The organism is Sphingomonas sp. PSPC2-2, from assembly GCF_049897725.1.
Taxonomy (GTDB): domain Bacteria; phylum Pseudomonadota; class Alphaproteobacteria; order Sphingomonadales; family Sphingomonadaceae; genus Sphingomonas.
The window spans coordinates 110,649-224,277 of the sequence record NZ_JAFCWU010000005.1; the positions used below are offsets into that span (position 1 = coordinate 110,649).

The 113,629-nt window shown below is 64.4% G+C and carries 102 protein-coding genes and 1 other RNA gene (2 of these 103 only partly in view); 42 read left to right on the plus strand and 61 right to left on the minus strand.

The features are described from left to right. On the plus strand, nt 1-492 hold the 3' portion of the coding sequence (locus tag ACP7BY_RS10790; RefSeq protein WP_231565242.1) for a TIGR00730 family Rossman fold protein. 447 nt of this gene lie to the left of the window's left edge; the window shows 492 of its 939 coding nt (coding positions 448-939); its start codon lies beyond the left edge, outside the window; it ends in the stop codon at nt 490-492. A 43-nt stretch (nt 493-535) separates the two neighbouring features. On the opposite strand, the gene ACP7BY_RS10795 is transcribed toward ACP7BY_RS10790, so the two are convergent. Then, nucleotides 536-1,204: a c-type cytochrome gene (locus tag ACP7BY_RS10795; RefSeq protein ID WP_033966100.1), complete on the minus strand. Its 669-nt coding sequence runs from the start codon at nt 1,202-1,204 to the stop codon at nt 536-538. A gap of 155 nt (nt 1,205-1,359) precedes the next feature. Between ACP7BY_RS10795 and ACP7BY_RS10800 the strand changes: the two genes are divergently transcribed. From ACP7BY_RS10800 to ACP7BY_RS10820, 5 genes are all read left to right on the plus strand, one after another. Continuing rightward, nucleotides 1,360-2,250 carry a prephenate dehydratase gene (locus tag ACP7BY_RS10800; RefSeq protein WP_126845573.1) on the plus strand — a complete coding sequence of 297 codons (891 nt, stop codon included), beginning with the start codon at nt 1,360-1,362 and terminating at the stop codon, nt 2,248-2,250. A 61-nt stretch (nt 2,251-2,311) separates the two neighbouring features. After that, a complete protein-coding gene (locus ACP7BY_RS10805; protein ID WP_171010553.1) occupies nt 2,312-3,088 on the plus strand; it encodes a MerR family transcriptional regulator in 777 nt (258 codons plus the stop codon). Continuing rightward, nucleotides 3,085-3,696, plus strand: coding sequence for a septation protein IspZ (locus ACP7BY_RS10810; RefSeq protein ID WP_033966539.1), 612 nt, complete (start codon nt 3,085-3,087; stop codon nt 3,694-3,696). The genes ACP7BY_RS10805 and ACP7BY_RS10810 overlap by 4 nt, the downstream gene beginning before the upstream one ends. Next, entirely contained in the window at nt 3,693-4,676 is a 984-nt protein-coding gene (locus ACP7BY_RS10815; RefSeq protein ID WP_081988820.1) for an aromatic ring-hydroxylating dioxygenase subunit alpha, read from the plus strand. Before ACP7BY_RS10810 ends, ACP7BY_RS10815 begins: the two co-directional genes overlap by 4 nt. Before the next feature lie 59 nt (nt 4,677-4,735). Next, a complete protein-coding gene (locus ACP7BY_RS10820) occupies nt 4,736-4,954 on the plus strand; it encodes a hypothetical protein (protein WP_137902977.1) in 219 nt (72 codons plus the stop codon). Between the two features lie 24 nt (nt 4,955-4,978). Here ACP7BY_RS10820 and nudC read toward each other — a convergent pair whose 3' ends face one another. Genes nudC through ACP7BY_RS10835 form a run of 3 tightly spaced genes read right to left on the minus strand, consistent with a single transcriptional unit; the run spans nt 4,979 to nt 8,213 of the window. After that, nucleotides 4,979-5,845, minus strand: coding sequence for an NAD(+) diphosphatase (gene nudC, locus ACP7BY_RS10825; protein WP_033966541.1), 867 nt, complete (start codon nt 5,843-5,845; stop codon nt 4,979-4,981). Nucleotides 5,846-5,856: 11 nt separating this feature from the next. Next, nucleotides 5,857-7,179 carry a serine hydrolase domain-containing protein gene (locus tag ACP7BY_RS10830; RefSeq protein ID WP_137902978.1) on the minus strand — a complete coding sequence of 441 codons (1,323 nt, stop codon included), beginning with the start codon at nt 7,177-7,179 and terminating at the stop codon, nt 5,857-5,859. Next, entirely contained in the window at nt 7,173-8,213 is a 1,041-nt protein-coding gene (locus ACP7BY_RS10835) for an A/G-specific adenine glycosylase (RefSeq protein WP_171010554.1), read from the minus strand. The genes ACP7BY_RS10830 and ACP7BY_RS10835 overlap by 7 nt, the downstream gene beginning before the upstream one ends. Nucleotides 8,214-8,227: 14 nt before the next feature. Between ACP7BY_RS10835 and ACP7BY_RS10840 the strand changes: the two genes are divergently transcribed. The 4 genes from ACP7BY_RS10840 (at nt 8,228) to ACP7BY_RS10855 (ending at nt 13,845) form a co-directional block, all read left to right on the plus strand. Beyond that, the gene (locus ACP7BY_RS10840; RefSeq protein ID WP_137902979.1) at nt 8,228-8,782 is read left to right on the plus strand and encodes a DUF721 domain-containing protein; all 555 of its coding nucleotides are present in this window, start codon (nt 8,228-8,230) and stop codon (nt 8,780-8,782) included. Continuing rightward, on the plus strand, nt 8,779-9,507 hold the full coding sequence (locus ACP7BY_RS10845; RefSeq protein ID WP_033967295.1) for a thioredoxin domain-containing protein: 729 nt from the start codon (nt 8,779-8,781) through the stop codon (nt 9,505-9,507). The genes ACP7BY_RS10840 and ACP7BY_RS10845 overlap by 4 nt, the downstream gene beginning before the upstream one ends. Before the next feature lie 29 nt (nt 9,508-9,536). Then, complete coding sequence (locus ACP7BY_RS10850; RefSeq protein ID WP_033967296.1) at nt 9,537-10,280, plus strand: thioredoxin domain-containing protein; 744 nt, start codon at nt 9,537-9,539, stop codon at nt 10,278-10,280. Between the two features lie 163 nt (nt 10,281-10,443). Beyond that, entirely contained in the window at nt 10,444-13,845 is a 3,402-nt protein-coding gene (locus ACP7BY_RS10855; RefSeq protein ID WP_137902980.1) for a chromosome segregation SMC family protein, read from the plus strand. Between the two features lie 5 nt (nt 13,846-13,850). Here the strand turns inward: ACP7BY_RS10855 and ACP7BY_RS10860 are convergent, their stop codons facing one another. Further along, nucleotides 13,851-14,156, minus strand: coding sequence for a hypothetical protein (locus tag ACP7BY_RS10860; protein ID WP_010404751.1), 306 nt, complete (start codon nt 14,154-14,156; stop codon nt 13,851-13,853). A 147-nt stretch (nt 14,157-14,303) separates the two neighbouring features. Between ACP7BY_RS10860 and ACP7BY_RS10865 the strand changes: the two genes are divergently transcribed. From ACP7BY_RS10865 to ACP7BY_RS10875, 3 genes are read left to right on the plus strand one after another with little or no spacing between them, the layout of a single operon-like run. Then, entirely contained in the window at nt 14,304-14,711 is a 408-nt protein-coding gene (locus tag ACP7BY_RS10865; RefSeq protein ID WP_033967028.1) for a hypothetical protein, read from the plus strand. A gap of 57 nt (nt 14,712-14,768) precedes the next feature. Further along, complete coding sequence (locus ACP7BY_RS10870) at nt 14,769-16,019, plus strand: putative DNA modification/repair radical SAM protein (RefSeq protein ID WP_137902981.1); 1,251 nt, start codon at nt 14,769-14,771, stop codon at nt 16,017-16,019. Nucleotides 16,020-16,030: 11 nt separating this feature from the next. Beyond that, on the plus strand, nt 16,031-17,416 hold the full coding sequence (locus ACP7BY_RS10875) for a UdgX family uracil-DNA binding protein (protein WP_137902982.1): 1,386 nt from the start codon (nt 16,031-16,033) through the stop codon (nt 17,414-17,416). 6 nt (nt 17,417-17,422) lie between these two features. Here ACP7BY_RS10875 and dinB read toward each other — a convergent pair whose 3' ends face one another. Both dinB and ssrA read right to left on the minus strand, forming a co-directional pair. Then, nucleotides 17,423-18,508: a DNA polymerase IV gene (gene dinB, locus ACP7BY_RS10880; protein WP_033967027.1), complete on the minus strand. Its 1,086-nt coding sequence runs from the start codon at nt 18,506-18,508 to the stop codon at nt 17,423-17,425. A gap of 68 nt (nt 18,509-18,576) precedes the next feature. Next, nucleotides 18,577-18,919: a transfer-messenger RNA gene (ssrA, locus tag ACP7BY_RS10885) on the minus strand. A gap of 58 nt (nt 18,920-18,977) precedes the next feature. Here ssrA and ACP7BY_RS10890 point away from each other — a divergent pair. Continuing rightward, complete coding sequence (locus ACP7BY_RS10890; protein WP_033967025.1) at nt 18,978-19,409, plus strand: RrF2 family transcriptional regulator; 432 nt, start codon at nt 18,978-18,980, stop codon at nt 19,407-19,409. A gap of 123 nt (nt 19,410-19,532) precedes the next feature. On the opposite strand, the gene mscL is transcribed toward ACP7BY_RS10890, so the two are convergent. Beyond that, nucleotides 19,533-19,961 (minus strand): large conductance mechanosensitive channel protein MscL, encoded by a 429-nt coding sequence (mscL, locus tag ACP7BY_RS10895; protein WP_033967024.1) that lies wholly within the window; start codon nt 19,959-19,961, stop codon nt 19,533-19,535. Between the two features lie 82 nt (nt 19,962-20,043). Here mscL and ACP7BY_RS10900 point away from each other — a divergent pair, with 82 nt between their 5' ends. Genes ACP7BY_RS10900 through ACP7BY_RS10915 form a run of 4 tightly spaced genes read left to right on the plus strand, consistent with a single transcriptional unit; the run spans nt 20,044 to nt 22,741 of the window. Continuing rightward, on the plus strand, nt 20,044-20,628 hold the full coding sequence (locus tag ACP7BY_RS10900) for a LemA family protein (protein ID WP_033967034.1): 585 nt from the start codon (nt 20,044-20,046) through the stop codon (nt 20,626-20,628). 18 nt (nt 20,629-20,646) lie between these two features. After that, the gene (locus tag ACP7BY_RS10905; RefSeq protein WP_137902983.1) at nt 20,647-21,549 is read left to right on the plus strand and encodes a TPM domain-containing protein; all 903 of its coding nucleotides are present in this window, start codon (nt 20,647-20,649) and stop codon (nt 21,547-21,549) included. After that, nucleotides 21,549-22,232, plus strand: coding sequence for a TPM domain-containing protein (locus tag ACP7BY_RS10910; RefSeq protein WP_033967292.1), 684 nt, complete (start codon nt 21,549-21,551; stop codon nt 22,230-22,232). Before ACP7BY_RS10905 ends, ACP7BY_RS10910 begins: the two co-directional genes overlap by 1 nt. Next, nucleotides 22,229-22,741: an NUDIX hydrolase gene (locus ACP7BY_RS10915; protein ID WP_033967291.1), complete on the plus strand. Its 513-nt coding sequence runs from the start codon at nt 22,229-22,231 to the stop codon at nt 22,739-22,741. The genes ACP7BY_RS10910 and ACP7BY_RS10915 overlap by 4 nt, the downstream gene beginning before the upstream one ends. 16 nt (nt 22,742-22,757) lie before the next feature. Here ACP7BY_RS10915 and ACP7BY_RS10920 read toward each other — a convergent pair whose 3' ends face one another. Further along, nucleotides 22,758-23,039 (minus strand): ETC complex I subunit, encoded by a 282-nt coding sequence (locus ACP7BY_RS10920; protein WP_033967290.1) that lies wholly within the window; start codon nt 23,037-23,039, stop codon nt 22,758-22,760. Nucleotides 23,040-23,048: 9 nt separating this feature from the next. Continuing rightward, nucleotides 23,049-25,583 carry an ATP-dependent helicase HrpB gene (gene hrpB / locus ACP7BY_RS10925; RefSeq protein WP_209515711.1) on the minus strand — a complete coding sequence of 845 codons (2,535 nt, stop codon included), beginning with the start codon at nt 25,581-25,583 and terminating at the stop codon, nt 23,049-23,051. A gap of 125 nt (nt 25,584-25,708) precedes the next feature. On the opposite strand from hrpB, the gene ACP7BY_RS10930 reads away from it, so the two are divergent. Next, complete coding sequence (locus ACP7BY_RS10930; RefSeq protein WP_137903190.1) at nt 25,709-26,659, plus strand: cation diffusion facilitator family transporter; 951 nt, start codon at nt 25,709-25,711, stop codon at nt 26,657-26,659. A gap of 13 nt (nt 26,660-26,672) precedes the next feature. Here the strand turns inward: ACP7BY_RS10930 and ACP7BY_RS10935 are convergent, their stop codons facing one another. After that, entirely contained in the window at nt 26,673-26,861 is a 189-nt protein-coding gene (locus tag ACP7BY_RS10935) for a hypothetical protein (protein ID WP_033963628.1), read from the minus strand. 99 nt (nt 26,862-26,960) lie between these two features. Continuing rightward, nucleotides 26,961-27,977, minus strand: coding sequence for a polyprenyl synthetase family protein (locus tag ACP7BY_RS10940; protein WP_033963629.1), 1,017 nt, complete (start codon nt 27,975-27,977; stop codon nt 26,961-26,963). Nucleotides 27,978-28,081: 104 nt separating this feature from the next. Between ACP7BY_RS10940 and ACP7BY_RS10945 the strand changes: the two genes are divergently transcribed. Further along, nucleotides 28,082-28,375, plus strand: coding sequence for a chorismate mutase (locus tag ACP7BY_RS10945; protein ID WP_033963630.1), 294 nt, complete (start codon nt 28,082-28,084; stop codon nt 28,373-28,375). On the opposite strand, the gene ACP7BY_RS10950 is transcribed toward ACP7BY_RS10945, so the two are convergent. The 5 genes from ACP7BY_RS10950 to ACP7BY_RS10970 form a co-directional block, all read right to left on the minus strand. Beyond that, on the minus strand, nt 28,372-29,589 hold the full coding sequence (locus ACP7BY_RS10950) for a histidine-type phosphatase (protein WP_033963631.1): 1,218 nt from the start codon (nt 29,587-29,589) through the stop codon (nt 28,372-28,374). The genes ACP7BY_RS10945 and ACP7BY_RS10950 overlap by 4 nt on opposite strands. Before the next feature lie 77 nt (nt 29,590-29,666). Further along, nucleotides 29,667-30,968: a sensor histidine kinase gene (locus tag ACP7BY_RS10955; RefSeq protein ID WP_081988597.1), complete on the minus strand. Its 1,302-nt coding sequence runs from the start codon at nt 30,966-30,968 to the stop codon at nt 29,667-29,669. Nucleotides 30,969-31,227: 259 nt separating this feature from the next. Next, nucleotides 31,228-31,650, minus strand: a complete 423-nt coding sequence (locus ACP7BY_RS10960) for a flagellar protein FlgN (protein WP_126848232.1) — start codon at nt 31,648-31,650, stop codon at nt 31,228-31,230. Then, nucleotides 31,640-31,942: a rod-binding protein gene (locus ACP7BY_RS10965; protein WP_126848234.1), complete on the minus strand. Its 303-nt coding sequence runs from the start codon at nt 31,940-31,942 to the stop codon at nt 31,640-31,642. Before ACP7BY_RS10965 ends, ACP7BY_RS10960 begins: the two co-directional genes overlap by 11 nt. Further along, complete coding sequence (locus ACP7BY_RS10970; RefSeq protein ID WP_033963633.1) at nt 31,939-33,075, minus strand: flagellar basal body P-ring protein FlgI; 1,137 nt, start codon at nt 33,073-33,075, stop codon at nt 31,939-31,941. The genes ACP7BY_RS10965 and ACP7BY_RS10970 overlap by 4 nt, the downstream gene beginning before the upstream one ends. Nucleotides 33,076-33,128: 53 nt before the next feature. Here ACP7BY_RS10970 and ACP7BY_RS10975 point away from each other — a divergent pair, with 53 nt between their 5' ends. Then, entirely contained in the window at nt 33,129-33,545 is a 417-nt protein-coding gene (locus tag ACP7BY_RS10975; protein WP_033963634.1) for a flagellar assembly protein FliX, read from the plus strand. A 3-nt stretch (nt 33,546-33,548) separates the two neighbouring features. Here the strand turns inward: ACP7BY_RS10975 and flhB are convergent, their stop codons facing one another. The 5 genes from flhB to flgC are packed head-to-tail and all read right to left on the minus strand — an operon-like array spanning nt 33,549 to nt 36,416. Next, nucleotides 33,549-34,607, minus strand: coding sequence for a flagellar biosynthesis protein FlhB (flhB, locus tag ACP7BY_RS10980; protein WP_126848239.1), 1,059 nt, complete (start codon nt 34,605-34,607; stop codon nt 33,549-33,551). Nucleotides 34,608-34,610: 3 nt separating this feature from the next. Next, nucleotides 34,611-35,396 carry a flagellar biosynthetic protein FliR gene (gene fliR / locus ACP7BY_RS10985; RefSeq protein ID WP_081988598.1) on the minus strand — a complete coding sequence of 262 codons (786 nt, stop codon included), beginning with the start codon at nt 35,394-35,396 and terminating at the stop codon, nt 34,611-34,613. Nucleotides 35,397-35,400: 4 nt separating this feature from the next. Beyond that, nucleotides 35,401-35,664: a flagellar biosynthetic protein FliQ gene (locus tag ACP7BY_RS10990; protein ID WP_033963635.1), complete on the minus strand. Its 264-nt coding sequence runs from the start codon at nt 35,662-35,664 to the stop codon at nt 35,401-35,403. Nucleotides 35,665-35,675: 11 nt separating this feature from the next. Then, nucleotides 35,676-35,996 carry a flagellar hook-basal body complex protein FliE gene (fliE, locus tag ACP7BY_RS10995; RefSeq protein WP_033963636.1) on the minus strand — a complete coding sequence of 107 codons (321 nt, stop codon included), beginning with the start codon at nt 35,994-35,996 and terminating at the stop codon, nt 35,676-35,678. Between the two features lie 12 nt (nt 35,997-36,008). Further along, complete coding sequence (gene flgC, locus ACP7BY_RS11000; protein ID WP_033963734.1) at nt 36,009-36,416, minus strand: flagellar basal body rod protein FlgC; 408 nt, start codon at nt 36,414-36,416, stop codon at nt 36,009-36,011. Nucleotides 36,417-36,528: 112 nt separating this feature from the next. On the opposite strand from flgC, the gene ACP7BY_RS11005 reads away from it, so the two are divergent. Genes ACP7BY_RS11005 through fliP form a run of 3 tightly spaced genes read left to right on the plus strand, consistent with a single transcriptional unit; the run spans nt 36,529 to nt 38,160 of the window. Continuing rightward, nucleotides 36,529-36,765 carry a FliM/FliN family flagellar motor switch protein gene (locus ACP7BY_RS11005; protein ID WP_033963637.1) on the plus strand — a complete coding sequence of 79 codons (237 nt, stop codon included), beginning with the start codon at nt 36,529-36,531 and terminating at the stop codon, nt 36,763-36,765. Further along, nucleotides 36,765-37,415, plus strand: a complete 651-nt coding sequence (locus tag ACP7BY_RS11010) for a flagellar biosynthetic protein FliO (protein ID WP_081988599.1) — start codon at nt 36,765-36,767, stop codon at nt 37,413-37,415. Before ACP7BY_RS11005 ends, ACP7BY_RS11010 begins: the two co-directional genes overlap by 1 nt. Further along, on the plus strand, nt 37,408-38,160 hold the full coding sequence (gene fliP / locus ACP7BY_RS11015; RefSeq protein WP_033963639.1) for a flagellar type III secretion system pore protein FliP: 753 nt from the start codon (nt 37,408-37,410) through the stop codon (nt 38,158-38,160). The genes ACP7BY_RS11010 and fliP overlap by 8 nt, the downstream gene beginning before the upstream one ends. Nucleotides 38,161-38,209: 49 nt before the next feature. Here the strand turns inward: fliP and ACP7BY_RS11020 are convergent, their stop codons facing one another. The 13 genes from ACP7BY_RS11020 to motA are packed head-to-tail and all read right to left on the minus strand — an operon-like array spanning nt 38,210 to nt 47,582. Further along, nucleotides 38,210-38,851, minus strand: a complete 642-nt coding sequence (locus tag ACP7BY_RS11020; RefSeq protein WP_033963642.1) for a PilZ domain-containing protein — start codon at nt 38,849-38,851, stop codon at nt 38,210-38,212. A gap of 55 nt (nt 38,852-38,906) precedes the next feature. Beyond that, a complete protein-coding gene (locus ACP7BY_RS11025; RefSeq protein ID WP_033963644.1) occupies nt 38,907-39,359 on the minus strand; it encodes a hypothetical protein in 453 nt (150 codons plus the stop codon). Nucleotides 39,360-39,372: 13 nt separating this feature from the next. Next, nucleotides 39,373-40,203 (minus strand): flagellar motor protein MotB, encoded by an 831-nt coding sequence (locus ACP7BY_RS11030; RefSeq protein ID WP_033963646.1) that lies wholly within the window; start codon nt 40,201-40,203, stop codon nt 39,373-39,375. Between the two features lies 1 nt (nt 40,204). Beyond that, entirely contained in the window at nt 40,205-40,537 is a 333-nt protein-coding gene (locus ACP7BY_RS11035; protein ID WP_033963647.1) for a hypothetical protein, read from the minus strand. Next, nucleotides 40,537-41,064: a chemotaxis protein CheD gene (locus ACP7BY_RS11040; protein ID WP_126848248.1), complete on the minus strand. Its 528-nt coding sequence runs from the start codon at nt 41,062-41,064 to the stop codon at nt 40,537-40,539. The genes ACP7BY_RS11035 and ACP7BY_RS11040 overlap by 1 nt, the downstream gene beginning before the upstream one ends. A 4-nt stretch (nt 41,065-41,068) precedes the next feature. Beyond that, nucleotides 41,069-41,458 (minus strand): response regulator, encoded by a 390-nt coding sequence (locus ACP7BY_RS11045; RefSeq protein WP_010404669.1) that lies wholly within the window; start codon nt 41,456-41,458, stop codon nt 41,069-41,071. After that, a complete protein-coding gene (locus ACP7BY_RS11050) occupies nt 41,458-42,498 on the minus strand; it encodes a protein-glutamate methylesterase/protein-glutamine glutaminase (protein ID WP_033963652.1) in 1,041 nt (346 codons plus the stop codon). Before ACP7BY_RS11050 ends, ACP7BY_RS11045 begins: the two co-directional genes overlap by 1 nt. Further along, nucleotides 42,495-43,331, minus strand: coding sequence for a CheR family methyltransferase (locus ACP7BY_RS11055; protein ID WP_231564907.1), 837 nt, complete (start codon nt 43,329-43,331; stop codon nt 42,495-42,497). The genes ACP7BY_RS11050 and ACP7BY_RS11055 overlap by 4 nt, the downstream gene beginning before the upstream one ends. Nucleotides 43,332-43,375: 44 nt before the next feature. Continuing rightward, the gene (locus ACP7BY_RS11060; protein WP_010404666.1) at nt 43,376-43,882 is read right to left on the minus strand and encodes a chemotaxis protein CheW; all 507 of its coding nucleotides are present in this window, start codon (nt 43,880-43,882) and stop codon (nt 43,376-43,378) included. Beyond that, on the minus strand, nt 43,879-46,038 hold the full coding sequence (locus ACP7BY_RS11065) for a chemotaxis protein CheA (RefSeq protein ID WP_126848254.1): 2,160 nt from the start codon (nt 46,036-46,038) through the stop codon (nt 43,879-43,881). Before ACP7BY_RS11065 ends, ACP7BY_RS11060 begins: the two co-directional genes overlap by 4 nt. Continuing rightward, entirely contained in the window at nt 46,035-46,400 is a 366-nt protein-coding gene (locus tag ACP7BY_RS11070; RefSeq protein WP_033963654.1) for a response regulator, read from the minus strand. Before ACP7BY_RS11070 ends, ACP7BY_RS11065 begins: the two co-directional genes overlap by 4 nt. After that, a complete protein-coding gene (locus ACP7BY_RS11075) occupies nt 46,397-46,771 on the minus strand; it encodes an STAS domain-containing protein (protein ID WP_405052977.1) in 375 nt (124 codons plus the stop codon). Before ACP7BY_RS11075 ends, ACP7BY_RS11070 begins: the two co-directional genes overlap by 4 nt. Continuing rightward, nucleotides 46,698-47,582, minus strand: a complete 885-nt coding sequence (gene motA, locus ACP7BY_RS11080) for a flagellar motor stator protein MotA (protein WP_033963657.1) — start codon at nt 47,580-47,582, stop codon at nt 46,698-46,700. The genes ACP7BY_RS11075 and motA overlap by 74 nt, the downstream gene beginning before the upstream one ends. Nucleotides 47,583-47,737: 155 nt before the next feature. Between motA and flaF the strand changes: the two genes are divergently transcribed. Further along, nucleotides 47,738-48,097 (plus strand): flagellar biosynthesis regulator FlaF, encoded by a 360-nt coding sequence (gene flaF, locus ACP7BY_RS11085; protein WP_033963658.1) that lies wholly within the window; start codon nt 47,738-47,740, stop codon nt 48,095-48,097. A gap of 84 nt (nt 48,098-48,181) precedes the next feature. On the opposite strand, the gene ACP7BY_RS11090 is transcribed toward flaF, so the two are convergent. Beyond that, the gene (locus ACP7BY_RS11090) at nt 48,182-50,056 is read right to left on the minus strand and encodes a methyl-accepting chemotaxis protein (RefSeq protein WP_137903191.1); all 1,875 of its coding nucleotides are present in this window, start codon (nt 50,054-50,056) and stop codon (nt 48,182-48,184) included. A 374-nt stretch (nt 50,057-50,430) separates the two neighbouring features. Here ACP7BY_RS11090 and ACP7BY_RS11095 point away from each other — a divergent pair, with 374 nt between their 5' ends. Continuing rightward, the gene (locus ACP7BY_RS11095; RefSeq protein WP_426288143.1) at nt 50,431-52,554 is read left to right on the plus strand and encodes a putative bifunctional diguanylate cyclase/phosphodiesterase; all 2,124 of its coding nucleotides are present in this window, start codon (nt 50,431-50,433) and stop codon (nt 52,552-52,554) included. Nucleotides 52,555-52,581: 27 nt separating this feature from the next. Here the strand turns inward: ACP7BY_RS11095 and ACP7BY_RS11100 are convergent, their stop codons facing one another. The 4 genes from ACP7BY_RS11100 to galA form a co-directional block, all read right to left on the minus strand. Continuing rightward, nucleotides 52,582-53,235: a PAS domain S-box protein gene (locus ACP7BY_RS11100; RefSeq protein ID WP_033963662.1), complete on the minus strand. Its 654-nt coding sequence runs from the start codon at nt 53,233-53,235 to the stop codon at nt 52,582-52,584. A 143-nt stretch (nt 53,236-53,378) separates the two neighbouring features. Then, complete coding sequence (locus tag ACP7BY_RS11105; protein ID WP_033963663.1) at nt 53,379-53,990, minus strand: response regulator transcription factor; 612 nt, start codon at nt 53,988-53,990, stop codon at nt 53,379-53,381. A gap of 768 nt (nt 53,991-54,758) precedes the next feature. After that, on the minus strand, nt 54,759-55,019 hold the full coding sequence (locus ACP7BY_RS11110) for a pentapeptide repeat-containing protein (RefSeq protein ID WP_171010598.1): 261 nt from the start codon (nt 55,017-55,019) through the stop codon (nt 54,759-54,761). Nucleotides 55,020-55,323: 304 nt separating this feature from the next. Then, nucleotides 55,324-57,819, minus strand: coding sequence for a beta-galactosidase GalA (galA, locus tag ACP7BY_RS11115; protein WP_231564921.1), 2,496 nt, complete (start codon nt 57,817-57,819; stop codon nt 55,324-55,326). 503 nt (nt 57,820-58,322) lie between these two features. Between galA and ACP7BY_RS11120 the strand changes: the two genes are divergently transcribed. Next, the gene (locus ACP7BY_RS11120; protein ID WP_310065477.1) at nt 58,323-61,235 is read left to right on the plus strand and encodes a glycoside hydrolase family 31 protein; all 2,913 of its coding nucleotides are present in this window, start codon (nt 58,323-58,325) and stop codon (nt 61,233-61,235) included. A gap of 340 nt (nt 61,236-61,575) precedes the next feature. After that, the gene (locus ACP7BY_RS11125) at nt 61,576-64,464 is read left to right on the plus strand and encodes a TonB-dependent receptor domain-containing protein (protein ID WP_033963667.1); all 2,889 of its coding nucleotides are present in this window, start codon (nt 61,576-61,578) and stop codon (nt 64,462-64,464) included. A 158-nt stretch (nt 64,465-64,622) separates the two neighbouring features. Here the strand turns inward: ACP7BY_RS11125 and ACP7BY_RS11130 are convergent, their stop codons facing one another. From ACP7BY_RS11130 to ACP7BY_RS11140, 3 genes are all read right to left on the minus strand, one after another. After that, nucleotides 64,623-67,442 carry a TonB-dependent receptor gene (locus ACP7BY_RS11130; RefSeq protein WP_137903194.1) on the minus strand — a complete coding sequence of 940 codons (2,820 nt, stop codon included), beginning with the start codon at nt 67,440-67,442 and terminating at the stop codon, nt 64,623-64,625. A 203-nt stretch (nt 67,443-67,645) separates the two neighbouring features. Continuing rightward, complete coding sequence (locus ACP7BY_RS11135) at nt 67,646-68,878, minus strand: histidine-type phosphatase (protein ID WP_052192091.1); 1,233 nt, start codon at nt 68,876-68,878, stop codon at nt 67,646-67,648. Next, complete coding sequence (locus tag ACP7BY_RS11140) at nt 68,875-69,888, minus strand: phosphatidylinositol-specific phospholipase C domain-containing protein (protein WP_137903195.1); 1,014 nt, start codon at nt 69,886-69,888, stop codon at nt 68,875-68,877. The genes ACP7BY_RS11135 and ACP7BY_RS11140 overlap by 4 nt, the downstream gene beginning before the upstream one ends. Before the next feature lie 456 nt (nt 69,889-70,344). Between ACP7BY_RS11140 and ACP7BY_RS11145 the strand changes: the two genes are divergently transcribed. Further along, on the plus strand, nt 70,345-71,388 hold the full coding sequence (locus ACP7BY_RS11145; protein WP_052192093.1) for a LacI family DNA-binding transcriptional regulator: 1,044 nt from the start codon (nt 70,345-70,347) through the stop codon (nt 71,386-71,388). Between the two features lie 2 nt (nt 71,389-71,390). On the opposite strand, the gene ACP7BY_RS11150 is transcribed toward ACP7BY_RS11145, so the two are convergent. Further along, complete coding sequence (locus ACP7BY_RS11150) at nt 71,391-72,749, minus strand: MFS transporter (RefSeq protein ID WP_033963669.1); 1,359 nt, start codon at nt 72,747-72,749, stop codon at nt 71,391-71,393. 158 nt (nt 72,750-72,907) lie between these two features. Between ACP7BY_RS11150 and ACP7BY_RS11155 the strand changes: the two genes are divergently transcribed. The 7 genes from ACP7BY_RS11155 to ACP7BY_RS11185 all read left to right on the plus strand — a co-directional run bounded on the left by ACP7BY_RS11155 (nt 72,908) and on the right by ACP7BY_RS11185 (nt 84,038). Continuing rightward, the gene (locus ACP7BY_RS11155) at nt 72,908-75,379 is read left to right on the plus strand and encodes a TonB-dependent siderophore receptor (RefSeq protein ID WP_137903196.1); all 2,472 of its coding nucleotides are present in this window, start codon (nt 72,908-72,910) and stop codon (nt 75,377-75,379) included. Between the two features lie 29 nt (nt 75,380-75,408). Continuing rightward, the gene (locus ACP7BY_RS11160) at nt 75,409-76,431 is read left to right on the plus strand and encodes an alpha/beta hydrolase (RefSeq protein WP_249340898.1); all 1,023 of its coding nucleotides are present in this window, start codon (nt 75,409-75,411) and stop codon (nt 76,429-76,431) included. Next, entirely contained in the window at nt 76,428-78,161 is a 1,734-nt protein-coding gene (locus tag ACP7BY_RS11165; protein ID WP_033963675.1) for an alpha-amylase family glycosyl hydrolase, read from the plus strand. The genes ACP7BY_RS11160 and ACP7BY_RS11165 overlap by 4 nt, the downstream gene beginning before the upstream one ends. A gap of 191 nt (nt 78,162-78,352) precedes the next feature. Continuing rightward, complete coding sequence (locus ACP7BY_RS11170) at nt 78,353-79,024, plus strand: TetR/AcrR family transcriptional regulator (protein WP_052192096.1); 672 nt, start codon at nt 78,353-78,355, stop codon at nt 79,022-79,024. Between the two features lie 80 nt (nt 79,025-79,104). Further along, nucleotides 79,105-81,615, plus strand: a complete 2,511-nt coding sequence (locus ACP7BY_RS11175; protein ID WP_171010599.1) for a TonB-dependent receptor — start codon at nt 79,105-79,107, stop codon at nt 81,613-81,615. Between the two features lie 62 nt (nt 81,616-81,677). Continuing rightward, the gene (locus ACP7BY_RS11180; protein ID WP_033963676.1) at nt 81,678-82,841 is read left to right on the plus strand and encodes a CehA/McbA family metallohydrolase; all 1,164 of its coding nucleotides are present in this window, start codon (nt 81,678-81,680) and stop codon (nt 82,839-82,841) included. A gap of 312 nt (nt 82,842-83,153) precedes the next feature. Further along, nucleotides 83,154-84,038, plus strand: coding sequence for an alpha/beta hydrolase (locus tag ACP7BY_RS11185; protein WP_171010600.1), 885 nt, complete (start codon nt 83,154-83,156; stop codon nt 84,036-84,038). Between the two features lie 136 nt (nt 84,039-84,174). On the opposite strand, the gene ACP7BY_RS11190 is transcribed toward ACP7BY_RS11185, so the two are convergent. Then, a complete protein-coding gene (locus ACP7BY_RS11190; RefSeq protein ID WP_033963677.1) occupies nt 84,175-84,735 on the minus strand; it encodes a DUF1993 domain-containing protein in 561 nt (186 codons plus the stop codon). Between the two features lie 371 nt (nt 84,736-85,106). On the opposite strand from ACP7BY_RS11190, the gene ACP7BY_RS11195 reads away from it, so the two are divergent. Beyond that, on the plus strand, nt 85,107-87,920 hold the full coding sequence (locus tag ACP7BY_RS11195) for a M16 family metallopeptidase (protein ID WP_137903198.1): 2,814 nt from the start codon (nt 85,107-85,109) through the stop codon (nt 87,918-87,920). A gap of 48 nt (nt 87,921-87,968) precedes the next feature. Here the strand turns inward: ACP7BY_RS11195 and ACP7BY_RS11200 are convergent, their stop codons facing one another. The 4 genes from ACP7BY_RS11200 to ACP7BY_RS11215 form a co-directional block, all read right to left on the minus strand. Beyond that, nucleotides 87,969-89,831 (minus strand): CocE/NonD family hydrolase, encoded by a 1,863-nt coding sequence (locus tag ACP7BY_RS11200; RefSeq protein ID WP_033963685.1) that lies wholly within the window; start codon nt 89,829-89,831, stop codon nt 87,969-87,971. A 139-nt stretch (nt 89,832-89,970) separates the two neighbouring features. Then, on the minus strand, nt 89,971-90,939 hold the full coding sequence (gene glpX, locus ACP7BY_RS11205; protein WP_126848298.1) for a class II fructose-bisphosphatase: 969 nt from the start codon (nt 90,937-90,939) through the stop codon (nt 89,971-89,973). 167 nt (nt 90,940-91,106) lie between these two features. Further along, nucleotides 91,107-91,928, minus strand: coding sequence for a 2,3,4,5-tetrahydropyridine-2,6-dicarboxylate N-succinyltransferase (gene dapD, locus ACP7BY_RS11210; RefSeq protein ID WP_033963686.1), 822 nt, complete (start codon nt 91,926-91,928; stop codon nt 91,107-91,109). After that, nucleotides 91,925-92,590, minus strand: a complete 666-nt coding sequence (locus ACP7BY_RS11215; protein ID WP_033963687.1) for a pyrimidine 5'-nucleotidase — start codon at nt 92,588-92,590, stop codon at nt 91,925-91,927. Before ACP7BY_RS11215 ends, dapD begins: the two co-directional genes overlap by 4 nt. Nucleotides 92,591-92,818: 228 nt before the next feature. Between ACP7BY_RS11215 and ACP7BY_RS11220 the strand changes: the two genes are divergently transcribed. Beyond that, nucleotides 92,819-93,820 (plus strand): LLM class flavin-dependent oxidoreductase, encoded by a 1,002-nt coding sequence (locus ACP7BY_RS11220; RefSeq protein ID WP_137903016.1) that lies wholly within the window; start codon nt 92,819-92,821, stop codon nt 93,818-93,820. A gap of 109 nt (nt 93,821-93,929) precedes the next feature. Here the strand turns inward: ACP7BY_RS11220 and ACP7BY_RS11225 are convergent, their stop codons facing one another. Continuing rightward, a complete protein-coding gene (locus tag ACP7BY_RS11225) occupies nt 93,930-94,460 on the minus strand; it encodes an AAA family ATPase (protein ID WP_033963689.1) in 531 nt (176 codons plus the stop codon). Nucleotides 94,461-94,734: 274 nt separating this feature from the next. Beyond that, nucleotides 94,735-95,490: a DeoR/GlpR family DNA-binding transcription regulator gene (locus tag ACP7BY_RS11230; RefSeq protein WP_052192105.1), complete on the minus strand. Its 756-nt coding sequence runs from the start codon at nt 95,488-95,490 to the stop codon at nt 94,735-94,737. Nucleotides 95,491-95,600: 110 nt separating this feature from the next. Between ACP7BY_RS11230 and ACP7BY_RS11235 the strand changes: the two genes are divergently transcribed. Continuing rightward, entirely contained in the window at nt 95,601-96,185 is a 585-nt protein-coding gene (locus tag ACP7BY_RS11235; protein ID WP_081988605.1) for an NUDIX domain-containing protein, read from the plus strand. Between the two features lie 90 nt (nt 96,186-96,275). Here the strand turns inward: ACP7BY_RS11235 and ACP7BY_RS11240 are convergent, their stop codons facing one another. Genes ACP7BY_RS11240 through ACP7BY_RS11250 form a run of 3 tightly spaced genes read right to left on the minus strand, consistent with a single transcriptional unit; the run spans nt 96,276 to nt 98,754 of the window. After that, nucleotides 96,276-97,751: a sensor histidine kinase gene (locus ACP7BY_RS11240; protein WP_405052978.1), complete on the minus strand. Its 1,476-nt coding sequence runs from the start codon at nt 97,749-97,751 to the stop codon at nt 96,276-96,278. Then, entirely contained in the window at nt 97,751-98,416 is a 666-nt protein-coding gene (locus ACP7BY_RS11245) for a response regulator transcription factor (RefSeq protein WP_010404476.1), read from the minus strand. Before ACP7BY_RS11245 ends, ACP7BY_RS11240 begins: the two co-directional genes overlap by 1 nt. Nucleotides 98,417-98,448: 32 nt before the next feature. Further along, nucleotides 98,449-98,754, minus strand: coding sequence for a hypothetical protein (locus tag ACP7BY_RS11250; protein WP_137903015.1), 306 nt, complete (start codon nt 98,752-98,754; stop codon nt 98,449-98,451). Nucleotides 98,755-99,059: 305 nt separating this feature from the next. Between ACP7BY_RS11250 and ACP7BY_RS11255 the strand changes: the two genes are divergently transcribed. Next, nucleotides 99,060-100,850 carry an ABC-F family ATP-binding cassette domain-containing protein gene (locus ACP7BY_RS11255; RefSeq protein WP_137903014.1) on the plus strand — a complete coding sequence of 597 codons (1,791 nt, stop codon included), beginning with the start codon at nt 99,060-99,062 and terminating at the stop codon, nt 100,848-100,850. Between the two features lie 25 nt (nt 100,851-100,875). Here ACP7BY_RS11255 and ACP7BY_RS11260 read toward each other — a convergent pair whose 3' ends face one another. From ACP7BY_RS11260 to ACP7BY_RS11280, 5 genes are read right to left on the minus strand one after another with little or no spacing between them, the layout of a single operon-like run. Further along, nucleotides 100,876-101,688 (minus strand): ATP-binding protein, encoded by an 813-nt coding sequence (locus tag ACP7BY_RS11260; protein WP_137903013.1) that lies wholly within the window; start codon nt 101,686-101,688, stop codon nt 100,876-100,878. 40 nt (nt 101,689-101,728) lie between these two features. Beyond that, entirely contained in the window at nt 101,729-103,774 is a 2,046-nt protein-coding gene (locus tag ACP7BY_RS11265) for a tetratricopeptide repeat protein (protein ID WP_137903012.1), read from the minus strand. Then, nucleotides 103,767-105,116, minus strand: a complete 1,350-nt coding sequence (gene prsR / locus ACP7BY_RS11270; RefSeq protein ID WP_033963690.1) for a PEP-CTERM-box response regulator transcription factor — start codon at nt 105,114-105,116, stop codon at nt 103,767-103,769. The genes ACP7BY_RS11265 and prsR overlap by 8 nt, the downstream gene beginning before the upstream one ends. After that, entirely contained in the window at nt 105,113-107,164 is a 2,052-nt protein-coding gene (prsK, locus tag ACP7BY_RS11275; protein WP_033963753.1) for an XrtA/PEP-CTERM system histidine kinase PrsK, read from the minus strand. Before prsK ends, prsR begins: the two co-directional genes overlap by 4 nt. Before the next feature lie 5 nt (nt 107,165-107,169). Further along, nucleotides 107,170-108,558 carry a TIGR03013 family XrtA/PEP-CTERM system glycosyltransferase gene (locus ACP7BY_RS11280; protein ID WP_033963692.1) on the minus strand — a complete coding sequence of 463 codons (1,389 nt, stop codon included), beginning with the start codon at nt 108,556-108,558 and terminating at the stop codon, nt 107,170-107,172. Nucleotides 108,559-108,731: 173 nt separating this feature from the next. Here ACP7BY_RS11280 and ACP7BY_RS11285 point away from each other — a divergent pair, with 173 nt between their 5' ends. Together ACP7BY_RS11285 and ACP7BY_RS11290 are read left to right on the plus strand one after the other, a co-directional pair. Continuing rightward, nucleotides 108,732-109,796, plus strand: a complete 1,065-nt coding sequence (locus ACP7BY_RS11285) for a mannose-1-phosphate guanylyltransferase/mannose-6-phosphate isomerase (RefSeq protein ID WP_171010561.1) — start codon at nt 108,732-108,734, stop codon at nt 109,794-109,796. Between the two features lie 19 nt (nt 109,797-109,815). Continuing rightward, entirely contained in the window at nt 109,816-110,295 is a 480-nt protein-coding gene (locus ACP7BY_RS11290) for a GNAT family N-acetyltransferase (RefSeq protein ID WP_171010560.1), read from the plus strand. Here the strand turns inward: ACP7BY_RS11290 and pepF are convergent. Next, a complete protein-coding gene (gene pepF / locus ACP7BY_RS11295) occupies nt 110,292-112,157 on the minus strand; it encodes an oligoendopeptidase F (RefSeq protein WP_052192109.1) in 1,866 nt (621 codons plus the stop codon). The genes ACP7BY_RS11290 and pepF overlap by 4 nt on opposite strands. Nucleotides 112,158-112,227: 70 nt before the next feature. Then, nucleotides 112,228-113,629, minus strand: partial view of a TonB-dependent receptor gene (locus ACP7BY_RS11300; protein WP_033963757.1) — the final stretch only. 1,466 nt of this gene lie beyond the right edge of the window; only the last 1,402 of its 2,868 coding nucleotides appear in the window; the start codon falls outside the window, past its right edge; its stop codon occupies nt 112,228-112,230.

Below are 113,629 nucleotides of genomic sequence, written 5' to 3' on the forward strand. Positions count from 1 at the left end.
GCGAGCAGCTTCCCGGTCGATACCGATGGCAAGCGGCACTTCGTGGTCTGTTCGGGCGGTGGCCCGTCGATCATGGAAGCGGCGAACCGCGGTGCGGCAGATTGCGGGCACGAATCGATCGGGCTCAACATCGTGCTGCCGCATGAGCAAGCGCCCAACCCCTATGTCACCCCGGCGCTGTCGATGCAGTTCCACTATTTCGCGCTGCGCAAGATGCACTTCCTGCTGCACGCGCGCGCACTGGCGGCGTTTCCGGGCGGGTTCGGCACGTTCGACGAACTGTTCGAGTTGCTGACGCTGATCCAGACCGGCAAGATCGCGCCGATCCCGGTGCTGCTCTATGGTCGCGAATTCTGGAACCGCGTCGTCAATTTCGAGGCGCTGGTCGAAGAAGGCGTGGTCTCGGCCAAGGACCTCAAGATCTTCACCTTCGTCGAAACCGCCCAGGAGGGGTGGGACGTGGTGAAGGCGTTTTACCGCGACAAGGACTGAGCCCGCCGCCCCCTGGGGTTGGACCCGGGGGGCGCAGATCATATCATTTCTTGGCCGGTTCCGCCCCGGCTGCGGCAGGCACGGTGGCGTTGCCCAGATCGGCTGCGGCAGGCGACGCCTTGCCACCGGGATCAGCCGCGCCAGCGGCGGGCGGTGCCTTGGCTTCGGTCGCGGCGGGCGCAGCTGCTGGCAGTGGCAGGTTGGAGCCTTGCGTGTTGAGATAGGCGATCACGTCCGCGCGGTCCTTGCCGCTGGTCAACCCGGCAAAGGTCATCTTGGTGCCCGCCGCAAAGGCGCGCGGGCTGGTGAGCCATTTGTTGAGCTCTTCGAAATCCCATTTCTTGCCAGCGCCTGCGGTCTTCAGCGCATCGGAAAAGGCGTAACCCGCTTTACCCTGCGCGATCGCTTCCCCCACGGTCGCCCACAGGTTCGGGCCGATGCCATTGGCACCGCCCTGGGCGATCGTGTGGCAAGCGGAGCATTTCTTGAACACTTCGGCACCGTGCGCAGTGTCCGCCGTGGCCAGCAATTCGGCGATCGGCTTGTCGGCGGCAGCCGCTCCGGCACCTTCTTCCGCGCCGCCCTCGATCGGATAGCCGGCCTTTTCGGCCTTGATCGGATGGACGATCATATTTCCGGCGATGCCGAGCGCAAGCGCGACGCCCATGGAGCCCAAAACCCAGCCAGCGATCGTATTGGTCCGGTTGTCCATGTCTCGTCCTAAACCTTCTGCCGCGGGACGGCCCCTGTTAGAGCCACGAAGTCGCCCAACCCATAGATTCGCGCGGCGTGCATCGCAAGCGCCGTTGGCGGGCGGGGTGGCGATGGCTTGCAGCGCGACGACGAGCGCAGTACCGCCCGGCACCCATGGAAAATTTCCCCGAACCCGCCCGCGCGCTCGTCGCCGAGATGACCGCTGCCGCCGCCATCGATCCCGCCCGCACCGTCGCTTTTCAGGGTGCCCCCGGCGCGAATTCGCATATCGCCGCGCGCGAGGCGTTCCCGGATGGGCTGCCGCTGCCGTGCTTTGATTTTGCCGATGCGATCGATGCGGTGCGCGATTTTCGCGCCGATTGCGCGATGATTCCGATCGAAAATTCGCTGCATGGCCGTGTCGCCGACATGCATTTCCTGCTGCCCGAATCGGGGCTGGTCATCACCGGAGAGCATTTTCTCGGTATTCGCTATGCCCTGATGGGCACCGGGCCGTTGTCGGGCGTACGCGAGGCGATGAGCCATCCGCAGGCACTCGGCCAATGCCGGTTGTGGCTGCGCGATCACGGCATTGCCCCCGTCGCCTATCCCGACACCGCAGGCGCGGCGGCGCTGGTGGCGGAGCGCCGCGACCCGGCGCTGGCGGCGCTTGCCCCGCCGGGCGCGGCGGCGCTGTACGGGCTGGACACCTTGGCCAGCGATATCGCGGATGCCGAACATAACACCACGCGCTTCGTGGTGCTGGCACGCGAAGGGCAGGAACCGGTTGGCGACGGTCCGTGGATGACCACGCTGATCTTCGAAGTGAACAACGTGCCCGCCGCTTTGTACAAGGCGATGGGTGGTTTCGCGACCAACGGCGTCAACATGACCAAGCTGGAAAGCTATCAGCGCGGCGGCAGCTTTGCCGCGACCGAATTCTATGCCGATGTCGAGGGACGCCCGAGCGACCCCGGCCTTGGCCGTGCGCTGGCCGAATTGGCGTTCCATTCGAAATGGGTGCGCGTGCTCGGCACCTATCGTCAGGCGCGCGCGCGCGGGTAAAGCGGGGGGCGCGGACAATCCGCTTGCGTCGTCCCCAAGGGGCGACCGTACAACCTGGCGCATGACCCGACTCAAGCGCCCTTCCGCCCAGTTTCCCGACGGTGCCGCCGACGTCGCCCGGCGCTTTGGCATCACCATCAAGACGCTGCGGCTTTATGAGTCCGCCGGCTTGCTCGCGCCGGTGCGCGATGTGCATGGCTGGCGCACCTACGGCCAGGCCGAGTGCGAGCGCCTGCACGTTATCCTGCTGCTGCGCCGATTCGGCCTGACGATCGCGCGGATCGGCGCGTTGCTCGACGAGGGCGCGCCCGATGTGGCGGCGGTGCTCGACCTGCAGGAACAGGCGCTGATCGATCAACGCAACCGGGTCGAGGATTCGCTGATCCTGATCGCCCATGCCCGTCGCAAGCTGCGCGCCGGCGGCACCATCGATGCTGCGGCGCTGGCCGAACTCGCGCGCGCCGAGCCGTTGCGGCTGCGCTGGACCCCGGCGCTGGAGGCGCTCGGCGCGCGCGTTTTCACCCCCGCTCAGCAACGCCGCCTGGCCGAAGTCGCGCCAACCATCGCGGCGGAATGGGCGGAGCTCTATGCCGAGCTCGACACGCTCGTCGATGGCACGCCCGACACGCCACAGGCACGGGCGCTGGGCGCGCGCGCGGCGGCGCTGATTGCGCGGATGACGGGTGACGACGGGGGCCTGCACGCCGCGCTGACGCAGTTTTGGCAGGATGGTTTTGCCGATCCGGCGCTCGCCGCTTCGCTACCGCTCGATCGACGGCGGTGGTTGTTCCTGGGCGAAGCGATGGCCGCCCATGCCCGTGACGGAGACTCGAAATGATGCGTCTGCGCTCCTTTCTCGCGGCGGTGTTCCACACTTTTGGCGGGCTCCTTCTGTATTGGGCGGTGCTGCTCGCTTTCGGCATAAAGCCGGCCATCGCGGTCGCGCTTGGGTTTATTGTCGTCGAGGGCGGTTGGCGGCTGGCGACCCGGCGTCCTTTCCCGCCCCTGTGGTTGTTGGCGAACGGCGCGGCGCTGGTGTTCGGGGCGATCGATCTATGGGCGCAGACCCCGTTCATGATCCGCTATGAAGGCGCGATCCTCAATCTGCTGACGGCTGGCGTGTTTCTCGTCGGCGCATCGGGGCAGGAGCCGCTGGTGCTGCGCATCGCGCGGCAGCGCAAACCCGATATTCCGGCGGACCGCCCCGAGGTGGTGCAGTTCTTCCGCGCCTTCACGCTCGCTTGGGCGCTATATTTCGTGGCGCGGGCAGGCGCGTTCGTGTGGATCATGAGCGCGTTTCCGCTGGCCCAGGCGCTCGCGATCCGCGCGGCGGTTTCTTGGGGAAGCATCGGCGCGATGTTGCTCGCCTCCTTCAATGGCCGACGCGTGTTCGACGCGTGCCAGCGGCTCGGTTTCTTCAAACCCGTCGAGGACAGTACCCGATGAACCTCCCTTCCGCTCCCGTTGCGGATCGTATCCCATTGCCGAAAGACGCGTGGTATGTCGGCGTGGCGAGCACGCAATTGCGCGATGCGCCGGTCGCGATCACGCTGCACGGCGCGCCGATCGTGCTGTTTCGCGATGCCGACGGCTGCCCCCAAGCGCTGCACGATCGCTGCCCGCATCGCGGTGTGACGCTGTCGCTCGGCACCGTTAGCGCTGGGACGATTGCCTGTGCCTATCATGGCTGGCGGTTCGATGGAGCCGGGCGCTGCCGCCATATTCCGTCCTTGCGCGAGGATCAGACGATCAAGAGCGCACCCGTCCGCCGCTATCCGGTGGCGGAGCAGGACGGCTATGTCTGGCTGTGGACGGGTGCCGATGAGCCGGAGGGCGCACCGCTGGCGATTGACGGATTCGACCGGTTTCAATGGCTGCAGGGCGCGATGGAGCTGGCGTGCGAGGCGATCCTGCCGATCGAAAACAATCTCGACATTTGTCACGCGGCCTTCACCCATCCCAATATGCATCCGCAATGGTTCCGGGTGCAGGCGGTGGGGTTGCTGCCGACGCGCTATGAGGTGGAAAGCACCGCCGCCAGCCTGACCGTGACCGGGCCGGGCACGCACTTGCGCTTCGATTTGCCCGATCGGGTGACGGTGGCGGGCGGCGATGCCTTCCGTCTGGTGCTGCACCATGTGCCGACCGTGCCCGGGCGCTGCATCCAGCATTGGTTGTTGCAACGTGGGCCGGTGGAGACAGCGCAGCCGCCAATCTGGACCTCGGCCGAGCCCGAAATTCTGGCGCAGGACCGTGCCGTGCTGGAATCAGCGCAGCGCGCTTATACACTGGAAGGCGATGCCTTCGAACAAAGCGTCGAGGCCGACGCCACCACGCTCGCGGCGCGTCGTCTGATCGCGCTGGCGGCGCGACCGGATGCGCGCGCGATGCCTGAAACGAGGCGGGTGGTCAGCGTGTTGAGCTGAAGCGGCAAGGGTAGCGACTCGCGCGGAAGTGTGTGACATTGAACGTAAGGAGAACAGAAATGAGGGTTTTCGTTTACGTCCTGCTCGCGGTGGCTACGCTCTGTGGCTACATCTTCCCCATCGTACTTGGGGTTTTTGTCGCACCGTCAGTGGGCGAGACATCGCTCACTTTCCCGCAGATCGGCGTTTTGTGGGTGATCGCTTTTGGGGTGCTGGCGGGGCTTGGCGTTGTCACGCCGCTATTCTGTGCCGACCGCAAGGGCTGGCTGAAGCTGTAAGTCTCGTTCGACCCGGTTTGCCGCTTACCCCGCCGCCCACGCCGTCAACAGCGTGTGTGCGATGGCATAAGGCGGGGGCGGCAGGAACGGCCCCGGTTCCCCTGCCAGCACCGCGCGAACGACGTCGCGCGGGACCCAGATCGCATCCTCCAGCTCATGGGTGTCGAGCGTGATCGTATCGTCCTTGGCCATGCCGATGCAGGCGACCATTAGCGAAGACGGGAATGGCCAGGGCTGGCTGGCCACATAGCGCACGTCGTGCACGCGCACGCCTGCTTCCTCGGCGATTTCACGCACCACCGCTTCTTCGATCGATTCGCCGGGTTCGAGGAAGCCCGCCAGCGCCGAATAGCGGCCGGGCGGGAAAGCGGGCTGGCGACCAAGCAGCGCGCGCCCGTCATGCTCGGCGATCATGATCACCACCGGATCGACGCGCGGGAAATGTTCTGCATGGCAATTGGGGCAGTTCCGCCCCCAACCGGCGCGGAACATCGCGGTCTGGTGCCCGCAATTGGCGCAGAATTGGTGGCGGCTGTGCCAGTCGAGCACGCTGCGCGCGGCGGCGTACGTCGCCGCCTCGCCCGGCGCGAAGCGATCGAGCAGGCCGAACAGCCGCGCCGAGCGGCCCTTGGGTGCGCGCATCCCCGGCGTATAGGCGGCGAAATGCGGGCGGCCATTGTCGAGCCCGAGCAGCACCAGCTCGGCATCGTCGGGCGCATCGGCCAGCGTTGTCCAGCCAAGCATCCCCATATCATCGAGCTCAGGCTCGAAATTTTCGAGCTTGAGCAGCCGCGCGCGCCAGTCGCTCCGGGCAGCGGCGAGCGCGGCTTCGTCGTGGCGCAGCGCATCGGCGCGGTCGAGCAGGCCGCCGGTAAAGCCGGGTGTCAGCATCGCCGCCGCGCTCACTTGTGTGGCAGCACCGGAGCGAGGTCGGCATAGACCGCCTTGGTCGAATCGGCGCGCAGCGGCCAGCGATCGCCCGGCAGATAGTTGACCATGATCGTCGCGCGGAACTGATTGACCGGATCGACCCAGGCGATCGTGCCGGCAGCGCCGCCCCAGCCATAAGTGCCTTTGGCCGGACCACCGGGGGTATCGTGCAGCGTGACCGAGCCGCCCGCACCAAAGCCCTGCGGGTTGGTGGTGCCGCCGGTCGCCGCAACTGCGCCTGGATAGACAACCCCATTCGGCAGCAGGTTGGACATTGCGAGCTTGACCGTGGCGGGCTTCAGGATGCGCACGCCGTCCAGTGTCCCGCCATTTTGCAGCATGTGCAGGAAGCGGTCGTAATCATAAGCCGAGGTCACCAGCCCGGCACCGCCATAAGGGAAGCTCGGGGCCTTGAGATAGACCGAGGTCGCGCCCGGATCGACCGGCGTGCGCCCATTGGGGGTGATGAAATAGCCGGTGGCGAGACGGTGCGCCTCCGACCCCGGCACGGTGAACCAGCTCGAGCGCATCTTGAGCGGGGTGAAGATGCGCGTCTGCAGGAAGCGGTCGAACGGCTGGTGCGAGGCGACCTCGATCACGCGGCCCATCACGTCGAGGCCGATCGAATAGCTCCATTTGGTGCCGGGTTCGGCGATCAGCGGCAGCGTGGCGACCTTGTTGGCGAAGGCTTCCAGCGTCGGCGGGCGCTTGAGGCGAAGCTGCGCCTCGGTCTTGGCATCCGAGGTGAAGGGGGTGATGCCGGCATCTTCATAGGCCTTGAGCAACGGCCCCTTGGTGATGATCGTGTAACCGAGCCCGGCGGTGTGCGTCAGCAGGTTGCGGATCGTGATCGGGCGCGTCGCCGCGCGCGTGTCGAGCGAATCCGGGCTGACCTGTACGCGCATCGTCTTGAAGGCGGGGATGAAGTCGCTGACCGGCTGGTCGAGCCGCATCTTGCCTTCCTCGATCAGGATCATCGCCGCCATCGCGGTGATCGGCTTGGTCATCGAATAGACGCGCCACAGGCTGTCCTTGTCGGCGAGCGGAGCACCGGGTTCGTCACCGATCCGGCCCGCTGCAACGACCGCGAACGGGGCATTGCCGCGGCCGATCACGCCGACCACGCCGGGGATCTTCTTTGCCGCGACATAGCCCGAAAACACCGCCTGCGTTTGCGGGAGGCGCGGGGCGGTGCGCAGCACCACGGGGGCATGTACGACGTGCCGCGCGACCGCCGTTCCGGTTGCCGCGATGAGCAAGGCGCTCGCTGCCATCTTGAACCGCGTCGCTACCATCGTGCCCTCCTGATTGCCGTTGCCGCCTTGGCGAAGACAGTCGGCAGGCCCGCCGAGTCGATCCCGGTCACATCCCACCACTCTCCGATCGGCCCATGCCCATCCACGCGCGCGACCGCAAGCGCCAGTTCAAGCCGGAAGTGCGTGAAGGTGTGCGACACCGTTTCGGGCAACACCCGCCAGGCAGCCGCGAGTGGCGGGTCCGCGAGCGCAGGCGGAGACTCCACCCACGGCCCGGTCGGCAGCGCGCGCATACCGCCGAGCAGCCCACGCGGTGGACGCCGCATCAGCAACACGCGGCCCTCCTGTTCGGCCCAGAAGATGGTGCCGTGGCGCTGCGGCTTGGCGGCCTTGGCGAGCTTGATGGGAAAGCCCTCCGGGTTGCCCACGCGATAGGCGGCGCAATCCTCGGCCAAGGGGCAAGCGAGGCAGCGCGGCGCGCGCGGCGTGCAGACCGAGGACCCCAGATCCATCATCGCCTGGGCGAAATCGCCCGAGCGGGTGTCGGGGGTGATGCGGTCGGTCGCGTCGCGCAAATCGGGCATCGCGCCGGGCAAAGGGCGTTCAATCGCGAACAACCGCGCGACCACGCGCGCGACATTGGCATCGACCACCACCGCGCGCGCGCCAAAGGCGATCGCGGCGATCGCGGCGGCGGTATAGGCGCCGACGCCGGGGAGGGCGCGTAAACCCTCCTCAGTGTCGGGGAAGGCGCTGCGCTCGGCGACGGCGCGGGCGCAGGCGTGGAGGTTGCGGGCGCGGGCATAATAGCCAAGCCCGGCCCAGGCCGCCATCAGATCGGCCTCGGGCGCGGCGGCGAGCGCCTCCACGGAGGGCCAGCGCGCGACGAACGCCTCGAACTTCGGGCGCACCGCCGCGACCGTGGTCTGTTGCAGCATGATTTCGGACAGCCACACGCGGTAGGGATCGGGTGCGTTGCTGCCGGGGGCCGCGCGCCACGGCAGATCGCGGGCATGCGCATCATACCAGGCGAGCAATCGGGCGGCGATGGTGGAAGGACGCTTGGCGGACACCGCATCGCTATGGCATGGACGGGCGGATGAGCAAACGCGATCCCGCCAAGCCTGTGATCAAACGCGCCGAGCCGGAAAAGCCGCGCGGCGGACGCGCGCGCGCGGTGGCCGAACTGTTGCCCGATGCCGGACGCGCGGCGTTCCGCCGGTTCGGCTTCGTCCAGGGCGCGGTGGTCAGCCGCTGGGGCGAGATTGTCGGGACGCGCTATGCCGGGGTGTCGGCCCCCGAATCGATCAAATTTCCGCATGGGCAACGCACCGGCGGCACGCTGAGCCTGATCGTGCGCGGCGCGCATGCGACGATGATGCAGCATATCGCGCCCGAGATCGTCGAGCGGGTCAATCGCTTCTTTGGCTATGAGGCGATCGTGCGCGTGCAGATCCGCCAGGGCGACGTGCCGGCGCCGGCACCGCGCGCGGCCCCGCCGTCGCTGCGGCCGGTGCCGGTCGAACTGGGCGCGAGCTTGCGCACGATCGCCGATCCGGAATTGAAGGCGGTGCTGGAAGCGCTGGCCGCAGGGGTTGCGGCGACGCGTGGCGCGCCGATCGTTGGTGGGAGTGAAGGATGACAATGCGGTTGGTGTTGGCGGCAATGGCCATTGTGATTGGCACAAGCTCCGCAGCGCAGGCCGCACCGGCGAAGACGGCTGGGGCGCATCGCGCGCCCGCCAAGACCGCCTGGGCCAGCATGATCGTCGCCACGCCCGAGGGCGGGGTGCGGATCGGCAATCCCAATGCCAAGGTGAAGCTGGTCGAATTTGGATCGCGCACGTGCCCGCATTGCGCGCATTTCGACGCCGACGGTTTGCCCGCGCTGCGCACCGGCTACATCGCGACCGGGCAATTGAGCTATGAATTCCGCGACTTCCCCATTCATGGCGCGCTCGATCTCGGGCCGATCCTGCTCGGGCATTGCGTGCCGACGCGCGCCTTCTTCCCGCTGTTGAACGCGATGATGGCCAATCAGGAGAAGCTCGTCGGCAGGCCCGACCAGGTGCCCGACGACAAGCAGCAGCAATTGCAGGGGGCCAAGCCGACCGAGATCGCCGCCTATCTCGCCAAATTCTATGGCTATACCGATCTGGTGGTGCAGAAGGGTATGCCGCTGGCCAAGGCCGCTGCGTGCCTGGCCGACACCAAGGCGGTCGATCTGGTCGCTCAGCGCGCCGCGGCGGCCAACAAGGCCTATGCCGTGAACAGCACCCCCACCTTCCTCATCAACGGCGTGGCGCAAGCCAATACCTTCACCTGGGCGGCGCTGGAGCCGCTGGTGCGCGCCGCCGTTGCCAAGTAAAAATGCGTTTTCTCCAAGGAGCTTATTCGATGAACCCTCGCATCCTGTTCGCCGCGCTGGCTGCCGTTTCGCTCGCTTCGTGCGGCGGTGGCGGGGCATCGGGCGGCAACAGCGTCGCCGCAGCGCCGGTGGCGGCCAAGCCGGCACCCGCCGGGCAAAACTGGACCGAAGTGGTCTCCAAGACGCCCGAGGGTGGCTATCGCATGGGTAACCCCGATGCGCCAATCAAGCTGGTCGAATATGGATCGCGCACCTGCCCGACTTGCGGCGCGTTCGGCCAGACCGGGCAGAAGCCGTTGACCGAGAAGTACGTCACCACCGGCAAGGTGTCCTACGAATTCCGCGACTATCTGGTGCACGGCCAGCCCGATTTCGCGCCGAGCCTGCTTGGGCGCTGCGTTGACCCGAGCACCTTCTTCCCGCTGCTGGAAGCGATGTACATGGCGCAGCCGCAGTTCGAGGCGAAGCTGGCCGATCAGGCCGCAGCCAACGCGCTGCAGGCGTCGTTGCAGGGCAAGACGCCGAGCCAGGCGGCCGCTGCCTGGGGCGACTATCTCGGCTATGTCGATTTCGTGAAGCAGCGCGGCATTCCCGAAGCCAAGGCGCGCGCGTGCATCGCCGACAGCAAGGCGCTGGACGAACTCATCGGGTTGATGAGCAAGGGCGAGGGCGCGACCGTGACCGGCACGCCGACTTTCATCCTCAACGGCACGAAGGTTGAGGGCGTGTCCTGGCCTGACGTCGAGGCAGCGTTGAAGCGCGCTGGGGCGTAAGGTCGCGCGTCCCGGTTAAAGGCAGGTCCGTTCGGGCTGAGCCTGTCGAAGCCCCGCCCGCCGCAAGCGCGGAGCGTGGGGAGAGGGGCCCTTCGACAGGCTCAGGGCGAACGGAAGCGAGAATTTTGTAGAACCGCCATCCACTCTAGCCGGGGGGCTCTGAATGCAGATCAAGCGTCTCCGGCTATCGGGTTTCAAAAGCTTCGTTGACGCCGCCGATCTGCGGATCGAGCCGGGGCTGACCGGGATCGTCGGCCCCAATGGCTGCGGCAAATCCAATCTGCTCGAGGCGCTGCGCTGGACGATGGGGGAGACCTCGGCGCGGTCGCTGCGCGGGGCGGGGATGGACGACGTTATCTTCGCGGGCACCAACACGCGGCCGGCGCGCGATTTCGCCGAAGTGTCGATGCTGATCGAAAGTGCGGGCGAGGAAAGTGAAGTCGTCCGCCGGATCGAGCGCGGGGCGGGGTCGGCGTACCGGATCGACGGGCGCGATGTGCGCGCGAAGGACGTGGCGTTGCTGTTCGCGGATTCGGCGACGGGGGCGCATTCGCCCGCCTTGGTCAGCCAGGGGCGGATCGGCGCGATCATCGCCGCCAAGCCGGCCGAGCGCCGCGCGATGCTGGAAGAGGCCGCCGGGATCGCCGGGCTGCACGTCCGGCGCAAGGATGCCGAGCAGAAATTGCGTGCGACCGAGGCCAATCTCGCGCGGCTCGATGAACTGATCGCCGACCAGGACGGCCGCGCCAATGCGCTGCGGCGGCAGGCGCGGCAGGCGGAGCGCTATCGCGCTTTGTCCGAGCAGATCCGCGTGGCGGAGGCGCGGATGATCTTTGCGCGCTGGCGCGATGCGCAACAGGCCGCCGATGCCGCCAAGGCCGAGGCGGCGACGTGCGAGGCGCGCGTGGCTGAGGCGAGCGAGGCGCAGCGGGCGGCGGCGGCCTATGCGCTGGCGGCGACCGAGGCGCTGGCGGACGCACGGGCGCAAGCGCAGGCGCTGCGCGAGGCGGCGAGCGAGGCGGGCCACAAACTGGGCGGCTTGCGCGGGGAGCAGGCAGCTGCGGTGCGGCGGACGCAGGAGCTGGCGGCGGCGCGCGTGCGGCTGGCCGAGGACCGTGCGCGCGAGGGATCGCTGGCGAGCGATGCCGCCGAGGCGATCGCGCGGCTGGCCGAGGAGAGCAAGGCGCTGGAGGCGCGACTGGCCGAGGCGACTGCGCGCATCCCCGAGCTGGAGACGCGGCTGAGCGAGGCGGAACGCGCCGGGCGCGATGCCGAAGTGGCGCTGGCGCAAGCGCTCGCGGCGCAGGCGACCGAGCTGGCCGATGCGCGGGTGGCCGAAGCGGCGCTGGCGGCCGCGCGGGTGCGGGCCGAGCGCAGCGCGCGCGATCTGACGCGGGTGACGGCGGAGAGCGCGGCTTTGGGCGATGCCGCGCCGCTGATCGCCGAGCGCGCGGCGGCAGCGGCGGCGCGCGCGCAGGCGGTGCAGCATGGCGAGGATGCGCGCGCGGCGCTCACCCGCGCCGATGCCGAAGAGCGCGGTGCGCGCGAGCAGCGCGACCGGGCGCAGGCGGCGCGGGCGACGGCGCATGCCGATCTGGCGGCACTCGACAGCGAAGCGACCGCGCTGACCAAGGCGACACGGCGCGAGGGGCGCGAGCGGTTGCTCGACCGGTTGCAGCCCGAGGCGGGCTATGAACGCGCGCTGGCGGCAGCGCTGGGGGATGATCTGGAAGCGGGGCTTGATCCGGCGGGCGAGCGGTTCTGGGCGGGGGCAGAGGTTGCGCCGGGCGATCCGGCGGCACCCGAGGGGACGGTGCCGCTGGGTCAGCATGTTCTCGCTCCTGCGGCGTTGGCGCGGCGGCTGGCGCAAGTGTTCGTGGCGGAAAGCGATGCGGGCGGGCCGCTTGCGGTCGGGCAGCGGCTGGTGACGCTCGCCGGGGTGCTGCGGCGCTGGGATGGTTATGTCGCCAAATCGGGCGGGGCGGCGGCGGCGGAGCGGCTCGAACGGATGAACCGGCTGCGCGCGATCGAGGCGGCGCGCCCGGCGGCGGTGCGCGCGGTCGAGGCGGCGGATGGCGAGCTCGCGCGGATCGACGCGGCGATCGCGGAAGCGCGGGCCGGCGCGGTGGCAGCGCGGCGTTTGCTGGAGAGCGCCGAGACGCGCGCGCGCGATGCGGCGCGCGCCGAGGACCGCGCGGCGGCGGCGATCGAGCGGATCGAGGCGCAGCGCGCCGATCTGGCGGCGCGGCGGCAGCGCATCGTCGCCGATCATGAAGAAGCCGAGGCGGAGGTCGCGCGCGCGGGCGCCGTGCAGGCGGCGCTGCCCGATGGCAGTGCGACGCGCGAGCGGGTGCGGGCGCTGTCGGGCGAGGCCGAGGCGCGCCGCACCGCCATCGCCACCGCGCGCGCGGACCGCGCCGGGCTGGACCGCGATGTCGGCAGCGGGCGCGAGCGGTTGGCCGGGACGACCGCAGAGGCGAAAAGCTGGCGCGCGCGGGCAGGGGAGGCAGCGCGGCGCATCGCCGAGATGGACAAGCGCGATGGTGACCTTGCCGCCGAAGCGCAGGCGCTGGTCGGGCGGCCCGAGGCGCTCGCTGCCGAGATCGTTGCGCTGGAGGCGGCCCATACGGCGGCGCGTGCCGAGGCCGATGCTGCTGCCACCGCCGAACGCGCCGCCGAAGCGGCACTCCGCGCGGCCGAAGCACAAGCCAGCGCCGCTGCCGAAACGCTGGCGCAAGCGCGCGAGGCGCGTGCCGGGGCCGCAGCGCGCGCGGAAAATCAGGAAGCCCGCCGAGTCGAGATGAACCGCCTGTCGGGCGAGCGCTTCCAATGCCCGTCGGTGCTGCTGCCCGAACGGGTCGGCTTTGCGGGCGATACGGTGCGGTCGCCGGGGGAGGAATCGGCGACACACGAGAAATTGATGGTCGATCGCGAACGCATCGGCCCGGTCAATCTGGTTGCCGAAAGCGAACTGGCCGAGCTGGAAGCAGCCTCCAAGGGCAATGCCGCCGAGCGCGAGGAATTGGGGCTGGCGGTCAACCGCCTGCGCGGGTCGATCGGTACGCTCAACCGCGAGGGGCGGCAGCGGCTGATGGCGGCGTTCGAGGCGGTCGACGGGCATTTCCGGCGCTTGTTCACGACGCTGTTCAATGGCGGACAGGCGCATCTCGAGCTGGTCGATTCGGACGATCCGCTGGAGGCGGGGCTCGAAATCATGGCGCAGCCGCCCGGCAAGAAGCTGCAATCGCTGACGCTGTTATCGGGTGGAGAACAGGCGCTGACCGCAGTCGCGCTGATCTTCGGCTTGTTCCTGACCAACCCCGCGCCGATCTGCGTGCTCGACGAAGTCGATGCGCCGCTCGACGATGCCAATATCGAGCGCTTTTGCGGGCTGCTGGATGCGATGACGCGCGAAACGCAGACGCGCTATCTTATCGTGACGCACAATGCCGTGACGATGAGCCGGATGCACCGGCTGTTTGGCGTGACGATGGTCGAGCAAGGCGTCAGCCGCCTTGTTTCGGTCGATCTCGGCGGCGCGGAATCGCTCCTCGCCGCCGAGTAAACGGATCAGCAGCCGTTGCGGCGGTTCTGGGCCGCGTCGTGCTTCTTGTCGAGATGCTTGCCGAGCAAGGCACCGCCGACGCCGCCAGCCACCGTGCCGAGCACACCGCCGCCGAGCGCATTGCCGACCAGCGCGCCACCGGCACCGCCCGCGATCAGGCCAGTCGTGCCCGACGAGCGATGGCAGCGATAATGACGGCTGGTTTTGCCATAGTAGCGATGCTTGCGCGCTTCGGCCTTATCGACCGGGAGGGCCATCGTCACCGGAACGACGAGCGAAGCGGCGGCGAGGCTGAGAAACAGTGAACGCATGATGTCGGTCCCTTTTGATCTTTGTGTGGGCGTAACGTTTTAAGCGCCTGCGGGTTGCATCTGCGAAACTAGTAGGGCCTTTCAAAACCTCAGCTTAACCATTGTCCGGCAAGCACGGGGTTGCACCGCAATCGGAAAGGGGTTTGCATGAACATCATTCCAGCAGTGTCCCATGCGGTCGGCGGCCGCTTCACCGACGTTCCGGCTTCGGTCTCGGCTGGGCTGTGGTCGTGCGATCTCGCGACCGAGCAGCTGACCTGGAGCGATGGCGTCTACGATTTGTTTGGAGCCCCGCGCGGCAGCCGAGTCGATCGCCACGCTGCGACGGCGCGCTATACACCGGGATCCCGCATCGCGCTCGAATGTCGCCGTATGGCGGCCATCCGGGATCGCTCCGGCTTCACCCTGGACGCCGAAATCACCGTTGGCCCGACGCGGCGCTGGATTCGCATCGTCGCGCAGGTCGAATGCGACGAGGGCAAGCCGATGCGGCTGTTCGGCTCCAAAACCGATGTAACCTTTGAGAAGATGGCCGGGCTGCTGACAGACCACTGACCCGGATGACCGACAGCGCCGCTTGCGTCGAGTGTAATGTGAACATATGAAGAACATATGGCCCAGCTCGATGTTCAGCAAAAGCTCGCGATCCTGGCGGATGCCGCGAAATATGATGCGTCGTGCGCGTCGTCGGGATCGGTCAAGCGCACGTCGCGCGACGGCAAGGGGCTGGGCTCGACCGACCAGGGCATGGGCATTTGCCATGCCTATGCGCCCGATGGCCGCTGCATTTCGCTGCTCAAGATCCTGCTGACCAACAGCTGCATCTTCGACTGCCATTATTGCATCAACCGCAAAAGCTCGAACGTGCGCCGTGCGCGCTTCACCGCGGCGGAGGTGGTGCGGCTGACGCTGTCTTTCTATCGGCGCAATTATGTCGAGGGGCTGTTCCTGTCCTCGGGCATCATCGGCTCGTCCAACTACACGATGGAGCAGATGGTCGAAGTGGCGCGCAGCTTGCGCGAAGATCATGATTTTCGCGGCTATATCCACCTCAAGACCATTCCCGATGCCGACCCCGAACTGGTGCATCAGGCCGGGCTCCATGCCGACCGCTTGTCGATCAATGTGGAATTGCCGACGCTGGCCGGGCTGACGCGGCTTGCGCCCGAGAAATCGGCGGCGCGGATCGAAGGGGCGATGGCCGGGACCAAGCTGGCGATTGCCGACACCGGCGACGCCCGCAAACGCTTCAAATCGGCGCCGCGCTTTGCGCCTGCCGGGCAATCCACGCAAATGATCGTGGGGGCGGATGCCGCGACCGATGGCGACATCGTGACGCGCGCGTCCTCGCTGTATGATCGGTTCGGCTTGCGGCGGGTCTATTATTCGGCGTTCAGCCCGATCCCCGATGCGAGCGCGGTGCTGCCGCTGCAGCGTCCGCCGTTGATGCGCGAACATCGCCTGTATCAATCGGACTGGCTGATGCGCTTCTACGATTATTCCCCCGCCGATGTGGTGGCGGCGACCGACGCGACGACGGGAATGCTGCCGCTCGACATCGACCCCAAGCTCGCCTGGGCGCTCAAATTTCGCGGGTCCTTTCCGGTCGACGTCAACCGCGCGCCGCGCGAGGCGCTGCTGCGCGTGCCGGGGCTGGGGGTGAAGGCGGTCGGCGCGATCCTGTCGGCGCGGCGCTGGCGGCGCTTGCGATTGGCCGATGTCGCGCGGCTGACGGTGTCGATCGCCAAACTACGCCCGTTTCTGATCGCTGAAGACTGGCGCCCGGTCGCACTGAGCGACCGCGCCGATCTTCGGCCGCAAGTTGCACCCAAAACCGAGCAACTGGAGTTATTTGCGGCCTGAGGGGAGACACGATGCACGTCGTCACTTTGGCCGAACCCGACGATCTGGATGGCTGGCGCGATGCGGCGCGCGGGCTGGCGGGGGCGGGCGTGCCGCCCGAGGATGTGGTGTGGCACGTGGGCGGAGCGGCGGACGATCTGTTCGCGCTGGTGGGCACGCCGCCACCTGCGCCGACGCAACCGGCCTTCACCGTGCCCGCGGCGTTCATGGCGCTGGCGCGCAGCGTCGTTTTGCACCGCGACGCCGAACGTTTTGCGTTGCTCTATGCGTTGCTGCTGCGCTTGCGCCGCCAGCCAGGGGCGATCGAGGATCGGGCGGATCCGCTGGTGCGGCGGCTGGAGGGGTTTGCGCGCGAAGTGCGCAAGGACATTCACAAGATGCGCGCGTTCCTGCGCTTCCGCGAAGTGGAGGAGGATGGTGCCCCGCGCTTCGTCGCGTGGTTCGAGCACGAGCATCATATCGTGCGCGCCAACGCCGGTTTCTTTCTCGATCGATTCGCCAGCATGCGCTGGTCGATCCTGACGCCGGAGCTTTCGCTGCATTGGGACGGCGAGACGCTGGCGGAAGGGCCGGGTGCCTCCAAGCGCGATGCGCCCGAGGGCGACCCGATCGAGGAGGTGTGGAAGACCTATTATGCGTCGATCTTCAACCCGGCGCGCGTGAAGGTCGGCGCGATGCTGAAAGAAATGCCGCGCAAATATTGGAAGAACATGCCCGAAACGGCGTTGGTGCCGGGGTTGATTGCGAGCGCACAGGCGCGGGAGAGCGGGATGATCGCCAAGGCGAAGAGCGAGGTTGGCGGCAATGCACAGGCGGCATGGGCGGCGTTGCGCGAGGAAGCGGCGGGTTGCACGCGGTGTCCGTTGTACAAACCCGCGACGCAGACGGTGTTCGGCGAGGGGCCGGTCGATGCGGCGCTGATGTTCGTCGGCGAGCAACCGGGCGACCAGGAGGATCTGGCGGGGCAGCCCTTTGTCGGCCCGGCCGGGCAGATGTTCGACCGCGCGCTGGCCGAGGCGGGGATCGATCGGGCGGGTGTGTATGTCACCAACGCGGTCAAGCATTTCAAGTTCGAACAGCGCGGCAAGCGGCGCATCCATAGCAAACCCGATGCGGGGGAGGTCAGCGCGTGCCGCTGGTGGATCGAGCAGGAGCGCTTGCTGGTGCGGCCCAAGGTGACGGTGGCCTTGGGGGCGACCGCGGCGCGCAGCTTGCTCGGGCGGGTGGTGACGATCGGCCAGGAGCGCGGGCGTGCGCTGGTGCTGCCCGATGGCGGCGAGGCGTGGATTACGGTGCATCCGAGCTATTTGCTGCGTTTGCCCGACCGCGAGGTGGCCGCGCTGGAATATGCGCGCTTCGTCGAGGATTTGCGGCGGGCGGGGGAGCGGGTGGCCTGACGGCGCTTATAACGGTAAGGTCGCCTGCACCGCCTCGGGCTCTCCATCGACCATACCCGACAGCGTCAGCCCCAACAGCCGCACGCCGAGCGGCAGCGGCAGATGCGCATCGAGCAAGGCGTGGCCGATCGCGAAAAAGGCGTCGCGCTCGACCACGCTGCTGAGCGAGCGCGCGCGGGTGATCGTGCGGAAATCGGAGAAGCGCAGCTTCAGCGTCACGGTGCGGCCGCGCGCGCTGTGGCGGTCAATCCGCACCCAGGCGGCTTCGCCCACCCAGTCGAGTGCCGCGTGGAGGTCGCCCGGCGCGGAGAGGTCGGTCTCGAAGGTGCGCTCTGCCCCGACCGATTTGCTTGGGCGTTCGCTGCGGACGGGGCGGTGATCGACCCCGCGTGCGGCACTGTAAAGGTAATCGCCGTAGCTGCCGAAATGCGCGTGGAGGAAGGCGAGCGGGCGTTCGCGCAGATCGGCACCGGTTTCGATGCCGAGCGCGGCCATGCGGCGCGCGGTGACCGGGCCGACGCCGTGGAAGCGCTTGACCGGCAAGCTCGCGACGAACGCCGCGCCGTGGCGGGGCGCGATGACGCACAGGCCGTCGGGCTTGTTCTGGTCGGAGGCGAGCTTGGCGATGAACTTGTTGTAGCTGACCCCGGCCGAGGCGGTGAGGGCGGTTTCGGCCTTGATGCGCGCGCGGATCTGCTCGGCGATGGCGCGGGCCGAGCCCAGGCCATGGCGGTCCTCGGTCACGTCGAGATAGGCTTCGTCGAGCGAGAGCGGCTCGACCAGATCGGTATAATCGTCGAAAATCGCGCGGATCTGGGCTGAGACCGCGCGGTACGCCTCGAAGCGGGGCGGCACGAACACCAGATCGGGGCAGCGGCGCAGGGCTGTTACAGAGGGCATGGCCGAGCGCACCCCGAAGGCGCGTGCCTCATAACTGGCGGCGGCGACCACGCCGCGCGCACGCGACCCGCCGACCGCAACCGGCTTGCCGCGCAAGGTTGGGTCGTCGCGCTGTTCGACCGACGCAAAGAAGGCGTCCATGTCGATATGGATGATCTTGCGCTGGGGCGGGGCGTCGGCGGAATCGGCCATGCAACACCCTGATAGCCGCGACAGGAAAGGGTGGGGAGTTTCTGTTGCTCGGTACTCCCCGGACCGCCGGTGTCTGCTTCTGTTGCCCGGTGCAGCCCGAACCGCGTTCTTTTGGGGTAACCTAGGCCGTTAGGCCTTTAGTTACGCCGCAATCGCGAGTGCTTCGTTATCGTTAGCACTTGTGGTTTTGAGCCTTTTGCAGGTTACTCAGCCCGGGCAAAAACAGCGCCTTTCAACACACGTCGATCCTGGTTCGACCCCGTCAGAGCCCCTCCGGCAAGAGGGGTTTTGGTGGAGTCGCCGGGTACTGCCCCCGGGTCCGCTGCATCTAGTCTACGCTGCACTTTATCACCATAGCCGGGCGAACCCGGCCCCCGCGATATAGGCGGAGCCTGGCGCAATGAAAAGGCCCGGTTTGACACCTTGTGCCTTCCACTCGCCACAAATCGGGTGCATGGGGTATAGTATCATGTTGACGCAACGTTCCCGCTACGCGCTTCGCGCGATGATGTTCCTGGCCGAAGCACCCCCCGGGGGCCCGCCGATCCCGATGAACCGGATTGCCGCCGAGGCGAATGTCCCGCGCAAGTTCCTGGAGCTGATCCTCGCCGATCTGCGCGAGGCGGGTTTCCTGCACAGCCACCGTGGCAAGATGGGCGGATACTGCCTGTCCCGCCCGACGCATCTGATTTCACTGGGTGAGATCATCCGCGTGATCGAGGGGCCGCTGGCGCTGGTGCCGTGCGTCAGTCGCACCGCCTATCGCAGTTGCAAGGATTGCAAGGACGAAGCGAGCTGCGCGATCCGCCATGCGATGATGCGCGTGCGCGACGAGACCGCGCGGATCCTCGATGGCACGAGTCTGGCGGATTCGGTCGCCGAGGATCTGGTCGCGGCCTGAGACCTTCGCCCCATTCCCCGTTCGCCCTGAGCCTGTCGAAGGGCGTTCCACGCGAGCGGCTCGCTTGGAAGGGCTTCGACAGGCTCAGCCCGAACGGAATATAGGGTAAGCGCGAGCCCCCCCTCAGCGCCGCTTCAATTCGTCGCGGATCTCGCGCAGCAGAGTGATGTCGGCGGGCTCGACCGGCTCGGCGGGCGTTTCCGGTGCCTTGGGCATCAGCCGGTTCACGGCGCGCACCAGCAGGAAGATGATGAAGGCGACGATCACGAAATTGACCGCCGCCGTGACGAACGCGCCATAGCCGAACAGCGGCACGCCGGCCTTTTTCAGTGCAGCATAATCGGACGACCCGACGAGCGCGGGGGGCACCTTGCCGAGCACCACGAAATAGCTCGAAAAATCGAGCCCGCCGAAAATCTTGCCGATCACCGGCATGATGACGTCGTCGGTCAGCGACGTCACGATCTTGCCGAACGCCCCGCCGATGATGACCGCAATCGCCAGGTCCAGCACGTTGCCGCGCGCGATGAATGCCTTGAACTCCTTGAACATGGAGCCTCCCAATCCGATTTCGTTTCTCGCGGCCATGCTACCCGGCTATCAGGGCTGCGCAAGGCCTGGAGGGATGAACACCATGAAGTATCGCACTCTGATCGCATTCGTCGGCGCATTCGCGCTGGCCGGTTGCGGGCTGAACAGCGTGCCGACGGCGGAAGAGAACGCCAAGGCGAAATGGGCCGATGTGGAAAATTACTATCAACGCCGTGCTGACCTGATCCCCAATTTGGTGTCGACGGTGAAGGCGGCGGGCGCGCAGGAAAAAGCGATCCTGGTCGAAGTGACGCAGGCGCGTGCCTCGGCATCGCAGGTCAAGGTTTCCAGCGCGGATCTGAACGATCCGGCCAAGGTCGCAGCGTATGAAAAGGCGCAGAACGGCCTGACGCTGTCGTTGCAGCGGCTGCAGGAGGCCTATCCCGAGCTGAAGAGCCAGGACAATTACAAGACGTTGATGGACCAGCTCGAGGGCACAGAAAACCGCATCTCGACCGCACGCCACGATTATAACGAAGCGGTGCAGGCGTATAATACGACCATCCGCACCTTCCCCGACGCGATTGGCGCGAAGGTGTTTTACGGGGCCAAGCCGCTGGTGCCGTTCAAGGCGACGACGCCGGGGGCGGACGTGGCGCCGACGGTCAATTTCGGCAACACCAACTAAGTACCGGGCCGGAGGCCCATGCCGATGCGCCTGATTCAGGCACTGCTCGCGATGCTGGTTGCGCTGCTGCTGGGGGTTGCCCCGGCGGCAGCGCAGACCTATCCCAAATTCACCGGGCTGGTGGTGGATGCCGCCAACGTCCTGCCGCCTGCGACCAAGGCCGATCTGACGGCCAAATTGGAAGCGCTGCAGAAAGACACCAAGCGGCAATTGGTGGTCGCCACGATCCCGGACCTGCAGGGTCGCGAGATCGAGGAATATGGTGTCGGTCTCGGGCGGGCGTGGGGCGTGGGCCTCAAGGACGCCAATAACGGTGCGATCCTGTTCATCGCGCCTAACGCACCCAAGGGGCATCGCGGGCCGCGGCTGGAGGTTGGCTACAGCCTGGAGCCGATCCTGACCGATGCTTTTGCGGGCACGATGATTCGCGAAAAAATGATGCCCAAGCTGACGCAATCCGGTGACATTGCCGGAGCGATGGAAGCGGGTACCGATGCGGTGATCGCACAGCTTCGCGCTTCTCCGGAGGAAGCCAAGGCCAATGTCGACGCGGCGGCGGCGAAGTTCGATAAGGTGCACAAGCGCAGCGCCGCGGGCAGTGGCGGCGGGATTCCCTTTGGCGTGATCATGATCCTGTTCGTGATCGGCTTCATCGTGCTGTCGAGCTTGCGGCGCGGTCGGCGTGGGCAGGAATATCGCAGCGGCGTGGCTCCGGCGGTGCTGTGGGGCTCGGGGCTCGGTAGCGGTTGGGGCAGCGGTTGGGGCGGCGGCTGGGGTGGCGGCTCCGGCGGTGGTTTTGGCGGCTTCGGCGGCGGTGGATCGAGTGGCGGTGGCGGCTCCGACGGAAGCTGGGGCGGCGGCGGCTTTACCGGCGGCGGCGGCGGCGATTTCGGCGGCGGTGGCGCTTCGGGGGATTGGTGATGGCGGGAACGGCACGGCTGACGCGCGACGACCATGCGCAGGTGTTGGCCGCCGTAGCGCGCGCCGAAGCGGGCACCGATGGCGAGATCGTCACGATCGTGACCGAGCGTTCGGACAGTTACCACGATGCGGCGCTGCATTGTGCGATTGCGGCGATGCTGATCGTGCTCGCGCTGGCGGCGATCAATCCGCTCGCGATCGAGACATGGCTGAGCGGCTTCACCGAAGGGTGGGACGATGCGCCCGATCCGCGCTTGCTGTTGGGCGTAATCCTGGCGGCGCAAGCCTTGGTCTTTTTGATCGTGCGGTTTGCGCTTGCCTATATGCCGCTACGGATGGCGCTGGTGCCCAGGGCGACACGCGCGCGGCGGGTGCGGCGGCGGGCAATCCAATATTTCAAGGTCGGGGCCGAGCGCCGCACCACCGCGCGCGTCGGCATCCTGCTCTATCTCTCGCGCGATGAGCGCATGGCCGAGATCGTCGCTGATGAAGCGATCCACCGTGCCGTGCCCGCAGAGCGCTGGGGCGATGCGATGGCGGCGTTGGTCGCCGAAACCCGCGCTGGCAAGCCGGGTGCTGGCATGGCGGCGGCAGTCGAGCGGATTGGCGCGATCCTCGCGGAAACTTTCCCGAAAACGGCGGACGACCGAAACGAGCTCCCGGACAGGCTGATCGAACTATGAGTGCGGAAATTGTCTGGGAAGGCAAGTACATCAAGGTCGTGAAGGACGGGACCTGGGAATATGTGTCGCGCGCACGCGGCATTCAGGCGGCAGTGATCCTGGCGGTTGAGGACGGGCATGTCCTGCTGGTCGAGCAATATCGCGTCCCGCTCGGGCGGCGCTGCCTGGAATTGCCGGCGGGGCTGGTTGGTGACGAGGAGGCAGGCGAGAGCATCGAAGCCTCCGCTGCGCGCGAACTTGAGGAAGAGACCGGCTATCGGCCTGCCAAGATCGAGCAACTGGGCCTTTTCCATTCCTCGCCCGGCATGGTGTCCGAAGGCTTCACGCTGGTGCGCGCGACCGGGCTGGAGCGTGTTGCCGATGGCGGCGGGATCGACGGCGAGAATATCACCGTGCTGCGCGTGCCGGTCGCGGAGATTGCGAACGTGGTCGCCGCCAAGCGCGCCGAGGGTGTGGCGATCGACGTGAAGCTGTTGCTGCTGCTGGGCGCGGGGATGCTAGCGGGGTAACCGCCGCGCCTGCCGCTTAGCGGAAGTTGTCGGCGTAGCTTTGCAGCTTGAGCGTGCGCTCGGGTGCGGGAATAACAGTGAAGGGCAGCCCTTCGCGCTCGGCATAAGCGATCGCCGCTTCCTGCGTCGGGAAGGTCAGGCGGAGCTGGTCGCGCGTATCGCCCGAGCCGGCCCAGCCGGTGAGCGGATCGGGCTGCTTGGCCTCGGCCGGGGCGAAGTCCAGCATCCAGATGCTGGTGCGTGCGCGGCCCGAGGACATGGAGTTCTTCGGGCGCTGATAGATTCGGGCGATCGACATGGTGCCTCCTTACCGTGCTTCTTTCGCGCGTGCATCTGCGTTTTTCGTGCGCAGCGTCGCATTGGCCGATGCGGGGTCATCGGGCCAGGGATGGCGCGGATAGCGGCCGCGCATTTCCTTGGCGACGGCCGCCCAACTGCCTGCCCAGAAGCCCGGCAAATCGCGCGTCGTCTGGATCGGGCGACCGGCGGGCGAGGTGAGGCTGAGCACCAGCGGCACGCGGCCACCCGCAATCATCGGGTGGGTGGCGAGCCCGAACAGCGCCTGCGGGCGCAACTCCACGCGCGGGCCGCCCTCGACGTCATAATCGATCGGGTGGCTGCTGCCCGCAGGGCTGGTGAAATGGGTGGGGGCGAGGCGATCGATCGTTTTGAGCGCGTCCCAACCGATCAGCGCGCGGAGTGAATCGGTCAGCGCACCCGAGTCGATCGCATCGAGCCGCCGTTTGCCGACGAGCAAGGGGGCGAGCCATTCATCGGCGCGAGCGAGCAGCGCGGCGTCGTCGAGCGCGAGCTCTGCGCCGCCATGGTCCTGTGCAAAGGCAGCGCGGTGGCGCAGCGCGAGCGCCGCGTCGCTCCACGGCAATACCGCGAGGCCGTGGGTGTGGATACCGGCGAGCAAGGCAGCGGCGATCGCGTCGGGGTCGGCTTGCGCATCGGGGCCGCTCGACAGCCGCAGCGCCCCGAGGCGGCGCTCGCGTGTGGTCTGCACGCCGCCCGTCGCGGGATCGAAGGTGACGGTGCGGTGGATCGCGATCGACTCGCCGAACAGCGCCTCGATCGTCGGCAAGTCGATTGCGGCGGCGGAAAGGATGCGCGCGCCCGAGGCCATGCCCTGGGTTTCGGCGACCGCCAGCCATTCCTCGCGGGCGAGCGCGCTGGTCGGATCGAGCTTGAAGCCGCGTCCGCCGACCGAGGCCCAGGTCTCGCCCGAGCCGTCGCGGCGGCGCGCGATACGATCGGGGAAAGCGAGCGCGATGGCGGTGGCTTCGCCTCCCCTCCCGCTTGCGGGAGGGGCCGGGGGAGGGGATGCGGGGCGAGCGGCGGGGGTTTCATTCCCTCCCCCAGCCCCTCCCGCAAGCGGGAGGGGAGCGAGATTCGTCCACCGCTTCGCTAGCTTGCGCCCGGCTTCCGCGCGCGCGCCGCGTTCGGTGCGCCAGCGGCGGCGGCGGGATTCCAGGTCGACATCGTTGCCGCCAAGCCCGCGTTCGCCGAGCAGAACCGCAATCTCCGCTGCGACTTCCGCCAGCCCGAGCTCGCCCGCGCGCACCAGCATATGGCCGAGGCGCGGGGCCAGTGGCAGGCGGGCGATGGCGTGGCCGTGCGGGGTCGGGCGGCCATCGGCATCGAGCGCCTGCAGGGTGTGCAAGCGGGTGCGGGCTTCCTGTACGGCGGCTTCGGGTGGGGGATCGAGCCAGCGTAGCACGCGCGGATCGGCGACGCCCCACAAGGCGCAGTCGAGGGTCAGCGCCGAGAGGTCTGCCTCGAGGATTTCGGGCGGATCGAAGCGCGGCAGGCCAGCGGTCGCGGCTTCCTCCCACAGGCGATAGGCGGTGCCGGGCTGCTGGCGCGCGGCGCGGCCGGCACGCTGGGTGACGGCGGCCTGGCTGGCGCGTTCGGTCACCAGCCGCGTCATCCCCGCCGCGCGATCATAACGCGGGCGGCGCGCGAGGCCGGAATCGACCACGACCGAAATGCCGTCGAGCGTCAGGCTGGTCTCGGCGATCGATGTCGCCAGCACGACCTTGCGCCGCTTTTGCGGGTCGGGCGCGATCGCGGCGCGCTGTGCGGCGGGGTCGAGGCTGCCATGCAGGCGGTGGAGCAGAATATCGGGGCCGAGCCCCTCCAGCCGCTCGGCGGTGCGCTCGATCTCGGCGACGCCGGGCAGGAAGGCGAGGATGCCGCCCGTTTCCTCGCGCAGCGCCAGCCGGATTGCGGCGGCGACCGAATCCTCGATCCGCGCTTCGGCGGCGCGACCGAGATGGCGCAAGCTCAGCGGGTGCATCCGCCCGGCGCTTTCGATGATCGGGGCACCCTCCATCAGCCCGGAAAAGCGTGCGCCGTCGAGCGTTGCCGACATTGCCACCAGCCTGAGATCGGGCCGCAGCGCGGCCTGCGCATCGAGCGCGAGCGCGAGGCCGAAGTCGCTGTCGAGGCTGCGTTCATGGACTTCGTCGAACAGCACGGCGGAGACCCCGGCGAGTTCGGGATCGTTCTGGATGCGCGCGACGAAGATGCCCTCGGTCACCACCGTGACGCGCGTCGCCGCCGAGCGCTTTGTATCCATCCGCGTGGCATAGCCGAAGGTCTGGCCGACATTTTCACCGGCAGTGGCGGCCATCCGCTCGGCCGCGGCGCGCGCGGCGAGGCGACGGGGGGAGAGCAGCAGGATTTCGCCGCTGCACCATGGCTCGTCCAGCAATGCGGGCGCGACGGCGGTGGTCTTGCCCGCCCCAGGCGGCGCGACCAGCACGGCGTTGGGGGCGTCTCGCAAGTGGCGGAGCAGGTCGGGCAGGACGACGTGGATGGGGAGGGTGGACGTCACGCCTCGCTCCTACCGCCTTGCGCCGGTTTTGGAACCACCGCGTCGTGACGTAATTGTCATGTGCGGCGTCCTAGTATCTCACGGATTTGAAATGCTAGGCCCGCGCTAGGACATTGGAGACCGACATGGCGGGGCATAGCCATTCCCACGGGCACGGCGATCATCACGGGCATTCGCACGGCCACGGCCACAGCCACGCGCCGGTGGCGGGTCACGATCGCGCGTTCGCGATCGGTATCGGGCTGAACCTCGCCTTTGTCGTCGGCGAGGCGGCGTTTGGCCTGATCGCGGGCTCGGTCGCGCTGTTGGCGGATGCCGGGCATAACCTTTCCGATGTGCTCGGCCTGTGCGCGGCGTGGGCGGCAATTGCCCTAGGACGGCGCGCGGCATCGAAGCGCTTCACCTATGGGCTGAAGGGCTCGACCATTCTGGCGGCCTTGCTCAACGCACTGCTATTGTTGGTCGCGCTCGGCGCGATCCTGCTCGAGGCGGTGCAGCGGCTGGCGATGCCCGCGCCGGTGGACGGGCCGACGGTGGCGTGGGTCGCCGGAGCCGGGATCCTGGTCAATGGTGCGACCGCGCTGCTGTTCCTGCGCGGTCGTGAGGGCGATATCAACATTCGCGGTGCCTATCTCCACATGGCGAGCGATGCGATGGTATCGGCCGGGGTGGTCGTGTCGGGGCTGGTAATCTGGTGGACCGGGCTGACCTGGATCGATCCTGTGGTCAGCATCGTCATCGCGGTGCTGATTTTCCTGCAAACCTGGGGCCTGCTGCGCGAATCGGTCGAGATGGCGCTGGCGGCGGTGCCGCGCAGCATCGATTCGGACAAGGTGTGGGACGCACTGCGCGCGCTGCCAGGCGTCGCGCGTGTCCACCACGTTCATATCTGGCCGATGAGCACGACTGAGACCGTGCTGACCGCGCATCTGGTGATACCGGCGGGCCATCCGGGCGACGCCTTCCTGGATACGACGCGCGCTATGCTCAAGGGCCGTTTCGGCATCGGCCATGCGACGTTGCAGGTGGAATTGTCCGGCGCTGAAGCAGGCGATGCCGAGGTGCGTGGCTGCTAGACGTCTCCGACGGTCAATGCCGCCATGCCGCCATTACGGCATCAAACAGCGTGACGCCCGCCAGTGGGCCGACCAACAGCATCACCAGGTTGAAACCGATAATCCACGCTGCGATGCTTTCCCGACGCGGGTTTGGCGTCGGTGCGGGCTTGGCTTCCCAGCGCTCAGGCGGCGGCCAGCCAGTTTGGAAATCGACGAACATCTCCGACGCTCCTGCAGTCCGGCACTGAAGGTACTGGAAAGGAGGCGGTGCGACAAATGCGGATCGGCGACAAAGGAGCCAAATCGCCGTGACTGACGCTCAATAGGCGCGTGCGATCGCGAACTCGACGGCTTCGACCATCGCATCCTTGGCTTTGCCATTGCCAAAGATGCCGAGCGCGTCGATCGCGCGTTGCCCGTAATGCCGCGCGCGCGCCAGCGTGTCGTCAACTGCGTGGGTCGAGCGCACCAGGTCGATCGCTCGCACGAAATCCTCGTCGCGGTTACGATGGCCCTCGATTGCCGCCTTCCAGAACGCCCGGTCTTCGGCACCGCCGCGGGCATAAGCAAGGATGACGGGGAGCGTCGCCTTGCCTTCGCGAAAATCGTCGCCCGCGTCTTTGCCCATCGTGCCTGCGTCGGACACGTAATCGATTGCGTCATCGACCAGTTGGAACGCGATGCCGAGATTGCGGCCATAAGCGTCGAGCGCGAGTTCTTCCGCCTCGGGGCGCTCCGCCACCACCGCCGCGACCCGGCACGCCGCCGCAAACAGCGCGGCCGTCTTTGCCCCGATGATGTCGAGATAGCGTTCTTCCGGGATGTCGATGCGGCGGGCGGCGGTCAACTGGTTGACTTCGCCCTCGGCGATGATCGCGCTCGCGCCCGCCAGGATCGACAGCACCTTGAGCGAGCCGTCTTCCACCATCAGTTCGAACGACCGGCTGAACAGGAAATCGCCGACCAGAACGCTGGCCGGGTTGCCCCAGATCAGATTGGCGGTGCGCTTGCCCCGGCGCAAATCCGACCCATCGACCACATCGTCGTGCAGCAGCGTGGCGGTATGGATGAATTCGACGGCGGCGGCCAGCCGGTGGTGGCGAGACCCCAGATAGCCCAGCAACCGTGCGCTGGCGAGCGTCAGCATCGGGCGCATCCGCTTGCCACCGCCCGCGATGAGGTGCCCCGCAAGTTCCGGGATCAGCGGAATTTCGGACTGCATCCGCGACAGGATGACCGCGTTGACCAAATTCAGGTCACCCGCGACGAGTTGCACCATGGGCTCCAGCGAGGGCTGGGCACGCGAAGGATCAATGCGGAGAATGGTGGCGCTCATCTGCGCTGCGATGTGGCGGCGTGGCGCGCTAAAGGCAAGTCTTTCTCGGGTTGCGCCGGGCCGTCAGCGCACGCAAAAGAGCGTCGACGGCTGATGAGGAGTGGATGGTGACCGACGAAACGCTGAACGGATACCGCCAGAGCATCGACAATATCGATGCCGCCCTCGTCTTTTTGCTCGCCGAACGCTTCAAGACCACGCAGGCGGTCGGTCGCTATAAGGCCGAGGCTGGTTTGCCGCCTGCCGATCCGGGTCGTGAAGAAGCACAGATCGCGCGGTTGCGAGGCCTTGCCCATGATGCGAATCTCGATCCCGATTTCAGCGAGAAGTTCCTCCGCTTCATCATCGACGAGGTCATTCGTCATCACGAGCGCGTCCGCGTTACGGATACACGTTAACCACGAAGCTTTGCCAGAAAATCGGACAGCGTGCACAGGCCATCGATGCCGCGTGCCTTGCAGCCCGCAATTGGTAATACTTTGTGATAGGGTGTCTTGGCCGTCGCCGCGCGCAACTCGGACAGCGATTGGGCGCGATAGCTGGCGCGGACATAATGGTTGCCCTTGCCGTCGGTCAGCCGTTCCAATTGGATGGCCCCACCTGGTACGGGATCATCCGCTGCAATCCCGGGGACGTTCCAGTGCAGGCCTAGCACTCCGGCAAGATTGGCGACGTTCGTATCGTGACCAGCAATCAACGCCACTTTCGGGGCGGTGGGGGCTTCATCGGTAAGCCAGGTCGCGATGCGCGGCGACAGACCGGCCAGATTGCGCGTCGCGATATAAGGTGGTCGCGCCAGCAGCCGGAATTCGAGCGCATGGAAGGCTCCGAAAGCCGCGATGTCGGAAGCGGTGGCGCGGCCCCAGCCGACTTCGTTTGCCGGTTTGCCTTCCGCATATTCCAACAGGAGAATCTGCGCTGCGGTCGACGCACGGTCGAGTGCGCCGCCGAGCTTGGGCCGTGAGGTGGCCGTAGCCGGGCGGATGGTGGTCGGCTCGCGCGCCACGCCGCAAGTCGCGGTCGCGGATCCGCACAACACGCGGTCCAGGCGAATCAGCAGCGGTTTCATGCCGCGCTCGGTCGCGGCGATCCCGCGCGGTCCCACCGCCGCGTCGATGGCGGCGGCGGCGCGCGCAGGGTCAAGCGGGGCCTGCCCGCTCTCGATTGGGTTGAACATCGGATCGGGCTCGTCCTGCGGACGATGTTCTATGGTGAGGGAGCAGCCAGGGGCGACGCCCTTGGCATAGCTTGCTGCGGTCGCGATGGTGCGTTGGTCGCTGTCGGCAAGGAGCGCGATGCGGGTGGGGCAGTCGGTCAAGGGCAGCAGCCCCGCTTTAATAAAGCCAATCCGGTCGAAATCGGCCACCGCCACGATCGCGCTGGCACCGTGTTCGGTCAACCAACCGGGCTTGACGCTCCAAGTCGGCCAAGCGGCGGCGGCGGTACCGATCGGCATCGGCTGCGCTTTGGTGGGCGGGCGGATGCCGTGACGCATCATCAGGACGACGCGATCAACCTGTAACGGGTCCGCTGGCGCTCCGGCAGTCAGCGCGACACCCGCCAGCATTGCGGCCAGCGCGGCCAACGTTCGTCCGGTTCGTGAAGTGCGCATGCGACCATCTCCTTCGGACGCTATGCCGCACAATTATGACAGCATGGCAATCCCTGAAGGTGGGCTCTGGGCTGCTTTCATTGGCCCGGCAGCGTGAAGTAGACTGCCGCGCCGCCCTGGGCGGTGTTTTCGGCGCGGATCGTACCGTGATGCGCAGCTACGATGGATCGGCATACCGATAAGCCGATGCCTAGACCACCTGTGGTTGAGGTCGCCCGCTGATGGAAACGCGCACTATCGGCCTCCGGATCGAAGCCGGGACCATTGTCGATTACGCCGATCTCGACCGTGCCGTCCTGTGTCCGGCGACAGGAAACGGTAATGGTCGGTGACGCGACGCCGCGCAAAGCGGTCGCCGCGTTACGCAGCAAATTCGTCATCACCTGGGTGATCTGCACACCGTCTCCGACGAGCGCGGTGACGCTGGGGTCGATATCATAAATCATCGCGGGCGCGGCACCATCGTGATCGGCGAGCGCAAGTTCGAGCGAGTCCGACAGCACTTCACAAAGGTTGGCATGCTCGTTCGCGACCGTTCCGGTTTCGACCAATTGGCGTGCCTTGGCGATGATCTGAGCCGATCGGGTAATCTGGGTCCGGGCCTGTACGAGGCGACGCAGGATGTCGGCATCTCCCAGCCCGCCGAGCGCCATTTCGGCGGAGGCGATATAGTTTGCGGCGGCGGTGAGCGGCTGCGTCATTTCATGGGCAAGCGTTGAAGCGACAGCGGATGTATCCGACAAGCGCGATAAAGTGGCGATGCGATCGACGAGCCGCGTTTGTTCGACGGCAAGCGCATCGCGAGCACAGGTCGTCTCCCACAGGGTCAGCTCGGTACGCAGACGGTTTTTGGCGATGGCGACGAAGCTGCAGATTGCACGCAGGAACTGCACTTCGGCGCGACTGAATGGCATCGTCGCCTTGCGGCCAAAGCCGAGGGTGCCAAGCAAGGTATCACCCTGCATCAGCGGCGTCCCGACATAAGCGGCGAGCCCGATTGCGCGGGCATAAGCGAGCCGCGCGTCCTTTGAGCCGCGAACCCGATTGAAAACATGCGGCGCGCGATCCGCAGCCACCAGCCCGCACGGACCTTGACCGAGGGCAAGATGGGAAGCCGCTCCGCTTTGCGTCGGGGTCAGGCCGCCATGTTCTTCGAGGATGAGGCCATTCCTGCCATCGTAACGATAGCAGAAATACACACTCAGATTCAGCTTGACGCGGACTGACTCAAAAAGGGCGTTCAGCATCGACGACGTATCGGAGGCGCAAAGAATTCGTGCGGCGCAATCCGCCAAGAGTCCCAGATAAGGACTAACGCCATCATCATTCGAAGGAATGATACCGTTGTCATATAACCGTAAGGCGCTGCTGGATCGCATCGATATTTCCTCTCTGCGATCCCGGATGCCACGGTTTTATAACAATAAAAAGCGGCGAATGCCGCGTTGGCATCGTCTTATAGTATGAAAATTGGCCGATTTGGCCCGAATTTTTCGAGGAGCCTTGGTTGGATGTCGCTTTTATACAATTTATCCGGTCACATCGTGGAAACAAAACGCGTGTTCGAACGTACGCGCGAAGATCGGGATGTGAGTCGGTCTTGCGGTGTCGACAGACCGACCCCGCTCGGAAATTGCGCTAGAGGCGTGCGTTGATCGAGATCGGCGCGGGCAAGTCGATCCGCATCATGTCGCCTGACGCGCCATAGGTAGAACTTCGTTTTCCCGTAGCGCGCTGTGCTTCTGCTGCGATCGCGCGCATCAAGTCGCTCGAAAACGCGATCTGCCGCTCCAAAATCTGCGCGTTGACGATCGAGGCGTCGCGTAAATGCCCGAAGACAAGCGCCATTTCGGCACGCTGTTCCTCGGACAGGGCATCGGCCCAATCGGGAGTTTCGCGCTCCCGCTTCGTAACTTCGGCCTCGATTTGTCCAGCCAACCGCAATTTCGCCGCGACGAGTTCTGCCAAGCCCTGCAAGCGGCCGCTTCGGGTCAGCGCCTCGCTCTCCTGCTCCATCAAGTGCGAGAGCGACGTCACAAGATCGATCAGGTCATCGTCCATTGTCAGCATTTTCCTGCATTTTTAGAATTTGAGCGAGCACCGCCGGGGCAAGGCCGACGCCGCCCTTTTGGGCAATTGCAGTCCCGAGCTTTTCAGCGAGAACACCGCGAAACATTTCCTCGCCATGCCCCCCGGAAAACTCGCCGGTCTGCACGCTTTCGAACATCAATTGCGTCATCTGTCCGAGGAACACCGCCTCAAAGGACTGGGCGGTGGCCTTTTGCGCGGGCGTTGCGGCCTTGGCGGGTGCCGCGCCGACGGTCGCAGCAGGAGTCGGGATTTCGATCGTCATTGGACCTCAATGTCGGCCTGGAGCGCGCCTGCACTCTTCACCGCCTGCAAAATGGTGATGAGGTCACGAGGGGAAACGCCGAGCGCGTTCAACCCGCTGACCAGCGTCTTGAGCGATGCGCCTCCGCCGATCAGCGCGAGATGGGCGTCGTTACCGTCGTTGACCGATACCTGCGTGCGCGGGACGACCGTCGTCTGGCCGCTGGAAAGCGGACCCGGCTGCGACACTTGCGGAGTTTCGGTGACGCTGATGGTCAGCCCACCCTGCGCCACCGCGACCGAGCTTATCCGTACGTCCGCGCCCATTACGACGGTGCCGGACGCTTCGTTGATGACGATCCGCGCCGGCTGATCGACATCGACGTCGATCGTCTCGATCTGTGTCATCAGATCGACGACCGAACCCTGAAAGCCTCCGCGCGGCGCGATTTCGACGGTGGCGGGGTCGAGCATCTCGGCCGTCCCCGAGAAACGGCCGTTGATCGCGGTCACGATTCGCTGCGCCGTCGTAAAGTCGGGGTTTTTCAGTGCGAGCTTCAGACTGGTCGCGGTGCGTAGCGCAAACGGCACCTCGCGCTCGACGATCGCGCCGCCGGCGATCCGTGCCGAGGTCGAAACACCGCGGCTGATGCTGGCGGCGGCCCCTTGCGCCTTGAAGCCCGATACCGCGACCGGGCCCTGTGCGACGGCGTAGATTTCCCCATCAAGCGCGCGCAGCGACGAAGCGATCAGCGTGCCCCCCTGCAGGCTGGAGGCATCGCCGAGCGCCGCGACCTGAACGTCGATGCTGGAGCCAGTGCGCGAAAAGGGCGGCATCGACGCGGTGATCGACACCGCCGCGACATTCTGGGTCTTCATGTCGGAGCCCCGGATGTTGACGCCCATGCGTTCGAGCATCGCCTGCATCGATTCCTCGGTGAAGGGCGAATTGCGCATCCGGTCGCCGGTGCCGGCCAGGCCGACGACGAGGCCATATCCGACCAGTTGGTTGGGCCGGACATTCTCGACATTGACGATATCCTTGATCCGCGTTCGCGCGATGCCGGGCGAGACGCAACCGAGCACAACCGCAAGCGTCGCGGACGCGCGCAGCCCTTGTCGGATAAAGCGGCGAATTCGTGGAAAAGATCTCATGAATCTCTTATAGGATAGGTATGGCCGATGACGGTCTGGAGGTGTAAGTTTCGGTGCGGATCGATGCCCTGACAGTGCCGGTGACACGGACCCTGCTCTTGGGCGCGTTGCCCAAGGCGGCGGCGCAGTTCGCCGCGCAGGAATTGCATCCCCACGCCGTGCAGGCACCGACCCCCGCGCCGACCGCGCCGGCGATGCCAAGCGTTGAAATGCTGGTTACGCTGGCGATGAACGAAGCGCCGATCGAGCGCCGCCGCCGGATTGCCCGCGACGCGAGCCGTGGCCTCGACATGCTCGAGCGGCTGCACCAGGAGTTGCTGGTCGGTGTTGCGGCACCGACGCGCTTGCGCGAGATCGTCGAGTGGGCGCAAACGACCGAGCAACCCGAAGATCCGGTGCTGGCGCAGATCTTCCACGACATTGACGTCCGCGTTCGCGTCGAACTGGCGAAGCACGACATCGAGGTGTAAGGCTCAGCGCCCGCGGGCGAGGCGCAAAACGTAGCTGATGATTTCGGCGACTGCGGCAAAATGCTCGGTCGGGATCGGGCGATCCAGTTCCGCGCTGGCGTAGAGCGCGCGCGCGAGCGCGACATTCTCGACGATCGGCACGCCATTGGCGGTCGCGATCTCGCGGATCTTGGCGGCGATCGCGTCGACGCCCTTGGCCACCACAATCGGCGCGGCCATAGCGCCGTGATCATATTTCAGCGCAACCGCATAATGGGTCGGATTGGTTATGATCACGCTGGCATCGGGCACGGCGGACATCATCCGGCTGCGCGCGCGCTGCATCTGGATCGCGCGGATCTTGCTCTTGATCAGCGGGTCGCCATCCTGTTCCTTATGCTCGTCCTTAATCTCCTGCAGCGACATTTTCATGCGGTTGGTGAACGACCAGCGCTGATAGACGAAATCGAAAATGGCGAGCGCGGCGACCAGGATCGCCACCGCCTTGATCATGGCGAGCACGACCCCGACTGCGGCGGCGGTGACCGCAGCCGGATCGGCGCCGACCAACTGGTCCAGCCCGACAATCTTGGGCCAGATGACATTGGTCGCAATGACGATAACGCCGGTCATTTTGGCGAGCGTCTTGCCGAACTCGATCAGCGCGCGTGGGCCGAACATGCGGCCTAGGCCCGAAAACGGGTTGAGCTTCGACCATTGCGGCTTGAGCCGGGCGAGCGCGAAGCTTGGTCGCCCCTGCAACACACCGCCAAGCAGCGCGAACACGAACAACACGCCCAGCAACGGTGCCACCGCCAGGCCGACCGCACCGAGAAGACCGATTGCGAAATTTTCGGCCCCTTGCGGATTGAACAGATAATCGTCCGCGCCGCCCCACAACCGCACGAAGATGACGCCGAGCTGTTGCACCGTATAGGTGCCCATACCGCCGACCACGACGATGGCAGCGGCGAACATGGCCGCGTGCTTCATCTCGGGCGACGACGGCATGTCGCCCTTGGCACGCGCGTCGGCGAGCTTCTTTTCGGTGGGATCGAAGGTTTTCTGGTCGTTGTCGGCCACGCTTTAGTTCCAGCTTGTCTGCATATAGGCGGCCATCGCCTGCGCGAAGCCGGTCAGCAGTCCGCCCAGCGTCATCGCCATCACCGCCAGGCCGAGCAGGATGTTGAGCGGCTGGACGATGAAGAAGAGCTGGATCGCAGGCGCAATCCGGGTCGAGAGGCCAAGCGCGACGTTGAACACGATGCCGTAGACCAGCAACGGGGCCGACAAGCCGATTCCCAGCGTCATCGCGCGCGCCACCGCGTCGAGCGCGGCTCGCAGGAAATCATGCGCTGGTGGCATGCCGCCGATCGGGAAGGTGCGATAGGATTCGACGATCGCGCCAATCCACAAATGGTGGACGTGCATCGACATGCACACCACGGCGGCGGCGACGGTCACGAACTTGGACAGCAACGCCGCTTGGCCGCCCTGTGAGGCATCATAAAGCAGCGCCGAGGACAGGCCGATTTGCGAGCTGATGATCGATCCCGCCATCGACACCGCGCTGAACACGATCTTGACCAGCGCGCCGATTGCGAGCCCGGTAATCAGTTCTGCCAGCAGCACCGCCGGCAGCGCCCCGCCCGCCGCGGCCGCCGTGCGCATCAACGGCGCAAGCACGCCCCACAGGCCGATGCTCATGCCCAGCGCGATCATCAAGCGGATCCGCCCGGGCACGGCATCCTCGGAAAAGACCGGCAGCAGCATCAACACCGTGCCGACGCGCGCGAACAGGATGAGGAACGCGGTCGCCTGCACATCGAGATGCGACAGGTCGAACGATGGCGGGGCGAGGGGGGCGAGCACCCTTTCAGCCAGCGATGATCATGCCGCTGATCCGCGCCATGAAATCGGACAGCGCACCGCCGATCATCGGCAGGCACAGCAGCATCACCACGCCCATGGCGATGATCTTGGGAACGAACGTCAGCGTCATTTCCTGGATCTGGGTCAGCGCCTGCAACAGGCCGATCGCGACGCCGACGATCAACGAGGTGATCAGCAGCGGTCCGACGATCGTCATCACCAGAATCAAGGAAGCGCGGGCAAGCTCCATCGCGGCGAGCGCATCCATTGGCGTGCGCCTCAGATCTGCATGCGCATGATGTCGGAATAGGCGTTCACCACGCGATCGCGCACCGCGACCATCGTGTCGAGCGCGGTTTCGGCCGATCCGATCGCGGTCACCACGTCGATCAAGTCGCCCTTGCCCGCGACTTGCTTGGCCGAGGCGCTTTCGGCGGCACGCAATTGCGTCGAGGTGTCGGAGATCATCGCCTCGACCATGCCGCCAAAGCCGCCCGATGCGCCGGGCGCGGTTTCCTTGGTCGAGCCGGTCTTGAGCGTGTTGCCAAGGCCAAGCGTACGGCCATAGGCCGAGCTGGCGTCGAGAGATCCGATGGACATTGTCGCTCTTCCTTATTTCAGCAAATCGATGGTGCGCATCGTCAGGTTCTTGGCCGCTTCGATGGCGTTGAGGTCGGCTTCGTAGGAGCGCTGCGCGTCCTTCATGTCGGCGGCCTCGAGCAGGGGATTGACGTTGGGCTTCAGGACGTACCCCTGAGCATCCGCGGCCGGGCTGCCCGGCATGTAGACCTTGGTGAAGGCGGTCTTGTCGGCGTCGACGCTGGAAATCTTGACGGCGGTTCCGCCATTTGCCCGATCGACTTCGGCCTGAAAGCTGACGACCCGGCGGCGATAGGGATCGCCACCGGCGGTGCGCGCGACCGAATCCTGGTTGGCGAGATTTTCCGCGATCACCCGCATCCGCAGCGACTGCGCGCGCAAACCCGATGCCGATACTGCCAACGATGTCTTGAGATCCATGAAGTCGCTCCACCGGCTCCGTGCCGTCACCCCTCCTTCATAGGCAATTATTGCCTAGCCAGACCGTCAATGCGGAAAAATAATCCTATAACTCGGGGGAAGGAGCCGTGCATTGTCCATCCTCGAAGATATCGAAGTCGAGCTGTCGATCGTTCTGGGCTCGGCCCAGGTTCAGATCCGCCAGATCCTGCAAATGAGCCGCGGCGCGATGATCCCGCTCGATTGCGGGCAGGACGACCCGACTTTGGTGTTCGTCAATGGCGAGCTGATCGCCAAGGGCCGGATCCTGGTCAACAGCGAGGAGATGTCGCTGGAAGTGACCGAAATCACGCGCAAGAGCCGCAACTGATGGATGTGCTGTCGCTGCTGCGCACGATGGGGGCGCTCGGGGTCGTGCTTGGCTTGCTCGGCGGTGCGCTGTGGGTGGTGCGGCGCTACAATATCGCCTTGCCGGGGCGCGTTACGCTCGGTCGCGGGCGGCGCTTGGAAGTGGTCGAGCGGGTCACGCTCGACGGGAAACGCTCGCTCGCCCTGGTGCGGCGCGATGGCTGTGAACATCTGATCCTGATCGGCCCGGATGGGCAGATGGTGGTCGAAAGCGGTATCCTGCCGTCTATCCCCTCTGACGGAGCGGCTGCGGTCGGCACCGCGATGGCTGGGGAGGCAATCGCGCAGACGGTAGTCCCTGAAATGGCGGCGCGTGAGCGCGAAGGCCAGGCGTCGGAACCGACGCCTGGAAACAGCAAGGATGCTATCGTCAGCGACGAGACCGCGCCGGAACCCGAAACCGAGTTGCGCACTGCCCTGACGCTGCTGCTCGACCATCTCCAGTCGCGCCGCGACAAAGCGGCCTTGATTCAGGCGTCGCTTTCGCCCTCGCGCGAACAGTCTTTGCCTGTCTCCGCTGTCGCTTCCGCCTCGTCCACGCCGCGTCGTTCGGTGTCGGCATTGCTGGACCATCTGACCGAGCAGCATCATCGGGCGAACGTCGTTGCGTAAGTCGGCCCTGTTTGCGCTCGCCGCAGCTGCGCTGCTGATCCCGGTCGCCGCGCACGCGCAGTCCGCATTGGCCCAATCCGCATTGGGCTTGCCCGGTGCTGGCGCTGGCGGGTCGGTATCGGGCCGGGCGATCCAATTGGTGCTGATGCTGACGGTGTTGAGCCTCGCGCCCGGCATCCTGATGACCGTTACCAGCTTCACCCGCATCGTCGTCGCGCTGTCGCTGTTGCGCACCGGCATCGGTGCCCAGGGCGTGCCGCCGAATCCGGTGATCATCAGTCTCGCGATGTTCCTGTCCTTCTTCGTCATGGCCCCGACCTTCGAAAAGGCGTGGGACCAGGGAATCAAGCCCTATACCGCAGGCAAAATCGCCGAGGAGCAAGCCTTTGCGGCGACCGCCGAGCCGTTCCGGCAATTCATGCTGAAACAGGTGCGCGATGACGATCTGAAGCTGTTTATCGACATGGCGCATGCGAAGCCGACGGCGCGCAAAGACGTCGCGCTGACGACGTTGACCCCGGCCTTCATGATTTCCGAACTGCGCCGCTCGTTCGAGATCGGCTTCTTGTTGCTCCTGCCGTTCCTCGTCATCGATCTGGCCGTGGCCGCGGTATTGATGGCGATGGGCATGATGATGCTGCCCCCGCCGACCATCGCCATGCCGATGAAGATCATCTTCTTCGTGCTGGTCGATGGGTGGGCGCTGGTCGCGGGGTCGCTGGTCAAGAGCTTCGGCACGACGTGAACCCGACCGCCCCCCTCCAGCAAAGGCGGGGGGCTTTGGGGGCGTCGGTTTAATTATTGCGGCTTGCGCCTGCGAGCCACGCCGACAGCTCGGCAAAAGAAATCAATTCGATGAAGGCGACCCCGACATGAAGCTCGTTGCGCCAGCGCACCGAGCACGCGCGCGGGGAAAGTCCAGGGATCGTCAGCGTGGCGGGCGCGTCAAGCGGGATGTCGGTGGACAGCGTCAACCGCGCGCCGCTCTGCGAGAGATTTTCGACCGTGACCGGGCATGACCGACCGAGGCTGCTCAAACGGCCTGGCGCAGCGACGGCGAAGCGCGGGGCCCGGCCGATCGCGGGGATATGGCCCTTTGCCTTTACCACCTGCGGTCGCAAGGTGCTCGCTACATCGATTTCATGGTCGAGCTGGATGCCGACACGCCCTTCGTCGGTCCATACCACGGTTGCCGACAGGCGCTCGCCCGAGCGGAGTTCGATGACGACGGCATCGTCGCGGGTGAGCGGTTGACCTGTCTCCACCAACATGCCGGTCGTCGACACGTTGCGCAATCGGCACAGCGCTTCCTTGCCCGGGCCTAGCTCAAGCTTCGCCGCAATGAGCGTCGTAACGGTTCGCTGCGCGCGTTGGCGCAGTCCCTCCGGTGAGGCGATTGAGGGATCGACCGGTGGGTGAGGTTCAACAGAGGTCATGATCGTCTCTCATGAAAAAAAGAGTATCCCCTCTTTTTATAGGATGATCGACCCGTCAGGCGGGCTCGGCGCGTGTTATTGCGATGCGCTTGACCGTGCCCTCACCGAATGCCTCGGTCGATGCGGCACGCACCACGTCGCGGAATCCGCCGATATTGGCCAACAGGCCGTCGGGCCCGGTCGCGAGCGGGGTTCGCCAGGTGCGCATGTTGATCGCGTGGAGCATCAGCGGCAGCTTCGACGTCACCATATCGGCCTTGTCGCTCGCGACTTCGAGCGACACGTCGAAATTCACGTAACCAGCGAGGCGACCGTCCGAAAACACCAGCGGAGCGAGGATCTTGGCGCTGGACACAAAGCTGCGCGGCGGTTCTGCTGCCGGTGTCGCAGCGGCCTTGGGTTCGCTGCCGCCCGGTTTGGCGAACAGCAGAACTGCACCATAGCCCGCACCGCCGCCGATCGCGACGCCAAGGATGAGCAGCAACAGCAGGGAGAGCGCGCGTTTCACGAACCGGATCTCCTCAGAATTTGAAGCTGGCGTCGCTGGGCAGCGCAGATTGCTGACCCATCACGACAACCGTAATGCGCCGGTTTTCCGCACGATCGGGCTGTTCGGGATAGACCGGCTGGCTCGCACCCAGCGCAACGATCTCGGCGAAGCGATCGGGCGTCATGCCCGCCGCGATCAACGCCGAGCGCGCGGCGAGCGCGCGCGCGCCGGACAATTGCCAGTTTGCGTCGCTTTGGCCGCCGGTGCCGTCCGTATGCCCTTCGATCGCCAGTTGTGCCGAAGAGCGGGACAGTTTTTCGGCAAGCTTGCCAAGCACTACGCGCGCATACGGGTTGAGCTCCGCCGTGCCGGCGCGAAACATGGACTGTCGGTCATTGTCCATCAGCGTGATGCGAAGGCCGTCGCGAGCCACTGCCAGAGTGACGTTCTTCTGGCCGTCATTGGCTTGCGGCACGCTGTCGATCGCGATCTGCAATTCGGCGGCGACAACGCGTTGCGACGCATCGGGCACATTGGCGGTGCCGCCGCGCGCCGGGCCGGCTGCCGCAATTTCGGTCGAAGTCCTGCCTTTGGAGCGGCTGCCCGCCCCCGATCCTGGTGCGCCGCCTTGCGGGCCTGTGCCGCTGGCGCTGCTGGGCGGGGACGGCGTGAAATATTCGGCCAGGCCCTTCAGCTTCGCTTTGTCGGGGCTCGACAGCAGCCACAGCAGCATGAAGAACGCCATCATCGCGGTCACGAAATCGGCATAAGCCACTTTCCACGCCCCGCCATGATGGCCGCCAGCGATCTTCTTGACCCGTTTGATGATGATCGGGCGATCATTGGCCGCTTTGCCAGCCATGTCAGGTTCCGATCAGCGCGATACGCAGACGTTCCTGCACCGCGCCAAGGCGAACATGCTTGATCGCCTCCACCGAATTTTCGCCAGCCGCGATGCGGTCCATCAGATTGGCGCATTCATCGGCATGTTGGATCAGGTAATCGAAGCTTTGGAGCTGTTCCAGAAAGCTGGTCACGAAGTGTTCGTCCGCGACGAGCACTTCGGCCAACCCTTCCAACTGTTCGCGGATTTCGCGCAGCTCGGCCGCCATCACGCCGTGCAACAGGCCCGAAAACGGGTCGAAGGCTGTGACAGGGGTTCCGTCCTGGGTTGTGATCGAGGGAAGATAGGCCATCAAAACAACTCCAGTTCGCCATCGCTGGGCGGGGCAATGACAGGGACGGGCGCGCGGACGAGGGGGACCGCATCCGAAACGTTTTTGCTGCGGCTCAACCCCTGATAGGGAATGAACTCGACCTTGCGGGCGGAGCGCCCGCCAATGTCGACGTGCCCGATCTCGATTCCTTCGGTTTCAAGGAAGCGACGCGCGAACTCCGCATTTTGCGACCCGATCGAGCCCAGCCCGGCAATGATGTTGGCACCGCCATAGATATGGCCTTTCAGCCGCGCCCGGGACGCGCCCTTGGCCATCATTCCGTTGATCAGCAATTCCATGGCATGGACGCCATAGCGCTGCATCTCGTCGGGCCGCGGTTTGACATCGGCTCCCGGTTCGCCGAGCAGGAAATGATTCATGCCCCCGATCCGAGAGACGCTGTCGTTCAGGCAGACTGCGATGCAGCTGCCGAGAAGGGTCGTCACCATCGTATCCGGTTCGGATACGACGCAATGCTCGCCCTGGATGATGTTGATCCTCCGCATGGCGTCAGGTCAACGCGCCGAAGACGCGCTCAATCTTTTCCTTGAGGGCAGCCGGCGCAAACGGCTTTACGACATAGTTGTTGACGCCGAGGGCTGCCGCCTTTTGTACAAGATCGCGGTCAGAAGAACCGGTCAGCATGATAAAGACGGTCTTCCCGATCACCGGGTCGGCCCGGACTTGCTCGAGAAACTGGAGTCCGTCCATTTCGGGCATGTTGTAATCGGAAATGATGAGATGAACCCGGTCGCTGCGGACCGCGCTCAACGCCTCGGTTGCGCTGCCCTTGTCGCGCACATCCTTGAAGCCGAGATCCTGGAGCGTGCGCCGGATCATGGCGCGCATGCTCGTCTGGTCGTCGACCACCATAACCTTGATCTGTGCAGCGGCAGGCATCAGACAATTCCCAGGGGCTTGGCCCGGCATGCCGCAAGGATCGCCTCGGGCATGGCGGACAGGCTGATTTCTTCCATTACCGCGCCGATTTCCATCGCCGCGCGCGGCATACCGTAGACCACGCAGGTTTGCCGGTTCTGCCCCAGCGTGCGCGCACCGGCGCGTCGCATTTCGAGCAGGCCTTGCGCCCCGTCCGATCCCATGCCGGTCAGGATCACTCCGACCGATCCGGACGCGACCGGACAGAACGAGCGGAACAGAGCGTCGACCGAAGGACGATGGCCGCTGATCGGGTCGGTTTCGCGCAGTTTGATCCGGCGGTCGCCGTTGGTCGCGAGTTCCATATGTGCTTTCCCCCCAGGAGCAATATAGACGGTTCCCTGCTCGACCGGGCTGCCATTGGTCGCTTCCACCACCCTTACGGCACATTCGCCATCGAGGCGTGCCGCGAAGTTGCGGGTGAACGCTGCTGGCATGTGCTGGACGACCAGGATCGGCGGGCTGTCCTTGGGCATCGCCTTCAGCACCGAGAACAGCGCCTCGACGCCGCCGGTGGAAGAACCGATCGCGATGATCGAACCCTTGCCGACGCCACCGCCCTTGGCAGGCGGGAGGTTCGGCGTCGGCCCCGGCCGCACCGAAGCGCGGGCGGCCGCCTTGACCTTCTCGCACAACAGGGTCGCATCGCGTGCAATGTCCTCGGGCGTGCCGGTGGGCTTGGCGATATAATCGACCGCGCCCAGGCGCAGCGCCTCGATCGTGACCTCGGCACCATGCGCCGTCAGCGTCGAACACATCACCACCGGCATGGGCCGCAGGCGCATGACCCGTTCCAGGAAGGACAGGCCATCCATACCCGGCATCTCGACGTCGAGCGTCAGGACATCGGGATTGAGCGACTTGATCATTTCGCGTGCGGCAAACGGCTCGGGAGCCATGCCGACGACTTCGATTTCGGGGTCGGCAGACAGCATCATTTTGAGCGTCGCGCGCATCGTGGCGCTGTCGTCGACAATCAGGGTTCGGACACGGCGGGTCATGTTTGGCCCTCGATTTTGGCATAAATGGTCTGGCCGCTCGATCGCATCCGGGTCGCCGAGACCCCGATGAGACGTTCCGAGTGGCCGATGTAGAGGTGTCCCGCTGGCGCAAGCTGATCGACGAAGCGCTCTTCCAACTCGGCCTTCGCTTCCTCGTCGAAATAGATCATCACGTTGCGGCAGAAGATCACGTCGTAGAGTTGGCGCAGCGGCCACGGTTCGAACAGGTTCAGCACCTTGGCCGTGACGAGCGCACGCGCTTCGTCGACCATGACGTAATCCTCGCCGTCCTGGCGCATCCACGTCGAGCGATACTCGGCGGGAATAGGGCGGACGGTCGCCGCGTCATAGACGGCGCGCCGGGTGGCTTCGACCACGGGCGGCGACAGATCGGTTGCGAGCAGCCGAACATCGGCGTGCCGCAGCCAGCTTGCCGACGCCCGATCGGGGCCGAGCAAGCACATCGTGATGCTGTACACTTCCTCCCCGCTCGAACATCCTGCCGACCAGATGCGGATCGGGTGCCCCTTGGCAGCCCGTTGCTTCAGTTCAGGCAGAACGACTTTGCGGAAATGGTCGAAGTGATGGACCTCGCGAAAGAAATGCGTGTGATTGGTGGTCAGCGCGACCACCATCGACGCGCGTTCCGTCTCGTCCGACTGCACCATCGCGACATAATCGCGAAAATGCGCCAAGCCGTGTTGCCGAAGCCGCTTGGCCAGTCGAGACTGGACCAGCGTCATCTTGCCCGCGCTAAGCGAGATACGCGCGTCGCTCTGCATGATCGCTGCGATCGCTGCGAAATCCGACGAGGTCAGTTCTGCGTTCGTCATGGTGGTGCCGCCGGCGGGCGCGGCGGGGGCGCCCCCGGCCGCGGTCACGCTACGAGTTCCAGATGGCGGGTCAGCGACAGGCCATCGAGATCAAGCAGCAGGATCATCTGCCCGGTGTCGTCGCCGCGCGCTTCCATCGTCCGCGATTCGACCCGGACCAGGCCCAGGATGACGCTCGGTTCGCCGATTTCGACATCGGGTGCCGGCTGAATTTCCTGGTCGCCGATCGAGACGATGTCGCTGACCTCGTCGACCAGGAAGCCGGCCTGTTTTTCGCCGATCGAGACCACCAGCACGCAGCTCCGCGCATGGATCTTGCTGGGTTCCCAGCCAAGGCGCTCGGCCAGGCCGATGACGGGAACGACGTTGCCGCGCAGGTTGGTGACACCTTTGATGAACGACGGGACGGTCGGCAGCGGAGTCGGCTCTTCCCACTCGCGAATTTCGATCAGCGAGTGCATGTCGATCCCGAAGGTTTGATGGCCCAGCGAGAAGGTCACGATCTTACGGTCGGCCTGCTTGTTCGCGGTGCGATGGTCGAGGGAGCTCATGCTGCGATTCCTTTTGGAGTGAAGCGGTTGAAACTGTTCGAGGCGACCAGTGCCTCGATATCGAGAATAAGGGCGATCGATCCGTCACCCAGGATGGTCGCGCCACCCAGCCCGCGGATCGGGTAGAGGTTCTGGTCGAGGCTCTTGATCACGACCTCGCGACGGTCATCGATCGTGTCGACGATCAGGCCGACATGGCCGGCGCTTTCGCTTTCGACGATCACCACCAGCGAATCTTCCAGGCTGCGGTTGCTGCCGGGCAGATCGAAGATGTCGGTCGCACGCTTGACCGGCAGATACTGGCCCCGCATGTCGATCACTTCGTTGGTCGGGCTGGTGCGCTTGACTTGGCCGGGGGCCGGCTGGACGGTTTCGATCACGTTCGCCAGCGGCAGGACGTAGCGTTGCCCGCCGAGGCGCACGATCATCCCGTCGAGGATCGCCAGCGTGAGCGGCAGGATCATCGTGAAGGTCGTGCCTTCGCCGGGGGTCGAGGCGATCTCGACCCGACCGCCCAGTGCCTCGACGTTCGAGCGGACCACGTCCATGCCCACGCCGCGGCCCGAGATGTTCGAGATCGTCTCGGCGGTCGAGAAGCCGGGCGCGCAGATCAGCTGATCGATCTCTTCGTCGGTCAGTTGCGCATCCGCCTGGATGATGCCCTTTTCGATCGCCTTGGCGCGGACCCGGACGCGATCGATGCCGCGGCCATCATCGGCCACGCGCACGAAGATGCGCGCGCCCTTCTGTTCGGCCGATAGCCGGATCGTGCCTTGGGCTTCCTTACCTTTGGCGATGCGGTCGGCGGGCGGTTCGATGCCGTGGTCGATCGCGTTGCGGATCATGTGGGTCAGCGGGTCGCCGATCTTCTCGATCACGCCCTTGTCCACTTCGGTCGTCTCGCCCGTGGTCTCCAGGATGACCTGCTTCCCGGTTTCGGCCGAGAGATCGCGCAGCATGCGCGGCACGCGGCTGAATGCCTGACGGATCGGCTGCGCGCGCAGCGACATCACGTTGTCCTGGATCTGGCGCGTCAGGCGCGCCAGTTCCGGAAGTTCGACGCGCTGCTGGTCGGCCGGGGTCAAGCGATCCGCGAGGATCGAGTTGCGGATGACCAGTTCGCCGACCAGATTGAGCAGCAAGTCGAGTTTGATCAGGTCGACACGGATGGTCTGCGCGGCGGGTTCGGAAGCGCGCTCGAGCGTTGGCGCGCTTGGCGACGGTGCTGTCGTCGATACCAAAGTGAGCACCGGTGCCGACAGTTCGGGCTCCGCATCGGCAATGTCGTCCGAGGTCTGGTCGAGGGGATCGGTGGCCGCGGCAGAGGTTGCCGGAACAACCGACTCTGCGCGCGCAATGCTCACGAGCGAATCCGGGGCGACGAAATCGAAGCAGTCGGTCAGCGCGGCTTCTTCAATGCTTGCCGGGACGCGGATCGTCCACCGCAGATAGCTCTGCTCGGGTTCCATCTCGCGCAGCGGTGGCAGCGCCGACAGGTCGACACTAACAATGGAGCCCCCAAGCGCTTCGACTTCCCGCACCAGCAGCAGCGGCTCGCCGCCATTGGCCAAGGCGGCGTGCGACGGTGCGAAATCGATGATCCAGTCGGGCTCGACCGGCTCTTCCGTCGCATCGAAGATGTCGAGCGCGACACCAACCGGGCGGAACCCGAATTCGTCCTCGTCGCTTTCCTCGGCCTCCGGCTGGGGCGCGTCGGGCGTGGCGGGCGCGGGTGCGGGTGCGGCGGTAGCACCGCCGCCGACGCCGACGCCTTTTGTCTCCAACACGTTCTCCAGCGCGGCCAGGACGGCAGAATCCTGGGGCAAGGGTGCGGTGCCGCGGGCGGCGGCGACGTGGTCGGTCAGAATGTCGAAGGCCGACAGCATGACATCGGTCACACCGGGCGTCGCGGGAATGCGACCGGCACGTACCTCGTCCATCACGTTTTCAAAACGATGGGCAAAGGCGGTCAGGGCAGCGTGACCGAACGCGCCGGCGCCGCCCTTGATCGAATGCACCGCGCGGAACACGCCGGCAATGGTTTCCGACGACAGGTCGCCCGCGCGCATGGCCGACAGGCCCTGCTCGGCGACGGCCAGCCCTTCAGCGCATTCTTCAAAGAAGATGCCCTGGATTTCGTCCATTTCGTCGCTCATGAGCATACCCGCCGAATGGCGGCTCCCAGTTTTGCCGGGTCGAACGGCTTGGTGATCCACCCCGTCGCGCCAGCCTCGCGGGCGCGCATCTTCTTCTCGTCGGAGAATTCGGTGGACAGCACGAGGATCGGTGTGCCGCGGAAGGCGGGCTCTGCGCGCACCGCCTCCATCAGCTCGAACCCATCCATCTTCGGCATGTTGATGTCGGTGATGAGCAAGTCGGGCTGGACTTCGCGCATGCGCTCAAGCCCATGCTCGCCGTCATTGGCACTTTCGATACGATAGCCTTGTGCGGTCAACGATGCCTTCAGCAGCATACGCATGCTGGCAGAATCATCGACGGTCAGGATCAACTTGCTCACGCCTGGTCTCCGATGGTTTTGATGAGGCCGATCGCGTCGGCAAGACCGCACTTCTCCATTCGTTCGACGAAGGCGGGGCTGGGGTCGATGATGTGAAATTCATGTCCGGCGTCGCGCGCTTCGATGCGCGCGGCGAGCAACACTTGCAGCGCGGCCTGGCCAATGCTCTCGCTCGCGGACGCGTCGATGGTCGTTGCGCCGTCGTCGGCGGCGTTGATGAGCCGAGCGAGCAGATCCTCGGCGGTCACCGTCGTCGCATGCGATGGCAGGTGGATCACCGACGATGCGGTCTCGGGGTCAAGCGGGGGTGGCATTGAGTTCATTTTTCGCCTCGTCGAGTGCGGCTTCGAGCTGCTGGAAGGTTGGGGCATGGGCCGAGGGCGCCATGCGTCGGGCAATTTCCACCGCGACCTGAACGGGCACGTGCTGCGCGTAGGCAACGATCGCGGATTTCGCGACCAGGAAGGGTTTGGAATCGGCTTCGATCACTTCGAGCAGTTTCGATGCGAGCGGGCCGACGATGCAGTAGGACAGCAACACGCCGAGGAAGGTGCCGACCAGCGCGCCGCCGATCATCGCGCCGAGCACTTCGACCGGCTGGTCGATCGAGCCCATTGTCTTGATGACGCCGAGCACGGCGGCGACGATGCCGATTGCGGGCAAGCCGTCGGTCATGATCTGCAGCGCGTGCTGCGGTGCCAGTTCCTCGTGGTGGTGCTTGTCGATATCGGCATCCATTGCCGATTCAAGCTGGTTAGGGTCTTCGAAATTGACCGTCATCATCCGCAGATAGTCGCAGATGAATTCGATCAGGTGATGGTCCTTGAGCAGCCGCGGATAGGGCGAGAACAGCTTGCTCTCCGACGGCGTGTCGAGATGCGGTTCGATCCCGGTCGCGCCACCCTTTTTGAAGGTGGTGAGCAAGCCGAACATCATGGTCAGAAGATCGCGATAGTCGCTCGACTTCCAGCGCTCGCCCTTGAACGCGCGCAGCAAGCCGCCCATCGCCTTCTTGATCGTGCCAAGCGAATTGGCGACGATGAAGGACCCGATCGCTGCGCCCATGATCGCCATCAGCTCGTGCGGCAGCGCTTCCAGCACGACCGCCAGCTTGCCGCCCGAGAGCAGGAAGCTCCCGAACACGCAGCCGAGGATCACTATGAAGCCGATACCGTTCAGCATGATGGATAACGCGTCCGCAATGAAAGGTGGGTGACCCTTTGATTATAGGATGAACGCGGGCGCTTGGGCGCGGGAACGATACTAAATCTGCAATCCTCCCAAGATGACGGCCTCCGACCGCCTAGAATGATAACAGAACCGTAAGAGGAGATTTCATGTCACTGCATGCTTATCAAAGTGCCCGGAGCCGCGCCGAAACCCCGCGCGCGGCCGAGGCCCGCCTGCTGAGCCAGATTACCGGCGAATTGATGGATGCGCAGGCTGCGCGCCTGTCGGGCGGAGCGCTGATCCAGCCGCTGCACCGCAACCGCGAGATGTGGTGTACCTTTGCCAGCGATTGCGCCGCCCCAGGCAATGCGCTGCCCGAGACATTGCGCGCGCAGATCATTTCGCTGGCGCTGTTCGTCGACCGCTTCACCACCGAGGTGATGATGGGCCGGGAAAAGATCGAGACACTGATCGATTTGAACCGCACGATCATGGAAGGGCTGCGCGCACCTTCGCTGGTGAACTGACTTTCCCGCCGCTCCCGTCGCTCGGACACAAAAAGGGGCACCGCAGAGAACCTGCGGTGCCCCTTTTGTTTGGGTTGGATGGGCTCAGAAGCTGGCCCAATCCTCCCCATTGACCGATTCAAGCGCCTTCACCGGCGACGTATAGGCGGGGGCCTTTTCCTTCTTGGCCGGCGCAGCGGCGCGGGGCTTTGCAGCGGGCCGGGCCACCGGGCGAGCGGCGGCATTGCCGCCAATGTCGAAGCGTGCAGTCTGCTGCGACAGCGAGCTGACCTCGGTGGTCAGGTTGCGGGCGGCAGCCGAGGTCTGTTCGACCATCGCGGCGTTCTGCTGCGTCGCACGGTCCATGCTGCCGACGGCAACGCTGATCTGCGAGATCGCGGCGGCCTGGGCCTGGTTGTCGGCGGCCATGTCGCCGAGCAGCTTGTGCACTTCGCCAACGTCACCGGCGATGTTGACCAGCGCGCCATCGACCTTCTGCACCGCGCCAACCGCGGACAGAATTTCGCTCTGCGTGACGGTCAACTGGTCGCGGGCGCGCTTGGCTTCCTCTTCGGCGCGCATTGCCAGCGCCGAGACGAGATCGGCGACGACCGCGAAGCCGCGACCGGCGTCGCCTGCACGGCCCGCTTCCACGGCCGCGTTCATCGCCAGAACGCGCGTCTGGAACGCGATCTTGTCGAGGCCTTCGATCACGCTGTCGATGCCCTTGGCGCTTTCGGACACGCGGCCCATCGCCTGTACCGCTTCATCGGCGATTTCACGACCGCCCGAGACGGTGGCGATCGCGCCGTCGGCACGGGCAACGGTGCGCCCGGCCGCATCTGCGCTCGCCTTCAGGCGACCATCGATCTGGGTGATCGCGGCGGAGGTTTCCTCCAGGCTGGCGGCATTGCCTTCGGTCCGGCGTGCGAGATCTTCCGACGCCTGCGCGATTTCGGTCGAGCCGGTGCCGATGGCCGAGGTGCTTTCCACGACCCCGCCGATCAAGCCGCGCAACGCTGCGGTGGCGGCGTTGAAGTTGGTCTTGAGTTCGGCATAGTTGCCGGGGAAATCGGCGTTGATCGTCGCGGTCAGGTCGCCAGCGGCCAGCGCGCCGAGATTTTCACCGACGGTCGCAACGACCATATGCTGTGTCGCGTCGTCCTTTGCCTTGGCGGCCTGCGCTTCTTCAAGCTTGACTGCGTTGTCGCGGAAAACAAGGACGACCTTGGCCATGTCGCCAACTTCATCCTTGCGGACGGCGCAAGGGACGTCGACCGAATTGTCGCCATCGGCGAGCTTGCTCATGGTGCCTTGCAGCTTGTGCAGCGGCCCGGTGATGCCCTTGCGGGCGACGACGATGCTAAGGCCGATGCCGATGGCGATACCAAGGATGCTCACGATCGTGAGCGTCATGCTGGTGGATGCCGCGTCAGCGCTTAATTGGTCGGAGAGCTTTTGCCCTTCGGCGATGATACGATCGTTGAAGGCCACGGTGTCCTTCGACAACGGTTCGAGCATTGCATCGACCTGGGCAAGTACCGCCTTGGCTTCATCGTTGCGATTCAGCGCGCCCAGCTTGGCCGCCTTGTCGGTCAAGGCATGCAGCGCGGTTATGCGCTGTCCGAATTGCGCAAACTCCGCTGAGTATCTAGGAAGTTTTTCATTGGCCTGCTTGAGTAGATCAAGCGCGGACTTGTAGGATGCGTCCTGTCGAGCAGGTGCTGTCTGCGCCATCTCCGTCGACGCGTCGTAGGCCATAGCCTGGTAGGCGAACAGATCCATCTCGTTCGCGCGGCGAACCACGCGGGCGAGCAATGTCGGGACAGGCAAATCATTTGCGATAACATCGGAATAGGCTGCATCGGCGCGCAATAGCGAGGATATGCCGAGGTACGCGATCGTTCCGGTGATCGCGCCGAGAAAAAGAAGGAGGGAAATGATCTTGGGGGCAATTTTCATATTGTCGAGAAAGCGCATGGGGCTCTCCTGGAGTGAGCGTGGACAGGGGCAATTATTCGTTTCCAGATCATTATAGGATATTGGTGCGGAACTTGGCGTCGTCCTGTGCAAATTGGGCACGTGGCTCTTCGCAGCGGCACGGACCAGGCGGCGGGAAAAGGGCGGGGTGGGCGTCCCTGCGGTCGCTGAATGCGACACGCCGCGAATGTAGCGGGAATCGCCAATGCGCGTTTGCGGGAGCGGCAACCATCCCAAGAGATGATGGTCGCACGGGCACCGAACGACGGCCTCTCCCGCAAAAATCCTCTATGATGAAGGCTAGGGATCTGGCCCGGAACCTTGCGGATGGCTGCGTCGCCTTCGCGCGCCGTGTCACCGCGCGGGATATGAGCATGACCAATATCGGAACCAGGATTGCACGGCTGCAGGTGCTCGGTGCCGCGCTGTTTTTTGCGGTGGCGGCGCTGGTCGTTGGCGGGATGCACCAGACCAGCGTGGCGATGGAGCAGAACCTCGAGGACATCCGCCGTGTTTCAGCGGTGATGGAAGTCGCTGATCTGATTTCCGAAAATCGCGTGGCGCAGGCTTCGTTGCTGCTTGAGGACGGGCAGGCTGCGCGCGCGCTGTTGGCGAAGCGCACCGGCGCGCTAACCGTCGAGCTGGCGCGCTTATGCGCCCTGACGCCGCCCGGTCCACTCAGGCCGATGGTCGATGCCATGGAGAAGGATTGGGACTCATATCAAAAGGCGCAGCAGCGAATGATCGCTATGGACGGGGATGGGCATGCCGCTGACGCGCTTGCCCTTTTCCGCGGGGAGCTACAGAAGAAATACCTCGATTTTGACCGGCAGGCGGATTTTTTGGCCGGCCAGTTTCGTGCCAATGCCGATCGATCCGGGCAAATGGCGACCGGGGTGGCGCACTTCGTCGCGGTGTTTGTACTGTCGTTTTCGGCCGTTGGTTTCCTGGCCCGCTTCCTGGTTCAAATCTTTATTCACCGCCGGGTGGTGCGACCGTTGGTCGACATTACCAAGTCGCTGACGGCACTGGCGTCGGGCAAAACCGACGTCGTGCTGGTTGGCGGCGAGCGGCGTGACGAGATCGGCGCGATGGTGCGGGCGCTGGATGTGTTCCGCGCCCAGGCTCGGCTGATCGAGGCGGAGCATGAGCGGACCCTGGAGGCCCAAGCCCGCGCCGAGCGATTGGCGCGGCACGACTCGTTGACCGGTCTGCCCAATCGGCGCTTCTTTACGGAAGTTCTTGGGCGCATCACTGCGAACGCAGAGCATCCCGCAGCCGTAATGATGATCGATCTGGACCGCTTCAAACCAGTGAACGATATCTATGGGCATGATGCCGGCGACCTCGTGCTGAGCGAGCTCGCGCAACGTTTCATTGCCCACCGCGATGAACTGGGAACGGTCGCCCGGCTTGGCGGAGACGAATTTGCGGTAGTGTTCCCCTCTTCGAACGATCGCAGCCATGCCGCGCGCGTTGCCCAATTGCTCAGCGTCATCATTTCCCGCCCGATTCAACTGGAAGATGCCGTGGTCGAGGTGGGCGCGGCGATCGGCATCGCGCTCTTTCCGCACGATGGGACAAGCCCGGCCGCGCTGCTGCGAGCTGCCGATCTGGCAATGTATCAAGCCAAGACCGGTGGCCAAGGACGCTATCGTTTTTTCGATCCGTCGATCGAAGACAATGTCCAGGCACGGGCCGCGATGCACATCGACGTCCGGCGTGCGGTTGTCGCCGGAGAAATTGTCCCTTACTATCAGCCTCTTGTGGCTATAGATGGAGGCGGGCTGGTTGGTTTCGAGGTGTTGGCGCGTTGGATCCATCCCGATTGTGGAGTGGTTATGCCCGATGCGTTCATTCCGGTGGCGGATGAAATCGGCGTGCTGACCGACCTTACCTATCGTTTGTTGGAACGGGTTTGCCGGGAAATTCGGGAATGGCCCGACACGCTGACCTTTTCCATTAACTTGGCGCCGAGTCAGTTGCGCGATCCGCAGATTGCGTCGCGACTGATTGCCATCCTGGATCGCTACGGCATCGCACCGCAGCGGATCGAAGTGGAAATCACCGAAAATGCCCTTATCACGGACTTTGGTGCGACCAAGAAGGTATTGAGCCGCCTCCAGAAGCACGGCATCCGCATCGCGCTTGACGATTTCGGGACCGGTTATGCCAGTTTGAACCATCTGCGCGAATTCAAGTTGGACAAGATCAAGATCGATCGGTCCTTCCTGCGCGGGCTCGACCGAGGCAGCAAAAACGAGGGAATCGTGCGCGCCATGATTACGCTCGGGAAAAGCCTTGATCTGGCGATCACCGCCGAGGGCATTGAGGAGATGAGCCAGTGGGCGCATCTGTCGGAATGGGGATGCGATTTTGGCCAAGGCTATCTGTTTGGGAAGGGCATGCCGGCCGGAAAGGCGAAGGCCCTGATCTCCACCGGCGCGCGCGGGCTGAAAGGTGCTCCACGGTCCCCGCTTCGCGTGGCCCAGTTATAGCCCTGAACGCCGTCGCCGACCGCAGATTCAGTCTTCGAAGATTGTGCGCAGGCGTTGCAGCAGGTCCCGCGCGCGCAAGGATTGAGCGCTGGCATCCTTTACGAACCCGGTGATCGTCTCGGGCGAAGAACCCGCCATCAGCGCGATTTGGGCAGCGGCTAGAAAATTGGTCATCGCGGTCATCGGTTGGTTCAGTTCATGCACCAGAAGCGCGACGGTGTCGTCCGATCCAATCGCGTTCGCATCACGCTCGCTCGCCTGCGCGGCATGTGCGCCGTTGCCAAGCCAATCCGAAAGGGTTTGCAAAGAGCAGGCAAACACCCGTTGCCCTTCAATGACCACCTTACTCACCAGCGCGGCGACCGGAATTTCATAACCGTCGCGGTGGCGCGCCATGAAGACCCGACTTTGCGCGACTCGTTCGCCGTCCAGGCTTCCCGCATACTCCGCGATGGTCCTATCGTGGATATGATGATATAGTTGGGGTATCAATTCGTTGATGTTCTGGCCCGGCGCGGTCTTGCCGTCAAAGCCGAACAAAATCTCGGCATGATGATTGGACGATCGCAGGATTCCGCAATCGTCGATCACCATCATCGGAAAAGGGACAATGGCCAGGATGGATCGCGCGATCGCATGATCGCCACCCATGGGCTTATCCGATTCTCGTGCGCCGTTCATCACCGGTCGCTTATAGCTCCGCGATGCAGCGCACCATACATCATATTGGAGCGTGTGTCTGGAACAGATGACACCGCACCGATAGGCGCGATTTTGCGACCCTTGAGCCGAGGCCCCCGCAATTCAAACAATGCGCGGGCGGGTCAATCCACGAGCCCGGCTGCAAAAGCGATGCGCAGCGCGTCGGGTAGGGACCGGACGTGGAGCTTGGTCATCAAGTTGGCGCGATAGACCTTGACCGTGCGCGGGCTGATGTCGAGTTCGTGCGCGATGACCTTGTTGACCTTCCCCGCGATCAAACCCATCAAAACATCGACTTCGCGCGGGGCCAGGCGCGCGATCGATTGCTGTGCGGCAAGGACGCGTGCCGCGTCCGCTTCGACCTTTTGCAAGCGATCATAAGCACGCTCGATGGTGGTGATCAGCGAACCGTGATCATACGGTTTTTCCAGAAAATCGATTGCGCCGGCTTTCATCGCCTCAACGGCCATGCTGATATTGCCATGCCCAGTGATAATGACGCAAATCAGGGGCAAATCGCGCGCGCTAATGGCGGTCAGTACGTCGATCCCGGACGCGCCGGTCATATGCACATCGAGCAGCACGACTCCGGGTTCGAGGGTTTGTGCCGCCGCCAGAAATTCGTCGCCCGAACTGAAGGTGCTGATGATGAATTCAGAGCGCATGTTGAGCAAGGATTGCAGCGATTTACGCACCGGTTCGTCGTCATCGACGATATAAATCTGTTTTAACATGGCTACCCCGCTGGCCGTGGCGAAACTGTTTCCTGAAGCCCTTTATCCCCACGTGGGAACGGCGGCGCGCGGATCACGCCTTGTGCCGGGCAGTCAGAAGAAACAAACTCTCCGAAATAAACGTGATTGATCGAGAGCGATCTATCTTGCGGTGCAGCAATATTGTGCAAATGCACATTGGAGATTTTGACGTCTCCCACGCCGTAAAATGTTCGATCTGAGCGTGATAAAGGTACAACAGATTCGACCCGGCGTTTACGTCGGTGAAATGCACGGACCGAGGACACTTCTCGTAAAACCACATTTCACTATTACACCTAAAAAAAACGCTTTCCATAGCAAAAATGGATGATGCCGTTGGCCAAAAATGGGATTTACTTTAAGGATAAAACTGCTCCCGCGGAGGGTGATCTCACCGTTCAAGCATAGCCAGTGGCCCCGCCGGTTAACTGGGCAGGCCGTTCCTTCCACGACCGCGTTCGTTGATTTCCGGACGCGGAGCTGCAGGACCACCGCGCCAGATTGGGAAGTTTGTCCTTGCGGCTTGGGAGGCATGATCCCGTTCTGAAGGGTGGGTTTGGCTTGCCCGGGATGCCAAACCGAAGCGCTGGCCAGTCACTTGCCGATATGATCGGGCACGGGCGTAGCAGGGGGTTGGGTATCGCAATGTGACTGCCCAGAAACAGCCCTTCGTTCGTCGGGCGATATACGGGTGACCTGACGCCTTGGGTGGAAAGCTGTCGTTGGCCGCGCCTCTGCCGAAGCGGGTCACCAGTGGGGTTTTTCGCCTGCCGCCAGTTCATAGCCATGGTTGTAAGCATCGGTGAAGTCGGCACCTTCCATCTTCGCGCCAGTGAAAATTGTCGCGCAAAGTGCCGATCCCCGAAAGTCAGACCCGGAAAGATCAGCGTCGGTAAAGTCGCAAGTTTTCACGTTCGCGTGGACGACAGCGTTCTTCAGAGAAGCGTTGCGGAACGACGCCGTTACAAAACAGTCAATAATCTCAATATCGTCAAGAATTGCGCCCACGAGAGCGTCCGATCCATCATCGCCAATATCTAAGTTGTGGAAACGCCTCTGCCCCGAGGCATATCTACACAGTAGCTCCGACTGTGTTATATCTTCGTGCACGACTATCATGCCCGCAGCTATATGCTGCTTTGCCCGCCCCTCCAACCCGCCTTTGGCGCGCGATCCATCGCACTGCGATGTTGCGTGTAGCTAAATCGAATGTCCGCTATTGGGCGTGATCCGACGCTTGGCACTCGACCCGGCACGTTGCGCCATTGCGCAATGCTGCGCACGCCCAACGCAGCCATGCCAGTATCTCCTGCTACGTCTTGCGGGAAGCCGCTACTGCTGAACGAAGCGGCGCTTTCTGCGCCTGAACGGTCAGTGTTGCGGGGACCAGCGGCATGCCCAGCGCTCCGCTTTCCGCTGCCTCGATCAGAATCGCGCCGCTGCGTTTGCTCGACTGGACGATCACTTGTGCCAGTCCGTTGAACAGCGACCGCTCGCTCCCCTTGTCGCTCTCCAGGCAATTGGGATTGCCGTTGCCGACGCCGATCAGCTTGCCCGCTCCGGACACGCGGAAGCCGAGTTTCTGACTGGCGGTTGGCACCGGACGCCCGCGCGCATCGAGCGCTTCGATCTTTATCAGCGCGACGTCCTCGCCATCGGCATCGATCGTCAGCCGGTCGGCGGTCAGGCGCAGTGACCGCGCCGGGCCGGTTGTCTCGCGCCGCTGCGTCATCACGACGCGCCCCCCACGCCGCCCGCGCGCCTCGATCACGCCGGGCTGATATATGGCTTTCCACGCGACGTGCCCGAGGTGCGGTACCGTCTGGCTGCCGAGGCTGCGACCATTGACCAGCAGTTCGACCTCATCAAGGTTGGAATAGACCCAGATGGCGAGTTCATCCCCCTCGCGGCCCGTCCAGTTCCAGTGCGGGAAAAGGTGGAGCGCCGGCTCCGGACGCCACCATGCCTTGTAGTAATGGAAATAATCCTTCGGAAAGCCGCACATGTCGACGATGCCGAATTGCGAACTGATCGACGGCCATCCATACGGGGTCGGCTCGCCGCGGTAATCGAAACCGGTCCAGGCGAAGCCGCCCGCCAGCCACTCGCGCGCGCCGTAAACGCCCCACCATTGTTCGGGCGTTTCGCCCCAGGGGACCACGCCGTCATAGCTGTTGACGGTGTTCCGCGCCGGGTCGCTGCTATATTCCCCGCGCGTCGAGATCGCGCTCGACGTCTCCGAGCCGAACACCGGTCGGGTCGGATGCTTGCGATGGAATTCGTCGGGCAGCTTGAGATTGTAGTTGAAGCCGATGATGTCGAGCGGGTCGGACACGCCTTGCTCGTTATTGCCGTTGACCGCAGCCGATACGACCCGCGTCGGGTCCAGCGCATGGCAGCGCCGCACCATCGCTGCGGCGATGGCGCTGCCTTGCTTGGCCATGTCGCCCGATTGCAGCAGCCATTCCTCATTGCCGATCGACCAGATGATGATCGAGGGTGAATTGCGGTAGCGCTTCACCATCATTTCGAGCTCCTGCATTCCTTCGGCATTGGAGCTCATCTGGCGCGTCTCGCACATCAGCATGACGCCCATGCGGTCGCACGCCTCGACCCATTCGGGTGTCGGCATGTTGTGCGAGGTACGCACCGCATTGCATCCCATCTCCTGCAGGACGGACAGGCGAAAGGCCTGTAATCGATCGGGCAATGCCGCGCCGACGCCGGCATGGTCGTGATGGTTGCAGGTGCCTTGGATCTTGAGCGGGCGGTCGTTGAGGAAGAAACCGCGGTCGGCCGTGAAGCGCGCGCTCCGCACGCCGAAGGTCAGCCGCTCGGCATCGCGCACCGCTGCACCGCTCAGCACTTTTACGACGGCCGAATAGAGATAGGGCTGGCCGGGTGCCCAGCGCTGCGCGATCGCGATCGTCGCGCTGGCGGTGAAAAGGGCTGAGGTGCCTGCAGCGATGTGCTGCACCGGCGTTGTCGCCGTCGCGACCGTCTGGCCGGCTGCATCGAGGATCGTCCATTCGACCGCGGTGGCGGTCGCCTGCTCGCCCTCATTCTCCACGACCGTCGCCAGTTCGAGCGCGGCACCGTCACCATTTGGCGTTGCGCGTACGACGCTGTCCCATTTGCCGAGATGGAGCGGGTCGATTTTGCGCAGCCAGACGTGCCGGTAGATCCCGGCTCCTTCATAGAACCAGCCATCGCCGAAGCTCGCGTCGACGCGCACCACGACGCAATTGCTGCCGCCATAGACGAGGAAATCGGTCAGATCGAAACGGAACGGCGCATAACCATTATCGTTGCGGCCGATGAAGCACCCGTTGACCAGGACGATCGCGTCGCGCAGCGCGCCATCGAACTCGATCCAGATGCGTCGGCCTCGATCGCTTTCGGCCACGTCGAACAGGCGACGATACCAGCCGACGCTGGTCTCGGGATAGCGCCGACCGAGCGGTTTATAGCCGTGCGAGCGCAGCTTGCTGTCGCCCTCGCCGCCCTCGTCGTTGACGAAGGGCAATTCGACCGCCCAATCGTGCGGCAGGTCGATCATGCGCCAGCCACCGTCATCATAGGCGGCCTTGGCAATCTTGAAATCGCCGGTCTTGGCGAAGTCGGCCTGTCCCGCGCCATAGCCGAAATCCTTGGCGGGATCGCTCGCATGGCCGAATGCAAAGCGCCAGCCAAAGTCGAACAGGGACTCTTCGCGCGGCGATATCCCCGTGTTCGGGCGCTGCTTGGATGCGGTCGTGGGGACAGGCGCAGCCATGCTGGCGGTTGGCAGCAGCGCGGCTGCCGACATCACCAAACCGTCTCCTATAACTTCTCGACGAGAGCGATCATGCATCAGAATTTCTCCGCGCCCGTAGCTTTGCGTCCATTGCGAAGGTCGCGCCGTTAAAGCGTCCCACGTCGCGCCAGATGAGAAAGCGTAGGGCAACCAGGCGAGAACCGCCAGATCTGTCGCCTCGTAAAGGCAGGCAAACGTGTCGGTGCGCGAAGCCGCAGCAGTGGAATGATGTGCTTTTCTTGTAGGAGTATTGACTCTGGATGCGTAGGCTGCCCTCAACACCAAATGCCGGGCGAGCGGCGGGGGGAGGGATGATGCGGACACTGTCGAGCGTGGTGGGCTGTGCGGCACTGCTCCCCTGCCATGCTGCTCCGACGGCGGTTCCACGCGTTGCGCCAGCAAAAACGCAGGGCGCGGTCGTGAGGGTTATACCCCGAGCTATGGTACTTCCGGGAGATAGATCTGCCATGCGATCATTACACCGACTATTCGCGACCGTACTACTGCCGATGTCCGTGCCGATCCCTGCCGCCGTTCTGGCGGCAAGCCCGGCGCTCGCGCAGTCGGTGGCGGCACCGACTGGCCTCGACCCGCTCGGGCAGATGCAGTTGGCGGCACCGGCATCGGACGCGGCGTTCCACTATCGGCGGCTGCGCGGCGGCGTGCAGTTCATGCTGGGCGGCGTCACCAAATCGGTGATTTTCTACGCACCGGGCGTGGTGCGGGTGAACGCCAATCTCGGCCAATCCTATTGGACGCAGCGCAGCCTCGTCGTGATCCGCGAGCCCGGCGCGGTGCCGTTCACGCTGCGCGAAAGCGCTGACACGCTGGAGCTCGTCGGGCAAAAGCTGCGCGTTGCGATCGACACGCACACCGGCGCGGTGCGCTATTATGACCCTTCGGGTCGCTTGCTGACGCGGGAGAAGGACGACGCGCCGCAATCGATCGACAAGCGGATCATTTCCAACGCCCCGACCTATGAGGTGGAAAATCGTTTCACGCTCAAGCCCGATGAAGGCATTTACGGCTTCGGCTTCACCAGTGACGACGAGATCAACCGGCGCGGCAAGGATCTGCTCCTCGTCCAGACCAATGTCGGCATCATCATCCCGGTGATGGTCTCGACCGAGCGGTACGGCGTGCTGTGGGACACCTATTCGCAGATGCGCTTCAAGGATGATGCCGATGGCGCGCGGTTATGGGCGGAAAGCGCGCCGGGCGGCGTCGATTATTACTTCATGGCCGGCGACACGATGGACGGGGTCGTCGGTGCCTATCGCTGGTTGACCGGCGATGCGCCGATGTTCCCCAAACAGGCGTTCGGGCTGTTCATGAGCAAGGAGCGCTACCCGACGCAAGAGCGCATCGTCGATGTCGCGCGGGCGTTCCGCAAGGAAGGCTTTCCACTCGATTACATCGTGCAGGACTGGCAATATTGGGGCAGCGACAAGGACGGAAGCTGGTCGGGCATGATCTGGGACCCGAAGCGCTATCCCGACCCGGTGGCGATGAGCCGGGAAATTCATGATCTGCACATGAAATTGATGGTGTCGATCTGGCCATCGGTCGGCGACGACACCGCGCTCGCGCACGATCTCGATCGGTATGATCTGCGGTTTGCACCGGAACACTGGATCTCGAAGCACGCGCGCGTCTACGACGCGTACAGCCCGAGGGGCCGCCAGATCTATTTCAAATACGTCAAGTCAGGCCTGCTCGACAAAGGCGTCGATGCGCTGTGGATGGACGGCACCGAGGTCGAGGTCAGCTCGGCGATGTGGAATCCGGTCGACAATGTCCGCGACACCAAGGCGCTCGGCCGCAATGCGATGGGCGATTTTACGCGCTATCTGAACCCCTATTCGCTGCTGACCACGCAAGGCACCTATGACGGCGAGCGCGCGACCGGCGACAAGCGCGTCTTCACGCTGACGCGTTCGGCCTGGGCGGGGGCACAACGCACGGCGGCGGCATCCTGGTCGGGCGACATCTATGCCAATTGGAAGACGTTCGCACAGCAGGTGTCGGGCGGTCTCAACGTCACGATCACCGGCAATCCGTATTGGACGCAGGACACTGGCGGGTTCTTCGTCAGCGATTTTCCCGGTGGCGAGAAGAACCCGGCATGGCGCGAACTGTTCGCGCGCTGGTTCCAATATGCGACCTTCAACCCGATCATGCGCGTGCACGGCACCAACGTCGAACGCGAGCCATATATCTTCAAGACGCTCGATCCGGCGGTGTACAAGACCCTGCTCGACAGCGTGCATCTGCGCTATCAATTGCTGCCCTATATCTACAGCCTGAGCGCACAGGTGACGTCCGCTGGCTATACGCTGATGCGCGCGCTGCCGATGGACTTTCCGGACGATGCCGCGACGCGCAACATCAATGACAGCTTCATGTTCGGATCGGCGTTTCTCGTCCATCCGGTGACGCGGGCGATGTACAATATCCTGCCCTCGGAAGCGGGCACCGTGCCGACCGAGTGCTTGCGCACTGCCGACGGGAAAGCCGGGTTGAGTGTGCAATATTTCGTCGGCGAGGATTTCGAAAAGGCGGGCGGCGTGGTGTCCGATGCGAAGATCGACCACACCTGGCCCGATCCGCCGCTTGCCGAACTGCCGCCGGGCCTGACCTCGCTTAGCCACTTCTCCGCACGCTGGCAGGGCGAGTTGATCGCGCCTGAAGATGGCGAGTATGAGATCGGGGTGACCGGCAACGATGGTATGCGGCTATTCCTTGGCGGCAAGCTGGCGATCGACGACTGGAAGCGCAGTGCCACGCGCTCGCGCGTGGTGCGCTACACGCTCAAGCAAGGCGAACGGCTGCCGGTGCGGCTTGAATTCTTCCACCCCGAGGGCGGGCGCGTCTTCCGTTTTATCTGGCGCACCCCGAGCGAGCTGAAGCGGGATGCCGCGATCCTGAGTGCGCCGCGCGACCTGACCATGCGGACCTACCTGCCGCGCGGGAACGACTGGTATGATTTCTGGACCAACCAGCGCTACCCCGGCGGCGTGACCGCTGCCCGCGAAGCGCCGCTCGACGTAATTCCCCTCTATGTCCGCGCCGGGGCGATCGTCCCGATGGGGCCCGTGCTGCAATATGCGACCGAGCGGCCCGATGCCCCTTATGAGATCCGCGTCTATCCGGGAGCGGACGGTCGCTTCACGCTCTATGAAGACGACAACGAGACCTATGCCTATGAGAAAGGGCAGTCGGCGCAATATGATCTGGTGTGGGACGACGCCAAGCGGACGCTGATGATCGGCGCGCGGCGCGGGGCCTTCCCCGGCATGGTGCGGCAACGGACGTTAAAGGTCATCGTCGTCGACCGCGGGGGTGACGAAAGGGCTGGGCAAGAGGATACGCGAACCCTCCGGTATGACGGAGGTGCGGTCAGTCTCCATTTCGATCGCACGGGTTGAGGCAACCCGCTAACCGTGCCGGAAGGCGCACGGCAACAGGACGTTGCGCGTTCCCAAAGATCGCTCGACCGCACTCTCGCGATACCCGCGGGCCTGCCGGGAGCCGACAAGCTGAATCAAATCTCGCTCCGTTTTGAAATCCTGCAAGCGATTCCAACGCTTAAAAACGGGTATCAGTGGTCCAATTCCGGGGAGTTTTTTTATAGTTACAAATTAACCACACTGCCAATGAAACGACCTGTCGCTTTCATTGCCCCTTGCGGCAACCGTGCCGATTGTTTCACCATCCTGTCATAAACCCGGAGAGGATGTCGCAAAGACGACAAACGGGGAAACAATCATGCTCAAAGCTATCTCGCCTTACTATCTCGGTGCCGCCATTGTTGCGCTCGCGGCCGGCATTTCGACCGCTCCAGCGTCCGCGCAAATCGCGCCCGGGAGCGCGGCTGCCTCCGACCAGGATATTGTCGTCACCGGATCGCGCATTCGCCGCAGCCCGCTTGACCAGGACAAGCCGGTCGTCACCGTCGATCAGGCCGCGATCGCGCGCACTGGCCTGAGCTCGGTCGCCGACGTGCTGCAGCGCTTGCCGAGCGCCGGCGGGGGGCTCAACACCAAGGTCAACAATGCCGGCAATATCGGTGGTCCGCCCGACGGCACCGGCGTGAGCTCGGGCGCGGCGGAAATCGACCTGCGCTATCTCGGTGCCAAGCGCACGCTCGTGCTGGTCGACGGCCTGCGCTACGTCAACGGTTCGTCAGCGGGTGGCATCCCGGCATCGGTCGATCTCAACGAGATCCCGATGAACTCGATCGAACGGATCGAAGTGCTGCAATCGGGCGCGTCGCCGCTCTACGGCACCGATGCGGTGGCCGGTGTGGTCAACATCATCACCAAGCAGGCGCAGAAGGGGCTGCAGGCCAACGCCCAGTTCGGCACCTTCCGCCAGGGCGACGGCCATACCCAGAATTACGAGCTCAGCTACGGCATCCAGAAGCCCGAAAGCGGCACCTCGGTCGTGTTCGGTGGCTATTACACCAAGCAGGAAGCGGTCAGCACCGGCAATCGGGCGATTTCGCAATTCCCGGCGTCGGGGGCGGTGTCGTGCCAGGATCCGGCCTTTGCCGCGACCGGTGGTGTCGGGTGCAGCGGCTCGCCGCCGCTCGGGCGCTACCGCGTGCTGGGCCAGAACCTGACGCTCAAGGCACCCGTCGTCGGGCGCACCACGACGCTGGCCGATTTCAAGACCTTCACCGATGCCGACCGTTTCAACTTCGCCCCGTTCAACTATCTGCTGACACCGTCGGAGCGCTACGGCGGATTCCTGAACTTCAAGCAGGCGCTGGGCGACAGCGTGAACATGCGGGTGAAGCTGGTCTATAACCACCGCCATTCGACCACCGAGGCGGCGTTCCTGCCGCTTGTGATCGGGCCGGGCGCGGGCAACGGCAATTTGCTCGACCGCATCTCGGTCGATGCCAGCAATCCCTACAATCCGTTTGGCGTCACGCTGTCCTCGGGCGTCAACCTCGACGGCACGCCGTCGGGCGTGCCCGCCAATTACGTCGCGATCAATCGTCGCTTCGTCGAGGGCGGCCAGCGCGTCTTCACGCAGGATGTCGATACCTTCTCGGGAACGGTGACGCTCGACGGCTCGTTCCACATCGGCGACCATAAGTGGTTCTGGGATGCGAACGCGGTCTATGGCCTCAACGACGCGCACCAGCTCTTCACCGGCAACGTCAATGCCGCCAAGCTCGCACAAGCGCTCGGGCCGGTATCGCAATGCACCGGTGCGTGCGTGCCGTTCAACATCTTCGGCGGGGCGACGGTCGGCGGCGCGGGCTCGATCACCCCGGCGATGCTCGCCTTCGTGACCTTCAACGAGCGCGACAAGAGCCAACAGGAGCTCAACGATTTCAGCGCCAACCTGTCGGGCTCGCTGTTCACACTGCCCGCCGGCGATGTCGGCCTGGCGATCGGCTATGAACATCGCGATCAGGGGGCGAGCTACGACCCCGATCCCGTCATCGTCGCCGGGCTCGGTGCCGACGTGCCGACCCAGCCAAGCCGCGGCCGCTTCAACGTCAACGAAATCTATGGCGAGCTTCGCGTCCCGATCCTGACCGACACGGCGTTCTTCCAGAAACTCGAATTCGACGGCGCGGTGCGCCACTCGAACTATTCGACCTTTGGCGGCAACACGGTCTTCACCGCGTCGGGGCTGTGGAAGCCGGTTTCCGACCTGCTGTTCCGCGGCGGCTATGCCGAGAGCCTGCGCGCGCCGAGCATCGGCGAACTCCACGCCGGTGCCTCGCGGTCCGACCAGACGATCCAGGATCCGTGCACCAGCGGCCTGGGCGGCTCGTTCCAGACGAACGCGACCGTGAAGGCGAATTGCATCGCCAATGGGGTGCCCGCGAACGGCAGCTATGCCGAGCCGGCCGGCCAGATCGGCGTCTTTTCGGGCGGCAACATCAACCTCAAGCCCGAAACCGCGAAGACCTGGACTGCGGGGGGCGTCTACAGCCCGTCCTGGGCACGTGGCGGTTTGGCCAGCGTGCTTAGCCTCGAGGTCAATTATTACGCGATCAGCCTGAAGAACGCGATCGACTCGGCACCGGCATCGCTGATCCTCTCGCGCTGTGCGTTCAACGCCGATGCCGCGAGCTGCGCGCTGATCAAGCGCACGACCGTCGGCACCATCGCATCGGTCGGTGCCGTCCTGCAGAACCTGAACTCGATCAAGACCAACGGACTCGACGGCACCTTGCTCTATCGCACCCCGCGGTTCCGCGGCGGCACCGCTGGCCTCAGCGTCAATGCCGCATATCTGCTGAAATATGACGCGCTGCTGCCTACCGGCTTGCAGAAATGCGTCGGAACCGAGCGTTGCCTGTCGGTCGATCAGGCCTTTCCTCGCTTCAAGCTCAACAGCACGGTCGACTTCGCGACGCCGTATTTCGGGGCGTCGTTCACCGGCCGCTACATCAGCGCCGTCACCGAAAGCGATGCGACCAAGCACCGCATGACGCCAACTTTCTATGGCGATGTGCAACTGTATCTGTCGGCAGACTGGATGCAAAAGTTCAAGCTGGTCGCAGGCGTCAACAACGTCTTCAACAAGCAACCGCCCGTCTGCATCACTTGCGACGGCGCGAACTTCGACACGACGACCTACGATGTGCCCGGACAGTTCGGTTATTTGCGGCTGTCATACGGCTTCTGAGCCAACCGGCCACCTGGCCGATGAGTCCTGCGCGGTGTTCTTCACCGCGCAGGCACAGCCCCACGAAACGATCTGCAACGGCGTGTGACCGCGCCGATCAGCATCAAGGTCGGCGCGCAAGGCCTGTCAGGCCCTGCGCGCCGGTCGGTGTGAACGCCTCAGAACTGATACGAGACCTTTACTGTCGCAGTACGGCCGGAGTCGACGATCGAACCGATGGTTGAGCTGGAGCGACCGATGGTGGCATAATAGCTACGCTGGTTGGTCAAATTCGACAGCGCGGCTTCGAACTTGGCGCGACCATAGCGATAGGCGACGTGAAGATCGAGCTGGCTGTTGGCCCGCACCCAGCCGTCCAGGTCGCTCTTCCCGTCAAGTACCGCATATTGATACACGTAGGAGCCGATGTAGCGATACGAGAAATCGGCCTCGAACCCGCCAAGCACATAGGACAATTGGGCGTTGCCGGTCAGGTTGGGCTGGTTGAGCAAACGTTCGTTGCTCGACAGGCCGCCCTTGGGGTCGACGCTGGACCCTTCGAGGGTGACGTTACCCGACAGGATGAAATTGCCCGGAATACTGGGCGCGGCACCGAGCATGGTCGAGGCGGCGAGTTCCAGCCCGTAGACGTCGCCCGATCCGCCATTGACCGGCTGCGAAATGGTGGTCGAGCCATTTTCCTTCGAGCTGGTGACGTTGGTGAAGCTGTTCACCCGCGAATAGGTGAAATTGGTGATGTGCTTGTAGAAGCCGCTGATCGAGGCAGAGCTCTTGGTATTGAAGAACTCCGCAGAGGCATCAAGGTTGGTGGCGTCGAGCGCCTTCAGATTGGGGTTGCCCATGGTGATCGAGGTGGTTCCGCCCGCTTCGGCACCCCCGCTCGACCGGTTGATGCGCTGACCACCGGCAAGTTGGAAGAAGGACGGGGCGACATAGGAGCGCGAGACCGAAAAACGATACACGCTGTTGCCGGTGGGCCGATAATTGACCGCGAAGCTCGGCAGAACCTTGTCGTAGGTTGTTTTGCTCGATGCAAAATTGCCGGCGATCTCCGCACCGGTGCCGTCGGTGGGCAGCACCCAGAAGGTATTGGTGATGCCGGTATGCTCGTAACGCAGGCCCGCCAGAATTTCGGCCTTCCCGGCCTCAAACGTCCCCATCGCATAAAGCGAGGTGATGCGTTCATGTCCGGTCTGCGTGTTACAATTTTGGTTGTTGACGTTCTTGATCGCCGGATTGGGATCATTGCAACTGTCGTCTGCGGCTGCGAACGAACCGTAGGTCGCGAGGATCGCCTTGTTGAACACCTGGTCATATGCAGCGCGGTCGATCAGCGGGGCCGCGAAATTGTAAACGCCCGGCACGATCGATGGCACGCTCCCGCCGAAGATCCCCAGAGTGGTCCAATTTATCTCGGCACCAGCAGCGTTGTAGACCCGCGGCGTATAATAGTCGTTGTAGGTATGCTTGCGATAGGCATCGCGATATTTGGCACCAAAGCTGATGGTTTTGAGAAAGTCGCCATCAAAATTGACGTCAGCATCGAATTTTGCGCCATATTTGCTCTGGTTGCTAAATTCCGCCGAGAGATCGCCGTAGCGACGGGCGTTATAATTGGCGATGTCGTTGATATAGGCATATTGCGCCGCCGATCCGATCAGCAGCGGAATCCCGTTCTGGTAGGTGAACATGGTCGAGCCGCTATACGGGAGAGCCGTACCGCTATTAGGTTTGCGTGCCGAAATTTCCGCGTGGTCGGGTGCGTTATATTCGCCATAGCTGAAGAAGATGTTGGGCCGCAGCGTCAGTTGGCCGAACGTGATCTTGCCGCCGAACTGCGCGGTCGCCAGCAACGCCTGTTCGGGTGAGGTGGTGTAATAATAACGCGGACGGATCGCGCCGATGCTCGGCGCGTAAACGCCGCTGGTGCCGATCTGGGTCTGGCCGATGCTGTCCCCGTAAATCTGCGCGTAATAGGAATTCTGCGTGATCTCGTTCTGGGCATAAGTGCCACGCAGATACCAGCTTTGGGTATCGCTCGGGGCCCAGTCGAGCGAGATGCTGCCGCCGTAGCGCTGGTTGGTGCCCTGGGTGAACCCGGCATTCACACCGGTGGAAGTAAGATTCTGCGCGGGCGACAGACCCGAGGCGCTGGTGCCGTCCTTATTCTGGCTGGCATAGGCCCATTGGCCGTTGGTCGCCGCCGGGTAGACACCGTCGATGATCGTGTTGGTGAAGTTGGAGCGGTCATAATAGCCGCCGACATAGAGGGTGAACGCCTTCGACGCGCCAAAACCATGTGCGAATTCAAGCGAGGCGGTTTCGCCATCGGCCTTCTGGCCATAGTCCCGCGCGCGCGTGTTGAGGCGGCCGGTCACCGATACGTTGAACGCGGAGCTGTTCTCGAAATCCGCCGCGGTCGGCGTGCGGAAATCGATCGAGCCGCCAATCGCGCCGCCGTCTTCCGTGGCGAGGAAGGATTTGTTGACCACCACGCGGTGCATGCCGCTGGGCGGCAGCAGGTTGAGCGGCACCTGCCGGCTGAACGGCATACCCTGCGCGCCTTCGACGCCATTGATGAGGTTGATGTTATATTCAGCCGCCATGCCACGCAGCGAGACGTAATTGCCCTGCCCGCGACCGGCGATATCGACGAACACGCTGTTGGTGTTGCCCTGGCCGCCGTTGAATACGGATACGCCCGGCAGACGTGCGAGCGCCTCAGCGATGTTCACATCGGGCGCGCGCTCGATCGTTTCGGGGGAGAGTACCGCGATGGCGTTGGGCGACGCTACCTGCTCTTGCGCCGGGCTCTGCGCGACCTTGCGATTGCCGGTGACGACGATCGTTTTGGAGCTGGTTGTATCGGACTCCGGCTCAGCCTCGGTCGGCTTGGTGGTTTGGGCGTGGAGGGCGATCGGCATCGTAAACACCGATGCGACCAACATGGATTTCAACGTCAGGCGATAATTTTTCACGGCGACCCCCAAAAGGAAAAACCCCGTCGGGCAGGCTGCGAAGCGTTTTTCGCGGCCTGCCGCGAACAGGACCGGGGCCGCCTAACAGGGGGGTGTTTCAGTGATGGTGCACTGCAGCGTCAGTTTCGTTACGGATCGGATACGAAATCCGATCGGAGCTGCCATGTCGCACAATCGCCAGCCAAGCCGCGTTGCGTCCTGTTCTAGCCGACCGCCCTTCGTTCGATCAGTTCGGTCAATGTGGCCAGCGGACACAGATCGTGTCGCCTGGCGCGGCTACAGCCTGGCACGTTCAAAATCTGACGCGCTGGCGCATCGCCGTCGGAAAAGCGCACCAGGTGCCGGATCTGTTCCGGATTGGCGGATTCGAAGAACAGCCGTGCCCAACGGTGTCCGCGTCCGTCGCGCAACACCTCGATTCCCAACGCGCCGCCCGGCGGTGGATCGCCCGGTGCATAATCGCGGGCGGTGACCTGTACCCCCAAGAGCGCCGAGAGCGCCGCGACATTGGTGTCATGCCCCATGAAGATGCTGACCTTGGGGGCAGCGGGATTGCGCAGAAGCGCCGCGATCCGGAGCGCCAAAGGGCCCGCCACGCGCGCGGCCATGTAGGGCGGCCGCGCGTAAACGTCGAATAAGGCGGCATGGAGTACGGCGAGGCGTTTGAGCGTGGCGGGCGTGGCGCGCCCCCAGCCCACCTGCGCCATCGGCAGCCCCTCCAAATATTCCAGCAGCAGCACCTGCGCCGTGCCGGAATAGCGACGGATGGGCCCGGTCAGTGCCACATCGCGGCCATCGTCGCCGACGCTGACCGTAGCGGGCACTGCCGCCAGATCGCAGGGGGCAGGAGCCCGGTCGCAGCCAAGAACGTGCGCCATCTCGCGTAGAGCGGCGGCATTGCGCGCGGTCATCGCGGCCACGCCACCGGTATAGGCCTGGACCGAGGCGATCGCCGCTGCGCCGTCAAATGGCATCGGGCTTATACGCATCGGCTCGAACAACGGGTCGGTCTGGCCGTCGGCCAAGTGGCCGATCGGCACCGTGCAGCCCGGTGCGAGGCCATTGGCGAGCGCCGCGCCGCTGGCGATGGTACGGGCGGCGGTGTTGGTCCAGATCGCCAAATCGCGTGCCGCCGGGCATCGCCCGCGCCACAGTCCGCTACGCTGGAAGCGCGCCCGGCGCCAACTGCCGATCCGGCGCAGTGCCTCTGCGCCATGCGGGGTGAGCAAGCTCGGCGAGACTGGCCAGGCGGGCAATGGGGCATGCGGTAAATCGTCGATCGCGGCTTCCGATTCCAACGGCGCACGCACGCCGTGCCGGTAGAGCAGCACCACCTTTTCCAGGGTCAAAGGCGCGCGCGTCTGCGCCGCCGCATCGCCGACCGCGCTCGCCGCGACCGCCACGACGGCAAGCCAGCCCAACATACGCCGCATCATGGAAGCCTCACAACAAAGCCGAGGTGCAACGGGTCGGGCGCACCCGGATAATAATCGGTACTGATGATCTGCGCGCCCGAACGGAGCGCGGCCTGAAACCGGCGATAGTCCCCGCGGCGCGCCTCCACCGTGTCGGAATCGGCGCGAGTGCGCACGATAAAGCCCTGCGCCACGGCTTGACGGATGCGCGCTTCGTTCTCGACCGGATTCTGTACGTTGAAGATGGCGGCTTCGGCATCGCCTTCGCCGTAAAAGCCGAACATCGCCCGACCACGCAGCGAAGCGTGGCCGCGTCGGTAGGCGTCGAGCACACGGTCGTTGGTGTCGAGGATCAGCATCACCTTGCCCTTCGCGGCGCTTTGGCGGGGCCACCCGCGATGCAGGACGCCCGCGCGCAAGGTCGGCCATCGACCGCGAACCTGATCGGGCGTGATGAGATGCGCGGTGCCGAAGGTGGTCCGCGCGCTGGTATCGATCGCTGCCAAGGCGGCCGCGTCGAACGGCATCAATTGCGGCATGATCGGATTGTCGTCCCGCCCGTCACTGGCATTGACCACCACGGTGATCAGCGCATGGCCGGGATGCGCGCGCGACCACGATGCAACCTGCGCGAAGCAGTCTGCCAGCGTCAGGCACAGGCTGCGCCTGTCGACAAAGGGCACATGCAAAACCTTCGCGCCCGGGCGGCGCATAGCGGCGAAGCTGGCAGGATCGCCGACATAGGGGGCGGCGAACAGCCCGCCAAAGGGATCGGCGACGGGATCGAATTCGAGTTGGCGCAGCCCGAGATCGAGCTGCCGTGCAATCGACGGGTGGCCATATTCGACTGCGGCGGAGTGTTCCCCGAGGATGCGCCGCTGCTCGGCAAGCGTCTGCTCCGTCAATGCCGGACGGTAGGAATTGTGGGAACCAAGCACGTGCATCCCGTTGAGCGGCACATCCTGGGCCCGCACCGCGATCGGCGCTGCGGCACACAACGCCAATGCCAGCGCCGCAAGCCATTTCTGCATCACGACTCATCGTCCCGATTGGTGAACGCGATCGATCCGCGCGGCTCACGAAGGGGATCGATCACGTTTCACTATGTCCCGTTAAATGCGGGCGATTGGGTGAGGCCGCCGGTCGCTGTCACCACAGGACAATGACGGTGCCATGACAGGCGCGGTATTATATAGCGGCACTGGCGGATTCGGAGCTGATCCGTCTACCAAACTGCGTAGGACGTAGCCCCTGGAGGTAGCGAGTATAGGCCGGGCGCAAGGCGCCTTGCGGCAGACTGCAACACAAGCCTCCGGGACGGGTGGCTCGCGGCGACCTTATGGCCGGCACCGCTGGCCGCACGGCGACCTGACCTGCGGCGTGGCGAACGAGCGCGCGTTGCACCGCAAGAGCATAGGATATTTGATCGTTTCACGACGCTGCCCTAGACGAAGCGTTCCTACATCCCGCATCATTAGGCGCATCCCATGATAGCTCCGCCGCCTCCACCCTCGTCCGGCGACGTGACGACGATCGCAAGCCTTGTCGATCTGGCGCAGGCCGCTGGTACGTCGGTATCGACCGCTTCGCGCGCGCTATCGGGGCATTCGTCGGTCAACGAAAAGACCCGGCTGCGCATCCAGAAGCTGGCCGACGCCCATGGCTTTCAACCCAACCGTCTCGCTCGCAACTTGCGGTTGCAGCGTACGCAGTCGATCGGGCTTGTGCTGCCGCTTGGGCACGAGGCCGGGCAGCACCTGTCCGACCCGTTTTTCCTGTCGCTGCTCGGTCATCTGGCGGATGGGCTGACGGAACGGGGCTACGATTTGGTTCTATCGCGGGTGATCCCGCACGATGGCACCTGGCTTGACCGCCTGGTCGATAGCGGACGGATCGATGGGCTGATCCTGATCGGTCAGTCCGACCAGAGCGACGTGATCGACAAAGTCGCGGCACGCTATGCCCCGATCGTGGTGTGGGGCGCGCGCCTTCCGGGACAACGCTATCTGACGGTCGGATCGGACAATCGACTGGGCGGAGCGCGTGCAGCCGAGCATCTGATCGCGATTGGCCGACGCCGACTCCTGTATCTTGGCAATGCGAGCGCGCCCGAGTTCGCGGAACGGCTTGCCGGATTTCAAGACGCGGTGTCGCGGGCCGGTCCCGGCGTGGCGGCAGCGGCGCTGGACCTGCACATGACGCCCGACGCAGCCCATCTTGCGATTGCCAAATACCTTACCGAGCATCCCGCTCCCGATGCGATTTTCGCGGCATCCGACGTGGTCGCGATGAGCGCCTTGCGGGCGTTGCGCGAGCGCGGCCTGAGCGTGCCACAGGACGTCGCCGTGGTCGGCTATGATGATGTGACGCTGGCGGCGCATACCGCCCCGGCACTGACGACGATCCGCCAGGATCTGGTGGTCGGTGCCAAAGCGCTGATCGAGATTCTGTTTCGCCGGATTGCGGGCGAACCCGCGCAATCGCTGCAACTGGACCCGCAACTGATTGTGCGCGGGTCGAGCGTGGCCTGACGTCAGGCCGCTGTCGCGACCGTTCGCGCTGGCGCGACCCGCATCGTCGCCAGCGCGGCGGCAAGCATCAGCACGCCGCTGAGATATAGCACGTTGCGTGGGTCGCCCCGCAGCACGCCATTGTACAGCAAGGGCAGCGTCAGGCTCTGGATCATCATCGGCACAACGATGAACATGTTGAAGATGCCCATATACACGCCCGTTCGCGCCGGTGGGATCGAATCCGCGAGCATGATGTACGGGTTCCCCATCAGGCTGGCCCAACCCAGACCGATGCCGATCATCGGCAAGAACAGCCAGTTTTGCGTGGTGATTCCGGGGATCGTCAGCATCGCAGCGCCCGCCGCCACCATACACAGCGCATGGACGTTGCGCGCGCCCCATGCCCGCGTCACCGGCACCAGCGCAAAGGCACCGACAAAGGCGATGAAATTGTAAAATCCGCCAAGCTGCCCGGTCGCAAGTGCGGCGGCGCGAAAGCCGGGGGAGGCGGGGTCGCTCGTGCCGTGGAGCGAGCGCGCCAGCGAAAAGGTGATGTACTGCCAGTAGCAGAACATCGCATACCATTGGAACAGCATCGCCACCGCCAATTGTCGCATCGTCGGCGGCATTTCCCGGATCGCGTCGCCAATCTCGCGCAGCGTGCTACGGGCCGATAACGGGGCACGGCGCAACTCGGCAATCTGGGCTGCCGTCAGGGGAAGTTCGCGGACCGACAGAACCGACCACAGGATCGTCGAAAGGGACAGCACCGCGCCGATCAGAAAAGCTGCTTTCGTAATGTGCGGGATGCCGTTCAGGTCGACGGCATCGCGGCTCATTCCCGCATAGACCAGGATGGAGGGGGCGAGGTAGGCCAGGGTTTGCGCAAGGCCGGTGAAGGCGCTCTGGGTCAAGAACCCGATCGGTCGCTGGTTTGCATCGAGCCGGTCGCCGACATAGGCGCGGTAGGGTTCCATCGTCACATTGTTGGCGGCGTCCAACACCCACAGCAACGATGCTGCCACCCACAGCGTCGGGCTGTACGGCATGGCGAGCAGCCCCAGGCTGCACAGGATTGCGCCGATCAGGAAATAGGGTGTGCGTCGGCCGAAGCGGCTGATGGTGCGGTCGCTGAGCGCGCCGATGAGCGGCTGCACCAGCAGCCCGGTCATCGGGCCCGCCAGCCACAGCAGCGGCATCGCCGCCTCGCTGGCCCCGAGGTAACTGTAGATCGGCCCCATATTGCTTTGCTGCAGGCCGAAGCTGAACTGGAGCCCGAAAAAGCCGATATTCATTTGGAAGATGCGCGCCAAGGAAAGGCGCGGCTTGCGCTCCCCTGCGGACGCGTTGCCCGTGCCGTCATCCGCCTTCTGTTGCATCGCCCTCTCCAACCTGTTCGTGACAGCCTGTCTTTCGGCGGTCGCTACCATCGATCCAAACTTTTCACAAACGATTGCGAAAAATTATTGCAATCGATTGCGAAGCGCTTATGAGCATCCCTCAAGCCGCAATACAGCGGACACTAGGAGGGGTTATCATGAAGCTTGCAACGCTTTTGCTCGCCGGTACGGCTTTGGCGTTTCTGCCGCAGATCGCACTCGCGCAGAGTTCCGTGCCCGCGCCGGAAGCGGCCGTCGAGCCCGAAGCCAAAACAGATGCCGCCGATATCATTGTGACAGGTACCGCTCGGCCCGAGCGCCGTTTGACGACCAGCATCTCCATCAGCGCGGTCGACTCTCAGGAAATCGCCAAGCTCGCCCCAATGGGCAGCGCCGACCTGTTGCGCAACATTCCGGGCCTGCGCGCCGAATCTTCAGGCGGCGAAAGCAACGCCAACATCGCGGTCCGCGGTTTGCCGGCGGCAAGCGGTGGCGGCAAGTTCGTCCAGTTTCAGGAAGACGGCCTGCCGGTGCTGGATTTCGGCGATATCGCCTTCGCGACCGCCGACACCTTCGTCCGCCCAGACTATAGTGTTTCCCGCGTCGAAGTGGTGCGCGGCGGTTCCGCCTCGACCTTCACCAGCAACGCGCCGGGCGCGATCATCAATTTCATCAGCAAAACCGGCGACGTGGCCGGCGGAACGGTCGGCATCACCAAGGGGCTTGATTTCAACCGTACCCGGATCGACGCCGATTATGGCGCGCCGCTCGGCGAAGGATGGCGGTTTCATGTTGGCGGGTTTTACCGCGTCGGCAATGGCGTGCGGAACGCCGATTATACGTCGGAGCGCGGCGGCCAAATCAAGGGCAACGTCACCAAGACTTTCGCCAACGGCTTCATCCGGCTGAACTTCAAATATCTCGACGATCGCTCGCCCATCTATGTCCCGACACCCATTCGGGTAACCGGCACCGCTGCGAACCCGACCTATTCGTCCTTCCCGGGTTTTGACGTGCGGTCGGGAACGTCGCTGTCGCCCTATTTCCGCTCGGACATTGCGATCGGCAGCGGCGGGCAGCGGATCGTCTCCGATCTGGGCGACGGCTACCGCGTCAAGACGCGCGGCGGCGGTGCCGATGCATCATTCGATCTGGGCGGCGGCTGGCACATCGAGGACAAGTTCAACGTTGCGAGCAATTCGGGCAGCTTCGCCACCTCCTATCCGGGCCGGGTCGCGCCGCTGACCACCTTGATGAGCGAAATCGGCGGTGTCGGAGCCACCTTGCGCTATGCCAACGGGCCAAATGCGGGGCAGGTCATCGCCAACCCGGCGGGTCTCAATGGCAACGGCCTCGGCATCAACGCACTGACCTTCGGGGTGACGCTGAACGATTTCACCAATGCCACCAACATCCTGACGCTGAACCGCGACTTCAGCGCCGGTGGCGGCACCGGCAATGTGACGGCCGGCTATTTCAAATCCTATCAGGCGATCCAGATGGATTGGCACTGGAACAGCTATCTTCAGGAAGTGAAGGGGCGCGATGCGGCGCTGCTGAACGTCTATAATGCGGCCGGTCAGTCGGTTACGCAAAACGGACTCATCGCTTATGGCGAACCGGTGTTCGGCAATTGCTGCCAGCGTTATTACAATGTCGATTACAATATCGATGCCCCTTATCTGGCGGTTTCGTACAAAATTGGTAAATTGAACCTGGACGGGAGCGTCCGTTTCAACAGTTCGAGGGCCAGCGGACATTACGCCTCGAATAACGGGCTGAGCGTGGTCGATGTGAACCAGGACGGCATTATTCAGACGCCGGAACGCAGCGTGCCCGTGGTCAATCCCCAGGCATCGTCACCCGTCAACTATCGGAAGAACTATTTCACCTACTCGGTCGGTGCAAACTATGAGGTCATGCCGAGTCTGGCGCTCTTCGCACGCGTGAGCCGCGGTGCGCGGTTCAACGCGGACCGTATTCTCTTTGGTGGCGGCGTGCGGGCCGATGGCAGCGTCGCGGACGAAGTCGCGGTCAATTTCGTCAATCAGCAGGAAGCGGGCATCAAGTTCCGGCGAGGCGGGGCCTATGTCAACCTGACGGCGTTCCGCGCGACCACGGCCGAGGCCAATGAAATCGTCATCCCGCAGCAAGCCATCATCAACAACAAATATCGGTCTTACGGCGTGGAATTCGAAGGCGGGGTCGATCGCGGCATTTTCCACCTTACGGCCGGTGCCACCTATACCCATGCCCGGATTACCGAGAGCCAGGTAACCCCGGCGCTGAACGGCAACATCCCGTATCGCCAGGCGGCCTTGATCTTCCAGGCGACGCCTTCGATCAGGACCGACCGGTTCGACATCGGCGCAAACGTCACCGGCACCACCTCGTCCTACGCGGCTGACGTCAACACGCTGAAGATGCCGGGATATGTCATGACAAATGCCTTCGCCTCTTATGCGATAACGCCAGCGATCCGGCTTTCGGTGAACGTCCAGAACCTGTTCGACGTGATCGCAATTACCGAGGTCGGCCAGGTGCCGGACAGCGTGCCGGCTGACGGCATCGATACCGCGCGCGCTTTCCCCGGGCGCAACATCAGCGCCACCGCGACGCTGCGTTTTTGATGCGCGGGCGAGCGTTTGCGGTGGCGGCGATGGCCACGGTGCTTGTGTCGGTCGGGGCGACGGACAGGGCGGCAGCGATGGACGAGACCGTCGTCGTTCCACCGCGGCCTTTGCCCGTGCCGAAAACGGTTAGCCCTGAATTACAACGGCTGATCGGATCGCCGATGAACCCGAGCTGGGATCAGCATCCGGCATCGGCGGAGGCGTGGCGCGCGTTGGTCAAAACTTACGCCGCCGACATTGAAACCGCGTTGCCGGCGCTGATGGCCCGCGAAAAGGTCACGATCCGCGCAGACCGGATGAACGGCGTGCCGGTGTTCTGGGTCGAGCCAGAAACCGTGCCGTCGGAGAACCGGGACCGCATCCTGCTCAACTTCCACGGCGGCGCGTATGTTTTCGCCCCCGGCAAAGCCGGGCTACGCGATGCCATCTTGCTCGCCGGGCGTGGCTTTAGAGTGCTGAGCGTCGATTACCGCATGGCCCCGGACGCCCCATATCCGGCCGCGATCGATGATGCCGAGGCAGTGTGGAAGGCGGTCGTCGCCCAATATCCCGCCAAGCGTGTCGGCGTGTTCGGATCGTCGACTGGTGGGGCGATGACACTGGCGCTGGTGGTGCGCGCCAAGGCGCATCATTTGCCACTGCCCGGTGCGCTGTGGGCGGGCACGCCGTGGGCGCAACTCGACAAGGTCGGGGACAGCTATTTCACCAATGACCATATCGACAATGCCCTGGTGTCCTATGACGGACTACTAGGCGCGGCCGCACGACTCTATGCGAATGGTCACGACATGGCCGACCCGGAGCTGTCGCCCGTCAATGCCGATTTCACCGGCTTTCCGCCGACCTTGCTGACGACGGGCACCCGCGATTTGTTCCTCTCCAACACCATCAGGGTTCATCGCAAGCTGAAGCAGGCGGGGGGCGTTAGCGACTTGAACGTCTATGAGGGCTTGTCGCACGGCGATTTCGAGCGCGATCCGGATCTGCCGGAATCGCGCGAAGTGTACGGCGAAGCTGCGGCCTTCTTCCGCCAAATGCTGGCCCGATGAGCGAGACGTTGCAGTCGTTGTTCGATCTGCTGGAACCGCTCTACCAAGGCCATCCTGCCTGGCCGGTGGAGCGCGACCGTATCGCGGCGGCGGTGTCCGCCGCCGCCGGGACCAGATCGCCGACCTTGCGCGCGCTGGACGCCGACCGGGCGGCGCATCCCGCCTGGTTCGGTGCGCCCGACATGGTCGGCTACAGCTTCTATGTCGATCGGTTCGCCGCGACCCTCGCCGGGTTGCGGCAGAGATTGCCATGGCTGGAAGCGCTGGGCATCCGCTTGCTCCATCCCTTGCCCATGACATTGGGCCAGTCGGAGCACAGCGATGGCGGTTTTGCGGTCGCGGACTATCGCGCGATCGAGCCCGCGCTTGGCAGCCTGGACGACGTTCGGGCGCTGGCCGCCGATCTGCATGAGCGCGGCATGGCGCTGGCGATGGACTGTGTGTTGAACCACACCGCGCGGGATCATCCCTGGGCGCAGGCCGCACTGGCTGGCGATCGCGAGATGCGTGGCTATTACCGCATTGTCGACGACGCTGCCGAAGTCGCCGCCTGGGAGCGCGATCTGGACGAGGTTTTCCCCGATACCGCGCCGGGCAATTTCACGCATGAGCCCGCGCTCGGCGGGTGGGTTTGGACGAGCTTCTATCCGTTTCAATGGGATCTCGACTGGTCGAACCCAGCGGTCTTTCGCGAAATGCTCGATGTGTTGCTGTTCTGGTCGAACATCGGCGTGGATGCCTTTCGCCTCGATAGCGCCCCCTATCTGTGGAAGCGGCGCGGGAGCGTATCGCGCAACCTGCCGGAAACGCATACGCTGGTTGCCGCGCTCCGCGCCGGTCTCGATATCGCCGCGCCCGGTGTCGCGCTGTTGGCGGAAGCGATCGAACGCACCGCCGACGTGCTGCCCTATATCGAGCCACAGGATGGCACGCGCGCGGCGCAGCTTGCCTATCACAATGGCGTGATGGCGGCGTTATGGGTGGCGTTGGCGACGGGCGACGCGGCGATCGTCGGCGATCTGGTTCGCGATACCGTGCTGACGCGGCCCGATACGGCGTGGCTCACCTACCTGCGCTGTCATGACGACATCATCTGGTCCGCACTCAATGGGCGGGTGTCCGCCGAAGCGCTGGATCGTATTTCGGATTTCTACACCGGTGTGGGCGGGTTCGGCGATGGCCGCCGCTTTCAGGCCCGCCCCGGCGCGGCCGCCAGTACCGTCGGGATGCTCGCCTCGCTGGTTGGCACTAAGGGCCCAGAAGCGCTCGGCCGCTACCGCTTGCTGCTGGCGACGATGCTGGCGCTGCCAGGCATGCCGATGTTGTACATGGGCGACGAAATCGGGCTGCCCAACCATGTCGATCCCGCTGCGCCGGACGATGCGCGCTGGCTGCATCGGCCGCCGATGGACTGGTCACGCGCGGATAGCGCGGCGGCGGGGAAGGGCGCTGGGGCGGAATGGCTGGCGCTGACCAAGCGGCTTCTCGCGGTGCGGGCCACCTTGCCGGCGTTCGACGCCAAGGCCGCTACAAACGTGCAGGCCGATGTGCCGGGCCTGCTGGTCGTGTCACGCGGCGGCGATAGCGATACGGTCGTACTCGTTGCGAATTTCGGTGATGTGCCGCAGGCGTTACCCTTTGCGGGGCGGTGGAAAGATGCGATCGAGGACCGTCCGATTGGGCGCGTGATCGCGCCAGGGGCCGTGCTCTGGGCAATCCGTTGTGATTGACCGGTTTACAAACAGCGTCCTTCGCTGATCATGCGATGTCGCCCCTGACCGCGAAACCACCGGCCGCCAACGTGACGGTGCCGGTCGGGATTCGCGCGCGCGGTTGACATCAAGAAACGATAGCTATCAATATCGCCTTGTCGCTATGCTCTGGTCGTGAGAAGCGCGCCGGTCGCGACAGGAGAGATGTATTGAGCAATCATCGCAAGCCGATGCAGGAGCGGTCGCGCAAAACCTATGAGCTCCTGCTTTCGGCTGCGGAAACGCTGCTTGAGGAGGTTGGCATCGAGCGGATTTCGAGCAACCTGATTGTCCAGCGCGCCAAGCTGACCTCTCCTGCATTCTATCGATATTTCGATGATAAATATGCCGTTATCGAGGCATTGGCGGAACGACTGATGCAGCGCCAGAATGAAGCCCTGACCCGCTGGATCGACCGGTATCGGGATGCGGGATACGATACCTTGGTCGATCATATCGAAGATCTGGTTCGCGAAATGGACGCGATCACGCGTCAGCAGCCAGGCGCGATCTGGATTATGCGCGCCCTCCGTGCAGTGCCGAGCCTCACCCACATCCGACTCGCTTCGCATCATTTTGTCACCGATCTGATGACGGACGTTTACATGACCTATCTGCCTGGCGTGCCGCGCGAGCTGGTCCGCCGCCGTACGCGGCTGGCGGTGGAGATCGCCTATTCGGTGGATGAAATGCTCAAGGAAGACGCGGACTCGCGCGAGGAAGTCTTTGAAGATCTGACCTATATTTTTCGCTCGCTCTATTATCATCCCGATTTGGGAAGGGTGCCGCCGACGCCCCAGACGACTGTGGCTTCGGGCCTTGCGCTATCGGCCGACGCCTGACGGGACAATTCCCGACCTGTCATAAAAACGATACCGAATACTATCATATGCGCGTCGACACGAATCATTCGGGGCGCATAATGATCCATTCCATCGTTCATCGATCGACGCTGGTCGCCACCTTGCTGGCTGGCACAGCGATCGCCACTCCAGCGCAAGCGCAGCACAATGCGGTGGCCGATCAGGCCATGGCGGCGCAGCAGGAACCGGATAAGACGCAGGTCGCCGATGGTGACGATATCGTCGTGACCGGCCGCGCGGGCACGTCGCGCCAACGCAAGGTCGAGACGAGCTATGCGATCTCGACGATCTCGGACCAGGATCTGCGCATCCGCGCGCCGATCGGCGTGGCTGAGGCGCTCAAGCAGGTGCCGGGCTTCTACAGCGCACCGACCTCGGGTGAAGTCGCCGGCGGCGTGCGCGTGCGCGGCATCCCGAGCGACGGCTATCAGACCGTCGCCTTGCTCGAGGACGGCATCCCGATCCAGGGCGACCCGGGGCTCGGCTGGCTCAACGGCGACCAGTCTTTGCGCATCGACCAGAGCGTCGAGCGGATCGAAGTGGTGCGCGGCGGACCCTCGGCGATCTTCTATTCGAATGCGCCGGGCGCTGCGATCAACTTCATCACGCGCAAGGGCGGCGACACGCTCGAAGCACTCGCGCGCTACGAAGCGGCGAGCTACAATTCGCACCGGATCGACGGGTGGATCGGCGGGCCGATTGGCGCGACCGGGTGGCATTTTTTCACCGGCGGCTATTACCGCGTGTCGGATGGTCCGCACAATTCGGGCTTCACGCAGGATCGTGGCGGCCAGATCCGCCTGAACCTGTCGAAGGAGTTCGAGCGCGGCGGGATCAGCTTCGGCGTAAAGCGGATCGACGAGCGCGTTGGCTATTGGGGCGGTGGCATTTATCAGGCCAATGCCGACGGGACGCCGGCCAATGTGGTTGGACTGGACAATAAGGTCGACAATGTCGTCGGTCCCGACACGCGCTATTTCACCTTTCTGACGCCGAACGGCACGGTCAAGTTCGACAATGGCGTCGGCAGCAGCGTCAAACTGACGCAGCTCAGCTTCCAGGCGCATTACGACATTACCGACAGCTTCAAGGTCGAGGAGAATGTCCGCTATCGCACGAGCTGGACGCAGCGGAACAGCATCACGCCCTATTCGGTCGCCGCGTCGGCGAGCGCGCTGCTGACCAGCACCTTCGGCAAACCCCCGACCGGGACGAGCTATGCCCTAATCTACCGCGACAGTGGTGCGGCCTTCAATCTCGCCAATCAGAACGGCAACGGCTTGGCGTTGATCGACCTTGCGCGCACGCACACCGTGCCGCTCGACGAATTCATCACCGACACCCGATTGGTCGGCAAGGTCGATTTTCTCGGCACGCACAACCTGGCGTTCGGCGTCTATTATGCGCGCGAGCAGGAAGATTATAACGCGCTCAGCGCCGCCGTGCTGACCGACGTCAAGCCGCATGCCGAAGTGCTCGACGCCTATCTCGTTGACGCGAAGGGCAACAAGCTGTTCAAGATCAGTGACAATGGCGTCATCCAATACGGTGCCGAATATGCCAATGCGAGCGGTAGTTCGGACAATATCGCAGCCTATGCCAGCGACGAGTGGCAGCTGACCCCCAAGTTCAGGCTCGAGGGCGGCGTGCGCTACGAGCAGATCAAAACGCGCGGGCAGGTCGAGGGCACCAAGAAGGTCAATCTCGGCCAGAGCCCGACCAGCGCCGACGATTCGGTCGGCGTCGGCACCGGGGTGTTCACGCCCTTTTCGCGCAAATACGATCATGTCGGCTGGACCGCGGCCGCCAATTATCAGGTCCGTCCGTTTTTCGGCGTGTTCGCGCGCTATACCGACACCTTCCGGCTTCCTGCGGTGTCGAGCTTCATCACCAACGCCAATGCTGCGCCCGTCGTCCAGACGCTCAACATGCTCGAGGGCGGGGTCAAATATTCGCGCGGCAAGATCGATCTCTACGCAACGGCCTTCCGCACGGTATATAACAGCTACGCGATCAGCGATTATCAGAAGCTCGCCAATGGCCTGTTGTCGCCGGTCACGGTCTATGGCGACACCAAGACCACCGGCACCGAGATTGAGGGGACGTGGCGGCCGACGGACTGGTTCGATCTGCACGCTTCCTGGACCTGGCAGGACAATCGCTTCAGCAAGTTCGTCTATACCAACAGCGCGGGCGTGCTGACCGATTATTCGCACCACCGCGTCAACGGCGTGCCCGACAATACCTTCCGCATCACGCCGGGCCTGACGCTGTTCGACCGCAAGGTGCGGCTCCAGTCGGACGTCAATTATGTTGGTGCGCTCTATACCGACGTCGCCAACCAGATCCGGCTGCCATCCTATTGGTCGGTCGATTTCGACGCGCAATTCCAGATCACGCCAAAACTGCAATTCGGGCTGATCGTCGCGAACGTCACCAATGCCTTTGGCCTGGTCAACGGCAACCCGCGCGCGGGCACGATCGACAACAGCCAGGCCGGGCAGCCCGTCTACATCGGCAGTTCGCTCTATCAGCGCAACTACCGCGGCTCGCTCACCTACCGCTTCTGACGCGGGCGCGGCGTGAAGCCATCACGCCGCGCGCCGCTTTCTCTGTTCGAAAGGATCCTGCCGTGCGTGTTGGTCTTACTCTGCTGGCGCTCGTCCTGGCACAAACGCCGTTGCTTGCCGCTGCGGGCGATTCCCCGCGCATCCCGCCGGTCGCCAGCCTGACCGATGGCCAGTGGCTCAAGGGCGATCTCCATCTGCACTCGCGCCACAGCAAGGATTCGACCAACAATCCCGAAGCGAAGATCATCAAATTCGCCGAGGATACGGGCTTCGACTATCTCGCCATCACCGATCACGACAATCACGTCGCGGGTGATGTCGCGCACAACACCTGGAGCGATCCCGAATTCAAATCCAAGTCGGTGATCCTGCTCTACGGTGCCGAATGGACGACCGAGCGCGGCCACGGCAACGTGTTCTCGGCCAAGCCCTACGACCATCAGCGCCTGTTCGATGTGCGCGATGCGCGGGACGCGAACATCCTTGCGGTCAAGAAAGCGCTCGGCATTCACCTTTCGGGCAACCATCCCGCCGGCAAGGACCATTTCGGTTTCAGCTTCGACATGCTCGATTCGCTGGAAGTGTGGAACTCGGCGATCTGGCCCAACAATGCCGCTGCCATCATGATCTGGGACGACATGCTCAAATCGGGCCGCAAGCTCACCGGTCGCGGCGGCAGCGATTCGCATCACGGCACACCCGATACGCCCGAGCAGAAGACGTCCCACACCGGCGAACGCAGCGCCAACTATGTCGGCTCGCCAACCACCTGGGTGTTCGCCAAGACACGCGATGCCAGGGGCGTGGTCGACGCGCTGACCAATGGCCGCGTGTCGATCAGCGCCAATCCGTACGACCCGCGCGTAGAGCTACGCGCCGATCTCGACGGGGATGGGCGTATGGACATGATGATGGGCGACAATGCGCGCCCGACCGGAAAGCCGGTCACGTTTCAGGTGCGCCTTGTCGGAGGCGGCGTGCGCGGTGGGGTCTATCACGTCCGCGTGATCAAGAATGGCGATCCGCTCGGCACCTATGACACCGACCCCGCGAGCAACGCCGTAACCTTCGCCGACACGCCCGCCGCAAAGGGGCGCAGCTATTACCGCGTCGAGGTCGAAGGCCCGCAAACCCCCTATCCGCAAGTGCCGGTTTCGAGCCTGCTCAGCGGCAAGATGATCGCGCTGTCGAACCCGATCTATTTCAATTTCGATCCCCACTTCTGAAGCGCCAGTCGACGGCGCACGCACGACCTGAAAGATTGCGGCGAGCGAACCGCCCGCTTGCGCGGTTTGCAAGGCGGTCCGCTTTCACGGCTGCGGTTGGGGTGTCAGATGTGTCGCCACCCGCGGACCAACAGTGTCGCGGATGCGTATAAAGTCGCGCAGTTCCTCACCGGCCGCAGGTAACCGGTTCCGGTCGAGGAGGAGCGCTGTCGGCTCGAGATCCGCTACGCCACGTAAACGCTATCAAAGCCCGTTGCTCGCTGCCAAAGCGATGGTGAGGGCCTGCCTGAGCCGACCGGATAGGATGAGACAATGATGATTCGCGCAATCGTGGTGTTGACTGCGTTAGCCGCTTCCGTGCCGGTCATCGCGCAAGATCCTCCCGTCGAACAGTCCACCATACCGGCAAGCGTGCCGCTTTGGCCGACGGGCGCGCCGGGCGTCGGCGCGCGAAGCACGGAAGCGGAAATCGGTCGCGACTATTGGGTGCGCAACATCCACCGGCCATCGGTGATCGCCTATCCGGCCAACCGCGATCACAATAGCGGTGCCGCAGTGGTGATCTTTCCTGGCGGCGGGCACAAATTGCTTGTCTGGACCAATGAGGGGACCAAGGCCGCAGTGGCGCTCAACCGGATGGGGATATCGGCCTTCGTCGTTAAATATCGCCTCGCGAATGAGCCTGGCTCGCCTTATTCGGTGGAAGGCGATGCCGCCGATGACGCGCGACGTGCGGTGCGATGGGTTCGTGCCAATGCCGCGCGTTATGGCATCGATCCTAAGCGGGTCGGCGTCATGGGCTTTTCGGCCGGCGGCGAGCTTGTCTCGCTGATCGCCGACAATCCCGAGCCTGCTGGTCGTCCGAAACGTGACGCGATCGATACCGAGCTGGCACGGCCGGACTTTCAAATCCTGGTTTTCCCGGGGCCGCGCGGAATCCCCGCCAAAGCGATCAAGCAAGCGCCGCCAGCGTTCATTGTTGCGGGATCCATTGACCCATGCTGTGCTGCACCCTCTGTGGCGCTGTATGAACAGTTGCGCACCAATGGCATGTCGGCGGAACTCCATATGTATGCCGAGAGCGGCCATGCCTTCAATCTGGACGAATCGAACCGCATCTCGATCCTGCATTGGCCGGACCGTCTGCACGACTGGTTGGCCGATGGCGGGTGGCTCGAGCCTCGCCACGCTCAGTAAGCGCAGCGGCGTCGATCGCGCGATCATGGGGCAGCGCCGCGATGAACGAGTGCGGCCTACAGCCGCACTGAATGTCTGGGGCTCCCAAGAAACATCCATCCCGCATCGGAGCGATTTGCGCCCCTGTGTGCCAGCCTCAGGACGCTGCAGGGGCGCGGAAATATTGGAACATATGTGAGGCGTAATCGGCTTTCCCGAGATCAATGCCTTGAGCTCGAAGGATCGAATAGGCAGTCATCACGTGGAAATAGAATTGTGGCAGCGCCCAGTCGCGGGCGTATTGCTGCGCAGTGAGGTCCAAAATCATGCCGTTCGGCAGAGCATGGGCAATTGGGGTCGCAGGTTCAATTGCGATGCCCGCTGCCCCGGCGGACTCTACGATCGCCAGCGTTTCCGCGATCCGGGCTTGTGCGTCTGCCACGGTGCCCGGCCGCTCGTCGGCGTTGCGCCCTTCGTCCAGCAGGATCTGCAACGACGGCGGAAAGTCTCGTTGCAACAGCCGGAAGACTCCTTCCTGCGCTTGCCGACATGCGAAGCGCACCTGGGTCGCCAAAGGAAACATGTCCGGCGCGAGCCGCGCGCCCAACAAGGCGTCTGCGCCGCCGGTCGGTCGCTGGGCCTCAGCTTTGGCAAGCCACTTCGACAACGCGCCGAGCATCTGCACGTAAGTGGGTACGAGGAGGTCTGACAGCGTCATAAGAGATTGCTTTCATAGCGGATCAGGCGCGTGCAGCCCAAGCCGCTACGAGCATGAGCGTCAAGCGCACCGTCGAGCGATCTAGGCCGCGAGACCCGAATTGGCGACCCACTCCGCTGTCGTTTGCGCCGTCGCAAGCGGGAATGAACCGATGCCGAAAATTGGGGATCGCAAGCCGCCCCTTGGATGTCGCACCGTCGCATTGTCGGCGGTGTTTTGAACGGCATTGGTTTGTTTAACGCGGTCGTTTTGATAGTTTACGAATCACTTTTAAAGTTTCAAAAATAACAAGATAGCGACATGAATCGAGCGGAAGGGGGAGGTGGCTTACGCCCCCCGGCCTGCTTGGCGCGCGAATAGGGAACGGGCGGATGCGAAGGCTTTGGGTGGTCGCTGTGGCCTTCGCGGTGATTGGCTCGCCCTGCGCGTCCGCACAAACTCCGTTATGGGTTGCCGAAGAGCGTGGCGAGACCCCCGATCCCGCGATCCACTACGGCGAACTCGCCAATGGCCTGCGCTACGCGGTCATGCGCAGCGCCGAGCCCAAGGGGGTCGCTGTCGTCGAATATCATATTGCGGTCGGCACCGCGCAGCAGTCCGCCAACGAAAAGGAGTTTGCGCATCTCGTCGAGCATATGGCGTTCGGCGCGACCACGACGTTTCCCAAGGGCGATGCAATCGCGCAATTGCAATCGGCCGGTCTGCAATTGGGGGGTGATGTCAACGGCGCGACTTCTGCGCGCGGCACAGTGTACAGCCTTTCGATCCCGCAAGTGACGACCGAGAAGCTGGCGCTCGCGCTGCGATTCCTGCGCGGGTTTAGCGATGGCGCGCTGTTCGACGCCAACGAGGTTGAGCGGCAAAAGGGTGTGGTGGGGGCGGAGATTGCGGGCGGCGAGACGCAGGCAACACGCGCAGCCCGGGCGCTGCGGCAGCAATTCTATCCCGAACTGCCCTATTTGTGGGAAAAGCCTGCGCAACGGCTGGCCTCGCTTCATACCATTACGGCGGACCAGTTGCGCGCGTTTCATGACCGTTGGTATCGGCCCGACACCGCTTTTCTCGTCGTGGTGGGCGATGTCGACCCGAGCGAAACCGGCAAGGCACTTGAGGCTGCGTTTGCAAGCTGGAAACGGCCGTCCGCGCCGATTTCCGCGCTCAAGCCCGTGCTGTTTCAACCGCGCACCGCGTCCGCATCCGTCGTGCAAGAAGCCGGACTTACCGATTTGCTGACCCTTGGCGTGGCAAAGCCGCAGCCCAACGTCGTGCCGACGGCGGCGACGCGGCACGATGCGATCTTGGCGACGCTCGGCATGGCCATCGTGCGCGATCGGCTCGAGCGGCTGGTGTTGACCAGCCCGCAGGTTCCGATCGCCTCGGTTTCTTTCCAAACCTCGCGCTGGCCTGAGCTCGCCGAATTTTATTCCTTCTCCGCGAATTTCCGTACCGGCAAATGGCACGAGGCGCTGACGCTGCTCGAGCAGGAGACGCGCCGACCGCTGGTGACGGGATTCACCGTCCCGGAAGTCGATCGCGCCGTTACCAATACCTTGAAGGGCGCACGCAGTGCGTCGTTGCGCGCCGCCGCGCGGACCTCGTCCGAACTCGCCAACGGCATTGTGGCTGCCTATGCCGATCGCCAGGTCTTTGTGCTTCCGGAGCGGAACTTCCAGCGCATCTCGGAAGTGCTCAACGCTGCGTCCCCGGCGGACATCGCGGCGGCCTATAATGCGGTGTGGCGGGAAACGCCGCCGGCGATCGCGGTTGCCGGCTCGGAGGCATTGCCCGCATCCTCGGCGCTTGTGCGAGATGCTTACGCCCTGGCGCATCGCGGTCCGCTGCCGACGCGCGATCTCACCCTCGCCGTCGCCAAGCAATTGCCCGTTCCCGGGCCTGCGGGCACCGTCGTCGAGCGGCATCATGTCGATGACCTGGGTGTCGAACAGATACGATTTGCGAACGGCGTCCGGCTCAACATCAAACATACCGATTTCCGCGCCAATGAGGTGTTGACCACGATGCGGTTGGGCGGCGGGTTGCTGGCCATGCCACATGGCGAACGCCCGGTCGCGCCGCCGCTGTCGATGCTGTACCTCGGCGGCGTCGCCGGGCTGAGCGCCGAGCAATTGCTCGCGGGTTTGCGGGCGACACAAGTGTCGGTCGATTCGGTCGCGCTCGGAACGAATGTCGTCCAGTTCAAGGGGCAGAATAACCCGGCATCGTTGTCCGATCAGCTTCGGCTTTGGGCGGATCTTGTCGGCAAGCCCGATTTTGATCCGCATGCCGACGCCTTGGTGCAAGCACGGGTAGAGGCGGCGCTGCAAAAGGCGGACGCGACGGCGATGGCGGCTTTTGCACGGCACTGGCCGGTGTTCAGCAACGGCGATCTGCGGTTCGCGCCGCTCGATCTGGCCGACGTCGCCGGATTGAGTTTCTCGCAGAGCCGGCAGCGTTTCGCACCGATCCTTGCCGATGCCCCGATCGAGGTCACGATCGTCGGCGATATCGATGTCGATAAAGCGATTGCGGCGACTGCGGAAACGCTCGGCGCACTCCCCCCGCGCCGCGCCCAGCCGCTGCACGACGCCGGGCCCGATCCGAAGTTCCCGACGGGCGGCGAGCCGATCGTGTGGTCCCATCACGGCGATGCCGGGCGTGCGCTGGTGGTGTCGGCTTGGCGGGCGCACGACGGCTTCGACCCCAATGACGGTATTTCCCAGGCTGTTCTCGACGAGATCCTGCGGACCCGGCTTTTCAACGATCTGCGCCAGACGTCGGGTGCGACCTATTCTCCCGCGCCTTTATATGCGGCATCGACCAGTGTGCGCGGCTTTGGCTATATCGGTGCGATCGTCGAAGTCGCCACCGGCGACGTTCCGCTTGCCGAACGGACGCTTCGCACGATTGCGAGTTCACTCGGCGAATTGGGGCCGACTGCGGAGGAACTGGCGCGCGTGACGGCACCGATGAAAGCGCGCGCCGCGCTTGATATGCGGACCAACGCCTGGTGGCTCAATGCGCTCGACTGGGCGCAGACGCAGCCCGACGCGTTGGCGCGCGCGCGTGGCTATCAAAGCGCGCTGGCCGCGCTGTCGCTCGACCAATTGAAAGCCCGCGCCGCCGAAGTCTTTGGCACAGCACCGGTTACGATCCGCGTTTTGCCAAGCCCCGCCGCGAAACCCTGAGCCGCGCCAGCCGCTTGCTACGGCGCGATCCGGCGTGGGCGGGAGACTCTACCGCACTACCGGCAGCACGATCTTCGATCCGGCGCACACCTGCTGCGTGGCCTTGACGAAATCGGCAGGCGTGGCGCGGGCGATGTTGGGGACGAAGCTTTGCGGGTTGCGGTCGATTACCGGGAACCAGCTCGACTGCACTTGCACCATGATGCGGTGGCCCTTCAGGAAGACATGGTCGTGTTCGCGCAAGGGCACGTCCCAGTGCGTGACCTTGTTCGGCACCAGCGCTTGCGGCGTGGTGTCGCTGGCGAGGAAGCGGCCGCGGCGGACGTCCATCGCGATCGGCAATTGGTAGCCGTTCAGCGACTTGGCATAATCGCCGGGCTTGGGATGTTCGGGGGCCTTGACCGCATCTTCGGGATAGACGTCGATCAGCTTGACGACGAAATCGCTGTCGGTGCCGCTGGTGGCGGCGGCGAGCTCGGCGAGCACGCTGCCCGTCACCGTCAGATCGGCATCAAGCGGCGCGCTGGTGTAGCTCAGCACATCGGGGCGGCCCTGTAGGAAGCGTTGGTCGGCGGCTTCCCACCACGACCAATCGGGCGAGAGATAGGTGCCCGACATCGGGCGCGGGCGGAAGGGGACGGGGTTGGCCGGATCCGACACATAGTCGCGGCAGCCTTCGCTGGCGGCGGGTGCGGTGAAGGAGAGCGAGCCATCGGCGTGGAGATAGAGGTCGGTCGCTTTTGCGCCGGGCACGGGCCAGCCGGGATAGCTTTTCCACGTCCAGCTCCCGCTCTGGAAGCTCTTCACCCCCGAGGTCGGGCGCGGGCCGGTGCCGTGCAACCAATAGGCGAAGAACGGCGCCTGGATCTGTTCCTGGAATTGTGGGCCGCTCGGCACGCCGTACGGGATTGGTCCCAGCGCGGCGGTCGGGCCTTGCCACCAGCCATGCGCCCATGGCCCCGCCACCATCGTCGCCAGATGATCGGGGTCGTTCTGCGCTTGCTTGAAATAGATCTGCCAGGAGCCCCACGGGTCTTCCTGATCCCAATAGCCCGCGACGTTGAGCGTCGGCACCGTCGTCTTGCCGAGTTTGTCGCTCCAGCGCTGATCGGTGTAGAAGCGATCGTGATTGGGATGGTCGAGCAGGGCAGTGAACATCGGCACCTGGCCCTTGAACACTTGCCGGTCGATTTCCGCGACCGGGCCTTTGCTCAGGAACCAGTCATAGGTGTCGTAGCGGTCATACTGAAAGTCGGTGTCCTTGGTCTTGTCGAGCTGGAGCATCGACAGCCAGTCGGTCGCGTAGCTGAGGCGCAGCGCGCCATTGCGGTGGAGATCGTCGGACTTCCAATAATCGATCCAGGCGGCTTGCGGGCTGACCGCCTTCAGCGCGGGGTGCGGGCCGATCAGCGCGACGGCGGCAGCGAAGCCGGGGTAGGACACGCCCCACATGCCGACCTTGCCGGTGTTGCCCTGCACATGCTTCACCAGCCAGTCGATGCTGTCATAGGCATCGGTCGATTCATCGGTGACCTTGGGTTGGCCGGGATGGACCGCAGTCGACAGCGTGAACACGCCGTCCGATTTGAAGCGACCGCGCATCGACTGGTAGACGTAGATATAGCCGTCTTTGTCGAGCGAGACCTGGTTGCCGGGGACCTTGGCCGGGGGCGCATCGGGCACGCCATAGGGGGTGCGCTGGAACAGGATCGGCAGCGGGCCGGTCTTGCCGCGTGGCCGCAGGATGACGGTTTGTAGCCGCGCGCCATCGCGCATCGGGACCATCACTTCTTCATAGCTGTAGGGGGATTGCGCTTGCGCTGCGGGAGCCGGGGCGGCTTGCGGGCGAGCGACGAGCGCGACCGGGAGCAGCGCGGCACTGGCCGCGAGAAGGATTTTCAGTGTTCGCATAACGCCCCCAAACTCCACACCCGTCACCCCGGCCTTGTGCCGGGGTCCACGGTGCCGCGAATCTTTACGTTCGGAATGTGCGGCACGGTGGATGCCGGGACAAGCCCGGCATGACGGATTTCGGGTAGGCCGTTTCGCCTCAGATGCGGTGTTCGCCCTTGACCCAGCGCACCGTGCCCGAGCTGGCGCGCATCACCACGCTTTCGGTGGTCATCACATGGCCCTTGCGCTTGACGCCTGCGAGCAGCGACCCATCGGTGACGCCGGTTGCCGCGAAGATGCAATCGCCGCGCGCGAGCTCGGTCAGATCATATTGCTTGTCGAGTTCGGTCACGCCCCATTTGGCGGCGCGGGCGCGCTCATCATCGTTGCGGAACAGCAGTCGGCCCTTGAACTGCCCGCCGACGCAGCGCAGCGCCGCTGCCGCCAGCACGCCCTCGGGCGCGCCACCCGCACCCATATAGATGTCGATGGTGGTGTCGGGGTTGGTGGTCGCGATCACGCCCGCGACGTCGCCATCGCCGATCAGCATGATGCCGCAGCCGACTTCGCGCAGTTCGGCGATCAGTTTCTGGTGGCGCGGGCGATCGAGCACGCAGGCGATGATCTCGCGCGGTTCCACCCCCTTGGCAGCGGCGAGCGCGCGGACATTCTCCGTCGGCGATTTGTCGAGATCGATAATGCCCTCGGGATAGCCCGGGCCGCAGGCGATCTTGTCCATGTACACGTCGGGGGCGTTGAGTAGCCCGCCTTCCTCGGCGATGGCGAGCACGGCGAGGCTGTTTGGGCCGGCGGTGGCGCAGATCGTGGTGCCCTCCAGCGGATCGAGTGCGATGTCGATCTTGGGGCCCTTGCCGATCGCCGAGCCGACTTTCTCGCCGATGAACAGCATCGGCGCTTCGTCGCGCTCGCCCTCGCCGATCACCACGGTGCCGTCCATATAGAGGTTGTTGAGCGCGGCGCGCATTGCCTCGACCGCCGCTGCGTCCGCAGCCTTTTCATCCCCGCGCCCGGTCAGCTTCGACGCGGCAATCGCCGCCGCTTCGGTGACGCGCACCATTTCCAGCACGAGGACTCGGTCGAGCGTTTTGGAGCGGGTGGTGTTCATCAGGAATCCTCTTATCGTTTGCGTGTCGGTTAGCAGAGCCTTTGCGTGTGTCGAGCCAGATTTCCCCTCCCCCTGGCGGGGGGGTAGGGGAGGGGATGTGATAGCGGCGTTGCGCTCGCGGCAGACTGCCCTCCCCCAGCCCCTCCCGCCAGCGGGAGGGGAGGAAATTAGTCTCGCAGCAATTCGTTGATGCTGGTCTTGCTGCGCGTTTGCGCGTCGACGCGCTTGACGATGACCGCGCAATAGAGCGCGGGCTTGCCGTCGCCGCCGCCCATGCTGCCGGGCACGACCACGGCATAAGGCGGCACTTCGCCGCGATACACGTCGCCGGTCGCGCGGTCGACGATCTTGGTCGAGGCACCGAGATAGACGCCCATCGACAGCACCGCGCCTTCGCCGACGCGCACGCCCTCGGCCACTTCGCTGCGCGCGCCGATGAACGCGCCGTCGCCGATGATCACCGGGTCGGCCTGGAGCGGTTCGAGCACGCCGCCAATCCCCGCGCCGCCCGAGATGTGCACGTTCTTGCCGATCTGGGCGCAGGAACCGACCGTCGCCCAGGTGTCGACCATCGTGCCTTCGCCGACATAGGCACCGATATTGACGAAGCTCGGCATCAGGATCGCGCCCTTGCCGATGAAGCTGCCGCGCCGCGCGACCGCACCCGGTACGACACGGAAGCCGCCCGCGCGGAACTCGGCCTCGCCCCAGCCGGCGAATTTGGAGGGCACCTTGTCGAACGCGGGCGCGCCGCCAGCGCCGCCCTCGACCAGGCTGTTATCGTTGAGGCGGAAGGAGAGCAGCACCGCCTTTTTGAGCCACTGATTGACTGTCCAGCCGTCGCCCTCGGGTTCGGCGACGCGCACCGCGCCCGCACCCAATTGGTCGAGCACGCTGTCAACTGCGTCGCGCACCGCGCCCGTGGTGCCAAACCCGATCGTGTCGCGCGCGTCCCATGCGGCTTCGATCGTGTGCTGCAGATCGCTCATGCTTCCCCCATATGCTCGTGAAGCCACGCCGTCACATCGGCGCAGGTAAAATCGATATAGCTGCGGTCCTCGTCCGGCCCCTGTTCGGAGCCATTGTCGACCCACACCGTCGTCATGCCGATCGCCTTGGCGGGCGCGAGGTTGCGGGCCATGTCCTCGAAGAAGATCGCCTGCTCGGGTACGATGTCGAACGCCGCGCACAGCCCGGCATAGGCCGAGGCTTGCGGCTTGGGCAGCAAGTCCATCGCATGAATGTCGTGGATCGCCTCGAAGCTTTCGCCGAGACCCAACCGCCCGAGCACGCGCGTGGCATAGGGCGTGTCGGCATTGGTGAAGACGATCTTGCGCCCCGGCAGCCGCGCGATGGCGGCGGCGAGCGGGGCATTTTCTTCGAGCACGTCCATTTCGATATCGTGGACGAAATCGAGGAACGCGTGCGGATCGACATCATGCTCGGCCATCAGCCCGGCGAGCGTGGTGCCGTGGCCGTGGAAATAGCCCTTCTGAATGCGGCGGGCCTCGACCAGATCGACCTCGAACTTGGCGGCGATATAGGCACCCATCTTGGCGTCGATCTTGTCGAACAGCCGCGCGCTCGCGGGATAGAGCGTGTTATCCAGATCGAAGATCCAGGTGCGGATATGGGCGAGGCGCGGGTCCATGTCGCGCAGGCTCTAAGCGGGGTGGGCGAGGGGGGCAAGGCGTGGAGTGCGGAAAGCCCCTCACCTTCAGGGGAGGGGTTGGGGTGGGGCCGTCCAGCAAACGCTGCGCCCAGACCATAGCGTCGAAGCGGGCATCAAGCCCGCTCCGCCGCCGCTACCCCACCCCCAAACCCCTCCCCTGAAGGGGAGGGGCTTTGAAACACCCGCTGGCCTCCCCACATCCCTCTTATGACCCAATATTCCCTGCTCGATCTCGTCCCCGTCATCGAAGGCGGCAGCGTTGCGCAAGCCTTGGCCAATGCCGCCGACCTTGCCGCGCATGTCGAGCGGCTCGGTTTCACACGCTATTGGACCGCCGAACATCACGGCATGACCGGCATTGCCAGCGCGGCGACATCGGTGGTGCTGGCGCATATCGGCAACGCTACGTCCTCCATCCGCATCGGTGCGGGCGGGATCATGCTGCCCAACCATGCGCCGCTCGCCATTGCCGAACAGTTCGGCACGCTCGACGCGCTGTTTCCGGGGCGGATCGACCTGGGGCTCGGCCGGGCTCCGGGATCGGACCAGATCGTCGCGCGCGCGATGCGCCGCAACCTCGACAGCGACGCCAATGCCTTTCCGCAGGATGTGATGGAGCTGCAAAGCTATTTCGCCGATGACGGCCAGACCGGCATTCGCGCGACACCGGGGGCGGGGGCGGATGTGTCCTTGTGGATCCTGGGATCGAGCACGTTCGGTGCGCAACTCGCCGCGATGCTGGGCTTGCCGTATGCTTTCGCGTCGCACTTCGCGCCCGATGCGCTGATGGCGGCGATCGATATTTATCGCCGCACCTTCCGGCCGTCCGCGGCGCTCGCCAAGCCCTATGTGATGGCGGGCTTCAACGTGTTCGCCGCCGACAGCGATGACGAGGCGGAATTGCTGGCGAGTTCGCAGCAACAGGCGTTCGTCGCCTTGCGCACCGGCAACCCGCGGCAATTGCCGCCGCCGGTCGCGGGCTATCGCGCGAGCCTGGGGCCGCAGGGCGCGGCGATCCTCGATCATGTCTTGTCCTGCTCGGCGGTGGGCGGCCCGGCCAAGGTCGCGCGCGAGATCGCCGCGTTTGTCGAGCGCACCGGGGTGGTGGACGAACTGATGATCGCGAGCTCGATCTACGATCACGCCGCGCGCAAACGCAGCATGGAGATTACGGCGCAGGCGATGCGCGAACTGGCGCTGGCGGCTTAGGCTCAGGATTCTGCTACAATCGACGCCGATCCTGAATCGGGCGGAGGAAATCGCGTGGCATCTGCCGACCACCGAAGTGCGCGGCGTTTGCTGGGGCACTTTCTGCCGGTCAGGAAAGCCGTTTTACCTCTGCCAAGACCCACTCCAGAACGACCGGGCTTCGCGTGTCTACCTCAATGACCGGACCTATTCTCATCGGGCGATCATATTCGGCGAGCATTTCAGCGGGCAGCTCTTTCAGAGGGTGAGCGGCATGATGACCGTTGGCGGCGGCCCGTTCACGAAATCGCTTCGCTGTTTCGGCGGGGCCGCAATCGCAATGAACTTCTATGATGGAGGCTTGCAGGCTGGCCAGCCGTTCCCGCTCATAGTCGCTATAGGGTCGGAAATTCGCTTCCAAGACCGCTTGCGGCGCGTTGCTCGCCAACTGCCAGATGAGTTCCATCGAGGCACTGCCGATCCGGCGGGAGGCGGCGATGTCGCCACTGCCGTCACCAAGCACGTCGGTCAGCGTCTCTTTGATGAAATCCTTGGAAAAGAGCGGGAAGCCGAGCCGCTGAGCCAGCGGCACGGCGAGTGTCGTCTTACCTGCCCCCGGGGCACCGGAAACAATCACGATTTTGCGCTGAACGTGTGACATACGGTTGCATATCAAACCCCGAGACTGGCCACCATCGGGGCGTGTCGAACGGAAACCTACGTCCATCGTAGCACAAAGTCGTGACCGAGCGTGTGCCTGACACCTCCGTCCGCGCGGCTGGCCAACCCACCCCCAGCCCCTCCCTTTCAGGGAGGGGAGGCGTTTGGCACGGCTGGCTGCAATCCTTGCCGATCCTGAACCTGGCCGGGGAAATCGCGCGGGTTGTTGGGGAAAGCGAGTATGTCCGCCTTGCCGGCGAAAACATGCGTCGCTTTCAGACCGGAATGGTTTCGACTGCCATGTGACGGAACATGTGGCGCACGTCCGAAGGTAAGCCATCTTCGGTCACCAGCGTCGTGATTTCCGCTAGTGGAAGGATCTGGTACGGGGACCCCGCTCCCAGCTTCTCGCGGGAGGCAAGAACCACCGTCTCGGCAGACTGGCGCGCGATCAAACGCTTGATCCCCGCTTCCTCCGCGTCGCCCGTCGTTGCACCGAGATCGGGGTGCAACCCGGTCACCCCCATGAAATAGGTATCGACGCGAATGCGGGAGATCGCCTCGGCACTCGCCGCACCGGTTGCGACGATCGAGTGCTTGAAGAGACGGCCACCAATAATCTGCACATCGACAAGCGGGTGCCGCACCAATTCGACCGCGATGCTCGGGCTATGGGTCACGATGGTCGCCCGAAGATCGTGGGGCAATGCCCGCGCCAGTTGTACATTCGTCGTCCCGCCATCCAAAAAGACAATCTGCCCTGGTTGAATTTGGCGGGCCGCGTGCCGCCCCAGCGCCACCTTGGCGGGAGAGCCAAGCTCCTCGCGCGCTGCGAAGTCCGCCACCGCCGGCGAGGCTGGCAGCGCACCGCCATGGACGCGTTGCAACAGGCCTTCGCCCGCAAGTTCGCGCAGATCGCGCCGGATCGTGTCCTCCGACACGCCGATCTCCTTGCTGAACGTCTTGGCGATCAACCGTCCATCCCGGCGGAGGATCTTCTGGATCAGGGCCTTGCGTTCCGTGGTCAGCATTCTTGTCTCGTTTGCACGATAATCATTGACTCTGCACGATATTGCACGGAAAATGGCGGCCGTCCAGCGGGTGGATGGAACCCGCTGCCTTCAAGCATCAAGGAGCAGCTATGAGCATCGCCGATCGTGTGCGGGTAGACGAGGTCACCGTCCTGTCGGACAATTGGTACGTTCTCAAAAAGACCGTGTTCGACTTTCAGCGACAGGATGGCAGTTGGCAGCGGCAGTCGCGCGAAACCTACGATCGCGGGAATGGCGCAGCTATCCTCCTATACGATCCCGAACGTCGCACGGTCATTCTTACCCGCCAGTTCCGCTACCCCGCCTTCGTCAACGGGCATGACGATCTGCTGATCGAGGTTCCTGCCGGCCTGCTGGACGACGCGGAACCCGAAGTCCGTATCCGCGCGGAGACGGCGGAGGAGACCGGCTTTCGCGTCGGGGAGGTCCGCCAGGTCTTCGATGCCTTTATGAGCCCCGGTTCGGTGACCGAGCGGTTGCACTTCTTTGTCGGCCGGTATCGACCGGAAGATCGGGTCGCGAAGGGCGGCGGGAATGCGGAGGAAGGCGAGGACATCGCTGTCTTCGAGATCGCAATAGACACGGCACTGTCGATGATCGGGTCTGGCGAAATTCGCGATGGGAAGACCATCATGCTCTTGCAATACGCAGCCCTGCATCTGTTCGCGTCGTAGCGCAGGGCAGCTCGAACGGCCAGTTTCAGGATCGTGCTCGGACACGCTGAAGGGCTGGGATTGGGGCGGCTCCCAGACAAGCGCCGCCCCTCAATTCGCGGCCGGGAGCCTCAGTCGCACCAGCAGCCCGCCCAGATCCTCGCTCTCTTCCAGCGAGACCGTGCCCTCGTAAATCTCCGCTACGTCGCGGACGATCGCCATGCCGAGGCCGGTGCCGGGCTTGCCGGAATCGAGCCGCACGCCGCGATCGAAGATGCGGATGCGTTGTTCCTCGGGGATGCCGACGCCGTCATCCTCGATCAGGAATTCGACGAAGCCCGAATGCTTGGACACGGTGACGAACACGCTGCCGCCGCCATATTTTGCGGCATTTTCGATCAGATTGCCGAGCATTTCGTCGAGATCCTGCCGCTCGACATGGACTTGCAGATCCTTGGGGCCGTCGGTGTCGATGCGGACGTGGCGATAGAGTATGCCGACCGCGCGCTCGACCGATTCGAGGCTGGGCCACACGTCCGCCCGGCTATGCGCCGAGCCGCGCCTGCCGACCGCGCGGGCGCGGGCGAGGTGGTGGTCGACCTGGCGGCGCATCGTGCGCGCCTCGCGCACCACGGTTTCGCCGAGATCATCGGCCTGGGCGGTGGCGGCGTTCATGATGACGGTGAGCGGCGTCTTCAGCGCGTGCGCCAGATTGCCGGCATGGCGGCGCGCTTCCTCGGCCTGGCGTTCGTTATGCGCGATCAGGCCGTTCAATTCCTCGACCATCGGCGCGACCTCGATCGGCATCGGCCGTTCGATCTGGCGCGATTTGCCCGCGCGCATCCGGGCGATTTCCTCGCGCACCTTGCGCAGCGGCCACAGCCCGTAAAAGGTCTGCAGCGCCGCCATCACGATCAGGCCGAAGCCGAGCAGCGCGAAGCTGCGCACCAGCGTCTTGCGCAACACTTTGATCTGCGCGTCGAGCCCCTCGCGATTTTGCGCAACCTGGAAACGCCAGCGCACCTTGGAGCCGGGCAGCGTCGCGTCGCGTTCGACGATGCGCAGCCGCTCGGGATTGTCGGTGCGGGGATCGACGAACTGGTCGCTGTCATAGGCATGGATGCCAAGATCATTATGCGCGCTGCCATAAGCAAGTCGGCGGTCCCATAAGGAGCGCGACGGATAGGGCTCCTGTCCCGGCGCACTGATCTGGTAATACAGCCCCGAATTGGGTTCGAGGAAGCGCTGGTCGGCAAGCTCGCGATTGTTGAACACTTCGCCTTGCGGCCCGATTTCCGCTGAGACGATCAGCGCGGTCAGTACATATTCGAGCTGGTCGTCGAAATTCTGGGTGATCGCGGTGGTCAGCACGCGGTCCAGCGCGAAGCCGCCGCCGGTCAACAGCAGCAGAATCCACCCCGCCGCGATCAGGATCATGCGGCGGCTGAGCGATCCCGTCGTGCGCGTCGCGATCGTCGCGCGCGGCTCGGTGTCGAGCGGTGGCAAGGGTGGGGACACGTGCTCGTGCGCCACCGCGCCTTCGCTCGCCGGGACGACGACGAAATCCGTGCCCGGCGCGTCAGCCATTATGCATCCGGATCTTCAAGGCTGTAGCCAAGCCCGCGAATGGTGGTGATCACGTCCTGGCCGAGCTTTTTACGAATGCGGGTGACGAACACTTCGATCGTGTTCGAATCGCGGTCGAAATCCTGGTCGTAAATATGTTCAATCAGCTCGGTGCGGCTGACCACCTTGCCCTTGTGGTGGAGCAGATAGCTGAGCAATTTATATTCCTGCGCGGTCATCTTGACCGGTTCGCCGGCCAGCGTGACCTTGCCGCTGCGCGTGTCGAGCCGCACGTCGCCGGCGGTTAGTTCCGACGAGGCATTGCCCGAGGCGCGGCGGATGAGCGCGCGCAGGCGGGCGATCAATTCCTCCGACTGGAACGGCTTGGCGACATAATCATCGGCCCCGGCATCGAGCCCGGCGACCTTGTCGGACCAGCTGTCGCGGGCGGTCAGCACCAGCACGGGGGCGGTGCGGCCTTCCTTGCGCCAGCGGTCGAGCACGGTGAGGCCGTCGATTTCGGGGAGGCCGAGATCGAGGATGATCGCGTCGTAATTCTCGGTCGAGCCCATGAAATGGCCTTCCTCGCCATCGGTGGCGAGGTCGATCGCATAACCTGCCCCCTCCAGCGTGGCCTTCAATTGCTGGCCGAGATTGGGTTCATCCTCGACGATCAGAACACGCATGAAAGTTCCCCTTAGGACGGCGCTGGCCGCGCTTAGTTGCTGGTGCGGCCGAGGATCTGGCCGGAACGCCCGTCCACCTCGACCCAGATGACGGTTCCATCGCGCAGGAACTTCAGCGTGTAAATCCCGCGATCGGGCTCGAAGTCGAAGCCGAGATACTGGCTGCCGCGCATCGATGGCAACACGCGGCCCTCGATTTCCTTGAGTGGGAGGATGCGGCCTTCCTGGCGCGCGCGCCACGCTTCGCGCTGATCGGCGCGCTGGAGTTGCACGCCGTCGGTCGGCAGCGGTGCCGTTGCGGTGGCCAGTCCAAACAGGATGGGTACGAGCATCGTCATGGGATTGGCATAGGCAGTCAGCGTTGAACAGCCTGTGAATGAGCGGGGACGGGGGTTGGAGGCGCGACGGACCCGCGCAAGACCGGTTTCAATCCTTCTCCCTGTGGGAGAAGGTGGCGCGAAGCGCCGGATGAGGGTGATCCGGGCGCCGGCGGCATAGCGGATCACCCTCACCCTCCCACCGCTTCGCGGCGTGCCCCTCCCTCTCCCGATGGGAGCCGGGAGCAGGACATGCGTCGCGGTAAAGTCGGCGATGTGCGGAAAGCCTCGATTTAGCTGCGCTACATCGTTAGGGCGCACACGCTATGGCTGCACCAATTCTTGCATATGAAAATCTCGGCGTCATTCAAGGCTCGGGCTGGTTGTTTCGCGGGCTCGACATTCATGTCGGGCCGCGTGATCGGCTGGCGCTGATCGGGCGCAATGGCGCGGGCAAGACGACCTTGCTCAAATTGCTCGGCGGCAAGATCGATTCGGACGAGGGCCGCCGCACGATCGTGCCCGGCACGCGCGTGATCCAGCTGGAGCAGGAACCGGCGATGACCGGTTTCGCGACGCTGGCCGATTATGTGCTGGCGGGCGAGGATGCGCCGCAGCGGCATGAGGCTGAGGCGATTGCCGACCAACTCGGCATCGACCTGACGCGTGAAGCGGCCAAGGCCTCGGGCGGTGAGCGCCGCCGCGCCGCGATCGTGCGCGCGTTTGCGCAGAATCCCGACGTGCTGCTGCTCGATGAGCCGACCAACCACCTCGACATCGGCGCGATCGAATGGATCGAGGAATGGCTCCAGCGTTTCCGGGGTGCCTTTGTCGTCATCAGCCATGACCGCACCTTCCTGACCAAGCTGACCAAGCAGACCTTGTGGATGGACCGGGGCAATTTGCGGCGCGCCGAAATCGGCTTTGGCGGGTTCGATGCTTGGACCGAGCAAGTCTATGCAGATGAGCAACGCAATGCCGAAAAGCTCGACGCCAAGCTGAAGCTGGAAGAGCATTGGCTGCTGCGCGGCGTCACCGGGCGGCGCAAGCGCAACCAGGGCCGCCTGACCAAGCTGGTCGAAATGCGCGCCGAACGCGCGGCGATGGTCGGGCCGCAGGGGGCGGCCAACCTCACCATCGGCAGCGACGATGCGCGCTCCAAGGTGGTGATCGACGCCAAGCATATCTCCAAGGCGTTTGGCGACCGCACCATCATCCGCGATTTGTCGCTGCGCGTGACGCGCAAGGACCGCATCGGCATCGTCGGCGCGAACGGCGCGGGCAAATCGACCCTGCTCAAGCTGCTCACCGGCGAGTTGGAGCCCGATAGCGGCACGATCCGCTTCGCCAAGACGATCGAGAAGATCGTGATCGATCAGCAGCGCAGCAAGATGGCCCCCGACAAGACAATCCGCGACGTGCTCGCCGATGGCGGCGACTGGATCGAGGTGCAGGGCATTCGCAAACATGTCGTCGGCTATTTGAAGGAATTCCTGTTCGAGCCGGGCGTGCTGGATGCCAAGATCGGCACGCTGTCGGGCGGTGAGCGCTCGCGCCTGTTGCTGGCGCGCGAATTCGCCAAGCCGTCCAATTTGCTGGTGCTGGACGAGCCGACCAACGATCTCGACCTCGAAACGCTCGATCTGTTACAGGATGTGATCGGCGACTATGATGGCACGGTGCTGATCGTCAGCCACGACCGCGACTTTCTCGATCGCACGGTGACGATCACGCTCGGGCTCGACGGGTCGGGTACGGTCGATGTCGTGGCGGGCGGCTATGAGGATTGGGAGCGCCGTCGCAAGGCCGCCGCGCCGACCAAGCGCGGCGCGATCGCCAGGAATGCAACCTCGGCTGCCCCGCCGCCGCCGCCGGGCACCAAGGTCAAGCTGACGTACAAGGACCAGCGCGATTACGAGCTGCTGCCCAAGCGGATCGAGGCGCTTGATGCCGCGATCGCGCGTGACCAGGCGTTGCTGGAAGACCCCGATCTCTACACGCGCGACCCGGCGTTGTTCGAGCGGCTGATGGAAGCGATCGGCCAGGCGCAGGAAGACAAGAACGCCGCCGAACTGCGCTGGTTGGAACTGGCCGAGATGGTGGAGAGCCTCGCCTAAATCCTCCCCGGAACGGGCAGGATCGTTAGGTTAGCGACCGCCCGTTTCGCCCCGCCAGATCGACGATGTAATGCCACGCCACGCGGCCTGAACGCGCGCCGCGGCGGGTTGCCCAGCCAACCGCGTCTGCCGGATCGAACGGCAAACCATAGGCGTGCGCATAACCGGCGACGATCGCGAGATAGCCGTCCTGATCGACGACATGGAAGCCTAGACTGAGGCCAAAGCGATCGGCGAGCGCCAGCGCATCGTCGGCGGCGTCGCGCGGGTTCACGGCGGTCGGCTGGTCGATCATCTCGCGCGGCACCAGATGGCGGCGGTTGGAAGTGACGACAAGGCGGGCATTGGCCGGTCGCGCCTCCGCCCCGCCATCGAGCATCGAGCGCAGCGCGCGCCCATCGGCGGCGGCATCGAAGCCGAGATCGTCGAGGAACAGCAGGAATGCGCGCGGCAAGTCGGCGATCTGTGCGAACAAGCTGGGCAGGGTGTCGAGCTGCGAGGTCACGACTTCGATCAGCGCGAGCGCGCCGCCTTCGTGCTGCACCGCGCCGGTTACGGCTTTGACCAGCGCCGATTTGCCGGTCCCGCGCGCGCCCCATAGCAGCACGTCATGTGCGGCTGCTCCGTCCGCCAGATGGCGGGCATTGGCGTGCATCGCCGCCTTTTGCGCGTCGATTCCGTGCAGGCGGTCGAGCGGCAAGGGCCGAAAATCGCGCACCGGCTCCAGCACCGTGCCGCGCCAGACATAGGCCGGGTGCGCCAGCGGATCGGCGCTTGAGGGTGGTGGCGGGGCCAGCCGTTCGAGCGCGGCGGCGATGCGGGCGAGGGGATCGGTCATGTGGCCGCATGTTTAGCCGCGCGCGGCCTCGTGTGGCAAACTATCCCAACGCCTTGAGCGCCGCTGCGGCTGCTACGCGGTCGCCAAAGGCGGGGTCGGCGAGTGCCGCGCGGATTTGCGTCGCGGCTTCGGCGGTGCGGTCGAGATCGGCATAGGCCTGCCCCAAATGCCAGCGCAGATCGGCGCGGCCGGGCGCGATCGACGCCGCTTTTTCCAGCAATTGCAGCGCGGGTTCGCTCTTGCCCTGCTGGTACAGCGCCCAACCATAGGCATCGCTGGCGGCAGGGTTCATCGGGGCAAGCGCATAGGCCGCCTTGCCATAGATCGTGCCGGTATCAGCGTCTCCGGCCCCGGTATAGGCATAGGACAATTCGGCCAGCAGCGCGGTATCGCGGTCACCGATGCGCCCGCGCAGCTCCTCCAGCGTGTCGATCGCGGCATCCCAATCCTGCGCCGCGATTTGCCAATGGCCGATCAAGCGCCGTGCCGCGATATTTTGCGGGTTTTGCGACGCGAACAGCGCGAGCACCTTGCCCGCCTCGGCGTGCCGGTTGGCATGGTCGAGCGCATCGACCACGCGCAACAGGGTCGGTTCGTCAAAGCGCAGGTCGGCGGCATGGCGATAGGCGTCGGCGGCGTCGCCATAGCGGTTCACCGCCATCAACGTGTCGCCGAGCGCGAGATAGGCAGGCGGCGCACCCGGCGTCAGCCGCACCAGCGCCTGCGCCTTGGCCAGCGCCGCGGCAGTATCGCCCGCCTCGATCAGCCCGCGGATCAGCGTGAGCTGCGCGACTGGTTCTGCGGGGGCAGCGCTGGCGGCGTCGTTCAGCGCCGACAAACCGTCATCGATGCCGAACGGCGCGGAGCCGACCGCGCTCGGCAGGGCCGAACGATCGAGATATTTCGCAGCCCAATCGCGCTCGCCCGTTTGTTCGAAGGCGCGCGCGACCAGAGCGAGTGTGTAGCTGTCGGCATCGGCGCGCAGCGCGACCGGGCGCAACACATCGAGCGCGCCTTGCGGATCGCCCGAGCGCAGCAAGGCTGCACCAAGCAGGCGGCGCGCGGTAATGTTGGTAGGCTGTTGCCCAACCAGCACACGCCAATCGTCGATCGCTTGCTGATAGGCCCCGGCTTTATAGGCGAGCGTCCCCGATAACAGCCGCGCGCCGGGCATCGCGTTCAATTGCCCGCCGGTGCGCGCAAGCAAGGTGCGGGCGAGATCGTCTTTACCCGCCCGTGCTGCCAGCACCGCCTGAAGATACAAGGCTTGCGGGCTGCCCGGCCGCGCGGCCAAGGCCTTGCGCGTCGCCGCCAGCATATCGGTATAGCGCCCGACATCGCCGAGTGTGGCGGCATATTCGATGAGCGCAGGATGATAATAAGCGTCATGCCCCAGCGCATTTTCAAACCACGGCAGTGCGGCGATCAAGCCATATTGGCCGCGCACCAATTCGCCGCGCAGCGTGATTGCCTCGACATTATCGGCATCGAGATCGACCGCGCGCTGTGCCGATTCGATCGCGCCCGCAATGTCCCCCGCTTGATATTTGATGCGCCCGAGGTCGGACCAGGCGAAGCTGTCCTTGGGCGCATCGGCGAGCAGGGTACTGAGCGCGGCTTGTGCGCCTGCGACATCGCCCTGCGCCGCCAGCGCGCGCGCGCCGATGCGGATGGCATAGCCGCTATAAGGCGCACCTGCCTTGGCGGCTTCGGTCAGCGCGCGGTTCGCGTCGCCCTGTAGCAACCACGCATGGGCGTAAAGCTGGTGCGCCCGGGCCGGATCGAACCCGGCGTCGCGCGCGCGGCCAAGCTCACCCTCTGCTGCCACCCCGTCGCCAATCGCCAGGAAGCTGCGCGCGAGCATCGCATGGGCCAGGCCCCAGCTTGGATCGGCCTTGATCGCGGCTTGGGCGTGGCTGCGCGCGGCGCTGTAATTGCCGGCCTTCAGCAAGCGCACGCTGAGCGCGAGTTCGGTGCGCGCGGTCGCGGCATCGGCATGGGCCGGGCCAGTCGCCGCGACCGCGATCAGTGCGGCGCTGGTTATCGCGGCGAGGGTGCCGATGGCGATCGAAAGGGATTTACGCATGGAGATCGTAGCTCTTTAGCAAATCGTACAGGGTCGGTCGGCTGACCCCTAGCAGCTTGGCGGTATTCGAAATGTTACCCTCGGCGCGGGCGAGTGCTTGCGCGATCGCCGAGCGATCGGCGCTTTCGCGCGCGGCGCGCAGGTTGAGCGGCAATTCGGCCCCCCCTTCCGCCAGATCGAGATCGGCGGCGGTCACGAGTTTGCCCTCGGCCATGATGACCGCGCGCTTCATGCGGTTTTCCAGCTCGCGGACATTGCCCGGCCAGCCCCAAGCGGCAATCGCGGCACGGGCATCGGGTGACAGGCCGGTAACGGCGGCGTGCATCGATTTGGCGTAGCTCTTCAGGAAATGCTGCGCCAGCAACACCGCGTCACCGCTACGTTCCGCCAACGACGGGATGCGAACGACGATTTCGGCGAGACGGTAATAAAGGTCTTCGCGAAAGCTGCCGGAGGCAACCATCGCATCGACGTCCTGATGCGTGGCGCAGACGATCCGGGTATCGACGGCAATCGCCTTGCGTCCGCCGATCCGCTCGATCGTGCGCTCCTGCAGGAAGCGGAGCAATTTCACTTGCAGCGGCAGCGGAACGTCGCCGATTTCGTCGAGGAACAGCGTGCCGCCCTGCGCTTGCTCGATCTTGCCTTCGGTGGTCTTGATCGCGCCGGTAAACGCGCCCTTCTCGTGCCCGAACAATTCGCTTTCCAGCAAGGTCTCGGGGATCGCGGCGCAATTGATCGCAACGAACGCGCCACTGCGGCGCGGGCTACTGTCATGAAGCCCGCGCGCGAGCAATTCCTTGCCGGTCCCGCTCGCGCCGAGCAGCATGACCGAGACATCGGCCCCGGCGACGCGTTCGATCGTGCGGGTGACCTTCAGCATTTCCGGGCTGGCGGTAATCATGCCGCCGAGCGCCGTGCCGGTCGCGCGCGTGGCGAGGCGGCGATTTTCGGTCTCCAGCGCATGGACGTGGAACGCGCGTGCGACGATCAGGCCGAGCGCATCGATATCGATCGGTTTGGCGTAAAAGTCCCATGCGCCATCGGCAATCGCTTGCAGCGCGCTTTCGCGTGCGCCGTGGCCGGAGGCGACGATTACCTTGGTATCGGGCTTCAACCGCAGGATTTCAGCGAGCGTGGCGAACCCTTCGCTCGTGCCGTCGGGGTCTGGCGGCAGGCCGAGGTCGAGCGTCACTACGGCAGGCTCGGCTGCGCGCACTGCATCGAGTGCGGTGGCGCGGTCGATCGCGGTCAGCACCTCATACCCTTCATACGCCCAGCGGAGCTGGCGCTGGAGGCCTAAATCGTCCTCGACGATCAGGAGCTTGGGCTTGTCGGTCATGCGGCTTGTTCCAGGGTGCGCGCGTGCGCAGTCGGCAATGTAATGCAAAAGCTGGTGCCGATGCCTTCGCGACTCTCGACTGCAACGCTGCCGCCCATCGCCTCGGCAAGTTGCTTCGCCTCGAACGCGCCGATGCCGAAGCCGCCGGGTTTGGTCGAGACGAACGGCTTGAACAACTGGTCGCGTACGAAAGCCGGGCTCATCCCGCTGCCCTGATCGATCACCGTCAGCGAAACCGCCATATCCGCGATGGCGAGCGCGATGGTGACGGGTTCGGTTGGCGGGCTCGCGTCGATTGCGTTCTGGACGAGGTGGCCGAGCAGTTGCTCGACACGTGCCGGATCGGCCTTGGCGAACAGGCCCTGTGGACCGACCACCACGACCGGATGCTGGACGCGCTTGCCGCGCGCGACGGTCTCGGCCAGCGGCAACAGCTCGACCGGGCGTAGCACCTCGGCGCGCGCGCGGTGCTGTTGGGAGAGCCGGGCGAGCAAGTCGTTCATGCGCGCGGCGGAGTCTTGCAAGGTGGCGACCATGTCGACGCGAAAGTCGGGATTGTCGGCGTGGCGTTCGGCATTGCGCGCGACCAGCGTCAACTGGCTGACCAGGTTCTTGATGTCATGCAGGATGAAGGCGAAGCGCCGGTTGAACTCGTCGAAGCGCTCGGATTCGGCCAGCGCCTCCTGCGCGCGGGCCTCCGCGAGATAACTTGCCACCTGCCGCCCGGCGATGCGCAGCAGATCAAAATCTTCCCAATCGAGCGCACGGTCGAGCGGCGGGCGTGCCAGCACGATCGCCCCCTGCAAACGATCGAGATGGATCAGCGGCACCACAGCCCAGGCATCGCAGTCGATCATCCAGATCGGGATGCTTGCGGCTTCGATCGGGTCGGCGGTTTCGCTGCGCACGGTATCCAGCTCGATGATCCGGCCACTACCGGACAGGTGGGCGACCAATCGCGCATCGGCAGCACCCGTGGCGGCGTCCCAGCGCCATCCGGCTCCAATACCAAGACCATCGCCTTCGGGCACCAGCAGCAGACCTGCGGGGGAATCGGTCAGGTCGGCGACGGCCTTGACGATACGCTGGTCAAGTGGGGCTGCCCCATCGGGCTTGCCAAGCGTGTCGGTAAAACGCGTCCATTCCGTCCGATAATCATAGCGGTGGCGGAAGAAGTGCTTGGACACCTTTACCTTGGCCCAAGCGCGCAACCATGGGGAAGAGAGGATCGTCAGCCCCGCCGCAGTCGACCCGAACACGAAGGCGGTTTGCCACAGTCGGGCATTGTCGCCGCTGATGCTGGCGATCGCGCTGGTCGCCAGCAGCATACCCGCCGTGTAAAGCAGCATGACGGCAAAGGTGAGCGTCTGCCAGGCGACGGTGCGGGAGAGTTGCAGGGTCCAGTCGCCATTGCGCTGCACCGCGATCGCAAACATCGGAGCCGCCAGCACCATGACGATGCCCCGCGCTGCGATCAGACCGGCATACCATGCGCTGAATGCATAAGCGGCGGCACAGAGGAGCAGGTCGATGCTCCACATTGCCGCAAGCGCGAGGACTGCCAGGCGGATGCCGCCGCGTGCCTGTGGCGTTACCGCCGAATAGAGATGGTGAAGCAGCAGCATGGCACCGATCGCGATCATCATCCGCCACACCGCCCGGACCGCAGCGACTTGCGAAACCGTCTCCGCGCCAATCGCGGGTTCGATCACCGTCAGCGTCGCGCCGGCCAGCACAAGCACCGCGACAAGACCGTAGATGACCGAAATCGCGTGGTGTTCCGGGCCCGTGCCGCCGCGCCGGACCAGCGCGTACATGAAGCCGAGCCACGCGAGATTGCGCGCCGCTTCGGCCAGGCGTGTGACGACGTCGGTCGTGTCGATCCCTGCGACCGCCAGTGCCCACAAGGCGGTGCTGCCCAGCGCGATCACGAAGGTCAGCCGCGGCAGCGCCGTGCCCACATCGTGCAGCCGTGACAGCGCGACGCCCGCAAACAGCAAGGCGGCCAGCGCGTGGCTCCACAGGATAAGGGTGGCGAGTGCGGTCACGGGGATCAGCGCGCGCCTTCGGGCCACAAGACGACGCGCACCGTCTGCAGCAGAATCAGCAAGTCGAGAAAGGGCGAATAATTCTTGGCGTAATACAGGTCATATTCGAGTTTCTGGCGGGAATCCTCGATCGACGCGCCGTAAGGATAGTTGATCTGCGCCCAGCCGGTAATGCCCGGCTTCACCATATGGCGCTCGGCATAATAGGGAATTTGCTGTTCGAGATCCTCGACGAATTGTGGCCGTTCAGGGCGTGGCCCGACGAAACTCATCTCGCCCTTGAGCACCGACCAGGTCTGCGGAAGCTCATCGATGCGCAGCTTGCGGATGATGCGCCCAATGCGGGTGATTCTTGGATCGTCTTTCTCGGCCCACACCGCTTGGCCCGCGACCTCGGCATCCTGCCGCATCGAGCGCAATTTCACGCAATCGAATCCGACGCTGTACAGGCCGACACGCCGCTGACGATAGAATGCAGGGCCTTTGCTCTCGATCTTGATGGCGATGGCGGTGATGAGAATCAGGGGGAGGGTCAACGTCAGCAAAAGAACGCTGGCGACGATATCGAAGATCCGCTTGAACATGCTGGACAGCATCCGCCCTGACGAAAATCCGTCGGAAAAGATCAGCCAACTCGGGTTGACGCTCTGCAGGTCGACACGGCCCGTTTCGCGTTCGAGGAAGGTCGAGATTTCGTTGACGTGCACACCAGTAGTTTTGATCCGCAGCAGATCCTTGAGGGGCAGCGCGTTGCGGCGTTCCTCCAGCGCCAGCACCACTTCGCTTGCGTTGAGCAGGACGACATGGTCGGCGAGGTTATAGATTGCGTCGCGTGCGATCGCCTCGGGGATGACCCGCGCCGACTCGCTCATTGACACATAGCCGACCACCGCGAAGCCCGCGCCTGGTGCCTGCGCCAAGGCCTTTAGTCGAGCCGCCCGTGCCCCTGCGCCGAGCACGACAACGCGACGCTTAAACACTTGTCCGCCCAGCGTTTTCCCCAGCAGGATACGCAGGGCGATCAACAAGAGCGCCGCCACCGCCATACCGTATAGCAGGTTCGATCGCCAGAAGGTGGCTGCGGGCACGATGAAGTAGATGACACTCAGGAAGATCACGCCGAGCGAAATCGCGACCAGCAGCCGCGCCGTCGCATAGCGCAGCGATTGCAACGCGCCCGCGCCATACACGCCGACCGCGATCATCGCGATTTCCAACGATCCTGCAAAGGTCAGCAATTGCGGGATCCGCATATGGATCGGCGTGACCGGCAGCGCGGCCTGGCGCATGCGCAGCGAATAGCCGAGCTCACCCGCAACGACGAGCAGGATGAGATCGAACAACCCCAGCAACAGCACCGCGTTGGGAATATAATGCTTGAACAGCCTGATCATTGACGTCGTACCTCGCCCGCCTTCCCGATGACGGTGTAAACAAATCCGACATCGGCACGCTGCTGTCGCAGAAATTGACAAAGAAAGGTTGAACAGAATGGATCGGGCTTGATCCAAGGCAGTTACCAACGGCCGAAAACCCCGCTAGGGCGCTTTCATCAGGAGGACCCAATATGCCGCAGACCATACCGATCGTGCCCGTCATACTCTCCGGCGGATCGGGAACACGACTATGGCCCATGTCTACGCCTGGCATGCCGAAACAGATGCTTTCCTTGACTGCCGATGAGACGATGCTGCAGTTGACGGCTCGGCGCGCGCAGGGCGAGCGGTTCACCGCACCGATTGTCGTCGCCAATGAGCGTCATGCCGATATGGTGGAAGCGCAGCTTGAGGCCGTTGGGGCAACGGCGCAGGCACTGATCCTGGAGCCGGTCGGACGCAACACCGCCCCCGCCATTGCGCTGGCGGCGATTGCCGCCGGGAGTGGGGCTGCGCCGCTGCTGGTGATGCCATCCGACCATGTCATTGCCGATGTCGCTGCGTTCCATGCCACGATCCACGCTGCGTTACCCCTGGTCGAAGACGGCTGGCTCGTCACCTTCGGGATCGATCCGCATGCGCCCGAGACAGGCTATGGCTGGATTCGCATTGGCGAGGAGATTTCGGGCGGCGTGCACCGGGTCGCGAAATTCGTCGAAAAGCCGCCGCTCGACGTTGCCGAGGCGATGCTGGCGGCTGGCGACCACGCCTGGAACGGCGGCATCTTCCTGTTTCGCGCGGATGCGTATCTCGCGGCGCTGGCGATTCACGCGCCGGGCATCCTCGCGGCATCGCAGCGTGCGATGGATGGAGCGCGCACGGAGGGCAGTCGCCTTTACCCCGCACCGGATGCCTTCGCGGCAGCCCCGTCGGACTCGATCGACTATGCCGTGATGGAAAAGGCTGACCGCGTTGCGGTCGTCCCTGTATCGATGGGTTGGAGCGACCTTGGCAGTTGGGATGCCCTCCATGAAATCAGCGATCGCGACCAGGACGGCAACGTCCATGCCAGTCGCGAAGGCGGCGAAGTGATCGCGATCGATACCGCCAATTGCCTGGTGCGGAGCGATGGCGCGCGCATCGCGATGGTCGGCGTGCAGGATTTGATCGTGGTCGCCAGCGGCAAGGATATCCTGATTCTGCCGCGTGGTCGGAGCCAGGAAGTGAAGGCACTGATCGAGGCGATGAAGCGCTGAACAGGCCGGGGGGCAGCTGATGGATGGATTGACGATTCACGATTATCGCGACGATCTGGCGCAGGCGTTCCACGACATCAACGCGCAGTGGATCTCCGCCATGTACCGGATCGAGCAGACCGACCGCGACGTGCTCGAAAACCCGCGCGCGCGGATCATCGATCGCGGCGGCGACATTCTGTTCGTCGAAGCGGCCGGGCTGGGCATTGTCGGGGCCTGCGCGCTGCAGAAAACGGGCGAGCACCAGTTCGAACTCACCAAGATGGGGGTGCTCGAGTCGGCGCGTGGCCGCAAGGCGGGGGAATTCCTGCTGCACGCGGTCATCGCGCGCGCCCGCGCGCTCGGGGCGGAGCGGCTCTATCTGCTCAGCAACAGCAAAAGCGCCGCTGCCATCCATCTCTACGAAAAGCTCGGTTTCGTCCATGATACGGGGATCATGGACGAATTCGGCGCGCGCTATGAACGGTGCAACGTCGCGATGCTGTACCCGCTGGATTAGCCGATCAAGGCCTCGGCCTGATCGAGCGTTTCCTTGAACGTCGCGATCACCGCGCGATACGGCGCGGGGCTGGCCATATCGAGACCGGCGCGTTGGAGAATTTCGGTCGGATAGGCCGACCCGCCCGCCTTCAGCACGGTCAGATAGGTGTCGCGCTCCTTCTGTCCACCGGTCAGGATGGCGTGCGCGAAATAGGATGCCGCCGAAATGCAGGTGGCATATTGGTAGACGTAGAAGCTGTTGTAGAAATGCGGGATATAGGCCCATTCGACGGCATAAGCCGGGTCGATGGTCACCTTGGGCCCGTGATAGCGCTTGAGCAGATCGAGATAGAGCGCCGTGAAGCGCTCGCCCGATAGGCCTTCGCCGGCTTCGGCCTTGTCATGCACGGCGAGTTCGAATTCGGCGAACATCGTCTGGCGGAAGAAGGTGCCGCGAATGCTCTCCAACTGCTGGCCGAGGTAGAACAGTTTCTCCTGCTTGGTCTTGGCCTTCGCCACCATATAGGCAGCGAGCAGCATTTCGTTGCAGGTCGAGGCGATCTCCGCGAGGAAAATCGGGTAATCCGATTTCTCATAGACTTGCGTTTTGTTCGACAGCAGCGAGTGCATCGCATGGCCCCATTCGTGCGCGAAGGTGGTCATGCCCTCATAGTTTTCGCCCAGATTGAGCAGCAGATAGGGGTGCACGTCATAGGCACCGGGGTTCATATACGCGCCCGATTTCTTGCCTGGACGGGGCAGGGGATCCATCCATTTTTTCGCAGTGGCGGTGCCGAGGAGCGCGACATAATCGGGCCCGAGCGGCTTGACCGCCTCCAGCACGGTCGTGCGCATTTCGGGGATGGTGACCTTGCGGTCGAGCGACACCAGCGGCGGGTAGATATCGTAATAGGCCATGTCGGGCAGGCCGAGCAGCTTCCGCCGCAGTTCGAAATAGCGATGCAGTTGCGGCAGACCAGCGTTCGCCTCGGTCACCAGCGTGCGATACACGCCTTCGGGGATGTTGTTGCCCGACAGTGATGCCGCGAGCGCGGTTGGGTATTTGCGCGCCTTGGCCCGGAAAATGTCGGCTTTGACATGGCTGAGATAGGCGGCCCCGAGCGAACTCTTGAAGTGCCCATATTCGCCCCAGAAGGTGTCGAACACCGCCTTGCGATCGGCGCGCGCGGGCGCGTCGCGGTTCAAGGTATAGGCCTGGTCGTCGAGGCGGACCTGTTTGCCGGTCGACAGGGTGATCGTCGGCCAGGGAATATCCGACCCGACGAGCTGCTCGCGGATCGTGCCCGGCCCCGAAAGCGGTGCCCCCGCGCCTGCAAGCAGAATTTCGCCCTCGGGGGACAGCGTGTGCGGGGCTTGCCGCAGCGTGTCGGCTAGAAAGAAATCGAACCGCGTCGCGAGAGTCCGGTTCGCCGCGATGAAGCCGTCGATTTTGGCTTTGCCGAGCGTGAGAATCTCGGGTGCCATCCACGACGTCGCTTCGCCAAACGCGGTGAACATGTCGCCGACCAAAGCGAGCTTTTCCTGATTGGCGGAAATGCGGAGATCCGCGTCGCTCTTCAGCCCGGCATAGGTATAGACGCGCGCCGCCTCCCGCGAGAGATCGGACTGCGCCACCAAAGCGGCGGCGAGCACCTCCGCGCTGGTGCCGAGCCTCCCCTTATAACTGGCCAGACCCGGGATCTTGGCGAGCACGCTCTTGCGGGCGGCATCCCACGCGGCATCGTCGGGATAGATTTCGGTGAGGTCCCATTGTGCCGCATCGGCCGGGGCCGATCGATCCTGCGCCCATACGGGCAAAGCGGTGACAAGCGCCGCCAGAGCGGTCGCGGCCAGCGCGTCGCGGCGGGAGAGATCGGTCATGATGGTGGTTCCCCTGGCAGGCGTAATGGCGACATTCTGTCGCATCACGCCCGCCGTGGGAAGGGCCGACTTAGAACGCCAGTTGCACGCCGACGCGGAAGGTCTGGCGGTAATGTTCGTTCTCGATCAACTGGGTCTTGATCGCTTGGTAGCGACGCCACGGGGAGTCGAGCAGATTGCTGGCTTCGGCGAACAGCGTGTATTGTTTCACCGGCGAATAAGCGATCCGCGCGTCGAGCGAGTTGTTCTCGGCGGTATATTGGTCGGTCGCCGCCGATCCGCCCAGCGTATCGAGATAGGCCGAGCGATAGGTATAGGCCAAACGGCCGGTGAGGCCGTATTTCTCGTAGAAGAGCTGGGCGGTGCCGGTATATTTCGATTGCAGGAAGTTCGGCACGTTGCCCGCGCGATTGGGCACGCCGGTGGCCGAACCGTCGGTATAGGTGAAATTGCCCGACACGCCGAACCCCGACAGCGCGCCCGGCAGGAACAGCAACTGCGCCTGCAGGTTCGCTTCGACGCCGTAGAGTTTGGCGCTGCGCGCATTGATCGGTTGGGTGACCAGCGCATTGGTCAGAACGGTGCCGCCAAAGGTGCCCGATTGTGTCTGGCCGGCCGTGAAAATCGGATCGTCGAGATGTTTGTAGAAGGCCGCGACCGACAGGATGCCCTGGCCTTTCAGATAATATTCGGCCGAGAAGTCCCCTGCGACCGCCTTGTACGGCTTGAGGTTGGGATTGCCGAGCGTGACCGTGTTTCCGACCGGATCGAGGTTTTGATACGGGGCGAGATCGGCATAGTTCGGTCGACCGATCGCCGTTGTCGCGGCGGCACGCAGCACCAGGCGCTGGGTGGCGTCGAAGCGCACGTTCAGGTCGGGGAAGACATCGGTATACTTCTTTGTGTTGGTGACATTGAAATCCTGCGTCGCGGTCGACGCCGCAGTGAAGGACTTGCCGCTGTAGCGCCCGTCCGTATGTTCGACGCGGACGCCGGGGATGATGGTGACCGATCCCAGCTTGGCGGTGGCCATCACATAGCCGGCATAGACTTTCTCGCTCAGATCGTAATCGTTGATCAGCGAGTTGGCGAGGCTGGCGGCGGCGTCCAGCGTGCGCGCAGCCGGATTGGTCACAGTATAATAGGTCTGCGCAAGATCGTAGTTGATACGCGGACCGAACAGGTAACGACCATTATAGACCGAGCTGCCATCGTCATAGGAAGCGCCGGTGCTGGCGAGCGTGCTGCCGCTGAGATTATATTGTTGGAAATCGCGATTGTTGGTCTTGTCGGTCTGCTGATATTTGCCGCCGACCTTCAGCGTAAAGGCGTCGCCGGTGCCGAGCGGCACCGTCAGGTCGACGCGACCCTGGTACAGGTTTTCGGCAGCGCGGCGGCGATCGTAATTGACGCGGTAGCCCGAATAGAGCGCCGGATTGTACGGTGTGCCGTTGGCGGTGTTGACCTTGAAC

Bases quoted from the DNA above. Each gene is read 5' to 3' on its own strand.
- ACP7BY_RS10795 (WP_033966100.1), bottom strand. From the start codon at position 1,204: ATGGACAACCGGACCAATACGATCGCTGGCTGGGTTTTGGGCTCCATG.
- ACP7BY_RS10800 (WP_126845573.1), top strand. From the start codon at position 1,360: ATGGAAAATTTCCCCGAACCCGCCCGCGCGCTCGTCGCCGAGATGACC.
- ACP7BY_RS10805 (WP_171010553.1), top strand. From the start codon at position 2,312: ATGACCCGACTCAAGCGCCCTTCCGCCCAGTTTCCCGACGGTGCCGCC.
- ACP7BY_RS10810 (WP_033966539.1), top strand. From the start codon at position 3,085: ATGATGCGTCTGCGCTCCTTTCTCGCGGCGGTGTTCCACACTTTTGGC.
- ACP7BY_RS10815 (WP_081988820.1), top strand. From the start codon at position 3,693: ATGAACCTCCCTTCCGCTCCCGTTGCGGATCGTATCCCATTGCCGAAA.
- ACP7BY_RS10820 (WP_137902977.1), top strand. From the start codon at position 4,736: ATGAGGGTTTTCGTTTACGTCCTGCTCGCGGTGGCTACGCTCTGTGGC.
- nudC (WP_033966541.1), bottom strand. From the start codon at position 5,845: ATGCTGACACCCGGCTTTACCGGCGGCCTGCTCGACCGCGCCGATGCG.
- ACP7BY_RS10830 (WP_137902978.1), bottom strand. From the start codon at position 7,179: ATGGTAGCGACGCGGTTCAAGATGGCAGCGAGCGCCTTGCTCATCGCG.
- ACP7BY_RS10840 (WP_137902979.1), top strand. From the start codon at position 8,228: ATGGACGGGCGGATGAGCAAACGCGATCCCGCCAAGCCTGTGATCAAA.
- ACP7BY_RS10845 (WP_033967295.1), top strand. From the start codon at position 8,779: ATGACAATGCGGTTGGTGTTGGCGGCAATGGCCATTGTGATTGGCACA.
- ACP7BY_RS10850 (WP_033967296.1), top strand. From the start codon at position 9,537: ATGAACCCTCGCATCCTGTTCGCCGCGCTGGCTGCCGTTTCGCTCGCT.
- ACP7BY_RS10855 (WP_137902980.1), top strand. From the start codon at position 10,444: ATGCAGATCAAGCGTCTCCGGCTATCGGGTTTCAAAAGCTTCGTTGAC.
- ACP7BY_RS10860 (WP_010404751.1), bottom strand. From the start codon at position 14,156: ATGCGTTCACTGTTTCTCAGCCTCGCCGCCGCTTCGCTCGTCGTTCCG.
- ACP7BY_RS10865 (WP_033967028.1), top strand. From the start codon at position 14,304: ATGAACATCATTCCAGCAGTGTCCCATGCGGTCGGCGGCCGCTTCACC.
- ACP7BY_RS10870 (WP_137902981.1), top strand. From the start codon at position 14,769: ATGGCCCAGCTCGATGTTCAGCAAAAGCTCGCGATCCTGGCGGATGCC.
- ACP7BY_RS10875 (WP_137902982.1), top strand. From the start codon at position 16,031: ATGCACGTCGTCACTTTGGCCGAACCCGACGATCTGGATGGCTGGCGC.
- dinB (WP_033967027.1), bottom strand. From the start codon at position 18,508: ATGGCCGATTCCGCCGACGCCCCGCCCCAGCGCAAGATCATCCATATC.
- ACP7BY_RS10890 (WP_033967025.1), top strand. From the start codon at position 18,978: ATGTTGACGCAACGTTCCCGCTACGCGCTTCGCGCGATGATGTTCCTG.
- mscL (WP_033967024.1), bottom strand. From the start codon at position 19,961: ATGTTCAAGGAGTTCAAGGCATTCATCGCGCGCGGCAACGTGCTGGAC.
- ACP7BY_RS10900 (WP_033967034.1), top strand. From the start codon at position 20,044: ATGAAGTATCGCACTCTGATCGCATTCGTCGGCGCATTCGCGCTGGCC.
- ACP7BY_RS10905 (WP_137902983.1), top strand. From the start codon at position 20,647: ATGCCGATGCGCCTGATTCAGGCACTGCTCGCGATGCTGGTTGCGCTG.
- ACP7BY_RS10910 (WP_033967292.1), top strand. From the start codon at position 21,549: ATGGCGGGAACGGCACGGCTGACGCGCGACGACCATGCGCAGGTGTTG.
- ACP7BY_RS10915 (WP_033967291.1), top strand. From the start codon at position 22,229: ATGAGTGCGGAAATTGTCTGGGAAGGCAAGTACATCAAGGTCGTGAAG.
- ACP7BY_RS10920 (WP_033967290.1), bottom strand. From the start codon at position 23,039: ATGTCGATCGCCCGAATCTATCAGCGCCCGAAGAACTCCATGTCCTCG.
- ACP7BY_RS10930 (WP_137903190.1), top strand. From the start codon at position 25,709: ATGGCGGGGCATAGCCATTCCCACGGGCACGGCGATCATCACGGGCAT.
- ACP7BY_RS10935 (WP_033963628.1), bottom strand. From the start codon at position 26,861: ATGTTCGTCGATTTCCAAACTGGCTGGCCGCCGCCTGAGCGCTGGGAA.
- ACP7BY_RS10940 (WP_033963629.1), bottom strand. From the start codon at position 27,977: ATGAGCGCCACCATTCTCCGCATTGATCCTTCGCGTGCCCAGCCCTCG.
- ACP7BY_RS10945 (WP_033963630.1), top strand. From the start codon at position 28,082: ATGGTGACCGACGAAACGCTGAACGGATACCGCCAGAGCATCGACAAT.
- ACP7BY_RS10950 (WP_033963631.1), bottom strand. From the start codon at position 29,589: ATGCGCACTTCACGAACCGGACGAACGTTGGCCGCGCTGGCCGCAATG.
- ACP7BY_RS10955 (WP_081988597.1), bottom strand. From the start codon at position 30,968: ATGCGATCCAGCAGCGCCTTACGGTTATATGACAACGGTATCATTCCT.
- ACP7BY_RS10960 (WP_126848232.1), bottom strand. From the start codon at position 31,650: ATGGACGATGACCTGATCGATCTTGTGACGTCGCTCTCGCACTTGATG.
- ACP7BY_RS10965 (WP_126848234.1), bottom strand. From the start codon at position 31,942: ATGACGATCGAAATCCCGACTCCTGCTGCGACCGTCGGCGCGGCACCC.
- ACP7BY_RS10970 (WP_033963633.1), bottom strand. From the start codon at position 33,075: ATGAGATCTTTTCCACGAATTCGCCGCTTTATCCGACAAGGGCTGCGC.
- ACP7BY_RS10990 (WP_033963635.1), bottom strand. From the start codon at position 35,664: ATGGATGCGCTCGCCGCGATGGAGCTTGCCCGCGCTTCCTTGATTCTG.
- fliE (WP_033963636.1), bottom strand. From the start codon at position 35,996: ATGTCCATCGGATCTCTCGACGCCAGCTCGGCCTATGGCCGTACGCTT.
- flgC (WP_033963734.1), bottom strand. From the start codon at position 36,416: ATGGATCTCAAGACATCGTTGGCAGTATCGGCATCGGGTTTGCGCGCG.
- ACP7BY_RS11010 (WP_081988599.1), top strand. From the start codon at position 36,765: ATGGATGTGCTGTCGCTGCTGCGCACGATGGGGGCGCTCGGGGTCGTG.
- ACP7BY_RS11020 (WP_033963642.1), bottom strand. From the start codon at position 38,851: ATGACCTCTGTTGAACCTCACCCACCGGTCGATCCCTCAATCGCCTCA.
- ACP7BY_RS11030 (WP_033963646.1), bottom strand. From the start codon at position 40,203: ATGGCTGGCAAAGCGGCCAATGATCGCCCGATCATCATCAAACGGGTC.
- ACP7BY_RS11035 (WP_033963647.1), bottom strand. From the start codon at position 40,537: ATGGCCTATCTTCCCTCGATCACAACCCAGGACGGAACCCCTGTCACA.
- ACP7BY_RS11040 (WP_126848248.1), bottom strand. From the start codon at position 41,064: ATGCGGAGGATCAACATCATCCAGGGCGAGCATTGCGTCGTATCCGAA.
- ACP7BY_RS11045 (WP_010404669.1), bottom strand. From the start codon at position 41,458: ATGCCTGCCGCTGCACAGATCAAGGTTATGGTGGTCGACGACCAGACG.
- ACP7BY_RS11050 (WP_033963652.1), bottom strand. From the start codon at position 42,498: ATGACCCGCCGTGTCCGAACCCTGATTGTCGACGACAGCGCCACGATG.
- ACP7BY_RS11055 (WP_231564907.1), bottom strand. From the start codon at position 43,331: ATGACGAACGCAGAACTGACCTCGTCGGATTTCGCAGCGATCGCAGCG.
- ACP7BY_RS11060 (WP_010404666.1), bottom strand. From the start codon at position 43,882: ATGAGCTCCCTCGACCATCGCACCGCGAACAAGCAGGCCGACCGTAAG.
- ACP7BY_RS11065 (WP_126848254.1), bottom strand. From the start codon at position 46,038: ATGAGCGACGAAATGGACGAAATCCAGGGCATCTTCTTTGAAGAATGC.
- ACP7BY_RS11075 (WP_405052977.1), bottom strand. From the start codon at position 46,771: ATGCCCCAACCTTCCAGCAGCTCGAAGCCGCACTCGACGAGGCGAAAA.
- motA (WP_033963657.1), bottom strand. From the start codon at position 47,582: ATGCTGAACGGTATCGGCTTCATAGTGATCCTCGGCTGCGTGTTCGGG.
- flaF (WP_033963658.1), top strand. From the start codon at position 47,738: ATGTCACTGCATGCTTATCAAAGTGCCCGGAGCCGCGCCGAAACCCCG.
- ACP7BY_RS11090 (WP_137903191.1), bottom strand. From the start codon at position 50,056: ATGCGCTTTCTCGACAATATGAAAATTGCCCCCAAGATCATTTCCCTC.
- ACP7BY_RS11095 (WP_426288143.1), top strand. From the start codon at position 50,431: ATGACCAATATCGGAACCAGGATTGCACGGCTGCAGGTGCTCGGTGCC.
- ACP7BY_RS11100 (WP_033963662.1), bottom strand. From the start codon at position 53,235: ATGAACGGCGCACGAGAATCGGATAAGCCCATGGGTGGCGATCATGCG.
- ACP7BY_RS11105 (WP_033963663.1), bottom strand. From the start codon at position 53,990: ATGTTAAAACAGATTTATATCGTCGATGACGACGAACCGGTGCGTAAA.
- galA (WP_231564921.1), bottom strand. From the start codon at position 57,819: ATGTCGGCAGCCGCGCTGCTGCCAACCGCCAGCATGGCTGCGCCTGTC.
- ACP7BY_RS11125 (WP_033963667.1), top strand. From the start codon at position 61,576: ATGCTCAAAGCTATCTCGCCTTACTATCTCGGTGCCGCCATTGTTGCG.
- ACP7BY_RS11135 (WP_052192091.1), bottom strand. From the start codon at position 68,878: ATGATGCGGCGTATGTTGGGCTGGCTTGCCGTCGTGGCGGTCGCGGCG.
- ACP7BY_RS11140 (WP_137903195.1), bottom strand. From the start codon at position 69,888: ATGCAGAAATGGCTTGCGGCGCTGGCATTGGCGTTGTGTGCCGCAGCG.
- ACP7BY_RS11145 (WP_052192093.1), top strand. From the start codon at position 70,345: ATGATAGCTCCGCCGCCTCCACCCTCGTCCGGCGACGTGACGACGATC.
- ACP7BY_RS11150 (WP_033963669.1), bottom strand. From the start codon at position 72,749: ATGCAACAGAAGGCGGATGACGGCACGGGCAACGCGTCCGCAGGGGAG.
- ACP7BY_RS11155 (WP_137903196.1), top strand. From the start codon at position 72,908: ATGAAGCTTGCAACGCTTTTGCTCGCCGGTACGGCTTTGGCGTTTCTG.
- ACP7BY_RS11160 (WP_249340898.1), top strand. From the start codon at position 75,409: ATGGCCACGGTGCTTGTGTCGGTCGGGGCGACGGACAGGGCGGCAGCG.
- ACP7BY_RS11165 (WP_033963675.1), top strand. From the start codon at position 76,428: ATGAGCGAGACGTTGCAGTCGTTGTTCGATCTGCTGGAACCGCTCTAC.
- ACP7BY_RS11175 (WP_171010599.1), top strand. From the start codon at position 79,105: ATGATCCATTCCATCGTTCATCGATCGACGCTGGTCGCCACCTTGCTG.
- ACP7BY_RS11185 (WP_171010600.1), top strand. From the start codon at position 83,154: ATGATGATTCGCGCAATCGTGGTGTTGACTGCGTTAGCCGCTTCCGTG.
- ACP7BY_RS11190 (WP_033963677.1), bottom strand. From the start codon at position 84,735: ATGACGCTGTCAGACCTCCTCGTACCCACTTACGTGCAGATGCTCGGC.
- ACP7BY_RS11195 (WP_137903198.1), top strand. From the start codon at position 85,107: ATGCGAAGGCTTTGGGTGGTCGCTGTGGCCTTCGCGGTGATTGGCTCG.
- ACP7BY_RS11200 (WP_033963685.1), bottom strand. From the start codon at position 89,831: ATGCGAACACTGAAAATCCTTCTCGCGGCCAGTGCCGCGCTGCTCCCG.
- glpX (WP_126848298.1), bottom strand. From the start codon at position 90,939: ATGAACACCACCCGCTCCAAAACGCTCGACCGAGTCCTCGTGCTGGAA.
- dapD (WP_033963686.1), bottom strand. From the start codon at position 91,928: ATGAGCGATCTGCAGCACACGATCGAAGCCGCATGGGACGCGCGCGAC.
- ACP7BY_RS11215 (WP_033963687.1), bottom strand. From the start codon at position 92,590: ATGGACCCGCGCCTCGCCCATATCCGCACCTGGATCTTCGATCTGGAT.
- ACP7BY_RS11220 (WP_137903016.1), top strand. From the start codon at position 92,819: ATGACCCAATATTCCCTGCTCGATCTCGTCCCCGTCATCGAAGGCGGC.
- ACP7BY_RS11225 (WP_033963689.1), bottom strand. From the start codon at position 94,460: ATGTCACACGTTCAGCGCAAAATCGTGATTGTTTCCGGTGCCCCGGGG.
- ACP7BY_RS11230 (WP_052192105.1), bottom strand. From the start codon at position 95,490: ATGCTGACCACGGAACGCAAGGCCCTGATCCAGAAGATCCTCCGCCGG.
- ACP7BY_RS11235 (WP_081988605.1), top strand. From the start codon at position 95,601: ATGAGCATCGCCGATCGTGTGCGGGTAGACGAGGTCACCGTCCTGTCG.
- ACP7BY_RS11240 (WP_405052978.1), bottom strand. From the start codon at position 97,751: ATGGCTGACGCGCCGGGCACGGATTTCGTCGTCGTCCCGGCGAGCGAA.
- ACP7BY_RS11245 (WP_010404476.1), bottom strand. From the start codon at position 98,416: ATGCGTGTTCTGATCGTCGAGGATGAACCCAATCTCGGCCAGCAATTG.
- ACP7BY_RS11250 (WP_137903015.1), bottom strand. From the start codon at position 98,754: ATGACGATGCTCGTACCCATCCTGTTTGGACTGGCCACCGCAACGGCA.
- ACP7BY_RS11255 (WP_137903014.1), top strand. From the start codon at position 99,060: ATGGCTGCACCAATTCTTGCATATGAAAATCTCGGCGTCATTCAAGGC.
- ACP7BY_RS11260 (WP_137903013.1), bottom strand. From the start codon at position 101,688: ATGACCGATCCCCTCGCCCGCATCGCCGCCGCGCTCGAACGGCTGGCC.
- ACP7BY_RS11265 (WP_137903012.1), bottom strand. From the start codon at position 103,774: ATGCGTAAATCCCTTTCGATCGCCATCGGCACCCTCGCCGCGATAACC.
- prsR (WP_033963690.1), bottom strand. From the start codon at position 105,116: ATGACCGACAAGCCCAAGCTCCTGATCGTCGAGGACGATTTAGGCCTC.
- ACP7BY_RS11280 (WP_033963692.1), bottom strand. From the start codon at position 108,558: ATGATCAGGCTGTTCAAGCATTATATTCCCAACGCGGTGCTGTTGCTG.
- ACP7BY_RS11285 (WP_171010561.1), top strand. From the start codon at position 108,732: ATGCCGCAGACCATACCGATCGTGCCCGTCATACTCTCCGGCGGATCG.
- ACP7BY_RS11290 (WP_171010560.1), top strand. From the start codon at position 109,816: ATGGATGGATTGACGATTCACGATTATCGCGACGATCTGGCGCAGGCG.
- pepF (WP_052192109.1), bottom strand. From the start codon at position 112,157: ATGACCGATCTCTCCCGCCGCGACGCGCTGGCCGCGACCGCTCTGGCG.